This window comes from Crossiella sp. CA198, assembly GCF_052078295.1.
In the GTDB taxonomy this organism is placed as follows: Bacteria; Actinomycetota; Actinomycetes; order Mycobacteriales; family Pseudonocardiaceae; genus Crossiella.
This window is the reverse complement of the sequence record NZ_JBQJIM010000006.1, coordinates 112,104-223,950: the sequence shown is the minus strand read 5'-3', so window position 1 is coordinate 223,950 and position 111,847 is coordinate 112,104. Positions and strand designations below refer to the sequence as shown.

The window sequence follows — 111,847 nt, the reverse complement described above, 5'->3', positions numbered from 1 at the left end:
TCGCCGTGCTGGAACTGCTGCGGGCCCGTGCTACCGAGGGGCTGTCCGTGCTGCTCACCCTGCACGACCTGCGGCTGGCGGTGGAGCACTGCGACCGCTTGGTGGTGCTCGACGAGGGCAAGGTGGTGACCGCCGGGCCGCCGGTCGAAGTCCTCACCGCTGACCTGCTCGCCGGGGTCTTCGGCGTGCGCGGTCAGCTCAGGGAACTGGCCGACGGACGGTCCACAGTGGACATCGCGGGGACGGTATGAGCTGCCTACGCAAGTTCCTTGGCGAACTGGCGGATCAGGCGCAGCGAGTCCGCCGTGCTCAACGCGCGTTCCAGGGCCTGGTCGAAGGCGGAGTCGAACTCGCGCAACCGCACCGGGTGGTCGATCAGCGAGGTCGCGGTCACCGTCTCCTGCCACAGCAGCGTGGGCAGCTGCGGACTGGGGAACTCCAGCAGGTGGAACCCGCCGCCGCCGAGGGCGTGGAAGGCCTCCGCGGTGAACGGCACCAGCCGGATGTCCACAGTGGACGGTCGTTGCTCCACCATCGCGACCAGGTGCCGCAGTTGCGCGGCCAGCACCGCGCGGCCGCCGACCTGCTGGTGCAGCACGGCCTCGGTGACCACCGCGGTCAGCCGCAACGGGTCCGGGCCGTCCAGCCGGTGCTGGCGGATCAGCCGGGCCTCCAGGACCCGCTCGACGTCGGCCATCCGGATATTCGGCCCGGCGCCGCGGATCACCGCGCGGGCGTAATCCTCGGTCTGCAACAGGGCCGGGATCAGCCCGCCGTCGTAGGAGCGGATCGCGGCCGCGCCGTGCTCGTAGCCGAAGAAGCGCAGCGTGTCGTCGTTGAACAGCCCGCCGTAGCCCTGCCACCAGGACCGCTGCTCGGCGGCCGAGCGCAGTTCGATGAGTCCGGCATAGGACTCCTCGCTGAGCCGGTAGGCCTTGGCCAGCGCCTTCAACCGCACGTCGGTGATCTTCAGCTTCCCGCCCTCGACCCCGGAGACGTAGGGCTGGGTGAGCCGGGCGGCCTTGGCCGCGGCGACCGCGGTGAGACCGGTCAGCTCCCGGTGCTCGCGCAGCCGGAGGCCGAGTTCCCAGTTGGCGACGGTGGGTGAGGTGGGCACTAACGCAACTCCAGATGACGGTGCTGATATCAGTGCAGAAGTCTCGCACACCGGGCCTGGCCACGAAGGAGTGATGGCCGCCGCCTGCCCGGAGATCCGGATCCACTGCGACCCGGCCCCGCCGGACACGCTGTCCTGCGCCCAGGTCGCCGGTGACCCGGAGGTGGCATTGGGGCTGGTGGCGGCGGAGCTGGCGGCGACCGCGCACCGGGTGGAAGCGGCGGCCGCGCGCACCGCCCTGTCGGTGTACGCGATCAAGATCGGTCAGGCCACGGTGCTGCCCTGGGCGCTCGGCCTGGGCTGGTGGCACCCGGACCGGGTCCGGCTGGGCGGCGACGGCGGCCACGGCTGGCACACCCTGCACCTGCCCGGCGCACCGGAGCCGGTCACCCTGGCCGAGCTGATCGACGGGATTTTCGAGGGTCACCTGTTCCGGGTGGCCGGACACCTGGCGGCGGTACGCGGCTGCGCGCGGCCGACCATGCTCGGCCAGATCGGCTTCGGCATCGGCACCGCCTTCGCCCGCGCAACCCGCGGCGCCGCCGACTCAGCCCACCTTTCCCTTGCCCACCAACAGTTATGCGCCGCCCTGCCCTGGCTCGGCCCAACCGGCCGCCTACTGCCCGGCACCCACGGCCTGACCTTCCTGCGCAACCACTGCTGCCTGTTCTGGACCGCCCCGGAGGAAGACGCCTGCCGCAGCTGCCCCCGCCGCACCGACGAAGACCGCCTCACCACCTAACCCCCTCCCCAGCGTGTTGGCCGTTGTCGTACGCCGAGTTGGCCGTTATGGACGCCGAGTTGGCCCAACTCGTACGCCACGTTGGCCGTTGTGGGACGGGGCGGAGGGGTGAAACCCCCACGACGAGGGCCCTCGCGTGTTCTCCGTACGGCCTGGAGCATGCAGACCACACCCCGAGGAGTGGCCCCTGCAACCTGCGTAACCCTTGCCTCCCAACGTGACGGGGGCCGCTCATCGGGGTGTGGTTGGCTGGCGGAAGGCTGTGCGGAGAACACGCGAGCCCTCGGAGCCACGCTGGGTCTTAAGTCGGCAGGCCAAACCCCGCCCCGCAACCCGCTCATCCCGGCTCTTGATCTGCCCCACCCCTCCGGTGGTCTGCCCGGCCGGCGAGGCCATCCCTTTTTGATCTTCGGGTTGACAGTCAAGAGAGAAGATCAAGTGCGTCCTCGCCGGACGGGCAGAAATCAAAGGATGGGGGGAGAAGATCAAAGGCGAAGAGCAGTGCTCGTGTGCGGTTCCCCATCCCCGTCAGCCCTCCGATACCAAACCACATCCCGGGCAGCGGCCCGGTCGCGCTGGGTTCGCCGGGCGGCGGATTGTGTTGCGGGGCCGCTGCCCGGGATGCGGTGTGTCCTCTCCAGGCTGACGGGGATGGGGAACCGCTCGGGGAAGGTTTTCGAAAAGCCACCCCCGCCACCGGTTTTCGGGCTTCGCCCGGTCGCAGCTGCCTACGGCGTACAACATCGGCCAACGTGGTGTACGACAACGGCCAACACTCGGTGTGGTTTGAGTGTTGGCCGTTGTTGTACGGGGTGTTGGCTGTTTTAGCTGAAGGTGACCGGGATGAAGACGTCGAAGCTGCGGTCACTGGCCTGCCAGTGGTCGCGGCGGGTGATGATCGCGCAGGTCTCGACGGCGCAGTTCAGGCCGCCGGTGTTCTCCTTGAGGTAGATCTTGGCCGTGAACGAGCCGTTGGCCGCGATCGGGTAGGTGTTGCCGCCGAGCGGGGTGTTGGTCACCCAGGCCGACGGGCCGACGCCGGTGCCGCCCTGGCCGTCGCCGCCCTGGCAGGGGCCGGGCTTGACGCCGTAGCTGAGGTCCGCGGGGACCTTGCACAGCGCCACGTAGTAGCCCTTGTCGGTGTGGTAGCCGGTGCCGGTCACGGTGATCTCCTGGCCGTTGACCGCGATCGCGGTGGCCTCGGAGGCGGTGATGGTGCGGCCGTTGCGGCTGGCCGAGTCGGGGGCCGCGAGGGCCTGGCCGGTCATGGCCAGCACACCGGCGATCGCGCCGACGGAGACGAGAGCGGCCTTCACCTTGTTGTTCATGCTGTTTCCCTCTTCTTGGTTCGGTGGTGGAACAGCAGCAGGGCGGTGCCGGCCGTCAGGAGGGCCAGCCCGGTCAGTAGCGGGAAGATCGGTTCCGCGCCGGTGTTGGCCAGTCGCGGGGTGGGCGGCTGGATGGGCGCCGGTGGCGGTGCGACGACCGGGGTGGTGGTCGTCGGCGGCGGAGTCGTGCTGCCCGGCGTGGTGGTGCCGGTGGGCGGGGTGCTGGTGGTTGTGGGCTGGCCGCCGGGGACGGTGAGCACGGCGGCTGCGGTGGCTGTGCTGCCGGTGGGGTTGGTGAACACGGCCCGGAACTGCCTGCCGGACAACCGGATCGCCGCGGTCACGGTCAGCGTCTCGCCGGTCTCGCGCAGGTCGGTCCAGCTGCGGCCGCCGTCGATGCTCTCCTGCCAGCGGGTGTTCACCGCGCCCCTGGCGCTCGCGCTGAACCGGGCGGGGCTGCCCGCGGCGACCTCGACACTGGCGGGTTCGGTGAGCAGCACCGGCGCGGCGAAGCGGGCGAAGACCTGGATGTTCGCCCCGTCGGCCACGTACACCGCGCCAGTGGCGGCGTTGACCCCGATGGACCCGGGTGCGGCCACCTCCAGGGTGCCGATCACCTTGCGTCGCACCGGGTCCAGCACCGCGACCTGACCGAGTTCGGCCTGGGAGGTGTAGAGGAATCCGGTGGCCGGGTCCACCGCGGCCCGGCCCGCGCCCGCGCCTGCGGCGAAGGGCTCGCCGAGCACCTGGGCGGTGCGGGTGTCGATGGTGGTGACCGTGCCGTTGGCCTGGTTCACCGCGTACAGCCGGTGCAGCACCGGGTCCAGCGCCAGCCCGCGCGGGTTCGCGCCGACCGGGATGGTGGCGATCACCTTGTGCGCCTTGGTGTCCAGCACCGACACCGTGTTGTCGTCCAGGTTGGCCACGTAGGCCCGGCCCTGGTGCACCACCACCTGGTCCGGTCCGGAGCCGACCGGCACCGAGGCGATCACCTTCTGCTGCACCGGATCGAGCACCGAGACCACGGCCGCGCCGCCCTCGGCCACGAACACCAGGCCGCTGTCCTCGTCCACGCCGACGCCGTTGGGACCCGCGCCGACCGGGATGGTCGCGGTGACCTGCCGGGTGACCGCGTCGATCACCGAGACCGAGGGCTTCTTGTCGACCACGCCGCGGTTGACCGCGAACACGGTCCTGGTCCTGGTGTTCGCGGTGAGCTGCGCGGTCAGGTTGCCCAGTTTCGGGGTGGTGCCGAGGATCTGGTGGTTGCCGCCGAGTGCGCCCGCGGTGCTGTTGCGGGTGCTGGTGAACCAGGTCTCGCCGCCCAGCGCGGCGAAGGAATTGATCCCGGGCACGGCCACCGTGGCGGCCTTCTCGTGCCGCACCGGGTCGGCCGCCTGCGCGGGTAGCGCGGTGGCCAGCAGGATCGCGCCCGCGGCCAGCAGTGCCGCGGGGAGTCGGTGGAACATGGCGGTCTCCCAGCTCAGTCAGGGTCGCGGCGGGGCAGCACCAGCGGCGCCCCGGTTCGTGGATGGGCCAGCACCTCGACCTCGTGCCGGTAGACCCGGCTCAGCAGCTCGCCGGTGAGCACCTCGGCCGGATCGCCCGCGGCGGCCAGTTCGCCGCCGGAGAGCAACGCGACCCGGTCCGCGTAGGCCGCGGCCAGGCCGAGGTCGTGCAGCACCACGACCACCGCGTCCCCGGCCTCGGCCCGGCGTTTCGCGATGCGCAGCACGGCTTCCTGGTGCCGCAGGTCGAGTGCGGCGGTCGGTTCGTCCAGCAACAGCAGTCCGGCCCGCTGGGCCAGCACCCTGGCCAGCGCCACCCTGGCCCGTTCGCCGCCGGAGAGCGAGGGGAAACGGCGGTGCGCGAACCCGGCGACCTCGGTCTCCCGCATGGCTTCCGCGATCGCCTGCTCGTCCTGCTCGGCCGCCGGGGTGCCCGCCCAGGGCGCGCGCCCCATCTCGACCACCTCGGCCACGGTGAACGGGAAGGACAGCAGCACCTGTTGCGGCAGCACGGCCCGGCGCACCGCCAGCTCCCGCGGCCGGTACCCGGCAAGGGGTTTGCCGTGCACCAGCACCTGCCCCGCGGTCGGCGTGACGTCCCCGGCGAGCGCGGCCAGCAGGGTGGACTTGCCCGCGCCGTTGGGGCCCAGCAGCGCGAGCACCTCGCCGGTGCGCGCGGCCAGGTCCACCCGGTGCAGGATCCGTTGTCCGCCAAGGTGCACGTCGATGGCGGCCGCCTCGGCGACCACGGTGCCCGGCGGCGTGGGCGCGGGGAGTTCGAGTCTCATGCCCACCCGCCCTGACTGGCCCTGGTGCGGCGCAGCAGCCAGAAGAAGAACGGCCCGCCGACCAGCGCGGTCAGCGCTCCGATCGGCAGCTCCACCGGCGCCATCACGGTGCGCGCCACCAGGTCCGCGGCCACCACGACCACCGCGCCGCCGAGCGCGCTGACCGGGATCAGGTACCGGTGCCCCGGTCCGATGATCATGCGGACCACGTGCGGCACCACGAGTCCGACGAACCCGATCATGCCCGCCACGGCCACCGCGGCGGCGGTCAGCAGGGCCACCACGAACATCAGCGTGCCGCGCAGCCGTTCGATGTGCACGCCCAGGTGCCGGGCCGGGCGTTCGCCGAGCGCGAGCAGGTCGAGCTGCCGGGCGAACAGCGGTGCGAGCAGCAGTCCGATGATCGCGCAGGGCAGCACCGCGAGCACCTTGGGCCAGGTGGTCGAGGCCAGGCTGCCCATCATCCAGAACACCACCGAGCGCAGCTGGGCGTCGTTGGAGTAGGTGAGCAGCAGGTTGATCACCGCACCGGTGGCCGCGTTGACCGCGATCCCGGTCAGCACCAGGGTGACCACCTCGGTGCGCCCGCCGGAGCGCGCGACCAGGTACACCACCGCCACCGTGACCAGGCCGCCGACGAAGGCGGCCGCGGGCAGCGTCCAGGAGCCGAGCGCGGTCACCCCGAGCACGGTCACCGCGCTGGCCGCCACGGCCGCGCCACCGGACACACCGACCACCGCGGGCTCGGCGAGCGGGTTGCCGAACACGCCCTGCATCACCGCGCCCGCGCAGGCCAGCGAGGCCCCGACCAGCACGCCGAGCAGCACCCTGGGGAAGCGGATCTGCCAGAGCACCGCGTCCAGGTAACCCGCGCCGGCAGGCGCCTCGGCCAGCCCGAGCCGGTGCGCGACCGAGGCGAGCACATCGGCCACCGGACTGGGGAACGCGCCGATGCCCGCACCCAGCAGGCACAACAGCACCAGCGCGCTGGCCAGTCCCAGCACGAGCGCCAGGCGACGTGCCCGCATCAGCGCAGGCCCTCGGCCAGCGCGGTGACCACCAGCGCGGTGCGCGGCCCGAAGTTGAGCAGCACCCCGTCCTCGATGGCCACCACCCGGCGCCCGGCCGCGGCCGGGGTCTGCGCGACCCCTGGCAGCTTGAGCAGCCCGTCCACGCCCTGCACCGAGTCCAGTCCCTTGCTCATCACCAGGATCGCGTCCGGTTGCGCCTTGACCAGCGCTTCCGCGGTCAGTGGGGTGAACGGTCCGAGTCCCAGTTCCACCCCGACGTCACTGGCGCCGGCCGCGTCGATGATCGAGTCCGCGCCGGATCCCTTGCCGCCCAACAGGTAGACCGCGGCCTGCCCGCGCAGGTACAGGAACGCCACCCGCGGTTTCCGTTGTCCCCTCGGCACCGTGGCCCGCGCGGCGTCGATCTCGCCTTTGGTCCGTTCGGCCAGTTCCCGGCCGGCGCCCGGCACGCCGAGCGCGGCGGCGATGGCTTCGATCCGGGTGTAGGTGTCCGGCATCCGCTTGGCCTCGGGCAGCACCACCACCGGCACCCCGGAATCGCGCAGCTGGCTGATCGCCTCGGGCGGGCCGATGCCGGGTTCGGTGAGGATCACGGTGGGGCGCAAGGACAACGTGCTCTCCGCGGACACGTCGTGCCCGGAGGTCACCACGGGCAGTGCCTTGGCGGGCTCGAAGGTGGCGGCCACGTCCCGGCCGACCACGTTGGCGCCGAGCCCGAGGGTGAACACCACCTCGGAGATCGACCCTGCGAGGGGGATGATCCGGGAGACATCGGTGATGGTGATCTTGCGCCCGTCCGCCGAGTCCACCGTCACCGGCAGTGCGGGGGTGGGCGTGGCCAGGGGTTTGATCCGCTGCGCGTTGACCTCGGTCGCGCCCGAACTGGCCGGGGTGCTGGCCTGCGGTGCGGGCGCGGCGCACCCGGCCAGCGCGAGCAGCAGCGCACCGGCCAGTAAGCGGCGGTTCATGCGGCGGATCGCTTGCGCAGCAACCGGATCACCAGCACCACGGCGACCAGCGCGACCACCGCGCCGAGGCCGACCAGCACGATCGGCATGGTCGAGGTGCTCTGCGGGGTGACGACGGTCTCGGCCACGGGAGCGAGTTCCGGGCCGAACTTCACCGGCACCACCACGTCCTGGGTGCGGTCGGCGGTGCGGGTGTGGTCAGTCCGGCTAACCAGCGCGCACTTCACCCCGCTGTCCCGGCAGTCGATCTTCGGCTCGGTCGAGAGCACCGGGCTGATCTTCAACTGGGCGGTGAAGCTGCCGTCCGGGCCGAATGGCTTGGCCAGGTCCTTGCCGTAGGAAGGCGGGTTGTTCGAGATCCACTGGGACGCGCCGCTGGCCCCGCTCATGTCCGCGCCGCCACCGCACGGCCCCGGCTGCTTGCCCGGCCCGTTGTCCACGCAGAAGGCCACGTAGATGCCCTTGTCCACCCGGTAGCCCTGGCCGCTGACGGTGACGCTCGCGCCGCTCTCGTCCAGGCCCTTGGTCTTGGACACGGTCAGCTGCTGCCCGTAGTCGCCGGTGACCGTGGTGCCAGCCGGGCTCTCGGTGACCGCTCCCGCGCCGGGCACCCGGCTCACGGTCACCGCCGACGGCGGCAGGTAGCCGCTCGGCGGCGTGGTCTGCTCGGTCATTACGCCCCCACTAGCCAGGTCAGTCTTACCTATCTATTGTTAGCCTAACCTAAGTAGGTCGTTTTGTTGATGGGGTGAACGGATGATGCGAACGGTCCGGCTGACCGCGGCGGTGCTGCTGGGGCTGATCTTCGCCCTGCCGGGAACCGCTGTGGCCCAACAGGTTCCGCAACTCTCCGCCGATCGGTCCAGTGGTCTGGACCCGGCGGGGGAGCGGATCGTGGTGCGCGGCGCGGGCTTCACCGCCAACGCCACGCTGGCCCTGGGCGCCTGGTCCGGCAGCACCGCGGATCCGGCCGGTCCGGCCACGATCACCGCGTCGGCCGACGGCGGATTCGCCACCGAACTGCTGGTCAGCCCGGCCTTCGCACCTGCGGGCGGCCCGATCGAACTGCGGGTCAGCGTGCCCGGCGTGGCCCCGCTGCCGCTGCGCTTTGGCGGGAACCCGCCAGCCACCAGCACCCCGACCACGCCCCCGGTGACCAGCACGCCCGGCACCTCAACGCCCGGCACCTCCACCAGTACGCCGACCGCCGCGCCGCGCATTGACGCGCCGCGGGCCGAGGCCGCGGCGGCGCCGAAGCTGTCCGCGTCCAAGACCCAGGGCCTCAACGCCGCCGGGGAGAAGGTCACCGTGACCGGATCCGGCTACAACGAGGCCAAGGGCATCTACGTCGCGGTCTGCGTGGACAACGGCGCCGGCAAGGTGCCGACCCCCTGTCTGGGCGGCGCGGACCTCTCCGGCAAGAACGGCAACTCGGCCTGGATCTCCAGCAACCCGCCGCCCTACGGCAAGGACCTGGCCAAGCCCTACGGGCCAGGCGGCAGCTTCTCGGTCGAGCTGACCGTGACCGCCAAGGACGAGTACACCGACTGCGCCGTGCTCAAGTGCGCGATCGTCAGCCGCGCCGACCACACCCTGGGCGCGGACCGCAGCCAGGACGTGATCCTGCCGATCACCTTCGGCGGCAACGGAAATCCGGCCCCGACGACGACCACGACGCCGCCGCCCGGTGGTGGTGGCGGCGGTGGTGGCGGCGAACAGCCCGGCGGGGGCACGGGCGGGGGCGGCACCGGCGGTGGTGGCGGAGGTGGCCGGTCCGGGGGGCTGGCCAACACCGGCGCCGGGCCGATCCTGCCGATCACCCTCGGCGGCCTGGCCCTGCTCGCCGGGGGCGCCTTCGCGCTCTACGCCGGGCGTCGACGCTCCACTGTGGACTGACTAATTCGGTTGCGGCCGGGAGCACGGTGCTGCGACCGTCAACGGCGTGTCCATTCTGCTAGCGCGGAAAGTCACAGTGTCGTTTGGTCCACGGACCGTGCTCTCGGAGGTCGATCTTGATGTCTCACCCGGTGACCGGATCGGCCTGAGCGCACCCAACGGGGTGGGCAAGTCCACCCTGCTGCGGGTGCTCGCCGGTGAACTGCCGCCCGAGGAGGGCGCGGTCACCCGGCGGGCGGGCGCGGTGCTGGCCTATCTGACCCAGGAAACCGACCTGCGGCCCGGCGAATCCCTGCGCGAGCACCTGGCCCGGCGCACCGGCGTCGCCCAGGCCGAGGCCGGGTTGGACCGCACCGCCCAGGCGCTGGCCACCGAGCCGGACGCGGGCGATGCCTACGCCGCGGCCCTGGACCACTGGACCGCGGTGGGCGCGGCCGACTTCGACGAGCGCGCCGCCGTGGTGTGCGAGCAGCTCGGCCTGCCAGCCGATCTGCTCACCGACCGCGGCGCGGGCGAACTCTCCGGCGGCCAGGCGGCCCGGTTGCGGCTGGCCTCGGTGCTGCTGGTGCGCGCGGACGTGCTGCTGCTCGACGAGCCCACCAACGACCTGGACACCGCGGGCCTGGACCTGCTGGAGAACCGGGTTCGCTCCAGCCGGGCCGGCATCGTGCTGGTCAGCCACGACCGCGAGTTCCTGGCCCGCACGGTCACCTCGGTGGCCACCATCGACGAGTTCAGCCACCAGCTCAGCGTCTTCGGCGGCGGCTGGCAGGCCTACCTGGACGAGCAGGAGACCATCGCCCGGCACGCCCGCGAGGCGTACGCGGCCTACACCGACAAACGCGCCTCGCTCACCCAGCGCTCCCGCCAGATCAAGGAGTGGTCCCGGGCCGGGGTGCGCCGGTCCAAGCTGGAAACGGACCCGCTGATCCGCAACGCCAAACGGCAGGGCGCGCAGAACACCGCGATCAGAGCCACCCTGGCGCAACGCGAACTGGCCAGGATGGAGGAGGTCGAGGAGCCGCGCGAACCGTGGGAGCTGCGCCTCACCCTGCCCTCGGCCGGGCGCGGCAGCGAGATCGCCTTCGCCCTGCGCGGTGCGGTGGTCGAACGCGGTGATGTCCGGCTCGGCCCGGTCGACCTGACCATCGGCGGCGGCGAACGCTGGCGGATCACCGGCCCCAACGGCGCTGGCAAGTCCACCCTGGTCGGCGCGCTGCTCGGCCGGATCCCGCTGCTCGCCGGGCAGGTGCTGACCGGCGCGAACGTGGTGGTCGGCGAGGTGGACCAGCTCCGGCACACCTTCGACACCGAGGAGACCGCGCTGGAGGTCGTGATGGCCGCCACCGGCTTCGAGGCCGAGCGGACCCGTACCCTGCTGGCCAAGTTCCGGGTCGGCGCGGATGTGGTGCTGCGCCCGGCCCGCACGCTCTCGCCCGGTGAGCGCACGCGGGCCGGACTCGCTGTGCTGCAAGCGAAAGGCACCACCTGCCTGGTGCTGGACGAGCCGACCAACCACCTGGACCTGCCCGCGATCGAACAGCTCGAACAGGCCCTGGCCGACTACCCCGGCACGCTGATCCTGATCACCCACGACCGCAGGCTGGCCAAGGCCGTCAAGGTCGGCTTCACCCTGGACGTGAGCACGCTCTGAGCTGGCGGCCGAGAGCGGGCACCCCCGACTGGCACCCGCTCCCGACCTCGTTAATTGGCTCTCAGCCCCCGACGGGCCAGGTGTGCACCGGCTCGCCCGAGTGCATCAACTCCAGGTACCGCCGCAACATCCCGGTCAGCGCCGCCTCCCGGTCCAGCCCCCGGCTCTCCAGCCGGGCCACCGTCTCGCGCTGCCAGGTCGACCCGGTGCGCCGCGCCACGCACCGCTGCTCGATCACCCCGAGGTAGCGCTCGCGGGCCGCGTCGGAGACCCCGCACAGCCGCAGTCCCTCGTGTGCCATCGGCAGCAGCCGCCGCAGCACCAGTTCATCCGGCGGGATCCAGCCGATGCCCGGCCAGTACAGCTGCGCGTTCATCCCGTGCCGGGCGCCGCTGTAGAGGTTCTCCTCGGCCGCCTGGAAGGACATCTGGGTCCACACCGGGCGGTCCTGTTCGGTCAGCGCCCGCTGCGCGCCGTAGAAGAAGGCCGCGTTGGCCAGCACGTCCAGCACGGTCGGGCCCGCGGGCAGCACCCGGTTCTCCACCCGCAGGTGTGGCACCCCGTCCACGATGTCGTAGACCGGCCGGTTCCACCGCCAGATGGTGCCGTTGTGCAGCCGCAACTCCGACAGCTTCGGCGCCCGCCCGGCCGCCAGTGCTTCGAGCGGATCTTCCGGCTCGGTTTCGGGCAGCAGCGCCGGGAAGTAGCGGACGTTCTCCTCGAACAGGTCGAAGATCGAGGTGATCCACCGCTCGCCGAACCACACCCTCGGCCGCACGCCCTGGTTCTTCAGCTCCTGTGGCCTGGTGTCGGTGGCCTGCTCGAACATCGGGATCCGGGTCTCGTGCCAGAGCGCCTTGCCCAGCAGGAACGGCGAGTTCGCGGCCAGTGCGACCTGCACCCCGGCCAGGGTCTGCGCGGCGTTCCAGTGCGCGGCGAAATCGTTCGGCTCCACCTGCAGGTGCAACTGCACCGAGGTGCAGGAGGACTCCGGCAGGATCGAGTCGGTGTAGCTGCGCAACCGCTCCGGCCCCTTGCCCGGCATCGGCGCGCCCTCCATGTCCAGCAGCATCTCCTCGCCGCGCGCGCCGAAGATCTGCGCGTTGAGCAGGGAGTAGCGCGGACTGGTGGAGAGCCACCTCGGGTCGAAGTGCTCCCGGCGCAACGTCGGCAGCATGCCGATCATGGCCAGCGCGGCGCCCGCGTCATGCGCCTTGCCGTCGGCGGCGTCGAGCTGCTGGCGTAGCTCCTCCTCAAGCTCAAGCGCCTCATCCCCGGCCAGTGGCCGCGGCGCGACGTTGATCTCGATGTTGTACTGGCCTAGTTCGGTCTGGAAAGCAGGGTCGGAGATCTTCTCCAGGACCACCGTGTTCGCCATGGCAGGCCGCAGCGTCTCGTCGACGAGATTCAACTCGATCTCCAGCCCCATTTGTTGCCGGGGAAAGGAGAAGTGGTTCTCGGCGAGCATCCGGGCGAGTGCGTCCAGGCAGCGCTGGACCTTGTCCCGGTATCGCTGACGATCCTCCCTGGTGAACGTCCGGTTGGTCACGTCCCTTCCCATGCCGCCTCCCACTCGGTCGGCTGGTTGGCCGGGCACACCAGCGGCGTAGCGAACGCCCACCGTGGCACAGCGTTTCCCGGACTGGCCAGCCGCCAAACCGGTGCTCTCTGTTACATCGTCTTAACCAACAGCAACAATGCGCAGGTCAGCGCGTTGTTTCCGGATCTACGTTACTGGACAGTCTCTCTCGAATCGTGGGATGGCACACTGATCGGGTGGTGCAGGTGATCCAGATCGACGACCCGGCCGATGAGCGTCTCGCCGACTTCCGCGACCTGTCTACCGCCGACCGGCGGCCGGACCGTCCCGGCGGGCGTGGCCTGGTGCTGGCCGAGGGCGTGGTGGTGGTCGAACGCCTGCTCGCCTCGCCCTACCCGGTGCGTGCCCTGCTGGGCGTCCAGCGGCGGATCGAGGCCCTGGCCGACCAGCTGGAATCAGTCGATGTCCCGGCGTATGTGACCAGCACGGAGATCATGGCCGAGGTGGTCGGCTTCCACCTCAACCGCGGTGTGCTGGCCAGCGCGGACCGCGCGCCCATGCCCGCGCTGCCGGACCTGGCCGCCCGGTCCCGCTGCCTGGCCGTGCTGGAGGGCGTCGGCGACCACGAGAACCTGGGCTCGATCTTCCGCAACGCCGCCGCGCTCGGCGTGGACGGTGTGCTGCTCGGGCCCGGCTGCGCCGACCCGCTGTACCGGCGCAGCGTCCGGGTCTCCATGGGCCACGTGCTCCGGGTCCCCTTCAGTACCGTCGAACCCTGGCCGGAGGGCCTGAAAACCCTGCGCGACAACGGCTTCCGCCTCGCCGCCCTCACCCCGAGGGCCGATTCCCAGTCCCTGCGGACCGCGGTGGCCGGGGTCGGGAAGGTCGCGTTGCTGCTCGGTTCGGAGGGGCCAGGCCTGACCGAGGAGGCCATCACCGCCGCCGACCTGCCGGTGCGCATCCCGATGGCGCCGGGCGTGGACTCGCTCAACGTGGCCACCGCCGCGGCCGTGGCCTTCTACGAGGTCACCCAAGCCCTTGACGCCAGCCACTAGGCTCCGGCGACGTGGAACTGCACGCTCGCGAAGCCCGCGCCGTTCTCCTGCGCCCACTCGGCCAGGACGGGGAGCCGCTTGAGGTCGACCTCGGCACGCTGACGCTGCCGGCGGGCCTGGCCGAGGCACTGCACGAGTGGGCCGAGGTGGCCGGGGCGGTGGAACTCTCCGAGGGCGCCGGTGAGGCGGTCTACCAGCGCGGACGGCATCTGGCCTGGCGGCTGGCCGTGGCCCTGGACACCCCGGTGCGCTACGTGGACCCGGTGACCGGGGAGACCGAGGAGATCCTGCCGCCGCCACCCGTGCCGGTGCGCCCGGCGGAGCCGGTGGAACCGACCCCGTGGGCGACCGGGCTGACCGTGAGCGTGTTCGTGGCCGCGATCGTGGTGGTCTCGATCGTCGCGCTGTCCCAGGGGCTGAGCCAGGCCAGCCCGCTGCTCGCCCTCGGGGCGAACGTGGTGATCGCGGGTGGCCTGGCGCCCTCGGTCTGGCTGGCGCGCCGCACCCCGGTGTGGCGCTGGGTGTCCTACGGCGTGGTCACCGGGATCGGCGTGGCGTGGCTGGCCCTGTTGCTGAGTCTGCTGGGACCGTGACGGCCCCTGGACCGGCAAAAGGGAAGAGCGCACCTGCTCCTCGCTGTCACCGAGGCAGTGGACCCCTGCAGGTGGTCCGCGGTCGCCGCTCTTCCCCTGTCAACGCCACGTGCGCTCCTCTAACCCCGCTGGGAACGCACGCCGAGTAAGACGTCCTCCCAGGACGGCACGATCGGGTGGTTCTTCCGACCGCGCTTGCCCGCGGGCTCGGTCCGCCGTGCCGGGGCGTGCGTGCCCAGATCGCCCTCCGCCGCCTCTGTCTTCTCGACCTCTTCCGCCTGCACCGGCTCGGTCGGTTCGATCAGGGGCGCGTCGGCCTGCTGGGCCAGCTCCTCCGGGAGCGGCTCGGGCTGGTAACGCTGACCGTTGCTCGCCGGGGCCTGCCGGGGTTCCGCCACGGGGGGTGGCGGCGGCATGGACTCGTCGATCACCGGCAGGATCTTGGTGTCGCCGTCCAGTTCCAGGGCCTGCTGCGCGAGCGGGGTGATCGCGCGCACGGTCCGCAGCGGACGGCCGGGGGTCGGGTCGATCAGGTCGGCGGCGTGCTCGTCCAGCGGCGTGATGGTGCCGCCGTGCGCGCCAGGGTGGAAGATCCAGTGCGCCCGGTTGTCCGAGCGGCCTGCCCGCCAGCGCAGCTGGATGACCCACTTGCCGTCCTCGCCGCGCCAGGAGTCCCAGTTGCCCACCGAGTAGTCCTGGCCGCGCAGGCCGAAACCGTGCGCCACGACCTCGCCGAGGGTGGAGACGTCCGGGCCGTCCTCACGCACCGGGTGCGCGCGCTGGGCCAGATCCGCGGTGCGGGACCGCTCCAGCAGCACCGGGTAGGCGTAGCGCTCCACCCGCTGGGTGGGCAGTCCGGAGGCGGCGGCCACCTGCTCCACCGACTCGCCACCGCGGATGCGGGCCTGGATCTCGCGCGGTCGCATCTGGCTTTCCAGCTCGATCTGCGCCTGGCCTAGCCGGGTGATGTCGCCTCGGGCGGCGGCCTTGAGCCGCTCGTCAGCCGGGAGCGAGAAGCGTTCGCCGCGCTCGTCTTCGAGGACAAGCACCTGCGCGTCCTCGTCGAGCCCGACTACTCGCAGCGCTCGCATGACGGCCTCCCGGAAACTTCACCTCGCTAGCGGACACGGTATGTCGGCGAGCCTGCTTGACGGGGCAGGCGCGCCGACACCACGACTATCTGCACCCGATCTTGCCTGATCGGGGCACAGGCTCGCACCCGCAAATCACAACGGTGTCACTTCGCGGGAGGTGGCGGGGTCAGCCGAGCTGTCCGACCACCCAGTCCACGGACTGTGTGAGCTTCGTCACATCGTCCGGGTCGATGGCCGGGAACATGGCTACGCGGAGTTGATTACGGCCGAGCTTGCGGTAGGGCTCCACGTCCACCACGCCGTTGGCCCGGAGCACCTTGGCCACCGCCGCCGCGTCCACCGAATCGGCGAAGTCGATGGTGCCGACCACGTGCGAACGCTTGGCCGGATCGGTGACGAACGGGGTGGCGTACTCGCTCTGCTCGGCCCAGTTGTAGAGCCGCGAGGAGGAGTCCGCGGTGCGCGCGGTGACCCAGTCCAGGCCGCCGTTGCCGAGCATCCACTCGATCTGGTCGGCCAGCAGGAACAGGGTGGCCACCGAGGGGGTGTTGTAGGTCTGGTCCTTGCGCGAGTTGTCCAGCGCGGTCGGCAGGGACAGGAACTCCGGCACCCATCGCTCGCTCGCGCCGATCTCGTCAACGCGGGCGATCGCGGCCGGGCTCAGCAGCGCCAGCCACAGGCCGCCGTCGGAGGCGAAGCTCTTCTGCGGCGCGAAGTAGTAGACGTCGAACTCCTCGGCGCGCACCGGCAGGCCGCCGGCGCCCGAGGTCGCGTCGATGGCCACCAGGGCGTCCCCGGCGTCGGCGGGCCGCGCCACCGGCACCATCACGCCGGTGGAGGTCTCGTTGTGCGCCCAGCCGATCAGGTCTGCCTCGGGCGAGCCCACCGGCGTGGGCGCGTCGCCCGGCTCGGCCTTGACCACGATCGGGTCGCCCAGGAACGGCGCGGCCTTGGCCGCCTTGGCGAACTTGGCGGAGAACTCGCCGTAGGTCAGGTGCAGCGAGCGCTCGCGGATCAGGCCGAAGGTGGCCGCGTCCCAGAACGCGGTGGTGCCGCCGTTGCCGAGCACCACCTCATAGCCCTCGGGCAGCGCGAACAGTTCGGACAGACCGCCGCGGACCCGGCCGACGAGCTGCTTGACCGGCTTCTGCCGGTGCGAGGTGCCCAGCAGCGCGCCACCCTCGGCGGCCAGCCGGGCGAGCTGCTCCGGGCGGATCTTGGACGGCCCACAGCCGAAACGGCCGTCACTCGGGCGCAGCTCCGCCGGGAGCTGGAGGGTGGTCAGGTCGGCCGTCTGCGTCATCACGGCGCCTTTCACTCGCGGTTGTCAACAGCGCCGGCGCCGTTGCCGGAGGCACCCAGTGTTGCAGCCGGATGGCCTACCGGTTACCAGTGGGTGCCCCAGCTCACCCGCCCTGAATGGTCTCCCAGCCCTCGACCTCCGCAGGCGTGCGCGGCCCCGGCCCGAGGTACTGGGCCGAGGGCCGGACCAGCCTGCCGGTGCGCTTCTGCTCCAGGATGTGCGCGCACCAGCCCGCGGTCCTGGCGCAGGTGAACATCGCGGGCATCATGTGCGGCGGCACCCCGGCGAAGTCCAGGATCACCGCGGCCCAGAACTCCACGTTGGTCTCGATCGCCCGGTCCGGGCGGCGCTCGCGCAGTTCGGCCAGCGCGGCCTGCTCCAGCGCCGCGGCCACCTCATAGCGTTCCGCGCCCAGCTCCTGGCAGGTCCGGCGGAGCACCCTGGCGCGCGGGTCCTCGGCCCGGTAGACCCGGTGGCCGAAGCCCATCAGCCGTTCCTTGCGGTCCAGGATCCCGGCCACGAACTTGCGCGCGTCGCCGGTGCGCTCCACCGCCTCGATCATCGGCAGCACCCTGGCGGGCGCGCCGCCGTGCAGCGGGCCGGACATGGCGCCGATCGCGCCGGACATGCAGGCCGCCACGTCCGCCCCGGTGGAGGCGATCACCCTGGCGGTGAAAGTGGAGGCGTTGAGGCCGTGCTCGGCCGCGGAGACCCAGTAGGCGTCCACCGCCCGCACGTGCTTGGGGTCGGGCTCGCCGCGCCAGCGGGTCATGAACCGCTCGGTGACCGAGGAGCACTCGTCGATCCGGGACTGCGGCACCGCGGCCACGCCAATGCCGCGGGCGGACTGGGCCACGTAGGACAGCGCCATCACCGAGGCCCGCGCGGCGTTCTCCCGCGCCTGCTCGTCGGTGATGTCCAGCAGTGGCTGGTAGCCCCAGATCGGGGCCAGCATGGCCAGCGCGGCCTGCACGTCCACCCGGACGTCGCCGGTGTGCACCGGGATCGGGAACGGTTCGGCAGGCGGCAGGCCGCGGCCGAAGCGTCCGTCCACCAGCAGCGCCCACACGTTGCCGAAGGTGACCGACCCGGCCAGGTCCTCGATGTCCACCCCGCGGTAGCGCAGCGCGCCGCCGTCCCGGTCGGGCTCGGCGATCTCGGTCTGGAAGGCGATCACGCCCTCCAGACCGGGCCGGAAGGTCTGCTCGGCTGCCAGGTCCTGCACCACGGTGTGCCCCTCTCCCTGCGCGTTGGCGCCACCCTTCCGCGTGCGCGCGGAGTCGGCAATCACCTCCTGTGGTGGCATCCATCACCACTCAGGCGGTTTCGCATTTGTGGATTTCGCCGTACGGTCCGCTGTCACGGTGCTACGCGGGGTGCCCCGTCGGGGAGGAGTTCGACATGCCGGACGCCAACATCACACTCCCGGCGATGAGAGTGTCGTACGAGGCAGGAGCCTTGGACGAGACCTCGCTCGCCGGTACCTGGCACGAGCAGCTCCAGTTGTGGCTGAACGACGCGATCGGCGCGGGACTGCCCGAACCGAACGCGATGATCCTGGCGACATCGGACACCGAGGGCCGACCGTCCTCACGCACCGTGTTGACCAAGGGACTTGATGCACGCGGTCTGGTGTTCTTCACCAACTACACCTCCACGAAGAGTCACGACCTGCTGGCCACCCGGTTCGCTTCCGCGACTTTTCCCTGGTTCGCCATGCAGCGGCAGGCCACGGTGCGGGGTGCGGTGGAGAAGGTGAACGCCGCGGAGACCGCCGAGTACTGGAACTCCCGGCCGCGCGGCTCCCAGCTCGGCGCGTGGGCCTCCCCGCAGTCGCGGGTGGTCAACGACCGGCACGTGCTGGAGTCGGCGCTGAACATGGCCAAGCGCCGCTTCGCCGAGTCCGAGCGGATCCCGGTGCCCCCGCACTGGGGTGGCTGGCGGATCCGGCCGGAGATGGTCGAGTTCTGGCAGGGCCGCCCGGACCGGATGCACGACCGGCTGCGCTTCCGGGCCAGCCGGGACGGCTGGCAGGTAGAGCGCCTGGCGCCGTGAGCGCCGTGTCCACCTGCTGACAAACGCATTCCCTTAGCCACGCTAACGGCCTAACATCCGATGGGTGACTGGGGACCCCGATGCCGTGCGCGTCGACACCGACAAGCCGCCCAGTCCTGGCCTCCGGGCCAGGCTGGGGCGAGTCCTGCTGGACACCAGACCGCTGAGGAACACGGCGTACCGGCGGCTATGGCTGTCCAGCACGATCACCGTGATCGGCTCCCAGCTCACCACCGTCGCCGTGCCCAAGCAGTTGTACGACCTGACCGGCTCGTCCGCCTATGTCGGACTGGCCGGTCTTTTCGGTGTGGTGCCACTGATCATTTTCGGCATCTGGGGCGGGGCCGTCGCGGACACCGTGGACCGGCGGAAACTGTTGCTGGTCACCAACACCGGGGTGGCGATCACCTCGGTGCTGCTGTGGGTGCAGGCGATCACCGGCATCGGTTCGGTGTGGGCGGTGCTCGGCCTGTTCGCGGTGCAGCAGGCGTTCTTCGCGATGAACATGCCCGCGCGCAGTGCCGCCATCGCCCGGCTGGTGCCACTGGACCAGCTGCCTGCCGCGCAGGCGCTGGGTTCCACCGTGTTCATGTTCGCCGCGGTGTTCGGGCCGCTGGCCGCGGGTTCGCTGATCGCGGTGCTCGGACTGTCCACTTTGTACCTGATCGACGCGATCGCGTTGTGCGCCACGCTCTGGGCGGTGTGGAAGCTGCCGCCGATGCCGCCGCTGAACGGTCCGGCGCGGCGAGCGGGACTTGGCGATGTGCTCGACGGTTTCCGCAACCTGATCGGCCAGAAGGTGCTGCTGGCCTCCTTCCTGCTGGACATCATCGCCATGGTCGCCGGCATGCCGAGGGCGCTGTACCCGGAGATGGCGGTGCGCACCTTCGGCGATCCCGAGGGCGGCGGTTTCGCGCTGGGCTGGCTGTACGCGGCGATGCCGCTGGGCGCGGGCCTGTTCGGCCTGTTCTCCGGCTGGAGTTCCCGGGTCTCCCGGCACGGTGTCGCGCTGACCTTCGCGATCATCGGCTGGGGACTGGCCATCATCGGGCTGGGCCTGGCCACCGAGCTGTGGGTGGCGGTGCTGTTCCTGGCGCTGGGCGGCGCGGCCGACGTGGTCAGCATGATCTTCCGCGGCGCGATGCTGCAGCAGGCGGTCACCGACGACATGCGCGGCCGGACCCAGGGCGTGTTCACCGTGGTGGTGGCGGGCGGGCCGCGGTTCGCCGACCTGGCGCACGGCACCGCGGGCGCGGCCTTCGGCACCGCGATCGCGGTCTCCGGCGGCGGCGTGCTGGTGATCGTGCTGACCGTGATCGCGGTGCTGTGCATCCCGGTGATCTGGCGCTACCGCGCGCCGACCGCCGCTGTTGATCAGCCCAGTGTTGATCAGCCCAATGTGGACAGTGTGGTGGCCAAGGAGAAGCCCAGCAGCAACGGCCAGTAGAGCAGTCTCGGCGCCAGGTTGTCCCGCCAGCGGATCAGCGCGATCGGGGTGCGCGCGGTGACCAGCAACGCGTTGATCGCGCTGATCAGCACCACCAGGTAGAGCCCGAAGGAAAAATATTCCAGGTACACGATGCCGGGCGCGGCGGTGGCCTCGCGGATCGCGTTCTGCCGCACCGCGACCACCAGCACCATGCTCACCGCGAAGCTGATCACGCCGAAGCTGGTGAAGCCGACGAAGGTGCGCCGCAGCTCATCGCCGTTGGTGGTGATGAACAACGCGGCGAAGACCAGCACCGCGATGAACCCGATCGGCACCAGCGTCTCGAACAGCGGGCCGTGGAACTGGCGGTTGACCAGCAGGTTGAAGTACAGCTCGGGGAACGGCGGCCGGTCGGTGTAGCGGCCGAGGCCGAAGTTGGTGGTGTAGTCGTGCTTGGAGAAGCTGAACGCGGTGGACTGCGGCTGCCAGCGCGCGGTGACGAACTGCGGATCCAGGCCGTGCATCCGTTCGGGCTGCCAGGGCTGCGGGTAGGCGCGGAAGTCCGGCACCAGCAGCACGCCCCGGTTGAAGTCCGGGTGCCACATCCGGATCCACACGTCCTGGCGATCCAGCGGGTAGCGGGAGTAGTCGAACTTCTGCACGAACGCGGTCTTGAAGTACCAGCCGATCACCTCGGCGTCACCGTCCCGGTGCCGGTAGGCCTGCCGGGCCGGATAGGAGTCGTCGGCCTCGGGCAGCACCACGCCGCGGGTCAGCCCCGGCGGCAGACTGTCCGCGTACCGCTGCCAGACATAGCCGCTGACCTGCACCTCGTTGCTGGCGGCGAACCGGATCGACTCCAGGTAGACCCCGGTGGGGATCTGCGCGGGCGCGCTGCCCGGCGGCAGCTCGCCCGCCAGGTAGGCCGCGGACTCCTCGGCGGAGCGGACCACCTTGCCGATCACCACGTGCTGGTCCTCCTCGTGCACCTGGTTCCACACCACGATCAGTCCGGCCAGGCAGAACAGGCTGAAGGCCGCCGAGCACGCCCAGTACCGCCAGGCCTGCCGCCCGAACGGCCGGATCAGCAGCAGCACCACGCCGGTCAGGCAGAGCAGCGCGGTGAGCACCCGGGGCGCCAGTTCGTGGCCGTGCTCGAACACCGAGAGCAGCACGAACGCGGTGGCGCTGAGCACGCACAGCCCGGCGACGGCCCAGTCCACCCGGCGGTACCGCTCATGCCCCATGCGGGCCACAGTGGCGTGATCACCGGGTCCGCGCCCAGTGGGCCAGGCCAGGTTCAGCCGGTCGGGGAAGCCAGTGCCCGCACCAGGATGTCGGTGAGCAGCGCGGCGCAGCGGCCCTCGGGGTCCAGGTCCGGGTCGTAGATGCCGAGGTCAAGGCCGAGGCAGCCCGGCGCATGCAGCAGTCCGGCGAGCAGCTCGGTCAGCTCTTCGGCGGTGAGCCCGCCAGGATTGGGTGAGTCCACCGCGGGCATCAGGCTCGCGTCCAGGGTGTCCGCGTCCAGGTGGATCCAGAACCCGTCCAGCCCGGCGAAGCGGTCCCTGGTCCAGGCCGCCACCCCGGCCGCGCCCAGCGCCCGGATGTCCTTGGCGGTGCGCACGCCGATGTCCGTTGTGGACAGTTCGGTGAGGTCCGGCTCGTCCTCCGGGCCCATGCCCAGCAGCACCGCGTCCGCGTCGGCCACCAGTGGGCGCAGCCCGTCCAGATCGGTCAGATCGGCCTGCCCTCGACCGGTGACCAGAGCCAGGGCCTCACCGCCCGCCGCGCCGACCCGGTCGGAGTTGCCAGGGTGCCGGAAGTCCGAGTGACCGTCCACATAGGCCAGTCCGAACCGGCCGGATCGCCGTCGCAGCGCCAGCATCGGACCGAGCGCGATCGAGCATTCGCCGCCGAGCAGCAGCGCCAGCTCACCCCGTTCGTGGATGGCGTCGACCCGGTCGGCCAGCTTCCGCGCGTACGCCGCGATCCGCGCCGCGTGGAAGACCCCGTCGCCCTCCCGCCAGTCGCCCCGGTCGTAGCGCGGGGCCACCAGGCACCCGGCGTCCCTGGCGTCGAGCCTGGTCAGCAGGCCGGCGTCGCGCAGTGCGCCGGGCGCCTTCGCGCAGCCGGGCACGGCGCCCGGCGCCGGCGGGCGCAGGCCCAGGTTGGACGGCGCGTCCAGCACCGCGATGGTCCGCATAGGACCTACTCATACCCGACACGGTGGAATCAGCCCACCGAGTTGTGTCCGGGCGGCTACGGTGGGCCGGTGCTCACTGCGTGGGGCCTGACCAAGGCCTATGAGGGACGTACGGTCGTCGATCAGGTGAGTTTCGAACTCCAGCCCGGCACCGTGACGGCCTTCCTCGGGCCCAACGGGGCCGGCAAGTCGACCACCCTGCGGATGATCACCGGACTCACCGTGCCGAACGCCGGCCGGGCCGTAGTGGCCGGTCGCCCGTTCACCGCCTGGCCCAACCCCTCGCACGTGGCCGGGGTGCTGCTGGACGCCGCCGCGGTGCACCCTGGCCGCAGTGGCCGAGGGCACCTGCGGATGGCCGCCACCCTGGCCGGGGTGCCGCCCCGGCGCGCGGACGAGGTCCTGGAAACGGTGGGCCTGGCCGACGCGGCCACCCGCAAGATCGGCAAGTACAGCCTCGGCATGCGCCAGCGGCTGGGCATCGCGCACGCGTTGCTCACCGACCCGCCGCTGCTGGTGCTGGACGAGCCGATCAACGGCCTGGACCCCGAGGGCATCCGCTCGGTGCGCAACCTGCTGCGCGGGCACGCGGCCAGGGGCGGCACGGTGCTGCTGTCCAGCCACGTGCTCTCCGAGGTGGACCAGACCGCGGACCGGGTGCTGGTGATCGGCAACGGCCGCATCGTCGCCGACGGCCCACTGTCCACCTTGACCACCTCCTCGCGCTCGCTGGTGCGCGCCAGGGACATGAACAAGCTCGCCGAGACCCTGCAACGGGCCGGGATCGCGATCCAGCCCGCGCCGGACGGCCAGATGGCCGCGCACGCCTCGGTCGACCAGGTCTCCGACATCACCTTCGCCGCGGGCATCCCGCTACTGGGCCTGCGCGAGGAACAGATGAACCTGGAGGACCTGTTCTTCCGGCTCACCGGGGGAGGAACGGCATGACCCACGGCTACCCAGGCGGCCAGCCCACGCCGGGCTACCCGCCCCAGCCCACCGGCCCGCAGCCGATGCCCGGCGGCTACCCGGGGCAGCCGATGCCCGGTGGTCCGCAGGGCTACCCGGGTCAGCAGCCCGGTTTCCCGCCCGGCCCGCACACCGGCGGCCAGCCCGCGGTCCATCCCGGTCAGCACCCTGGCCTGCCGGGGCCGCACACCGGTCAGCAGCCCGCCATGCCGCCCGGCCAGCCAGGTCAGCTGCCCGGCCAGCCGGTCCAGGGCCACTCCGGTCCACTGTCCACCGGCCCGTGGGCCGAGCGCGCGGCCAAGCCGGCGAGCTTCCCGCGCCTGGTCCTGGTGGAGTTCCGCAAGCTGGTCGGCACCCGCTCGGACAAGATCGTGCTGGCCTTCGCGCCGCTGTTCCTCATCGGCGTGCTGTGCCTGATCATCCTGCCGCAGTTCTACCTGCGCTCGGCCTCCGACCAGATCCTGCCCAACCTGCTCGGCGTGCAGCTCGGCCAGCTGCTGCTGTTCGTCGCGGTGATCAAGCTGGTCGCCGGGGAATGGCAGTACAAGAGCGTGCAGCCCACCCTGCTGGTGCAGCCTTCCCGGCTGCGCTACATGCTCGCCCAGGTCTCGGTGCTGGCCGGGGTGTGGCTGGCGGGCACCCTGGTGACCTTCATCGCCGGTCCGCTGCTGGTGAAGACGCGCACCGCGATGAACGTGCAGTCCTACTGGCTGGGCATGCGGCCCGGCTGGACGCTCGGCGTGATCGGGCTGGCCACCGCGCTGGTGCTGCTGTCCGCGATGGTGATCGCCACCCTGATCCCGAACACCGCGGCCGCGGTCACCGTGTTCTTCGTGGCGGTGCCGCTGCTGACCTTCGCCAGGGCAGGCCTGCCCGAGATCATCGGCCTGATCTACCCGCTGGAGGCGGCCTACGCGATGGCCGGGCTCGGCGCGGGCATCGCGCAGACCATCATCTCGGTGATCGTCTGGCTCGGCCTGCTGGTGCTCGGCGGGCTGGTGGTCAGCAGGCGCGACGCCGGCTGAGCCTCAGCTCTTGCGGCTGCCGCCATCGGGATCGATGGCGGTCAGCACCTTGGTGGCGAACTCCCTGGCGCGCGGGCAGAGCCGGTCCCGGCTGGTGACCGGGTCGAACTTCTCATCCAGCTTGCGCTGCACCTCGGCGTCGGCGTCCGGAACGTAGATGGTGACCTTGAACGGGGTGGACGAGCCGGTGTCCACCACCAGGTCGCAGCTGGCGTTGTCATAGCCCAGGGTCTGCACCGCGTAGTAGCGCTCGGCCAGGATCAGCCGCTCGAAGTACCGGCCGGTGGCGTCGTCGCCCTTCCACACGTCGGAGAAGAACTTCTCCTCGGACTTGCGGTCGCTCTGCTTGTACTGGGCGATGGAGTACTCGCCCCACTCCTCCTTGCCGATGCAGGCGGAGTTGCCGAAGCCGGTCTTGGGCGTGGCGGTCAGCCCGAGCAGGCTGGTGATGTTCTGCGGCAGCGTCTTGCAGGTGTTGTCGAAGACCGGCGGCCGACTCTTGCGGAAGTCCAGGTTGTCGTAGGCGATCGCGTCCCGCTGCAGCGCGGGCGCGGGTGAGCCCACCGCCGGCTCCGGCGGCGAGGTGCAGGCCGAGGCCACCGCGAGGGTGGCCAGCGTGGCGGAGACCAGGACTGCGCGCTTGCCCATGCCCGGTAGTTCAGCACATTCGGCCCAGCAGGGTGACGATTTGGTGTACCTAGTTCGAAACACGGTCGGGTGGCTCCCGGCACTCGCTGTGACCAGGCACACTTTTTGGTTATGGCGAGCGAAGCGAAAGCCCAGGGGGCTCCCGACACGAACGCCGGTCAGCCCGAGCTGAAGCGGGCCATCGGGTCGAAGCTGCTGCTGTTCTTCGTGATCGGCGACATCCTCGGCACCGGTGTGTACGCGCTGACCGGGACGGTGGCAGGCAAGGTCGGCGGGGCGCTGTGGGTGCCCTTCCTGCTGGCCTTCGTGGTGGCCTTCCTGACCGCGTTCAGTTACCTGGAACTGGTCGGCAAGTACCCGAAGGCCGCGGGCGCGGCGCTGTACACCAACCGCGCCTTCCGGATGCCCTTCCTGACCTTCATGGTGGCCTTCGCGGTGATGTGCTCCGGCATCACCTCGGCCTCCTCGGCGGCGGTGGCCTTCGGCGGCACCTACCTCAAGGCGTTCGTGGAGACCCCAGGCCCGTGGGTGGCCATCGGGTTCCTCGCGCTGCTCGCCTTCATCAACTTCCGCGGCGTCGGCGAGTCGGTCAAGGCCAACGTGGTGCTCACCATCATCGAGCTGTCCGGCCTGCTGATCGTGATCGGCATCGGCGTCTACGCGGTGTACAACGGGATGGGCGAGCCGTCCCGGCTGATCGAGTTCAACACCGCCGACCAGAGCACGCTGATCGCGATCACCTCGGCCACCTCGCTGGCCTTCTTCGCCATGGTCGGGTTCGAGGACTCGGTGAACATGGCCGAGGAGTGCAAGGACCCGGTGCGGATCTTCCCGCGTTCGATGCTGATGGGCATGGGCATCGCGGGCTCGGTCTACCTGCTGGTCGCGATCACCTCCTCGCTGCTGGTGCCCGCGGGCGATCTGGCGGCGGCCAAGAGCAGCGCGCTGCTGAAGGTGGTCCAGATCGGCGCACCGGCCTTCCCGCTGGCGCTGTTCGCCTTCATCGGCATGTTCGCGGTGGCCAACTCGGCGCTGATCAACATGCTGATGGCCAGCAGGCTCGTCTACGGCATGGCCAACGAGCGGATCATCCCGATGCCCTTCGGCAAGGTGCACCAGACCCGGCGCACCCCGTGGATCGCGATCCTGTTCACCAGCATCATCGCGGTGATCCTGGTGTCCACCCTGGACATCAGCATCCTGGGCGGCACCACCGCGCTGCTGCTGCTGATCGTGTTCACCGTGGTCAACATCGCCTGCCTGGTGCTGCGCAAGGAGAAGGCCGCGCACAAGCACTTCAGGGCGCCCACCATCGTGCCCATCCTGGGCGCGGTGACCTGCGCCTACCTGGCGCTGCCGTTCTCCGGGCGGCCGTGGGACGACTACAAGCTGGCCGGCATCCTGCTCGGTATCGGCCTGCTGCTGTGGTTCGTCAACTGGTTCTTCGTCAGCCGGAACAACGGCAAGATCACCTTCGACGCCGCCAACCTCGGCAAGAACTAGAGCCCGTGTTTGACTGCTCGCCGTGACGGTGAATGGCGAGCAGTACGAGATCACCGACGGCCCGGTCCGGGCGGTGATCAACGAGGTGGGGGCGGCGCCGCGGATCCTGGAGATCGGCGGCCTGCCCTACCTGGAAACCTATCCCGATGAGCACGCCCCGCCGATGGGCTGCGGCGCGGTCCTGGTGCCCTGGCCCAACCGGGTGGGCGGCGGGCGCTGGACCTACGCGGGACAGACCCAGCAGCTCGCGCTGACCGAACCGGCCCGCGGCAACGCCAGCCACGGCCTGCTCCGCCACACCTCCTGGCAGCCGGAGTCCCGTTCCGCCGCGGAGATCACCCTGGGCGCGGACGTCAACGTGCAGCCCGGCTGGCCGGTCCGGCTGCGCGCCACGGTGACCTACCGGGTACACGCCGAGGGCCTGACCATCACGCACACGGTGGCCAACCGCGGCCACCGGGAGATCCCGTTCGGCGTGGGCGCGCACCCGTACCCGCGGGCGGGCGCGGCCGCCACCGACGACTGCACCCTGGAACTGGCCGCCACCACCGCGGTCGAACTGGACCCCGAGCGCAAGATCCCCACCGGCGCGCCCACCCCGATCGCCGGCACCGACCTGGACTTCCGCACCGCCCGCCCACTGCGGGACGTGGAGCTGGACACCGCCTTCGGCGGCTGCCTGCCCGCCGCGGACGGCCTGGTGCACCACCTGCTGCGTGGCCCCGGCGGCGGCGTGGAGCTGTGGGCGGACCCGGTGTTCTCCTGGGTGCAGGTCTACACGCCCGGCGGGTTCCCCGGCCGCGGCCGGGCGGTGGCCATCGAGCCGATGACCTGCCCGCCGGACGCGCTGAACAACGGCCTGGACCTGATCACCCTGGAACCAGGGCAGACCTGGTCGGGAAGCTGGGGCATCAGAGCAGTCGGTTGATCTCCGCGGCCACCAGTTCCGGTTGCTGCACCGGAACCTGGTGGTCGGAATCCTCGGCGAGGACGTGCCTGCCGTGCGGGAGCCCGGCGGCGAAGTCCCGGTGCGCGCGGATCAGCAGCGGCCGGAACTTCTTCTCCACCGGCCCCGTGCGGCCAGCCGAGATCACCGTGGTCGGCACCTGGGGCGGGCGCAGCGGCGGCAGTTCGGCCAGGCTCCTGGGCAGCGTGCGCACCTCGGTGGCCGCGGTGTTCAGGAAGCCGGGGCTCAGTTCCTCGGCGAGGATCTCCTTGGCCACCTCGGGCGGGAAGTAGCGCCGCACCCGCCCGTCCAGCAACCACAGCAGCAGCCCGGTGCGGGCCAGCAGCGCGCCGGTCCGGTAGCCGAGGCTGACCAGCCTGAAGTGGCCGTCGTGATGGTAGTGCGGCAGTTCCTCCTGCACCTGGTCCACCAGCACCAGCCCGGCGACCAGGTCGGGCCGCAGGTGCGCGAGGTGCCGGGCGACCACCCCACCCAGGCTGTGCCCGACCAGCACCGCGCGCTGGATCCCTTCGGCGGCAAGGAGATCGAGCAGATCGGCGGTCATCCTGGCCACCGTGCGCCCACCGGGGTCGGGTTCGCTGCGGCCCAGTCCGGCCCGGTCGTAGACCAGGGTGGGCGCCTGGACCAGTGGTTCCACCAGGGTCCAGGTGCCGCGGTTGGCGCCGATGCCGGACTCGAAGACCACCACCGGTTCGCCCGCCCCACGGCGGATCCGGTGCAGCAGACGGCCATCGCGGGTACGCGGGTGCTCGATCATCGCCGCGCAGGGTGCCACGTCCCAAGCGGATGAACCCTGGCAACACGCCGCCGGTCACCTTGGCCGCCCCGCCTGGCCGCTGTTTCACTACCCGAATGGCCCAAATCCAGGTGCAGCTGGGCGATGTCCAGGAAACCCTGCTCGCCACCCTGTACGCCCGCGCGGTCGAGACCGGCAAGAAAAGGGGCCTGCTGCGCGATGAGACCGCGGCCCGGATGGTGTCCCGGATCGACTACGACTTCACCCGCTTCGGCCGCTCGCCGATGCTGCTCGGCTCGGTGCTGCGCACGCTGATCCTGGACGAGTGGGTGCGCGAGTTCATCGACGCGCACCCCGGCGGCACCGTGATCGAGATCGGCGCCGGCCTGAACACCCGGTTCGAGCGACTGGACAACGGGCGGGTGCACTGGGTCGACCTGGACCTGCCGGACGCGATGGCCCTGCGCCGCCGGTTCTTCTCCGAATGCGACCGGCGCAAGCTGCTCGGCGCCTCGGTGCTGGCCGAGGACTGGCCGGATGCCGTCCGCGAGCTGCCCGGACCGTACTTCTTCGTGGCCGAGGGTGTGCTGCTGTACTTCCCGCCCGCCCAGGTCCGGCTCGCCCTGTCCGGACTGGCCCGGCACTTCCCCGGTGCCGGCCTGGCCTTCGACACCGCGGGGCGCTGGCTGGTGGACAACCAGGACGCGCCGGTGTTCGAGAAAACGGTGAACGCCAGCTTCCGCTGGGGCTGCGACGACCCGGCCGAGATCGGCGGCTGGGGCCTCGGGCTGGCCCATCGCGAGTCCCGCACCCTGCTCCAGCTGCCCAAACGGCTGGCCCGCTCGCTGCCGCCGCAGACCCGCGCCACCCTCGGCGTGGTGCGCGCCGCGCTGCGCAGCCGGGCCCGCGGCTACCAGGTCAGCCTGTTCGATCTGGAACCGCTGGTGCCCGAACCGACCGCACCGGGTGACCGGATCACCTGACCGAACCGGACAAGACACTTCGGCCCAGCCGCATCCTCCGTTAGCGTTCCCGCCGTGGACATCGCGATCACCGGTGGATATGTGGTGCCCGTCGAGGGCGAGCCGATCGACGGCGGAACGGTGCTGATCAGCGACGGCAGGATCGTCGCGGTCGGCACCCAGGACGCCGTGGAGGTGCCAGAGGACGCGCAGGTCGTGGACGCGGCGGGCACCTGGGTGCTGCCCGGGTTCGTCGAGGGCCACGCGCACGTCGGCATCCACGAGGAGGCCGAGGGCTGGGCAGGCCAGGACACCAACGAGATGACCGACCCCAACGGCGCCCGGCTGCGCGCGATCGACGCGATCAACCCGGCCGACACCGGCTTCGCCGACGCGCTTTCCGGCGGGGTCACCACCGCGGTGGTGAAACCCGGCTCGGGCAACCCGATCGGCGGCCAGACCGTGGCGCTGAAGTGCTGGGGCCGGACCGTGGACGAGATGGTCGTGGTCAACCCGGCCAGCGTGAAAAGCGCGCTCGGTGAGAACCCCAAGCGGGTCTACGGCGACCAGAAGAAGCTGCCCTCCACCAGGATGGGCGTGGCCGCGGTCATCAGGGACACCTTCGTCAAGGCCCAGGACTACAAGGCCCGGCGGGAGCACGCCGCCGCCGAGCACAAGCCGTTCGACCGGGACCCCACCCTGGAGATCCTGGTCCGGGTGCTCGACCGGGAACTGCCCTGGGCCCAGCACAGCCACCGCGCCGACGACATCGCCACCGCGCTGCGACTGGCCGAGGAATTCGGCTACCGGCTCATCGTCAACCACGGCACCGAGGCGCACCTGATCGCCGACCTGCTGGCCGACCGGGACATCCCGGTGATCATCGGCCCGCTGTTCACCGCCCGGTCCAAAGTGGAGCTGCGCCAGCGCTCGCTGCGCAACCCTGGCCTGCTGGCCAAGGCGGGCGTGCAGATCGCGCTGACCACCGACCACCCGGTGGTGCCCATCCACTTCCTGGTGCACCAGGCCACCCTGGCGGTCAAGGAGGGCCTGGACGCGCGCACCGCGTTGCGCTCCATCACGGTCAACCCGGCCAGGATGCTCGGCCTGGAAGACCGGATCGGCTCGCTCAAGCCCGGCGCGGACGCCGACATCGTGCTCTGGTCCGGCGACCCCCTGGACGTGATGAGCCGCGCGCTGCGGGTCTTCGTGGACGGCCGCGAGGTCTACACCTTCGACGAGCACCGCGGCGAGGGCGTCGTGCTCAGCCCCTACCAGCGAGGAGCCCGTTCGTGATCATCGTCGGCGGCGAGGCACTGGTCGACCTGGTCCCCGATCCGTCCACAATGGACGGTGAGCTGGGGCCGCTGCTGCCGCGGCTGGGTGGTGGGCCGTACAACGTGGCCGTGGCGCTGGGTCGCCTGGACGTGCCGACCGGGTTCGTCTCCCGCCTGTCCACCGACCAGTTCGGCGACGCGCTGCTGGACCGGCTGGTCACCGCGGGCGTGCACGTCGGCGGCGTGCAGCGCGGCGCGGAACCCACCACGCTGGCCGTGGTCGGCCTGGCCGCGGACGGCTCGGCCCGCTACTCCTTCCACACCGAGGGCACCGCGGACCGCCTGGTCACCGACCCCGGCCCGCTGGACTCCCGGGCCACCGCACTGGCCCTGGGCACCCTCTCGCTGGTGCTGGAGCCCGGCGCGAGCGTGTACGAGCAGCTGATGCGGCGGGAGGCCGGGCGCGGCCTGTTCGTCTCGCTGGACCCCAACATCCGGGCCGGGCTCATCCCGGACGCCGAGGTATACCGGGCCCGGTTCCGGAGCTGGCTGCCGCACGTCACCCTGCTCAAGCTGTCCGTGGAGGACGCCGCCTGGCTGGCCGGCGGCGACCCGGCGGCCGCGGTGGCGGACTGGCTCACCGCCGGTCCGGCCGCGGTCGTGCTCACCAGCGGCGGCGAGGGCCTGACCGTGCACACCGCCGAGGGACTTACCCTGCACGCGGCGGCGACCGCGGTGGACGTGGTGGACACCATCGGCGCAGGCGACACCGTGCACGCGGCCATCCTGGGCTGGCTGTCCCAGCAAGGTGCGCTGTCCCGGCAGGCGCTGCTCGCGCTGACCGGGCAGCAGTGGACCCAGGCGCTGGAATTCGCCGGCCGGGCCGCCGCGCTGACCTGTTCCAGGGCCGGGGCCGAGCCGCCGTATGCGGCCGAACTCCAGGTTCGCCAATAAGTCGGATTTCACCTGGGAAATAGCGGATTCCGGTGTGTTCCGGCACACCGGACCGATATTTCTCCGTGCTGGATCAAGGCTGATCAAGAATCACCGTGGGTAGCCGAACGGCCCTGCGCGGCCAACTGGTCCAGTCCACTGAGTGACCCCGGTTACTTGCGGGTACCGCGCTACCCGATTGCGATCTTGATCGATGCATCTGGCACTGTAGTGGACGTCACGTACCCCGCTGGCCTGCGGGGATCTGGTCTTGATCGATCGGATTCCCTAGGTTGGACCCCATCGGTTCCACTTAGGTAACCGGACGGGCGTTATGTGATACCTGTCCCAGATGAGCCGCAAGGCCACTCACGCGGCTGCGCTGGGATGTAACGCCCACTAGCGTGACCACTGACAGGACCCCAACGAGGCGGTTGCTGCGGTTGGTGGCAAACCCACCCCGCGCGCGTGAAGCGCCTCGCCTTAGCGTGAGAGGGACTCGCATGCCCGACGCGACGACCGCGCCAGATTCGACGGTGAAACCAGCCAACGTCGCGCTACGTTATGAGGGCGGGGAGCATCCGATGCCGGTGGTCTCGGCCACCGACGGCGCGCCCGGCTTCGAGCTTGGCAAGCTGCTCTCCACGACCGGGATGGTCACCCTCGACCCCGGTTTCGTGAACACCGCCTCCTGCGCCTCGGAGATCACCTACATCGACGGTGACGCGGGCATCCTGCGCTACCGCGGCTATCCGATCGAGCAGCTTGCCGCGCGCTCAAGCTTCGTCGAGGTCAGCTACCTGCTGATCTACGGCGAGCTGCCCACCCAGACGCAGCTCGACGAGTTCACCGGCAAGATCAGCAGGCACACCCTGCTGCACGAGGACCTGAAGCGTTTCTTCGACGGCTTCCCGCGCGACGCGCACCCGATGCCGGTGCTGTCCTCCGCGGTGTCCGCGCTGTCCACCTTCTACCAGGACAGCCTGAACCCGTTCGACGACGAGCAGGTGGACATCACCACGATCCGGCTGCTGGCCAAGCTGCCGACCATCGCGGCCTACGCCTACAAGAAGTCGGTCGGCCAGCCCTTCCTCTACCCGGACAACTCCCTCGGCCTGGTGGAGAACTTCCTGCGGATGACCTTCGGGCTGCCCGCGGAGCCCTACGAGGTCGACCCGGCGCTGGCCCGCGCCCTCGACCTGCTGCTCATCCTGCACGCCGACCACGAGCAGAACTGCTCCACCGCGACCGTGCGGCTGGTGGGCTCCTCGGAGGCCAACCTGTTCGCCAGTGTCTCGGCCGGCATCAACGCGCTGTTCGGCCCGCTGCACGGCGGCGCCAACCAGGCCGTGCTGGAGATGCTGAACAAGATCCACGCGGACGGGGGTGACGTCGACTCGTTCGTGAAGAAGGTCAAGAACAAGGAGGACGGCGTCCGCCTGATGGGCTTCGGCCACCGGGTCTACAAGAACTACGACCCGCGCGCGGCGATCATCAAGAAGACCGCGGACGACGTGCTGGGCAAGCTGGGTGTGCAGGACCCGCTGCTGGACATCGCGCTCAAGCTGGAGGAGTACGCGCTCAGCGACGACTACTTCGTCGAGCGCAAGCTGTACCCGAACGTCGACTTCTACACCGGCCTGATCTACAAGGCCATGGGCTTCCCGACCCGCATGTTCACCGTGCTGTTCGCGCTGGGCAGGCTGCCAGGGTGGATCGCGCAGTGGCAGGAAATGATCAAGGACCCCGCTCGCAAGATCGGCCGTCCGCGCCAGGTCTACATCGGCGCCGGCGAACGCGACTACGCGCCGATCACCGCCCGCTGATCGCCTGACACCACAGAAGCGGCCCCGGTTCGCATCCCCTGCGGATGTGCCGGGGCTGTTTGCTGTGGGTACCTTCCCGGCATGACGGCTGTGCTGTGGTTCCGGCGGGACCTGCGACTGCGCGACCACGCGGCCCTGCTGGCCGCGGCCCAGCGGTCCCCGGCCGCGCTCGCGGTGTTCGTGCTCGACGACGCCCTGCTCCGCCCGTCCGGGCCGGTGCGCCGGAACTTCCTCTACCGCAGCCTGCGCGCGCTGGACGAGCAGCTCGACGGCCGCCTGCTGGTGCTGCGTGGCGATCCGGCGGCGGAGATCCCGAAGCTCGCGGCGGCGGTCGGCGCGGCCAGCGTGCACGTGTCCGCCGACACCGGGCCGTACGGCCGGACCCGGGACGATCGGGTGGCGGAAGCCTTGGCGGACAAGGGGATCGAGTTCGTCCGCACCGGCTCGCCATACGCGGTGACACCCGGCAGGGTGCGCAAGGGTGACGGCACCCCGTTCAAGGTCTTCACCCCGTTCCGCCGCGCCTGGGCCGGCCACGGCTGGCGTGCTCCCGCGGACACTGATTCCTCCACAGTGGACTGGATCGCGCCGGAAGGTGGGGTGCCGATCCCGGCGGCGGAGGACCTCGGCGGGATCGTGTTGCCGGAAGCGGGGGAGCGGGCCGCGCTGGCTGTCTGGGAGTCCTTTGTGGACGAACGGGTGACCAGGTACGCGGAACGACGGGACCGGCCCGACGTCAACGGCACCAGCCGGATCTCGGCCTACCTGCGCTGGGGCCAGCTGCACCCGCGCACCCTGCTCGCCGAACTGGCCGGGCGGGACGGCGAGGGTGTCGAGACCTACCGCAGTGAGCTGGCCTGGCGGGAGTTCTACGCCGATGTGCTCTGGCACCGCCCGGACACCGCCCGCGGCAACTACGACCGCCGCTTCGACCGCATCGAGCACAACACCGACGACGACCTGTTCACCGCCTGGCGGACGGGCCGGACCGGCTTCCCGATCGTGGACGCGGGCATGCGCCAGCTGCTGGCCGAGGGCTGGATGCACAACCGGGTTCGCATGATCACCGCCAGCTTCCTGGTGAAGGACCTCCATCAGCCGTGGTGGCGCGGGGCCCGGCACTTCATGCGGCACCTGGTGGACGGCGATCTGGCCTCCAACCAGCACGGCTGGCAGTGGACCGCGGGCTGCGGCACCGACGCGGCCCCGTACTTCCGGGTGTTCAACCCGGTCACCCAGGGCGAACGCTTCGACCCGGCCGGGGACTACGTGCGCCGGTACGTGCCCGAACTCCGTGCTGTGCCAGGGAAACGGGTGCACCAGCCAGGCGAGGTGCCCGGCTACCCGGCGCCGATCGTGGACCACGCCGAGGAACGCGAGGTCGCGCTGGCCCGGTACGCGGCCACCAGGGACTAGCCGGTGTGTTGGCCGTTGTCGTACCCAGTCTTGGCCGAACTGGTACGCCCTCCGGCCAACACACCGTCCACAACGGCCAACACACCGTCCACAACGGCCAACTCACCGTCCACAACGGCCAACTCACCGTACGAGAATGGCCAACACGGTGGAGATGGGTTCTTCAGGCGGCCTTGAGCGCGTCTCGCAGTTTGACCCGGCCGCCGGTGCGCAACACCGCGCTGGAGTAGATCCGCCCGGCCAGCCGGATGAAGGCGAACAGCCCGGCCACCGTGAGCACCACCGACACCGCGATCTCCCAGCCCGGCGCCACGCCCATCGCGATCCGCGCGGGCATGATGATCGGCGCGAACGGCGGGATCATGGACAGCACCTCCAGCAGCACGCTGTCCGGGCTGCGCGGCAGCATCAGGAAGGTCAGCACCGCGGGCAGCACCGCGGCCATCATCACCGGCTGCACCACCGAGCTGACCTCCTCCTGCCGGGCGACCAGCGCGGCCGAGGCGGCGAAGAGGGTGCCGAAGGTGAAGAACCCGGCCAGGTACCACAGCACCCCGGTCACCAGGGTGCCGGTGATCTGCCCGCCGGGCAGGGTGAGCTGGCCGGTGCTGGTGGCCGCGGTCAGCGCCACCGCGGTGATCACGCTCATCTGCAACAGGCCGGCCAGGCCGATCCCGGCGACCTTGCCCGCCAGCAACTGCCATGGCCGCACCGTGGACAGCAGCAGTTCGACCACCCGGCTGGACTTCTCCTCCACCACGCCCTGCGCCACCGCCATGCCGAAGATCATCAGCGACATGTAGAGCAGCGCGGTGAGGCCGATCGCGATGCCCAGCCGCTGCCCGCGTTCCGGGTCCTCCGGCTCGATCTTGTCCACCTGCACCCTGGCCTCGGCCAGCGTCCGGCGCACCTGCGCCGGGTCCAGCACGGCCTGGGCCTGGGCCAGCTGGGCGTCCAGGGCCTGCTGCCGGACCACCTCGTCCAGACTGCCGCGCACCGCGTCGTTGAGGCCGCTCTTCACCAGCACCCGCAGCGAGCCGGGCGCGCCGCTGACCAGCACGTCGATCGCGCCGTCCTTGAGCTGCCGCTCGCCGTCGGCCGCGTCCGGCACCTCGACGGTGTCCACCTGCTCGCCGAAGCCCTTGGCGGTGGCCTTGAGCTGCTCGGCCACCGCACTGGCCTGACCGGTCAGGCCGACCGTGGACCTGGAGTTGGACTGGCTGATGAAGTAGATGAGGCCGACGTAGGCGCCGATCAGCGCGATGATCACCAGGGTGCTGATCACGAAGGACTTGGAGCGCACCCGGGTGTTCAGCTCGCGGCGGGCCACCAGCCACACCGCGCGGGCCGGGGTCAGGGGGCTGCTGCTCATGCCGGGGATCCCTCGGTGACGACGTTGCGGAACAGTTCGGTCAGCGTGGGGCGGTGCGGGCTGAACTCACGCACCTCGCCGGTGCGCACCGCGGCGGCCAGCACGGTCTGACTGTCCGTGCCGGGCGCCAGCTCGATCAGGAACCGGGACCCGTCTACGCTCAGCTCGGTGACCCCCGGCAGCTCGCGTGCCCAGTCCGCCGGTGCGTAGGGCAGGTCGAGCAGGTAGCGGTCGCTGCCGCCGGTGCGCAGCTCGGCCACCTTGCCGTTGACCACCATCTGTCCACTTCGGATGATCCCGACCCGGTCGCAGAGCCGCTCCACCAGGTCGAGCTGGTGACTGGAGAACATCACCGGCACCCCGGCCGCGCACTTCTCCCGCAGCACCTGGCTCATCACGTCCACCGCCACCGGGTCCAGCCCGGAGAACGGCTCGTCCAGCACCAGCACCTCGGGATCGTGCACCAGTGCCGCGGCCAGTTGCACCCGCTGCTGGTTGCCCAGGCTGAGCTTCTGGACCTCCTCGTCCCGCCGCGGCGCCAGCCCCAGCCGCTCGGTCCACTCCTCGGCCGCCTTACGCGCGCCCTTGGCGGCGAGCCCGTGCAGTTCGGCCAGGTAGACCAGCTGTTCGAGGACCTTCATCTTCGGGTACAGGCCGCGTTCCTCCGGCATGTAGCCGATGTTGCGCCGGGTCTCGAAGTCCACCGGGCGCCCGTTCCAGCGCACCTGTCCAGAGTCGGCGGCCAGCACACCCAGCGCGATGCGCATGGTGGTGGTCTTGCCCGCGCCGTTGCTGCCGACGAAGCCGAACAGCTCACCGGCCCCGATCGAGAAGGTCATCTCCCGCAGGGCGACTACCTCGCCATAGCGCTTGGAGACCCGATCGATCTCCAGCACTGCCTCAGCCACGGCGTTGTCCTCTCGGTTGTCCACTTCGCGCCCTCGGCGCGGGTGCCGGTGTCCACTATCTCCCAGCCAGCCGATAATCGAGCTGATTCCGGGCCGTCGTGAGCAGCCTGACACCCCGCGCCGCGATGCGCAGCCGTCAACCGGCCCGCTGGGCGAGCACCCGGTAGGCGTTGCCGCCGTTGCCGCGCTTGATCACCTGGTGCGCCAGCTTGTCGGTCAGCCAGCTCAGCACCAGCAGTGGCGCGCCCGCCAGCATGATCACCTGGTACCGGGCCCGCCGCCACCAGGTGGACGGCGCCGATCGCCAGGGCTGGTTCGGGTTGCGGGCCAGCCGGTTCAGGCCCAGCGCGAGTGCCATGGTGAGGTCCATCGACTGGTCCGCGCGGCCGCGATCCTGGGCCACCACGGCGAAACCGCGTTCGGTCAGCGCGCGCACCAGGTTCTCCCTGGGGATCATGTGCTGGTGCTGCGGCGGGAACCAGGGCATCCAGTAGGTGCGCAGCAGCCGCCCGTAGCGGGAGGCCGGGTTGGGCACCTCGATGAGCAGGAAACCCCCGGCGGACAACACCTTCGCCGCCGCGTCCAGTTCCTCGAAGGGCTCCCTGGTGTGCTCAAGGTAGTGGAACATGCTGAGCACGTCGTAGCGGCCGGCGAGTTCGGCGGCCAGCTCCGGGAACTGGCCGCGGTAACCGCGGTCCACCCAGCCGCGCCGGGCCGCCTCCTCGATGCCCGCGCCCAGGTCCAGGCCGTCGAAGGCGGTCTCCGGCCAGACCTCGCGGGCGAGGTTGGCGAAGTGCCCGTGCCCGCCGCCCACGTCCAGCCAGGTCTTCGGGGTGGTGAACGGGGCCAGCATCTCGGCCCGCCGCCGGTAGACCGCGGCGCCGGAGGAGAACGCGGTCTCCGCGGTGCGCGCGCCCTCGCCGTCGTAACAGTCGCGGTAGTAGAAGTCGAGGCCGGCCAGGTTGAGCCGGGGGTTCTGGAACACGTGCCCGCAGCCCGCGCAGCGTTCCAGGGTGAACCGGCCGGGCTTGTTCAGCACCAGGTCGGCGCAGCGCACGTGCGGCGAAAGCTGGTCCGAACCGCACCACGGGCAGTCGGGGCGGCGGGACTCGAAGAAGCGCTCGGTGCCCTTGGCGAGTTCGGCGGCGTAGCCCGCGCGCAGTCCGGCCACCCGGTCGCCACGGGTCCTGGTGCGCCACAACGCGGCCAGCGTGCGGGCCCAGTTCGCCGGATCGCGCAGCAGCCGCGACGCGACCTGCCGGTGCAGATCGGCCGGGCGGATCGGGCCGCTCGCGAAGACCAGGTAGGGCTGCAGGCTGAACAGCGCGAGCGCGCCCAGGCCCAGGACCGGTTGCGCGACAACGGAGGTGAGCAGCGCGGCGTAGCAGACCAGCGGTGGCAGCACGGCGCGGAACATCCCGCCTTCGGTGCGCAGCCGCGCGGCGCGCTGAGCCGGGGACTCCGGCAGCCCGCCGAGTCCGGGTGCGACCGCGAAATCCGTTGCGGTGCAGGCCAATCGCTTCAACCGGGTGGTGAGGCCCGCGATGGTCACGGTGTCCGGGTCCGCGGTCAGTTCCTCGCGCTCGGCCACCCGCGGCGCGACCAGCAGCGCGTGCCCGGCCCCGCCCGCACTGGCCAGCCGGGTGGCCAGGAAGTCCTTGCCCAGCCCCGCGCGGGCCAGGTCCAGCGCCCGGGACACGCCCAGGCCGCGCGGGATCAGGTCCAGCACGGCAAGGCCCTGTCGCTGCGCCCAGTCCTCGGCCGCGGCCCTGGTCTGCTCCGGTAGTCGGGCCCCCTGGGCCACCACGAACTGGAACCGGCCGTGCGGGCCGGGTTCCGCATCGTCGAGCACGGGCAGCCAGCCAAGCTGTCCACGCAACCGGAAACCGTTGAGCACCAAGGCGATCATCGTGATCACCGGCAGCCAGCCCAGCATCGAACTCATGTCAGCATCTCCACCTGGTCGGCCGCCGCCGTGGTGCCACCGGCGTCGGCGAAGGACGCCCGGATACGTTCGGCCGCCGCTCGGTACCCGGGGAAGGTCAGCACATCCAGGATCGACTCCCGCAGCTCGGCCGGTCCGACCCGGCCGAACCGCACCCGGCGACCCGCCCCCGCTGCCACCACCTGGTTGGCGATGGTCGGCTGATCGTCGCGGATCGGTGCGACGACCAGTGGCAGGCCATGCGCGAGTGACTCGCACACCGTGTTGTGCCCGCCATGGCATACCACCGCGTCGGTCCTGGCCAACACCTCCAGTTGGGGCACGAACTCCCGCACCAGCACATGGGCCGGGAGTTCTCCAAACAACTTCGGGGGCGCGGCGATGGTGACCTGCAACCGGGAGCCCAGCGGCTCGACCGCGGCGATCACCGCGTTGAGGAAGCGGGCCCCGTTCTCCCGGTCCACCGTGCCCAGGGTGACCAGCAGGTGCTGCCGCCGCCCGTCCAGCCAGTGCCAGGGGTAGTCCACGGTGGCGGTCCGGAAACCGATCGAGGGGCCGACGAAGGCGTAGTGATCGGGGAACTCGTGTTGCGCGCCGACCAGGCAGCGGGTGGTGTAGGCGAGCACCAGGTGCTCGGAGAAACGCAGATCGCCGCGTTCGGCCACGGCCAGCGGCACCCGGTGCGCGCGTTGCAGCCCGTCCAGCTGCTCGCGCACCCAGGCGCCGAACTTGGGCACGGTGGCGAACGGGTCGGTCAGTTCCGCGGAGGTGGTGGCCGAGGTGACCCAGGGCAGCCCGTGCCGCCGGGCGACCACGCCACCGGCCAGCGCCTGCTGGTCCACCACCAGCAGGTCGGGACCGAATCGGCCGACCGCCTGGGTCACCCCCGGCAGGCTGGACTCGGCCAGCGGGATCAGGAAGTCCCGCCAGAGGAACTGGAAGGCGGCTGGTCCGCGTAAGCCGTGCGAGCGGGCGACCACCTCGGTCAGCCAGTCATCCGGCCCGCGCTGCACCGGGATGAGCCGGTCCGGGTCGGGCAGCAGCGGGGCGATCACCTCGCGGTGCCCGACCCAGGCGACCTCATGTCCGCGTGCGGCCAGTTCGTGGCCCAGCGCCACTGTGGGCAGGGTGTGCCCGGCCAGCGGCGGCACCACGAACAGCACCCTGCTCACCGCAACCACCTGGCCAGCACTTCCCTGACCAGGCCGGTCGCCCTGGTCAGCAGCATGTGCGACTGCTCGGGCAGGATCTCCAGCTCCAGCTGCGGCAGGTACTTCTGCAACACGCTGACCTCCGGCAGCAGCTCGGACTCGGATCCGTAGACGGCCAGCACCGGCATCCTCACCATGGCATAGCGCTCCGGGTTGAACGGCTCCTGCGCACCCATGTCCGCGACCATGCTGGTGTGCCCGATGAGCTGCTCGACCTGGTTGACCGTCCGGTCCCACTTGCGGCCGCTCATGTGCGTGAAGTTGTGGTCGAAGGCCCCGGCGGCGGCGTCGGTGAGGGTGTCGGCCATCCGCTCGCCCCAGCCTGGGGTGGGCACCAGGGACTCGATCAGCATGATCTTCTCCACCCGGTCCGGGCAGTGCGCGGCGAAGGCCAGCGCGAGCAGGCCGCCGTAGCTGTTGCCGACCAGCCGGACCGGGCGGTGCTCGCCGAGGGCGTCCAGCAGCGCGTGCAGGTCGGTGACCGAATCGTCCAGGGTGTAGCCGGTCGGCGGCCGTTCGGTGCGGCCGTGGCCGCGCAGGTCGTAGCAGAGGGTGCGCGCGCCTGCGGTGGCCGCGGGGGTGGCGAGGGTGAGGTAGAGACCGGAGAGGTTGTCCACGACCAGGCCGTGCAGGAAGACCACCAGCGGGGCGTCAGGGCGAGTGTCCGGAGTGGCCAGGGGCTGGACGTGGAAGGTGAGGTTGTTGGCCCTGACCTCGGTCATGGGGCGGCCCCGCGCTCGCCTGCCAGGCAGTCGGCGAGGTAGCGGACCAGGTGGCCGACGGTCAGTCCGACGGTCTCGGCCACGTCCTTGTCGGCTAGGAAGGCGGCGAAGTTGACCCGGCTGCCGTAGTGCTCGCGCAGCTTGGCCGAGAGCGCGACGAACTCGATGCTCTCCAGCTCCAGGTCCTCGTTGAACGAGGTGTCCATCTCGATCTCGATGCTCTGCGCGTACTCCTGGCCGATCACGGCCGTGAGCAGCTCGGTCACCGTGGCGAGCACCTGCTGCTCCACCGCGGGCGCCAGATCTGCGTAATTCATCGCGTTTCACTCCTGTCACGGTGGCTGCGAACACCGGTGATGACGGGACACCGCGGACGTGGGCCGCAGGGGGCCGTCCTTTGTGGAGGGTCCAAGGCGGTGCTTTCCCCAAGGTGACAGGATTCAAGCCGGAAATGCCTGTGGTTGCGGCGAAAACGCCGCCAAGACAACCCGCTTGAATGACGCCGCAAGCAAATTGGTCGCGGCGGCTACGCTGTGTCGTCAGAGACCCTCGTGCGCCTTGCGCACCAGCTCGGTGACGGAGTCCAAGGCCCGCAACCGATCCGCGGGCACCAGGCCGATCCGGCTGCGCCGGTCCAGCACGTCGTCGGCGTCCAGCGCGCCCTCGTGCCGCACCGCCCACACCACCTCGGCCGCGGTGACCCCGAGTCCGTCGGCGACCTCGGCGCCCAGTCTGGGGTCGAGCTGGGCCAGCGCGGACAGGCGCACGGCTTCCGCGCCATAGCGGGCAACCAGCCGCGGCGCAGCCTCCATTGTGGACAGATATTCGGCTGGCGCGGCGCCGACCAGCGGAACCTGGGTGCTGCGCGAGGGACCCGCGGTCAGGCCACGCCGGGTGATCGCGGCGTCCACCGCGTCCGCGGCCATTTTCCGGTACGTGGTGAGTTTGCCGCCCACCACCGTGGTCACTCCGTCCGGCGAGGTGAGCACGGCGTGTTTGCGGGAGAGGTCCGCGGTGCGGCCACGAGTACCCGGAAGATCGATCAAGGGGCGCAGACCGGCGAACGCGCCGAGCACATCGGCCGGCCCGAGCCGCCGGGCCAGCACGGTGTTGGCCACGTCCAGCAGGAAGTCCACATCGGCCTGCGGGACCTCGGGCACCTCCGGCGCCGGGCCGTCCATGGGTTCGTCGGTGAGGCCGAGGTAGACCCGGCCGTCGAGCTGGGGCAGCAGCAGCGCGAACCGGTTGCGCTCGCCGGGCACCGGCACGGTCAGCGAGGTGCCGCCGATGCCCACCGTGCCCGCGTCCAGCACCAGGTGGGAGCCCCGGGAGGGCCGCAGCCGGACCCCGGGGACCAGGCGGTCGGCCCACACGCCGGTGGCGTTGACGACGGCCTTGGCCCGGATGGTGACGGTCGCGCCGGTGAGCCCGTCCACGATCTCGCCGCCCGCGCCGTCCAGGCTGAGCGCCCTGGCCCTGGTGATGATCCGGGCGCCGAATCCGGCCGCGGTGCGGGCCAGCGCGACCACCAGGCGCACGTCGTCGACCAGCTGGCCGTCGTAGGAGAGCAGGCCGCCGCGCAAGCCGCTCACTCGCAGGCCGCCGGCCAGCGCCAGCGCCTCGGCGGCCGGCACCCGGCGGGGCGGCGGCAGCAGGGCTCCCGGCGTGCCAGCGGTGCGTCGCAGCAGGTCACCGGCGCGTAGTCCGGTCATCAGCACGGTCTCGTTGCCGCGGCTGACCCCGGCGCCGCGGGCAGCGCGGTGCAGCGGGATGAGCTGGGGCAGGGTGCGTACCAGGTGCGGGGCGGTGCGGGTCATCAGCAGGCCGCGTTCGACCGCGCTCTCCCTGGCCAGCGCCACATCGCCCTTGGCCAGGTAGCGCAGGCCGCCGTGCACCAGCTTGCTGGAGAACCGGGAGGTGCCAAAGGCCAGGTCGTACGCCTCGACCAGGGCCACGGACAGGCCACGGGCGGCCGCGTCCAGGGCGACCCCGGCGCCGGTGACGCCGCCGCCGACCACGAGCAGGTCGACCTGGTTCCCGGCGGCGAGCCAGGCCAGGTCGGCGGCCCGCCGGGTGGCGTTGAGCGAGGTCGCGCGCAGGGATCCGGTGGGCAGCGTGGGCACGGTCATGGGCGCAGCACCGCGTCCAGGCCGTGCCGCAGCTCGGCCAGCAGACCGGTCTCGTCCGGTTCGGCCACGGCCAGGCGCAGCGAGAACACCACCGACTGCACCATCAGGAACAGCAGCCTGCACTGCGCGGCCACGTCGCCGGGCCGCACCGAGCCGTCCGCGTGCCCGGCGAGGACCTGTTCGCGCAGGAACTGCTCGGCCAGCCGCTGGGTGCTGCCCACCCGTTGCACCAGGTAGGGCAGCAGCAGTTCGGGGTCGACCTCCAGGATGGTGCGCATCAGCGGGTTCACCGCGACCGCGTGCCCGGCGGCCACCGCCCCGGCGACCAGCCGGGCCCGTGCGCTGGGCTCGGCGGCGGCCTCGGCGGCGACCGCGCTGAGCAGGCCGCGGAACTCGCGGGTGAGCAGTGCGGCGACCAGGCTGGTGACATCCGGGAAGCGCCGGTACAGGGTCATCCGGCTCACCCTGGCCCGCCGGGCGACCTCGGTGAGCGTGGTGCGGCGCACGCCGACGGCCAGCACGCAGTCCTTGGCCGCGGCGAGCAGGACCTCGTCATCCACCCGCTGGCCGCGGACCACCGGTGGCGCTTCGGAGGTGTGACACTCGGACCCCATGTGTCACACTGTAGCGGTGACCGAGCGCATCGACCACACCCTCCGCAATACCTGGACGCCCGAGGGCGCGAAGGCGGCCCATCTGCCGCCGCACGCGCTGCGCTGGCTCCGCTCCCGCATCGGCCTGGCCGAGGTGGCCACCCCGGTCGGCCCGGCCTCGCTGCACACCGTGGCCGACTCGGCGCTGCCCCCGGCCGCGCTGGCCGCCCTGGTGGCGGTGGTCGGCACCGCGGGCGTGCTGACCGACCGGGACGCCAGGCTCGGCCGCTCCGGCGGACTGTCCTATGTGGACCTGATGCGGCATCGCGGCGGCGGCGAACCCGCGGTGCCGGACGCGGTGGTGCTGCCGGGCGATCCCGAGCAGGTGCAACGGGTGCTGGCGGTCTGCGTCGAACACGGCGTCGCGGTGGTGCCCTTCGGCGGCGGCACCTCGGTGGTCGGCGGAGTCAACCCGCTGCGCGGGGACAAGGCCTCGGTGATCGCGCTGGACCTGCTCCGGCTGGACAAGCTGGTCTCGGTCGACCCGATCTCGCACACCGCGGTCTTCCAGGCCGGGGTGCGCGCGCCGGAGGCGGAACGGCTGCTGGAGGTGCACGGCTTCACCCTCGGCCACTTCCCGCAGTCCTTCGAGCGAGCCACCCTCGGCGGGTTCGCCGCCACCCGCTCGGCCGGGCAGGCCTCGGCGGGCTACGGCCGGTTCGAGGACATGGTGCACGCGCTGCGGCTGGCCACCCCCGCCGGTGAGCTGCGACTGGGCGGCAGCCCGGCCTCGGCCGCGGGCCCGGATCTGAAACAGCTGGTCATCGGCAGCGAGGGCACGTTCGGCGTGATCACCGAACTGACCCTGCGGGTACGCGAGGCGCCGACCTTCCACCACTACGAGGGCCTGGTCCTGGACGGCTGGGAACGCGGTGCGCTGGCCCTGCGCGCACTGGCCCAGCAACGAGTGCTCGCCGATGTCACCCGGCTGTCCGACATGGACGAGACCGAAGCCTCCCTGGAACTCGCCGGTGGCTGGAAGGGCAAGGCACTGCGCTCCTATCTGCGCACCCGCGGCGTGGTCGCGCCCTGCCTGCTCATCCTCGGCTGGGAGACCACCTCCCCGCGTGAGCTGGCCACCCGGCGGCAGGCCGCGCTGCGCGCACTGCGCGAGTTCAGCCCGGTGCGGCTGGGCCGCCCGCTGGGCGAGGCCTGGCGCAAGGGCCGCTTCGGCGGACCCCGGCAGCGGGACCTGCTGCTGGACGCCGGGGTGTGCGTGGAAACCCTGGAGACCGCCACCAACTGGGCAGGCCTGGCCGCGCTGCGCACCGGCGTGCGCGGCGCGCTCACCGACGCGCTGAGCACCGCCGGTTCGCGTCCGGTGGTGATGTGCCACGTCTCGCACGCCTACGAGACCGGCGCCTCGCTGTACTTCACCGTGCTCAGCCCCCGCGCCGAACAGGCCCCCCTGGACCAGTGGCACCGCGCCAAGACCGCGGCCTGCGAGGCCATCGTCAACCACGCGGGCACCATCACCCACCACCACGCGGTCGGCGTGGACCACGCGCCCTGGCTGGCCGCCGAGGTGGGCGAACTGGGGCTGGACGTGCTGCGCGCGGTCAAGGACCGGCTTGATCCGACTGGAGTTCTTAATCCCGGAAAGCTGGTGCCGCCAGTGGGCAGGCCCTAAAGTCCGGAAATGGCCGGTGATGTGCTGATCCGTTCCGTCCGCCCGTGGTCCTCCGCGGCCGACACCCCGGCGATCGACGTGCTCTGCCAGGCCGGGGCGATCGCCGCGCTGGGTCCCGATCTCACCGCGCCACCAGGGATTCCCGAGGTCGACGGCGGCGGCGGAGTGCTGCTGCCCGGTCTGGTCGCCGCGCACGTCCGGCCGCGGCCGGGACAGGCCGAGGCCACCCTGACCCGGCTGGTCGAGGCCGGGGTCACCCTGGCCAGGGTGCACGGACCGGCCGAGGACCTGGACGAGGTGCTGGCCGCGCGCGAGCTGTTCGCGGACCGGGCCCGGATCCAGGTGGTGGCTTTCGTGGCCGGTGGGCTCATCCGCGAGGAACGCGGCGAGAAACTCCTGGACGCCGCGGTGGCCGCGGGCGCGGACCTGCTCGGCGGGCTCGACCCGGCCGGGCACGACCGCGATCCGGTGCGTCACCTCGACCTGCTCTTCGAGCTGGCGCAACGGCATTCCACCGGCATCGACCTGCAACTGCGCGACCCCGGCGAACTGGGCGCCTTCGAGATCGAGCTGATCTGCGACCGGGTCGCCGCACTGGGCATGCGTGGCAGGGTCACCCTCTCGCACTGCCTCGCACTGTCCACAGTGGAGGATCATCGGCGCGAGCTGCTGGCCGAACTGCTGGCCGAGCACGGCATCTCGGTCACCACGCTGGCCACCGCCTGGGGCGATCCGTTGCCGCTGCGCCGGTTGCGCTGGGCCGGGGTGCCGGTCGGGCTTGGCGATGACGGCGGCGATCTGCTCGACCAGGCCTGGTTGCTGGCCCAGGCCAACGAGTTCGAGCGGGACGACGAGGTCGAGCTGTGCGCCGACGTGGCCACCAGGGACGGCGCGCGGGCGCTGCGGGTCGGCGGCTACGGCGTGATCGAGGGCGACCGGGCGGACCTGATGGTGCTGGCCGCGGACTCGGTGGCCGAGGCGGTACGGCAACGGCCGCCGCGCACCCTGGTGGTGCACGACGGCCGCGTGGTCGGCGGGGGTTAGATCGTCACCAGCATCTTGCCGGTGTTGACGCCCTTGAGCAGGTCCAGGAACGCCTGCGGGGCGTTGGCCAGACCTTCCACCACGGTCTCCCGGTAGCTGATCTTGCCCTCGGCCAGCCAGCTGCCGACCTCGGTGAAGAACTGCTCCTGCATGTCCTGGTACTCGTTCACGATGAAGCCGCGCAGGCTCAGGCCCTTGCCGATGATCTGGATCATGTTGCGTGGGCCGGTGGGCTCGCCCTTCTCGTTGTACTGCGAGATGGCCCCGCACAGCGCGAACCGGCCGCCCGGCTTGGCCGAGCTGAGCGCGGCCTCCAGGTGGTCTCCGCCCACGTTGTCGAAGTAGACGTCGATGCCCTCGGGCGCCGCCTCGGCCAGCAGCTCGTGGACCGGGCCGTCCTTGTAGTTGAAGGCCGCGTCGAAGCCCAGCTCCTTGACCAGGTACTCCACCTTCTCCGCGCTGCCTGCCGAGCCGATCACCCGGGAAGCGCCCTTGAGCTTGGCGATCTGGCCCACCAGTGAACCGACCGCGCCCGCCGCGCCGGAGACGAAGACCACGTCGCCCTCGCGGAACTGACCCGCGGCCAGCAGTCCGGCGTAGGCGGTCAGGCCGGGCATGCCCAGCACGCCGAGGAAGGCGCCCGCGGGGGCCAGTTCCGGGTCCACCTTGACCGCGTGCTTGACCGCGACCATGGCGTACTCGCGCCAGCCGCCGAAGTGCAGCACCAGGTCGCCGACCTGGTAGTCGGGGGAGTTGGACACCACGACCTCGCCGACCGCGCCGCCCTGCAGCGCCTTGCCCAGCTCGAACGGCGGGGAGTAGGACTTCACGTCGTTCATCCGGCCGCGCATGTACGGGTCGACGCTCATGACCTTGTTGCGCACCAGCAGCTCACCCTCGCCTGCAGTGGGCACCTCGGCCTGGACCTGGTCGAAGTTGTCCAGGGTGGGCCAGCCCTCGGGACGGGAGGCGAGACGGATTTCCAGGCCGGTGGACGGGGTGGTCATGCGGTGCTCCTCAACTGAGAATGTGTCACTCACTGACAAAAAACATACCATGACAATAGGCGTTCGGCGACATCTGACGTAGACTGACGGATGTGAGCATGGTCAAAGACGAGCTGGGCCTGCGCGAACGCAAGAAGTTGCGCACCAAGAACGCGCTGGTCGACGCTGCCCTGGAGCTGTTCTTCGGCAAGGGATTCGAGGCCACCACGGTCGAGGAGATCGCCGCCGCGGTGGAGATCTCGCCGCGCACCTTCTTCCGGTACTTCGCCGGCAAGGAGGATGTGGCGCTGTCCCAGTTCGCCGAGATCGACGAGTTCTGCATCGCCGCGCTGGCCGAGCGCCCGGCCGATGAGCCGCCGGTGGCCGCCACCCGCGCCGCCTACCTGGCCATGTTCGACCACATCGCCGCCTTCGACGGCGGCCCGGCCCGCTACTGCGCCACCCACCGGCTGATCGGTCAGACGCCGACCCTGTTCGCCCGCTGGCTGTCCACCTCGGCGGTCTCCGAGCACCGGCTGGCCGAGGTCATCGCGGCGCGGCAGGGCGTGTCCGCGGCCGAGGACATCCGCTGCCGGCTGCTGATCCGGGTGCTGTGCGCGAGCGCGCGACTGGGCATGGAGGTGGCCTGCCAGCGCGGTTATTCGACCCTGGAGGAACTGCGGGCGCAGGTGATCGAGTCGATGGACCTGGGCATCGCGGGCCTGCCCGCCGCCTGGTCCAGCCCTGGCGAACGCTGGTGAGGCCGGTCAGTCCCGGCGCCGGATCAGCCCGCTTCGCTTGCGCAGCAACTCCTCCAGGGCCGTCTGCGCGGCTTTGATCCGCGCCGTGCGTTGTTCCATGCTCAGCCCGTCAGCGGGCAGCATCGGCTTGGGCAGCGGCTTCATCTGGAACCAGCGTTCCTCGTAGAACAGCTTGCCGACCTCGCGCCAGCTCTCCGCGAGCTGCTTCTCGGTCTCGGCGAGCTGCTGCTCGGCCTTCTCGTGCCGGTCCTTGGCCTGGCGGACCACCTCGGACAGTTCCTTGGCGCGTTCGGCGTCCACCTTCTGCATCCGGCGCACCGCCTCGTCCACCTGGCCGGTGATCGCCCGGTAGCGCTCGCTCGCGGACGGCTCGTTCACGGTTGGCCCTCCCCGCTGGCCTCTGCGGTGTCGAACGGGATGACGACCTCGGGCCGGGCGTGTTCGGCCCGGTCGAAGAACAGGCCGCGCCGGGGCCGCGGCGACCAGCTGATCAGCTGCCCGGCGGCCAGACTGGACAGGTCCGGCCCGTGTACATCCAGCGCCACCCAGGCGCCCAGGTCCTCGATGCCGCCGCCGAGGAAACCGCCCTTGAGCCGCTGCACGCTGCGCCACCAGCCGATGGTGTGGGTGGCCAGTTCGGGGCCGTGCTTGAGGATCTGCTTGAGACTGTCCACTCCGGACTGCCGGGTGCCCGGATCCTTCTGCTCCAGCAACGGATAGGCGGCGTCGATGGCGTAGAGCACCAGGTAGTGCGGGCGGGCCGGTTCGTTGTTGCCCGCGCCGCGTCCCGCCCGCGCGCCCAGGTCGGCGGCCAGCGCGTCCAGCGCGGCGCGCACCCCGTCGGTGTCGATCAGCTCGACCTCGTTGCCGGAGTCCTTGAGCGCGCAGGTCAGCGTCTCGGCCTGGGGCCGGGCGTCCTCGGCCACGCAGATCAGGGTGAACCTGGCCTCGCCGGGCAGGTGCTGCCGGGACAGCGACAGGGTGGCCGCGGCCAGCACGCTGGCGGCATCGCGCAGCACCGAGCCGAGGGCGGCGATGTTGCGGCCGGGGGTGCGGGCCAGGGTCACCCCGGCCGCACTGCCCGCCACGTCGATCACCTGGCCCAGCAGGGCAACCGGCGGCCTGCCGCGCCGCGGTTCCAGCAGCCGGAAATCCTCCACAGTGGACAGCGCGGGCACGTGGTCGCCGTCGAAGAGCCGGGGTTCGCCCAGGTGCGCCGGACGGCGTTGCCACAGCTCGACCTGGAGCGCGTCGAAGGTGCCGCGGCTGGTGGCGTCCGGGATGCGGGCGATCTCGTTGCCGTGCCGCACGCCGGAATCGTGGTTGATCACCGCGTGCCGCCGGGGGATCTCGATCGCGGCCTGGTTGGTCTCCACCAGCACCCGGCGCGCCTTGGGCAGCGCGATCCGCACGATGAACTGCTCGAAGATGGCGGGTTTGCCCCAGAACGCCTCGATGCCGGAGACGTCCTGGCTGGAGAGCACCAGGTGGATGCCCTGCGAGCGCCCGCGCCTTGCCACGTCCTCCAGCAGTCCGGCTGCCTGGTTGGTCACCGCGTCGCGTTCGGCGAAGAGGAACTGGAACTCGTCGATGACCGCCACGATCCGCGGCCAGCGCCCGTCCGGGTCCTCGGTGCGCAGCTCCTCCAGCTTGGTGACCTCGTGCCGTTTGGCCGCCTCGGCCCGGCGGCGCATCTCATCGGCCAGGTACTTCAGCAGCGCCAGCCCGAATTCGCGGTCGGCGTTGACGTTCACCCCGACCAGGCGGGCGTGCGGCAGCCAGCTGGGGTCCTTGCGACCGGGGGTGAACTGGGCGAAGGAGACGCCCTCCTTGAAGTCGAGCACGTACAGCTCGAGTTCGTCGGGGGAGTAGCGGGCGGTGAGGCTGCCCAGCATGGCGTAGAGGAAGTTGGTCTTGCCGGAACCGCTGGGCCCGCCGATCAGCGCGTGCGGCGAGGAGTCGCCCAGGTGCAGCAGCACGTCCTGGCCGTCGCTGCGGCCGATCGGCGCGCTCACCCCGGTGGCGGAGTGCTCGGCCCAGCGGGTCTCGGGCAGCAGGTCGGCGAAGGTGCACACCCGGCTGCGCCGCTCCAGCAACGCGTCCGCGATGGCCCCGCAGGCCACCGGCACCCGGTCCCGGGGCAGCGGATCGTCCAGGGTGACGGTGGCGTGCTCGCCGGTCATGCTGGCGGTGACGGTGCCGTCCCGGTGCAGTTCCACGGTTTCCAGCGGGCTGTTCACCGACAGCCGCATGTCCACCATGATCAGCTGGATGCCGCAGGCCAGTCCGTTGCGGGCGACCCGCTGCAACTGCTGGCGGAGCTGATCGTCCAGGTCCTCCCGGTTGCCGAAGAGGATCGCGATCCGCCACGGTTCCGAACGTTTGCCGGTGGCCGAGGTCAGCGCGCGCAGCGAGGCGTGCCCGTCGACCAGGATCCGGGTGTGCACCCGGCGGATGTGCTCGGAGAACTCGGTGAGCAGGTCCTGCAACCGGCTCGGGTCGTGCACGGTGAGCAGTCCGGCGCGGGCCAGCGGGTACAGGCCGGGCAGCGAGCCGGTGAACTGGCCGGTGTCCCACACGTGCACCTGCACCAGGCCGGGCTGGAAGTAGGACAGGGCGCGCAGCACCAGCGTTTCCACCAGTGCCTCGGCGTGCATCCGGGTGCTGTGGTCGGAGAGCACGTGCAGGTGGCCGTGGTCCAGCAACGGCAGCGCGGCCGGGAACTCCTCGGCCAGCGAGGCGTCCTCGATCCGGGCCGAGCCGATCCGCCACAGCCCCGGCGCCGGGGTGCTGCCGTCGTGCGTGCCGGGCCTGCCCAGCCAGTGTTCCCAGTGGTCCCCGGCCGAGCCGGGCGCGTGCTCGCGCACCAGTTCGGTCAGGGTGGCCGGGCCGTTTCCGGTCCACTGCGCGAAAACCTGTTCGTGTTCGGCCAGCGCGTGCTCGGCCAGCGGGCGCAGCGCCGGGTCGGCCTGCTGCCCGGCGAAGGCCGGATCCGCCTGCACCGCACGGATTCCGTGCTTGCGCAGGGTCAGCTCGAACTCGGCCCGGCGATGCTGCGCCTCGGCGACGGTGTGCTCCTGCCTGGCCGCGCCCAGCGCCATCGCCACCGCGTCGTGGAACTCGCCGAAGACCTCGCCGATCCGCGCCCGCCGCTCGATTTTCTTGCTCACGCCGCACCGCCCAAGATCACGCCGCCAGTCTCACAGGGAGGTCATCAGGCCTTCCACCCGGTCCAGCGCCGCGCCGAGCAGTTCCACGCTGCGCTGGTGCTGGGTGCTGGCGCCGAGCAGTTCGGGCGGGGTCAACGACTCGGAGTGGTGCTTGCCGATCTTGCTCAGCACGGCGAGGGACTCCCCGATCAGCTCATCGGCCTCGGTGAGACCCCGGTGCGCCTGGAGCAACTGCTCCCGCACCGAGCCCAGGACGGCCAGCACCTCCGCGATAGAGGACACCGGCGCCTACAGCCGGTTGGCGTAGCCCTCGGCGGTGCTGATCGCGCTCTGCACCTGGTTCTGCGTCTCGCCAATGCTCGACACGGCCTGGGAGAGCAGGTTGGCGGCCTGTTCGGCATCGGCCTGGCTGCTGCCCTGGGTGACCTGGTGCAGTGCGTTCTGGGCCTGCTCAAGGGCTGTCGCGGCCTGTTGCAGGGCGCCGATGCTCTCCTGCGCCTTCTCGGTGGCCAGCGAGATCCCGTTGCGAACCTGCTCCACACTTGCCATCTCGCGCCCAGCTCCTCCATGCGTTTCCAGCCGTGCCACGGACATGGCACGGCTTATTTAGTTGAAGGTAGTACCCAAACACCTCCTCAGTACAACCAAGATCGGGTTGATTTCCACCGCCATTGGGGTGAGGGCGGGGACTACGCGCCGTGCCGTCCACCCGCCATCCGGGGCTTGCTCCAGGTCACGGGCGCATCACAGGATCAGGCGGTACTGATCCTCTGGAAGGACGGTTGCTCACATGGCGAAACGCCTTTCCGTGCTGCGCACCGCGCTGGCCGCCACCGTGGTCGCCGCGGCCGCGCTGCTGCCGGCGCCCGCGCTGGCGCAAGGCTCTGCCGCCGACGCGGCGCAGATCCTGCACGTCACCGCCCCCGGCGACCCGGCTGAACTGGGCCGCAAGCTGGCCGAGGCCGGTCTGGACGTCCTGGGCCGGGAGGGCTCGGCGATCCTGGTCCTGCGCCAGGACGGCGTGACCGGCACGCTGGCCGGGCTCGGCGCGCGCACGGTCCGGGTCCAGCAGGTCCCCGCCGCGGCCACCCCGCGTGCGGCCGCGGCCTACCCGAAGCCGAAACGACTGGCGGGCAAGGAGTATCCGACGTTCTACGGCGGCTACCGCACGGTCGAGGGTTTTCACTCCTTCGTGGCCGACGTGGCCAAGCACTACCCGGACCTGACCAAGCGGGTGGCCTACGGCCAGTCCTGGCAGCGTCAGCGGGACCCGGCAAAGGGCAACCAGCTGGAAGCGCTGTGCATCACCGCGGAGGCCTGGCGCGGCTGTGAGCTGAAGCCGGATTCGGCCAAGCCGCGGTTCCTGCTGATGGCCCAGATCCACGCCCGCGAGGTGACCACCAGCGAGCAGGCCTGGCGGTTCATCACCCGGCTGCTCGACGGCGCCTACGGCGAGGCCGAGGTGGCCGCGCTGCTGGGCGGCACCGAGGTGTGGGTGGTGCCGCAGGTCAACCCGGACGGCATCGGCGTGGTCCAGGACGGTCTGACCAACGCGGGCACCTCGGCGAACAGTTCGGCCTGGCAGCGCAAGAACCTCAACGACAGCAACAGCGTCACCCCGTGCCCCGGTCCGTGGAGCAGCAACCACGAGGGCATCGACCTCAACCGCAACTGGGACTCCCGCTGGGGCGGGGTGGGCACCTCGGGCAACGCCTGCGCGCAGACCTACCGTGGCCCGAAGGCGGCCAGCGAGCCGGAAACGCACCAGCTGGCCGGGCTGTTCGAGAAGCTGTTCCCGGACCAGCGCGGCCCTGCGGAGACCGACGCCGCCCCGGCGACCACCCGGGGCGCGATGATCACCCTGCACACCTACGGCAACCTGGTGCTGATGCCCTGGGGCCACGACCCGAAGGTCAAGACCCCCAACGACGCCGGGCTGCGCTCGATGGCCTTCCGGATGAGCGGTTACAACGGCTACAACACCGGTCAGCCGGGCGAGGTGCTCTACAACGTCACCGGCGCGGCCGATGACTGGGCCTACGACAAGCTGGGCATCGCCGGGTTCACCTTCGAGATCGGTCCGAACAGCGGTGAGTGCAACGGCTTCCACCCGGCCTACAGCTGCCAGGACAAGTTCTGGGAGCTGAACAAGGACGCGCTGCTCTACGCGGCCAAGTCGGCCCGGCAGCCCTACGTCTCCACGCTGGGCCCGACCGTGTCCGGCCTGACCGTCAAGCGCGGCCTGTTCAGCGTCGAGGTCAGCGCCAAGGCCGATGACAACGCCTACGGCACCGTCGGTGTGGGCCGCCCGGCCGCGCAGAAGGTGGTCGAGGCGGAGATCTACCTGGACCGCGCGCCATGGAACGGCGGCCACGCCCGGCCGCTGAAGATCAACGGCGACGGCGCGACGGTGGAACTGGGTGGCAAGGCGGGTGCCTGGGGCCTGGAGCGACTGGCCTACGTGCGGGCCAAGGACGCCGACGGCAACTGGGGCCCGTTCACCTCGGCGTGGGTGAAGTAGCCAGTTCCTGGGCACCGGCCGGTCCGGCGCTGAGCTGCAGGGCGATCACGCCCGCACTCGGCGCCGGGTCGGCCGACCAGTAGCTGGCCGCGTGCTCGCCGTCCCATTCCAGCTCGGACCAGTTGTCCTGGCCGATCCGGGCCATCGCGTCCTTGAGCGCGGTCGCGGTGTCGCCGGGCACCAGCCCGAGGTCGAACTCGACCCCGAGCACCCCTGGTCCGCACGGGGTGAAGTCGGTCAGCTCGCCGTCGTGGGTGATCCGGCTGGCCACCGCCCTGGCCTGCCACTCCGCCCCGGCCCGCCGGTCCGCGGCCACGTCGACGGACAGCCGCAACCGCTGCACCGGCCCGTCCGGCAGCGCCACCGGCTCCGGTTCGGGGAACACCTCGTCCGGATCCTCGGCGGCCGGTTCCGGCACCAGTAGCGGACTCGCGCCCAGCCAGGCCTCCACCAGCACCCGCTCGCCACCGGGCACCAGCTGGGTGATCAGGTCGGGATCGTCCAGCACGGTCCAGGCGGTGGGTAGCTCGCAGGACACCCTCGGCACGCTGACATCGGGTCCCAGCGCGCGCACGAAGGTGCGCACCGCCCTGGACAACGCGCCCGCGTCACTGGCCGCGGCCCGCTCGTCACTCGGCTGGCTGATCGTCACCGACCAGCAGCCCGGCTCCTCATCGGAGCAGTCACCCGCCTCGACGATCCGCCCGCCGCCCAGCGCGACCAGCCCCAGACAGGCATTCCTGGCCTGGGACTCGTTCTCGGCGGCGACCACCACGGTGATCAGCAGCTCCAGCTCGTCTTCCACCATCGCGGGTCAATTGTCCCTCAGTGGTGTGAACAGGAGGTGCGGTGGGCCTCTTCCGCGGCCAGCACCACCCCCGCCGCGTGCACCACGGCCGCCACCCGCAACATCTCGTGCACCGCGTCCACCCCGGCCCCGGCCGCGCGCGCCTTGCGCTCATGCAGCTCAAGGCACACCTCGCACCCGTTGACCGCGCTGACCGCCACGCACCACAACTCGAAGTCGCCCTTGTCCACCCCCGGCCGCGCCACCACCCGCATCCGCAACCGCGCCGGCGCCTTCAGATACTCCTCCGCGCCCAGCAGATGCTTGGCCCGGTAGTAGACGTTGTTCATCGCCATCACCGCGCCCGCCGCCCTGGCCGCATCCCACGCCTGCGCCGACAACTGCTCGCGGGCCTCAGCCACCAGCCCCGCCAGCGCCCCCGTCTGGCCACCGTTGAGCGCCACCGCGACCACCGCGCCCCAGAGCCGCTGCGCGTTCAGCACGGACTCCCCGAGCACCGACTCCAGGTTGGCCCGGATGTCCTCGGCGTAGTCCGGCATCGCCGCCAGCACCGACCGCAACGTCATCCGCGAAACGCTAGTCCAGCAGCTCAGCCCTGGCAGCTGGCGCGGTACTCCGTCGGGGTGCGGCCGGTCAGCTCCAGGAAGGCCGCGTTGAACGCCGACAGCGAGGCATAGCCGACCCGGAAGGCCACCTCGGTCACCGGGGCGTCCCCGGCCACCAGCTCCTCGATCGCGCGCGCCAGCCGCATCCGGCGCAATACCGCCCGCCAGGTCATCCCGGTCTCCCCGGCGAACCGGCGGGCCAGCGACCGGGGCGTCAGCCCCACCCGCGCCGCCACCTCCTCGAAGCGCACCTCCTCGCCGAGCCGCGCCTCGGTCAGCCGCAGCGCCAGCCGCAGCTCCGGTGACCGCCCCTCCGGGATGATGACCGGGCTGGGCTGCTCGGCCAGCCGCCAGGTCACCGCGGCCAGGGCGGCGAACATGGTCTCCGCGTAGGGCGGCAGCACCTGCTCGGGATCGCCCCACTCGCCGCACTCGGCCACCAGGCACCGGGCCAGGGGACTGAGGTCGAACACGGCCAGCGGCGCGGGCGGCGGCGGGGCGAACCCGGTGTCGAAGAGCACCGAGGCGGTGCGAACCGGCCGCGGAATGCTCACCTGGATCGGCCGCCCCGCCTCGACCAGCGCGGCCCTGGCCGGCGGCAGCAGCCACACCTGGCCTTCCGCCGCCAGCCGCAGGGCCCCGGCCGAGGCGTACAGCAGGTAGTGCCGGTCGGTGCGCAGTTCCCGGGCGGGCCCGGCCTCGACCTCCCGCACGAAGCTGTACGCCTTGGCCGTCATCCGATCTCGACCGGCTCGGCCAGGAAACGTCGGCTCACCGGCGCCCCGACGGTGAGCGGCCGGACCACCGCGCCGAAGCTGGCGAAGGACTCCGAGGCCAGGTAGCCGCGGAAGGACTCCACGTCCACCCACTCGTGCAGCACGGTGATCTGTCCGTCGTCCTCCCGCGAGGCGAAAATCCGGAAATCGCGGTTGCCCGGCATGGCCCGCACCCGGTCCCGTTCGGCGTCGAACTGGGCGAGCGCGGCGACCCGGTCGGCGGGCGCGGTGCTGAAATCTACGGTGGCGATCACCATGTGGACCTCCTCGGTCGTGGTTGCTGAGGAAATCCTCGCCCGGACACCACCTGTCACGCTGCCGCCAGTCTGACAGGTTCACGCTGCTATCGGACAGCCCTAGTCCAGCAGCTCAGCCACCCACACCCGCCGCTCCGGCTCCCACCGCGCCTGCCCGCCCCCGGTGAAGTGCACCGCGATCAGCCCATCCGTCCACGGCGTCGCCGACTCCACTCGCGCCACCGGCCCGATCTGGCCGTACCGCCGCACGAACATCCCCTCGGCCAGCTCCGCCGCGGTGATCCGCGCGTGGTTGCGCACGCGGGAGGCGGGCCGCAACTTGACCACGGTGAGCTTCCAGAGGCCGTAGCCCAGCGCGGTGGTCAGCAGCGGCCACAACGGGCTGCCTGCCAGGAAGCCCAGCGACACCAGGAAACCGCCGACCGCGCTGAGCAGTCCGGAGCTGACCGGCCGGTTGCCGATGAGCAGCCAGCCGTGCGTGCGCACCAGTCCGTTGTCGAGCTGCCCGCGCCAGGATCCGTGGCCTGCCGGGATCTCGTTCTCGCCGAAGGCCATGGTGGGCGGGGTGTCGGCGGCCGCGGCGGCCCGGTCCACGGTCGCGTCGTCGACCGGGAACCGGTGGCTGCACGCGGTGCAGGCCAGGGTCAGCCCGGTGCCCGCCTCCCGGTCGCTGAACAGGCCGAGCACCCCGTGCCCCTGCGGACAGCGGTAGGCCACCGGATTGGTCGGCGCCTGCCAGGCGCGCAGCGCGCGCACCGCGTCGGTCGCATTCGTCATCACGCGGACCTCCAGCGCAACCGGCCGTCACTGGCCGGGGCGCACACCATGGGTTTGCCGGTCTTGGAGACGCCGACCGCGCCCGCGGTCGAGCAGAACGCGCCGGGAGTCACCACGCCGCCAGGCGGTTTCTGACTGCTGGGCGGGGGCGGCGGCTTCGGCGTGCTGGCCCTGGTCGTCCGCGGCGGTGGCGGTGGCGCGGCCTTGGTGGTCCGGCCGCCGGGCGGGGCCGGTGGCGGCTCCGCCGAGGTCGGCGGCACCGGCTCGGTGCTGCTGACTACCGTGGTCGTGCCGGTGACCGAGCTGAGGGCGACGCTGGTCGTGGTGGTCCCGGCGGTCGTGGTGGACAGGGGGATGGTCGAGCCTGCGGGCGTGGCGGCCACACTGGTCACCGGCGGCAGCGGCCCGCGGACCGCGCCCACCGTGCCGATCAGCCCGACGAGCAACAGCAATCCACCGGCGAAGATCGACAGTCCACGTTTCCAGTTCGCGGTCGACCACCACCACAGGCGAAACCGCCCAGGTTCCTCTTCAGGCACTTCGACCCCTTGCTGTCCCGATTTACCGAGCAGAGATGGTTATCAGGTCGCCGAACCATCGCCCGTTGTTACCGGGTTCGACCAATCGGGTTCGAAATGGTCTCGATCGCCCGGATGCCGAAACGTCCTGGCCCGTTCGGTCGAAAAGACAACCTAGGGGCGAGAGGGGACTGCGGGTGAGCACGACTGTCGACACGCGGATTGAGGCTGTCCGGCGCCGGGCCGAGGACTGGGCCGATGAGCTGATCGATCTGAGCCATCGGAACACGCTGTTGCGCTACAAGGACAGCAAGACCGGGACGGTGGACCTGACCGAGGCCGACCCGGCCGCGCTCACCGCGTTGTTCGGGCTCCGCAAGACAAAACTGGGCCTGCTGCTCACCGATCCGGAAGCGCATAAGAAGGCCTGCGCGAGCGCCAGGACATTGCGCCGGAAGATCATCGCGTTGCAGGAGGAGCAGGGCGTCGAGGCCGGTTACCTGGCCAATGGCCTGCTCTGCGTGGAACCACCGGTCACCAGGGGCACCACGCCGGTGCAGCGGCTGCGCGCCCCGTTGCTCATGCAGAGCGTCGAGGTGCACGCGCGCACGGCGGCCGAGACGGATTTCACCCTGGAACTCACCGGCGAGGCCGAGATCAATCCGGTGCTGCTTTACGCGCTCAACCGGGACTTCGGCGTGGACATCGACGCCGAGGAGGTCGCGGAGAAAATCACCGCGCTGCTCGCCGAGATCGAGGATCCGATCATCCGGCTGGAACGCGCTTATCAGGCAATCGCCGAGATCACCGGTCAGCAACGATTGGCGACAACTCTGGAGAAGCGCGTTCTGCTCGGCGTGTTCAGCTTCGACAAGCTGCCGATGGTGCGCGACCTGCAGAACTCGATTGAGTTGCTGGCCGAACACGACATCATCGCCGCGGCCGCCGGGTACGCACCGGCGATCGCCGCACTTCGTGAGGTGCCAACCGCGGACGGACTGCCGGATGCGAACACGATCCGGCCTGCCGAGGAGTTCCTGGTGCAGGACACCGACTCCTCCCAGCAACGGGCCATCACCGCGGCGCTGGCCGGAAAGCACGCGATCATCGAAGGCCCGCCGGGGACCGGGAAGAGCCAGACCATCGCCAACGTCATCGCGGGCATGGCGGCCCGCGGCAAGCGGGTGCTGTTCGTGGCGGAGAAGCGGGCCGCGATCGAGGCGGTCACCCAGCGGCTGGCACAGGTCGGTCTGGACGGGCTGGTGTTCGACCTGCACGAGCAGCGGATCAACCGCAAGCGGGTGGCCCAGCAGATCTCCGACCGGCTGGACGAGGCGGGCCGGGTGCTCTCGCCCCAGCTCGGCGACCTGCACGAGCGGCTGGTGCAGCGCCGAAGCGAAGCACAGGCGCATCCGGCCGAGCTGCACCAGGTCCGGGAGCCCTGGGGTGTCTCCGCCTTCGACATCCAGTGCCGGTTGCTGGACCTGCCCGCAGGCGCGGCCAGCCGGGTCAGGTTCGGCGCGACCGAACTGGCCAGGCTCACCGGTGAGGACCTGTCCGGCCTGGTCGACGCGGTGAAGAACTTCGTCGACCTCGGCGGTCCGCGGGTTCGCCGTGGCGAGTCGCCGTGGTCGCGGTCCGCCGTGGTCAGCGCGGAGGAGGTGCGGACCGTGCTGGCCAGCCTGCACGAGCTGGCAGGCAGCGGCCTGCGCGAGGCCAGGAGCGAGTTGCGGGCACTCGTCGGCAGGGCGGGGCTGCGCAGGCCGGACACCATGAACGGCTGGCAGGACACCCTCGCGCTGCTCAACGACGTCACCGGATCGGTGGCCGCCTTCACCGAGAAGGTGTTCAGCACCGAGCTGGACCGCTGGCGCTACGCCACCGCGGATCGCCGCTGGCGCAAGGCAAACCGGCAACCGATCGGCTTCTGGGCCCGGCGCGCGCTGTGCAAGGAGATCCGGTCGATGAGCCAGCAGGGCTTGCGGGAGCGGCGATCCCTGCACGAGGCACTGAACGCCGCGGTGAACCAGCGCGATCGCTGGCGGGCCGCCGCTGTCGACGGCGGCGAACCGGCCTCGGTGTTCGGGCTGGCCGAGGCCACCCAGCGGTACGCGCGCTGGCGGGATCAGCTCGCCGCGGTCTCGCTGTGCGCGCGGCTGGACAACGTGGACGCCACCCCGACCGCGGAGGTCGACGACCGGGTGGCCAAGCTGCGTGGCGACGTCGACACCCTGCACCGGATGCCGGAGCTGAACGCGCTGACCGCCAGGCTGGAGAGCCTGGGACTCGGCCAGCTGCTGGACGAGGTGACCGAGCGGGCGGCGGATCCGGCAACGGCCGAGCAGGTCTTCCGGTGGGCCTGGCTGACCTCGGTGCTGGAGGAGCTGAAGCTACGGGTGCCACGGCTGGCCCGGTTCGCCGGAGCGCAGCACTCCCGGCTGGTCGAGGAATTCCGCACCGCCGACGAGCAGCACCGCCGGAGTTCGGCCGACCGGGTGCGGCGGGTGCTGGCCACCAGACTGCGCGAAGTCAGCGACGCCCAGCCCGACCAGCGCAGGCTGGTGCGGGACCAGGCTGCCCGCAAACGCGGCCACATGTCCTTGCGCAGGCTGGTCGAGAAGAGTTCCGACGTGCTGCTGGCCGCCTTCCCCTGCTGGGCGATGTCGCCACTGGTGGTCAGTCGGGTGCTGCCCGCGGCCAAGCTGTTCGACCTGGTCATCTTCGATGAGGCCAGCCAGGTGGAGCCGCACGACGCGATGGCCTCGATCATGCGCGGCCGCAGGCTGGTGGTGGCCGGGGACGACAAGCAGTTGCCGCCCTCGGACTTCTTCCGCCGCACCCTCAGCGGCGCGGACACCACCGAGGACGAGGAGGACGAAGGCGACCTGCGCGTCTACGAGTCGATCCTGGAACGGCTGAAGAGCCTGATCCCCGACCCCGACCACTACCTGCTGCGCTGGCACTACCGCAGCCGGGACGAACGGCTGATCGCCTTCTCCAACAAGGAGATCTACCAGGAGAGCCTGGTGACCTTCCCCGGCGCGCAGGCGGTGAGCCCGCTGAGCCTGCACGTGGTGGACGGGGTGGCCAGGCCGGGCCAGGACGGTTCGGCGGTGGCCGAGGTCGACGAGGTGGTCCGGCTGGTGCTGGCGCACGCCGAGCAGCGGCCCGCGGAGAGCCTCGGCGTGATCGCGATGAGTCAGAAGCACGCCGACCGGATCGACGCGGCACTGCGGGCGGCGCGGCCGGGGCGGCCGGAGCTGGACGGGTTCTTCTCCGATGAGAAGAGCCTGGCCGAGCGGTTCTTCGTGAAGAACCTGGAACGGGTGCAGGGCGATGAGCGGGACGCGATCATCCTCAGCATCGGCTACGCCAAGAAGGCCGACGGCAGGCTGCCGATGACCTTCGGCCCGGTGAACAAGGAGGGCGGCCAGCGGCGGCTCAACGTCGCGGTGACCAGGGCCAAACGCCGGATGAGCGTGGTTAGTTCGTTCTCCCACCTGGACCTGGACCAGAACCGGACCAGCGCGCTGCCGCACCCAGGGGTGGAGCTGCTGCGCCGGTTCCTCGCCTTCGCCGCGACCGGCGGTGAGCTGGACCTGGTCGGCACGGTCGGCGACGCCGAGCTGAACGGGTTCGAGCGCGCGGTGCTGCACGCGCTGGTGGCCGCGGGCGTGCCGGTGACCCCGCAGTGGGGTGTGTCGGACTACCGGATCGACTTCGCGCTGGCCCACCCGGACCAGCCAGGCCGGATGGTGCTCGCGGTGGAGACCGACGGCGAGCGCTACCACCGCGCGCACACCGCCAGGGACCGGGACCGGTTGCGGCAGAACCACCTGGAGCAGCTCGGCTGGCGATTCCACCGGCTGTGGTCCACCGAGTGGTTCCGCGATCCCGCGGCCGAGACCGAGCGCATCACGCGCGCCTGGCGGCAGGCGGTGGCCGAGGCCGATCGCGCCCCCGACCCCAGACCGGCCCCGGTGGAGCGGCCCGTCCCGGCGCCGGAGAACGGCCTGCCGCGCGGCGAGCGACCGGACGTTCCGAGCGGATTCAAGATCGCGGAGTACTCCGACCGGGAGCTGCTGGCGGTGGCTCGCTGGCTGCTGCGGGACGGCCTTGAGCGGGAACGGGACACCCGGCTGGAGGAGGTCATGCGCGAACTGGGTTTCCAGCGCCGGGGCAAGAACATCGTGGACCGGATCAACCTGGCCCTGGCGCAGGCCCAGACCGAACGCAAGCGCAGGGGGCTGTGATGTTCCGGTTGGACCCGAAGACCGTGGAGCGGCTGGCGCGGACCATCTGCGACCTGGACGGGCCGTACGAACGCCGTGGCCGGGAGCTGGAGACGCTGCTGGCGCACGCGGGCTGGCGCAACCCGCCGGACTACGACGGCAGCCCCCGGGTGCCGTGGCTGACCGAGGAGCTGAACGCGCGGGCGGGCGACCGCGGCGAGGTCGAACGACTGCTGTGCCGGGTCTGCGATCCGCTGGAGTACGAGGGCGGGGCGGAGTCCGCGGCGGCGGTGCGGCAGGAGATCAACCGGGTGCTGGCACCGGAGCGGCTGGTGGTCAGTCACACCGACGGCAGACCGGTGCTCGGCGAGTTGCTGCCCGATCGCGCGGTCCCGGTGTACGTGCGGACCAGCGAGCTGGAAGGCAGGCTGCTGCGGTTGATCGAGGACCGCGAATCGGTCGACCTGCTGGTGTCCAGGGCGGCCGAGGCGAAGATCTGCGAGTCCAACGGCGCGTACGTGATGGCGCTCATCGGCATCGGCAGCTTTGTCGAGGGCGTGTTGTTCTCGGTGCTGACCGAACGGGACGAGGAGATCAGGGAGCTGGGTTTCGCCAACGGGCACAACGGAAAACGGATCCCGGCCGAGCGCGCGCCGTTGCAGCGGCTGATCGACGTGGCGCACGAGAAGGGCTGGATCCAGATGGACGCCAAGGAGTTCGCGCACAAGGTGCGGGACTACCGCAACTTCGTGCACCCGCGCGCGCAGATCGACAAGGGCCTGGTGCCGGACCGGGACACGCTGATGATGTGCTGGGCCCCGGTGCAGGCCGTGCTCAACGACCTGGAGGCCGCGCTGCTGCCGCGCTGACTCAGCCCAGCCAGGGCTTGCTGATCCGCGCCCAGGTCCCGTCGTGCAGGGCCAGGTTCAGCCACTGGTCCACCCACTGCTGGAACACCACGTCGCCCAGTGGCAGCAGGTAGGCCTTCTCGCTGAAGGTGAACGGCGCTTCCGGGTGCACCGCGCACAACTCCGGGCGTTGCCTTGCCTGCCAACGGGTTTCGGTCGCATCGGTCATCATCAGGTCCACCCGGCCTGCCACGATCTCGTCGAAGATCGTGTTGTTGTCCGGGTGCACGACGATGGTGGCGCGCTTCAGCGTGGCGCGGGCGAACTGCTCGTTGGTGCCGCCGGGGTTGACCACCGCGCGTACGCCGGGCTGGTCGATCTGCGCCAGGGTCTGGAAGCGGTCCTTGTTCTCGCAGCGGGTGATCGGGGTTTTGCCGTCGCGCACGTAGGGCTTGCTGAAGAAGGCCTGCCGGGCGCGGTCCAGAGTGATCGAGATGCCGCCGACGGCGATGTCGCAGTGCCTGCGGAAGTCGGGCAGCAGGGTGGACCAGGTGGTGGGGACGATCTTGAGGCGGACGCCGAGGCGGGTGGCCAGGTCGCGGGCCAGGTCCAGGTCGATGCCGGTCCAGGCGCCGTCCGGGGCGCGGTAGGTGAACGGGCGGTAGTCGCCGGTGCTGCACACCCGCAGCTCACCGCGCGCGGTCACCTGGTCCAGGCGGCCGCGCACCCCGGTGTCACCGGCCGGGGCGGCGGCGGCTCCGCCGATCAGCAACAGGCCAAGCACCAGCGGCAGGATCCTGGACCTCATCGGCGCGCTCCCAGCTCACACGGGGTGATAGGCGGAGCCTTCGATCTTGCCCTGCTGGCACACCGGTCCGAAAGACCAGCCGAGTTCGAACGGCGTGCGTTCGTCCGGCGGGATCACGCTGATCTTGGCTGGGGCGGGCTGGCACGGGCCGGAGGTCGGCTCGCCCGGACCGGGCACCGCGCCCCAGTGCAGGTCCTTGCCCGCCTTGCCACCGGGGCGCAGCGTGACCAGCTTCGGTCCCGGGTTGGCCTTGCGCTCCAGCTGGGTGCGCAGCGCGTTGCCCGAACCGTCCAGCAGGGCCAGGCCGCCGTAGCCGTAGAGCGTGCAGCCGGCCTTGCCGGTGTTGGTCACCAGCAGCGTCGCGTAGCGCTGCCCGGCGCCGGGATCACCGGCCTTCAGCTCGCCGCGCAGCTGGGCCGCGGTGCACCGGCCGGTCTGCGCCTCCGCGGTCACCTCCGGCGGTTGTTCCCTGGCCGCCGGCGTGCTGCTCGGACTGGCCGCCGCGCTGCTGGTGCCCGGCGTCGAACTGCTTGGCGTGCCGCTGCCAGGGGACTGGGCGGCCGGTTGGCCGCAGGCGGCGAGCAGGGTCAGCGCGGACAGCGCCAGCAAAGGTCGGACGCGCACGTCAGGTCTCCTCCCGAGTCGGCCCCCTCGGGTTTCCCGCTGCGGCGATCTTCACACGTGCCCGGCCGGCCAGGACGGCACCACGCGGAACCCGTCGGTGGCCGCGGCGAAGACGTAGGTCCAGCACACCGTGCCGTCGGCCAGGGTGATCCGGATCCGCCGGTACTCCGCGCCCTCGTACTCATCCAGCACCGGCAGCGCGGCCACCGGATCGGCCAGCGGCAGCAGCCATCCCGGCACCTGTCCGGACGCGCCGACCAGCAGCCCCGGATAACCCTCGCCGGTGTCGTACAACGTGCCTGGCACGCTCGCCCGCCGGGGCGTTCCGCTGACCCACGGGGCAGCCAGTGACCAGGCCGAAGCGCCGGGCTGCAGGGTGCCGTAGACGAACACCCGGTCCGGCCACAGCCCCGGATCCGGCGCGCCGGTGATCTCGGTGACCGCCAGCCCGCAGGACCCCGGCACGCCGGTCAGCGCCCGTGCCGCGTCCTGGGACAGCTCCTGGCAGCGCACCGGCAGGCCGTCCACCAGCAGCGGTTCGCGCACCACCCCGCGGGCCACGTAGGAGAGCACCCCGTCCAGGTGCGCGCCGGTGCCCAGGGTCACCCGGCCGGTGTGCACCCTGGCCAGCCGGTAGCGCTCACCGCGCCCCTCCACCACGTCCAGCACCAGCAGCTGCGCTGGCGTGGCCAGCCACACCGCGTGCGTCTCGGTCACCCCCGGCGCGGCGGCCAGGGTGGCCGGGCGGGCGCCGTCGCGCAGCCGGAACCCGCTGGCCCACACCGCGGCCAGGCCGGCGCAGTGCGCCCGCAGCACCACCACCGCACCGGGCAGCTCCAGGTTGCGCCGCAGCCAGGTGATCTTGGACGGGCACCGGTTGGAGCCGTAGGTCAGCACCGGGATCCGCCCGGACAGCGGCACCTCACCGCGCTGGACCAGCCATTCGTCCAGGTCAAGACCCTCCGGTTCGACCACCGCGCCGCAACTGGTCTCGCGCAGCGGCCAGGCGAGGCCGTCGGCGTGCAGGTAGGAGCTGGGCGGCACCGTGCCCGGGTACGGGTCGGCGGGGAAGTCCTCGTCGCGGTACACGGCTCCAGCCAACCATCGACTTTCGTCAGCGCGCCGCTCGACCTCCGGGCGTACTTCCGCGCCGGGCCCGCGAATAACGTTCCCGGTGTTGAAACCCCCACTGCGCAAGCTCCGGCGGATGGCCCTACCCGGACCGCCGGAACCGGGGGTGCTGACCAGGCGGGCGTCCATCGGCATGGGGGAGAGATGGGCGCCCGCCTCCTTTTCGAACGCCGCCATCGCGCAGGCCGCACCGGCCGCCGCCGCGGGTGTTCGGCCAGCTGGCCCAAACGATTGCGCCGAGCAGGCCAGTGTGCGTCGCAATAGACAGGAAACTTACCTAACAACCTTGACGTCCGGGGTGGCCTGGGTCACCCTCGGATCCCCCTGCCGCTTCTCCCGATCCGCTAGTCGAGAGGACGCGAACAATGAACGGCTCACCTCGGCTGATCACCGGTGTCGTGGTCACGACACTGCTCGCCGGTCTCTGCGTCGGCGCGGGCACCGCCTCCGCGGCCGCCAACCTCGCGCTCGGTGCAAACGTCAGCACGTCCTCCGCGGAGGACGCCTCGCTGGCAGGCCCCTCGGCCGTGGACGGGAACACCGGCACCCGGTGGGCCAGCGCCGAGGGCGCCGATCCACAGTGGATCCAGCTGGATCTGCGTGCTGCCAAGGACATCCGGCAGATCCGGCTCAACTGGGAGGCCGCCTACGCCAGGGCCTACCGGCTGGAGGCCTCCGACGACGGCACTACCTGGCGTGCCCTGCACAGCACCAGCGCGGGCGACGGTGGCCTGGACGAGATCAGCGTCAGCACCACCGCCCGGCACCTGCGGCTGACCGGCACCCAGCGCGGCACCGCCTACGGCTACTCGCTGTGGGAGTTCGAGGTCTACGGCGCGGGCAGCCAGGAACCGCCGCCCGCCAACGGATATCTGCCCGGCACGCTGCGCCCCTCGGTCTCCCAGGCCGAGCAGGACCAGGTGCTGTCCCGCTACTACCAGCAGTGGAAGACCAACTTCCTCACCACCAGCTGCGGCGGCGGCCAGTGGGCGGTGCGCTCGGTGGACGCCGACCACGCCTTCGTTGGCGAGGGCCAGGGCTACGGGATGACCATTTCCGCGCTGATGGCCGAGGTCGACCCGCAGGCACGCACGGTCTTCGACGGCATCCTGCGCTTCGTCAAGAACCACCCCTCGGTGATCGACCGCGACCTGCACGCGGCCGAGCAGAACCCGGACTGCGTCAGCGTCAACGGCAGCGATTCGGCCACCGACGCGGACCTGGAGATCGCCTACGCGCTGCTGCTGGCCGACCGCCGGTGGGGCAGCGGCGGGGCGTACAACTACCGCCAGGAGGCGCTGCGGATCATCGCCGCGATCAAGCGCAGCGAGGTCCACTCCGGCAACAAGCTGCCGCTGGTGGCCGACTGGGCCAGTTCCGGCTCGCACAACAACGGCTCGCGCTCCTCGGACTGGATGCCCGGCCATTTCCGCGCCTTCGCCAAGGCCACCGGCGATTCCTTCTGGCACAGCGTGCGTGGCGCGACCGAGAACGCGGTCACCCGGTTGCAGCAGCAGTTCGCGCCGAACACCGGTCTGCTGCCCGATTTCGTGCAGGACACCCAGTCCGCGCTCCGGCCCGCGATCGGCAAGTTCCTGGAGAACGAGGTGACCGACGGCAAGTACAGCTGGAACGCCTGCCGCGACCCGTGGCGGCTGGGCGTGGACGCGATCACCGTCTCCGGCAGCGCGGCCCAGGCCCAGGTGCGCAAGATGAACGCCTGGATCAAGCAGGCCACCGGCGGTGACCCGAACCGCATCGCCAAGGGCTACGACCTCAACGGCACGGTGGTGGAGAGCGGCAGTTCGGCGGCCTTCTTCGCCCCGTTCGCGGTGGCCGCGATGGCCGATCCGGGCAGCCAGGCCTGGCTGGACCGGTTGTGGGCCAAGCTCGCCAGCACCTCGCTCAGCAGCACCGACTACTACGCCAGCAGCATCCAGGTCCAGGTGCTGCTCGTGCTCGCCGGACGGTACGTGGCGGCATGACCGATTTCCGACAGAAGAGACGATCGGGGGTTGTTTAGCCCTGGGCCGCAGACCACTCTTTCGGGTTGTTGGGAGCGGTCTCACGAACTGGGTTGAACCATCCCGGCACTGCGATCCGTACCAGGTACAGCAGGTCGCACCATGAACGTGAGGGGTTGTCCGTCTGGCGGCGGGGGCAACCCCTCACCCCTTTCGAAGTCCGGGGGCGCCGGGTTTGATGGCACGGTGCCCCCGGACTACCCGCCGAGCCGGGTGAACCCGCTCGACCCGCCACCGCGCTTCGCCCACCTGCGCGCGCACGAGCCGGTCTCACTGGTGCGCACCCCGCACGGCGAGACGGTCTGGCTGGTCACCCGGCACGCCGACGCCCGGTTCGTGCTCGGCGATCCGCGGTTCTCCAGCGATCCGGCCAATCCGGGCTTCCCGCGGATCCGGCCCGCGCCGGAGGGCCCGCGCCTGCCCGGCATATTCCTCTCGATGGATCCGCCGGAACACGGCCGGTTCCGCCGGATGCTCACCGGCGAGTTCACCGTGCGCCGGATGGCCGCCCTGCGCCCCGGCATCCAGGCCGTGGTCCGGGACTGCCTGGCCGGGCTGCTCGGCCAGGGCCCGCCAGCCGACCTGATGGCCTGCTTCGCCCGGCCGTTGCCCGCACTGGTCATCTGCGACCTGCTCGGCGTGCCCTTCGCCGACCGCGAGTTCTTCGCCAGTCGCAGCGAGATCCAGCTGGACCGCTCCCGGCCGGGGCACGAGGTCACCGCGGCCATGGCCGAGCTGTGGGACTACCTGGACGGCCTGGTCGCGGGCAAGCTCGCCGACCCGGCCGCGGACCTGATCAGCAGACTGGCCGTGCGGCGGGTGCGCACCGGCGAGCTGACCAAGGACGACCTGGTCGGGATGAGCAGGCTGCTGCTGGTCGCCGGACACGAGACCACCGCCAACATGATCGGCATCGGCGTGCTGCTCCTGCTGCGCAACCCCGCGCTGTGGGCGGAACTGCGCGCCGATCCGGAGCTGCTGCCCGCCGCGGTGGAGGAGCTGCTGCGGCACGCCACCGTGGTGCAGCAGGGCGTGGTGCGGGCGGTGCTGGGCGAGGTGGACCTCGGCGGTGTGCGGCTGGCCCGCGGCGACGGCGTGATCGTCTCGCTGTCCTCGGCCAACCGGGACGCCGAGGTCTATCCGGAGCCGGACGAACTCGACCCGCACCGGCGTGCCGCCCCGCACCTGGCCTTCGGGCACGGGGTGCACCAGTGCCTCGGGCAGTTGCTGGCCAGGACCGAGCTGACCGAGGCCGTGCGCGCTCTGTTGCCGGTTCCGGGATTGCGGCTGGCCATTGCCCCCGATCAGGTGAAGTTCAGGCACGAGATGGCGGTTTACGGCGTGCGGGAGCTGCCGGTTGAGTGGCACTGATAATCGGGAGGACGAGATGACGACGCCGCAGCGCGCCCACCGGCGCTTGGTGCAACGCACCTACGGCAGCCTCGCCGATCCCGCGGACGCCGCGCGGACCTGGGCTGACCTGGCCGGACTGGTGCGTGGCGCCGGCACTTTCGACCCGGGTTGCACCACCTTCGTGGCCGCCTTCGACGCCGAGACGCCCGCAGGCGGTGAGGCCGCCTACCGGCACCTGCTGCTGATGGCCGAGGAGGACTGTCGCCGGGACGCCTCCGAGGATCCGGTCCCGCCGCGGCGCACCGGGGTGGACTTCGTGATCACCGTGGCTGATCAGCGCTTCTTCGTCAGCCTGCTCGCGCTGGCCGCGCCCGCGCTCTCCTTCACCCCGTGCGCGCAGTTCGCCAGGGGCACCGCCATCCCGGCGCCGCGCTGCTCGGAAACCCCCGTGCTCTGGGACTGATCTCCCAGGTCGCAGCTCTCCGGATCTCAGCCCGATTCCGCGGTCCGCGGTTCGGGCAGCCATTCGCCGGTGTGCCGGGGCGGGTTGAGCACCCGCCCGAGGTCCGCCCGGTCCAGGTCCACGCTGTGCGCGGCCACCGCGGCCCACAGCAGCGCCTCCCGGCGGCGGGTGATGCCGACCAGCACGATCACCAGCACGAGCAGCGCGCCGACCGCGCAACCACTGGCCAGGAACCGCGGCACGTTGAAACTGTGCAACGTCACCGAGACCGCTACCAGCGTGAATCCCACCAGCGCGGTATAGACCAAAAGCGAGGAGCGGCGGTCGAAGGCGCGGAATTCGACGCTGCGCTCGCGCAGTGAGGCCAGCAACAAACGTTGGTCACGTAGCGACATGTGCATATATTCGGCAATGCGTTCCTCAATCGGGTTCAGCTCGCCTGCCCGATGTCGGTGAGTGCTGGCCGAATGCGCGGCGGGCGACGGAAAGGTCGCCGGGGTGCTCATGGGCCTGGTCCCTTCCTGCTGCCTCGCCGGGGTCACTCGAATGAGTGAGGCAGGGTGACCTGTACCGTGCAGCCACCCAGACTTATCGCACAGTAAAACAGAATGTTCCATTTCCACATCCCTCGATGGTGTAACTGTGCGTGCTGGAGGTTGACGAGGAGGCGCTGCATGGCCGAGAGCCCCACGGTGCGCCGCAGGCACGTCGGCGCCGAACTGCGCCGGTTGCGCGAGTCCGCCGGCGTGGACCGGGAGAGCGCGGCCGAGCTGCTCGACTGCTCGCTGTCCAAGATCACCAAGATCGAACTGGGCAACGTCGCGGTGAAGCGGGCCGAGCTGGAGCGGCTACTGGAGCGCTATGCCGCGCCTGCAGAGCTGTCGGCGTCCCTGCTGGTCATCGCGGCCGAGGCGAAGAAGCGCGGCTGGTGGTCGCGCTATGGCAAGGCGGTGCCGGACTGGTTCCGCACCTTCGTCGGCCTGGAGTCGGCCGCCTGCGAGATGCGGGTCTACGAGGCCGAGCTGATCACCGGCGTGCTGCAGACCGAGGCGTACACCAGGGCGGTGATCGCCGCGGTCAGCCCGGAGCTGGCCGAGGAGCAGGTGGAGCGGCTGGTGCGGGTGCGCGCGGAGCGGCAGTCCCGGCTGCTCAGTGGTGACCCTCAGCGACTGAACCTCATCATGAGCGAGGCCGCTGTCCGTCGAATGGTGGGCGGTCCGGCGATTATGCGAGAACAACTCGCATTTCTGGTGGCGGTCCAGCGCAGGCCCAACGTCACCATCCAGGTGCTGCCTTTCCGGTCCGGGGCGCACGCGGCCATCGGATTCACCTTCACCATGCTCCGTTTCCCTGACGAACCAGCTCCTACGCTGGTGTATCTGGAGGATCTGACCTCGGCCGCCTATCTCGATGAAGCGGCGGATTTGGACGTGTATAAGCTCACGTTCGACCGCCTGCAAGCGTTGGCACTCGGCCCGGCCGAGTCCGTTGCGGTCATCGAACAGGCAGTAAGTGAATTCTGAGTATATAGGGGTCAGTATGTTGTCCTCCGACCTTTTCTACGCCACCTGGCGAACCTCCAGCCGCAGCAGCGGCAATGGCGGCCAGTGCGTGGAGGTCGCTGTCGTTCCGGACGTCGTCGGCGTGCGGGACTCCAAGAACGCCAGCGGCCCTGCCCTGGTGTTCACTCCCGGCGCGTGGGGCACCTTCCAGTCGACACTGCTGGCCGGGTCCTTCGACCTGGTCTAGTCGCGGCCGGCGGGCGAGGGCGGTCGACACGGTCGGCCGCCCTCTCTTCATACGAAGGCTGAAAACGTATACAGGAGTACTTCACGCGACCGGGTTGACTCGGAGTGCCTGCCGCCAGGTATCTGGGAGGGAACGCACGATGAGACGACAATCGCCGCCTCGCCGCGGCGCCAGGGTCGCGCTGGTCTGGGTGCTGGCCGGTAGCGCGGTCACGCTCAGCCTGCCCGCGATCGGCAGTGCGGGCACCGCGACGAACTGGCAGCTCACCGCGCCCGGCGCCCGCTCCGTGCCAGGCGCGGCCGCGACCCCGTCGGCCGAGCTGGACCTGGGCGCGGACGGCAGGCTGAAGCTGACCGTGCGCCGGGGTGAGACCACCGTGCTGGAACCGTCCGCGCTGGGGGTGGAGACCGCGCACGCGGACTTCACCAGCGGCCTGCGGTTCACCGGCATCAGCCAGCGCGCGGTGCACGAGAAGTACACCACCAGCGTGGGCAAGCGCCGCGAGCACAGCACGGACGCGGCCGAGACCACCTTGCGCTTCACCAAGGACGGCCAGCGGATCGACGTGGTGGTCCGGGTTTCCGCCGACGGCGTGGCCTACCGCTACGTGCTCGCCGGGCCGAAGTGGGTGACCGTGGTCGGGGAGGCATCGGAGTTCGCGGTGCCCGCCGCCGCGGACTCCTTCCTGCTGCCCTTCGACAACGGGCGCGGGGACTACGAGTCGGCGCACAAGCACAGCAGCGTGGCCCAGGCCGAGGCCACCGAGTACGGCTATCCCTCGCTGTTCAAGGTCGGCGACAGCTGGCTGCTGCTGGCCGAGTCCGATGTGGACGGTCGCTACGGCGGCTCGCGGGTGCGGCTGGACCCGGCCGACCGGCGCTTCAAGCTGGTGCTGCCGGATCCGGCCGAGGTGAGCAACGGCCCGCTGGCCACGCCGTGGCGGACCATGGTGGTCGGCGATCTGGCCACGGTGACCGAAAGCGACCTGATCACCGATCTGGCCCCGCCGTCCAAGATCGCGGACACCTCCTGGATCAAGCCCGGCGTCGCGGCCTGGTCCTGGTGGGCGCTGGGCACCGGCGATCTGAACCTGCAGAAGCGCTACGTGGACTACGCGAGCAAGCAGGGCTGGGAGTACAACCTGGTCGACTCGGGCTGGGCGGACGCCTGGATCCCGGACCTGGTCGCCTATTCCAAGGCGCGCAACGTGGACACCTGGCTGTGGGTGCGCTGGCAGACCATCGACACCCCCAGTGAGCTGGAACGGCTGTTCAAGCGGTACCAGGACTGGGGCGTGGTAGGCCTGAAGATCGACTTCGTGGAGTCCGACGGCCAGGACCGGATGCGCTGGTACGACATGGTTTTCGCGGCCGCGGCCAAGTACAAGTTGATGCTCAACTTCCACGGGGCGCCGATCCCGAGGGGCACCGAGCGCACCTGGCCGCACGTGATGACGGTGGAGGCGGTCAAGGGCGCGGAGGGCACCAAGCCGCGGCCGGGACGCGAGCCGTTCCCGATCGAGCACTACCTGACCCTGCCGTTCACCAGGAACCTGACCGGCTCGATGGACTTCACCCCGGTGACCTTCAGCGGGGTGCGGCCCAACTCCGACGCCGGTGAGCTGGCCCTGTCCGTGGTCTTCGAGTCCGGCGTGCAGCACTTCGCGGACAGCCCGGAGAACTACGCCAAGCAGCCACTGGCCGAGGAGCTGCTGCGCTCGGTCCCGGCGGCCTGGGACGAGACCAAGCTGGTCGACGGTGATCCTGGCAAGCACGCGGTGTTCGCCCGGCGCGCCGGCGGCGAGTGGTATGTCGGCGCGGCGCTGGCCGGGCCGGGCCGCACCGTGGACGCGGCGCTGTCCTTCCTGCCCGCGGGCGAGTGGACGGCCGAGATCTACGGCGACGGCCCTGAAGGCAAGATCGCCCGCACCAGTCAGCGGGTGAGCCGGGACAGCACCCTGTCGGTGCCGGTGGCCAAGAACGGGGGCTACGTCGTCCGGCTGCGCCCGGCGAGCTGATCGCCGGATTTCCCGAAGACAGTTCGCGTTACCGCCGTTCGGTGCTACCGACCGGTAAACCTCGCGGTCACGCTGTCGTCACGCGCCTGCACTGCACTTGCCGGGCGCGTGACGACAGCGCGCTGACTGCGAGGAGACGACATGCGGGTTCTGCGATCCGCCCTGGCCGGGATGATCACGGTGGCGGCCCTGGGCCTGGGCGCGCCCGCGGCGCTGGCCGCCCCCACCGCCCCGGCCAGGATCGCGGCGGACAAGCCCCCGTACGAGACCTGGATCCGGGACGTCACCGCGGTGACCACCCAGCTCAGCGCCTACCTCGACGGCAGGCTGCCCGGCGGCGGCAAGAAGGCCGTGGTCTTCGACATCGACAACACCACGCTGGAGACCGCCTACAACTTCGGCATCCCCACCCCGGCCATCCCGCCGGTGCTGGCCGCGGCCAAGCGGGCCAAGCAGCAGGGCGCGGCGATCTTCTTCGTCACCAACCGCCCGTACCTGCTCGGCCTGCCCACCGAGGACAACCTCAAGCGCGTCGGCTACCCCGTGGACGGCCTGTACCTGCGCCCCTGGTTCAACTTCGACCCGACCGAGAAGGTCAAGACCGACGCCCGCATCGCCATCGAGAAGCTGGGTCACACCATCGTCGCCAACGTCGGCAACAACACCTGGGACCTGGCGGGCGGCCACGCCGAACGCACCTTCAAGTTCCCGGACTACGACGGGGCCCTGGACTGAGCAGACCGGCCTGAGCAACAAACGTGGACGCCACCCTGACCCGGTGGCGCCCACGAATGTTCGCGCTTGCTTGGTTCTGCTTACGCCGACGGCGCCGGTGCGGTCGAAGCCCGCACCACCAGCTCCGGCGGCGTGGGGAGCACCAGCTTGCTGGGCCGGTTCCCCTGGAGCACCTGCAACAACATGTGTGCCGAGGCACGGCCCAGCTCCCGTTGCGGCGTCTTCACCGCGGTCAGGGGAGGGTCGGTGTGCGCCGCGACGATGTGCTCGTCGATGGCGATCACGCTCAGGTCGTGCGGCACGGAAAGGCCCAGCTCACGGGCTGCGCTGAGAGTGCCGAGGGCACTCAGCAGGTTGGCCACCACCAGGGCGGTCGGCCGTTGGGCGGCCGGCGCGTCCAGGATGTGCAGGGCTGCCTGGTGGCCGCCCCGCCAGTGGAAGTTGCCGTCGCAGATCCATTCCGGGCGCACGGTGAGCCCGTGCGACCGCATGGCCGCGGCGAAACCCTGGCGCCGCCGCAGGCCGGTGTCGGTGCGCAGTGGGCCGCTGACATGACCGATCCGCCGGTGCCCCAGCTCCACCAGGTGATCGACCATGATCGAGACGTTGCGCACCTCGTCCATCACCACCGCGGCCGGGTAGCCGGGGGTGCCGCGCTGCACGAGCACCATGGGCAGGTGCTCGCGGGAGGCCCACTCCTGGATGTTCGGGTCGTCGACGCTGGCGAAGGCCACCAGCACGCCGTCCACCTTGCCTTCGAGCCCGAGCTTGTCGTAAGCGTTGCCCGCGCCTTCGCCGCTGCCCGCCTCGACCACCATCAGCGTGTAGTCCTGCTCGGTCGCCACTTCCTGGACGCCCCGCATTATCTGCGTGAAGCCGAAATTGTCCAGGTCGGGCACGAGCAAACCAATGGCCTGCTGTCGTTGCAGGCGCAGCGCGCGCGCCTGTGCGTTCGGTCGATACCCGAGCGCTTCGGCCGCGTCGAGCACCCGCTGCCGTGTCTCCGCCCGATAGGCGGTGTCCTGTCCCCGCAACAGCCGCGAGGCTGTCGACACATCCACCCCGGCCGCCGCCGCCACCTCGCGCAAGGTCGGACGATCACGCCGCCGACTTCGAGTGAGGGACAAGGACGCGCCGGGCGAAACTGCCACTGGCCGCCAGCCAGCGGCCTCTGGCCGAGTTACCACTCCAACCCCCTTGAACCCCCTCCGGTACAGCCGTCACTCTAGGGGGTTTGACGGCTGCTGAGTGTGGGCTGTCCAGGTGTCTCGGTGATCCCCACCCGAACGGCCGCAGTCAACTGGTGCAAGCTCGATAAAAGTGGAACTCCTGGACGCCGGACGCTACTCCGAACAGGCTCCCCGCACGACATTCGGCAACACTGATGGTTTAGGGAAGCTGTTGTAGGCAATCGGTTTCTGCCCCAGAACGCGACAACGGGGGCGCCGCACCCTCGCCTGGTTGGCAAGAATGCGACACCCCCGCAGGGTGTGTCGAGTTAGGACATCAGCCGAAGTAACGACCCTGGGTCTGCACGTTCAGCTCGTCGAAGTGCTGGAACTTCGCCAAGTCGGTGCGCCAGTCGTCGAGCCGGAGGACGTCGAAGCCCTTCTGGATGTCCGAGGAGTAGATGTAACCGTTGTACCAGTAGGCCGACCAGGAGCCGCCGGTCTTGAGCTGGGTGTCCGAGAGCGGACCGCGCTCCCAGAACCCGATCTCCTTGGGCTTGCTGGAGTCGGTGAAGTCCCACACCGACACGCCGCCCTGGTACCAGGCCTGGACCATGATGTCCTTGCCGGGAACCGGGATCAGCGAGCCGTTGTGCGCCACGCAGTTCTCGGTGTCCTTCTGCGGCCGCGGGATCTTGTAGTAGCTGCGGAAGACCAGCTTGCGCTTGTCGCCCTTGCCCACGATGTCGTAGACGCCGTTCGCGCCGCGCTTGTCGCCGGTGGCCGCGTTGCAGGTGGCACCGCCGCCGCCGCCCAGCTCGTCGGTGAAGACGACCTTGTCGCCGCGGTTGTTGAAGGTCGCGGAGTGCCAGAACGCGAAGTTCACGTCATCGCGCACCCGCTCGATCACCCTCGGCTTCTCCCGGTTGGAGATGTCGAAGAGGATGCCGTCGCCCATGCACGCGCCCGCCGCCAGGTCCAGCTTGGGGTAGACGGTGATGTCGTGGCAGCCCGAGGTGGCGGACAGGTTCGGGTTGGTGCCCGGGCTACCGCCGGGGTTGCCACCGTCCGGGAACAGCACCGGCGCGGAGATCACCGAGGCGGCCGCCGGGTTGCGCACCGGCACCTTCACGATGGAGATCTTGTCGTGCGGCGGCTTGCAGTCCGGGAAGCTCGCCGACGGGCCGTAGGAGGAGCTGTACAGGTACACGTTCTTGTTGCCCTTCTCGGGCACCAAGGTGTGCGTGTGCGACCCGCAGTCGTTCTCCACCGAGGCGACGTACTTCGGGTTGCGGACATCGCTGATGTCGAAGATCTTCACGCCCTCCCAGGACTCCTTGACCGTGGCCGGCTGGCTCACGTTCTCGCAGGAGTCGTTGCTGCGGGAGGAGTCGGTGGACAGGAACAGCAGGTTCCCGTGCACCGAGACGTCGTTCTGCCCACCTGGGCAGAGCACCTGGGCGACGCGCTTCGGCTTCGCCGGACGGCGGATGTCGAAGATGTCGAATCCGTTGTAGTTGCCCACGAAGGCGTAGTCGCCCTGGAAGGCCAGGTCGGTGCCGAGCGCGTTCTCCGGCGCGAACGGCCCTTCCTTCGGCAGGTTCGCGACCTGCTTCATGTTCCTGCTGCTGACGATCTGGTCAACGCCGGGGATGCCGTCGGTCGGCTCGGCTGCCACAGCTGGCGAGCCGGCGAGCGTGGAGGCGGCGACGAGCGCCGCTCCGGACAGCACCATCAGTAAACGGCGCGTAGTGCGTTGGGTAGACGCCACCCTCAAAGCTCCCATCGCGTGACGGCTGGATCTGTGCAGTATCTACGTGTGCTTTCGGTTAGGAAACAGCCTTTTGCCCCCCGCTGCACACAGTTTTTCCAGGTTCCCAGCAGGCGGACGCCCAGGTAGCGTCGCTGGTCGTGAGCCGTCTGCCCTGGAAAACCGGTGTCCTCGCGGCGTTCGCCGCCCTGTCGCTCACTGCCTGTACCGGCAACGGCACGGAGGGTGCGCCGCCGGAGGCCACCGGGCAGGTGCCGGTGATCGCGCCGGGCAGGCCTGGGGAGTCGGCGAAAACCTTGTCGAGCATGCCGCCGCTGGCCGAGCGGCCGCCCGGTGATGCCGATTTCCGCTATGTCTCGATGATGATTCCGCATCACCGGCAGGCGCTGGAGATGACCGCGCTGGCGCCGGAACGCGCCCAGCACCAGGACGTGCGCGGGCTGGCCGCGCGGATCGACAGTGCGCAGGCCCCGGAGATCCAGGCCATGTCGGCCTATCTGCAGCGGAACAAGAAACCGGTGCCGGAAGCGCATGGCGGACACGGTGACGCTGGCATGCCGGGGATGGCCTCCTTCGCGGACATGGTCCGGCTCAAGAACAGCAGGGGCGCGGACTTCGACAAGCTGTTCGTGCGCTTGATGATCGCCCACCACGAGGGCGCGGTGCAGATGGCCAACGAGGTGCTCGCCACCGGGCACGACATCTTCGTGGAGGAGATGGCCCAGGACGTCATCGCCACCCAGACCGCGGAGATCAAGCGGATGCGGGAAATGCGGTTCTGAACCGTTTCCGCCGGAAGCCTTGACGCACAACCGTTATGTGGGATGGCTAACGTCCATAATGGACTGTATTGAACAGTATTGAGTGGTCCGTTTGCGCCATTGAACTTCCTAGGATGGCGGGTTCTGCTCTTGGGCATCGTTCCCAAGAAGGGATCAGCCGTGACCAACCCCTCCACCCGCCGCTGGCGTGCGCCTGCCGCGGCCGTGCTGGCCGCAGCGCTGGGCACCGCCGCGTTCGGCCTGGCCGCGCCCGCTTCGGCGGCACCGCAACACAACCCGCCCCAGGCGGACAAACAGCTCGACAAGCGCGACCGGGAACTCCTGGCCGAGGCCGCCCGCGAGGGCAAGCAGCACGTGACCCTGCTGGTGGCCGCGGCCAAGGGGCGCACCGACACTGCCGTCGCGGAGCTGCGCTCGCTCGGCGGCGTCGTGGAGTCCACCGAGAAGAGCGTGGACTACGTCAAGGTCTCCGTGCCGAGGGAGAAGGCCGAACAGGTCGCGAAGCTGAAGTCGGTGGACGCCATCGACGTCGACGCGGTCATCCCGGTCGACGACCCGCGTCCGCAGCCCAACGGCGCGGTGCAGCCGCTGCCGCAGCAGGCGCCGGACGCCAAGACCCCCCGGGTCAACCCGTATATGCCCACCGGCGACATCGGCGCCGCGCAGTTCGGGCAGACGCTGCCGTTCTGGGACGGCCGGGGCACCACCATCGCGGTCCTGGACTCCGGCGTCGATCTGGACCACCCGGCGCTGGCCACCACCAGCACCGGCGAGCGCAAGATCGTCGACTGGTACACCGCGAACTCGCCGACCTCCGGCGACGGCACCTGGGTCGCGATGACCAAGACCGGCCGCACCGGCAAGTTCACCGAGGCCGGCCGCGAGTGGACCGCGCCCGGCTCGGGTGGCCCGTACTCCTTCGGCCTGTTCAAGGAGACCGCGCAGGACCTGGGCGCGGCGGGCAGCGAGATCGGCGGCGACGTCAACCGGGACGGCGACCGCGCCGACTCCTGGGGCGTGCTGCAGGACATCGTCACCAAGGAGGTCCGGGTCGACCTCAACGGCGACGGCGACTTCACCAACGACAAGGTGATGATCGACTACAAGGTCAAGCAGGACGTGCAGCACTTCGGCACGGACAAGGCCGACACCGCCAGCATCGTTGAGCGGATGGCCTTCGTGGTGCAGACCGACCGCTCGATCTACGACATCGGCGGCACCCCGTATGTCAGCCTGGGCATCGCCTCCGGTTCGCACGGTTCGCACGTGGCCGGCATCGCGGCCGGGCACAAGCTGCTCGGCGGCAACATCGCAGGCGGCGCGCCGGGCGCGAAGCTGATCTCGATCAAGGCCTGCCTGTCCAGCCCCGGCTGCACCTCCAGCGGGCTGCTCGACGGCGTGCTGTACGCGGCCAAGAACGGCGCGGACGTCATCAACATCTCCATCGGCGGACTGCCCGGCCTCAACGACGGCAACAACGCGCGGGCCGCGCTCTACAACCGCACCATCGCCGAGTACAAGATGCAGATCTTCATCTCGGCAGGCAACAGCGGCGCGGGCGCGAACACCGTGGGCGATCCCTCGGTGGCCACCGACGCGGTCAGCGTGGGCTCCTCGATCACCGCGGCGACCTGGCTGAGCAACTACGGCTCGGAGGCCGCGGCCAAGGAGGGTCTGCACCCGTTCTCCTCGCGCGGACCGGCCGAGGACGGCGGCTTCAAGCCGAACATCATCGCGCCCGGCTCGGCGATCTCCACCACGCTGCGCTGGCAGGCCCCCGGCCCGACCGCAGGCACCTTCCAGCTGCCCGCCGGGTACTCGATGTTCAACGGCACCTCGATGGCCTCCCCGCAGGCCACCGGCGCGGCCGCGCTGCTGCTCAGCGCGTACAAGGCCACCCACGGCGGGCAGCGTCCGACGCCCGCCCAACTGCGCAACGCGATCTACTCGAGCGCCAAGTTCCTGCCGAACCTGGGCGCCTACGAGCAGGGTGCGGGCAAGTTCGACGTCTGGGGCGCGTTCTTCGCGCTGCAGCGCGGACCGGCCACCGACACGGTGCGCACCGAGGTTGAGGTGGACACCTCGCTGGAAGGCCAGCTGGCCAAGCCGGGCTTCGGCGTCGGCATCCACGACCGCGAGGGCGTGACCGTCGGCAAGGCCTACACCAGGACCTACACCCTGACCCGCACCAGCGGCGCGGCGGGCAACCACCGCTACTCGGTGGACTGGGTCGGCAACGACGGCACCTTCTCCTCGGCGCGGTCGGTGCAGCTCCCGCTGAACACCCCGGTCAAGTTCGAGGTCAAGGTCAACCCGAAGGCGGCAGGCGCGCACTCCGCGCTGCTGCGCCTGGACAACCCGGCCACCCCTGGCATCGACTCCCAGGGCCTGGCCGCGGTCTTCGCCGCCCAGGACTTCACCGCCGCGGCCGGGTACAAGGTCAGCTCCACCGGTGAGATCGGCCGCAACCAGGCCAAGTCGGTCTTCGTGCGGGTGCCCCAGGGCGCCAGCGCACTCAAGATCGACCTGGCCGCCGGCGGCGCTGCGGGCAAGGGCCAGGTGCGCTTCCTGCGCTACGACCCGACCGGTGTGCCGAGGGATGTCACCTCGACCACCAACTGCTACAACCCGGACGCGGGCGCGGGTTGCTCGGGCGGCACCCCGAACAGCCGCACCATCACCAACCCGCAGCCTGGCGTGTGGGAGATCATCATCGAGGCCCGCCGGACCTCGGATGTGAAGATCGCGCCGTACTCGGTCACCGCCGAGGTGCTGGGCACCAAGATCACGCCCAACCCGGACGTGATCCCGACGGCCGCCATCGGCATCCCGCTGGAGCGCCAGTACAGCGTCGCCAACAACCTGGCCGGCTTCACCGGCAAGCTCGTCGGCGGCACCCTGGCCAGCGCGAAGACCGACCGGCCGAGCATCGCCAACCTGACGTCCCAGCAGTACGACGTCACGGTCCCGGCCGGCGCGACCAGCTTCACCGCCACCATCGGCAACACCGCCGACGCCGCCGCCGACCTGGACCTCACCGTCCAGAACTGCACCACCGGCAGCTGCGTGGACGCGGCGGCCAGCGCCGATGGCGACTCGGAGGAGTCGGTCACGATCGCCAATCCCGCCGCGGGCAAGTGGCGCGTGGTGATCGACGGCTACTCGGTGCCCGCGGGCAGCACGGCCTATGACTACCTCGACTCCTTCGTCGCGGCGGCCCTGGGCAACATCACGGCGACCGACACCGACGCCGCGCACGCGGCGGGCACCAGCTGGACCGTGCCCGCGAAGATCAACGTCAGCGGCCAGCCCGGCGCGGGCCGGCACCTGCGTGGCGATCTGCTGGTGCAGACCGCCGACAAGGTGACCGTCGGCCGCGGCGCCGTGCAGATCCAGGCCGTGACCGGCTGACCAACTGAATGAACGACGACCCCGTCCGGGCTGCACTCCCGGACGGGGTCTCGTTGTTTTCCAGCCCTGCCCCGGTTTCAAAGCGCCGAAACCGTCCATTGTGGATACCGTGCGACCGATGCTCCGCTGATCGTCCGCACGAAGGGTGCCGCCGTGACCACACCGCTTCGCCCGCCGCGTCATCCCGGCGCGGTGCTCCTGCTCGTCTGCTCGGTCCTGGCCGCGCTGAGTCTCACCGCGCTGCCCGCGACCGCCGCGCCGCCCGGCCCGGTCAAACAACTGGACAAGGCCGATCGCGGTCGGATCGCCGAGGCGCGCGGCGCCGGGCGGGCCACGGTCACCCTGCTGGTCGCCGCCGAGACCGGGCGGGCCGGGGACGCCGAGGCCGAGTTGCGGGGGCTGGGCGGGGTGGTGCGGGCGAGTGAGCCCGCGGTCGGATACCTCAAGGTCGAGCTGCCGGCCGGGCACGCCGAGCGGGCGGCCCGGCTGGCCTCGGTCAAGGCGGTGGACGTGGATCACCTGGTGCGCCGGGAGAATCCGCGGCCGGACGGCGCCGAGCAGCCGATCCCGCAGCCCGCGCCCGGCCCCGCGACCCCGCGCGACAACCCCTACCTGCCCACCAGGGACATCGGCGCGCCCGGCTTCGCCGCCGACGGCCGGGGCACCACCATCGCCATCCTGGACTCCGGCGTCGATCTGGACCACCCGGCGCTGGCCACCACCAGCACCGGTGAGCGCAAGATCGTCGACTGGCACACCGCGAACTCGCCGACCTCCGGCGACGGCACCTGGGTGGAGATGTCCGCCAAGCTCCACAATGGACAGTTCAACGCCGCAGACCGGGACTGGTCCGCACCCGCCACCGGTGGGCCGTTCTCCTTCGGCCTGTTCCGGGAGATCGCGCAGGATCTGGGCGTGAAGGACAGTGAGATCGGCGGCGACGTCAACCGGGACGGCGACCGCGCCGACTCCTGGGGCGTGCTGCAGGACACGGTCGGCAAGCAGGTCCGGGTCGACCTGGACGGCGACGGCGACTTCACCGACGAGACGCCGATGACCGACTACAAGGTCAAGCACGACATCGGCCACTTCGGCCAGGACCGGCCGCAGACACCGGTGCTGGACCGGGTCGCCTTCGTGGTGCAGACCGACCGCTCCACCTACGACGGCAAAGCGACTCCGTATGTGAGCCTGGGCATCGCCAGCGCCGCGCACGGCTCGCACGTGGCTGGCATCGCGGCCGGCAACAAGCTCTTCGGCGGGGCGATGGCCGGTGGCGCACCGGGTGCCAAGCTCATCTCGGTCAAGGCCTGCCTGGCCACCGTGGCCTGCACCTCCAGTGGTCTGGTCGACGGCGTGCTCTACGCCGCGCGCAACGGCGCCGACGTCGTCAACATCTCCATCGGCGGCCTGCCCGGTCTCAACGACGGCGACAACGCCCGCGCCGCGCTCTACAACCGCACCATCGCCGAGTACAAGGTCCAGCTGTTCATCTCCGCGGGCAATGAAGGCGCGGGCGCGAACACCGTCGGCGACCCCTCGGTGGCTGCGGACGCGGTCAGCGTGGGCTCCTCGATCACCGCCGAGACCTGGCTCGCCGACTACGGATCCGTGGTCTCGGCCAAGCAGGGCCTGCACCCGTTCTCCTCCCGCGGACCGGCGGAGAACGGCGGCTTCAAGCCGAACATCATCGCCCCCGGCGCGGCGATTTCCACTGTGCCGCCGTGGCAAACGCCGAGTCCGATCGCCGGCACCTATCCGCTGCCCGCCGGATACTCGATGTTCAACGGCACCTCGATGGCCTCCCCGCAGGCCACTGGCGGCGCGGCACTGCTGATCGGCGCGCACAAGGCCGCGCGCGGCGGCGTCCGGCCCGATCCGGCCTTGCTGCGCAACGCGATCTACTCCACCGCCCGCTTCCTGCCGAACCTGGGCGCCTACGAACAGGGCGCCGGACTGATGGACGTCCCGGCCGCTTTTGCCGCCCTGCAACGGGACCCGGCGCCGGAAGTGATCAAGGCCGAGGTCCCGGTCAAGACCGTCCTGTCCGGACAGCTGGCCAAACCCGATGTGGGCGTTGGCATCCACGATCGCGAAGGTGTCCAGGTCGGGGTGAGCTACACCCGCGCCTACACGCTCACCCGCACCACCGGATCGGCGAACCGGGCCTGGCACAAGGTGGAATGGCTCGGCAACGACGGCACCTTCAGCTCCGCCAGCAGCATCCGGCTACCGCTGAACCAGCCGGTCACCCTGGCGGTGCGGATCACTCCGCGCACCGCGGGCGCGCATTCCGCGCTGCTGCGCGTCGACAACCCGATGACCCCCGGCGTCGACCTGTTCACCCTCAACTCGGTGTTCGCACCGCTGGAACTCAACGCCGCCAACGGTTTCACCGCCAGCGCCGACGGCGAGGCCGGACGCAACAGCACCCGCTCCACCTTCGTCAGGGTGCCCGAGGGCAGCACCGGGCTGAAGATCGATTTCGCCGGTGGCAACGCGCCGGGCAAGGGACAGCTGCGGTTCCTGCCCTTCACCCCCACCGGCCAGCCGTACGAGGAGACCGGGTCCCGGTTCTGCTACCTGCCTGACGGCGGTGGCGGCTGTCCCACCGGTTCACCGAGCAGTCGCACGGTGCTCGCGCCGCAGCCGGGGGTGTGGGAGATCGTCGCCGACGCCCGGCGCACCTCCGACGCGCTCACCGCCCCGTTCACCGTGACCATGGCCGCGCTGGCGATCAAGATCCAGCCGGATCCGGATGTGCTGGCCACCGCGCCGCTCGGCCAGCCGGTGCCCAGGGAGTACGCGCTGCACAGCACCATGGCCGCCTTCACCGGACGGCTGGCCGGCGGACCGCTGGGCAGCGCGCGCACGCTGCGGCCCAGTATCGCCGCGGGCGCCCAGCAGAGTTACGAGGTGACCCTGCCCGAGGGCACCTCCACGCTCACCGTGCGCACCGGCAACCCGGCCGACCCCGGCGCCGACCTGGACCTGCTGGTCTTCGACTGCTCCAGCGGCGTCTGCACGCAGGCCGGGTCCAGCGGCGGGCCCACCGCGACGGAGAAGGTGACCATCACCGACCCGAAGGCCGGGCGCTGGCGGATCGAGATCGACGGCTACGCGGTGCCTGCCGGCAGCACAGCCTATGACTACCTGGACCTGTATGCCGCGCCCGCACTCGGCGCGGTCGAGGTGCGTGACACCGATCAGGCAAGGCCGAGCGGCAGCACCTGGACGGTGCCGGGCACGGTGACCGCGCGCAGCGATCTGGCGCCGGGCCGGGCATTGCGCGGTGAACTCCAGGTCCGCACCACCGCCGAGGGCGTGGCCGCCATCAGCGGGGTCGAGGTCCGTAGCGTCAGCGGCTGAACCGGCTGATCACGACGGCCCCACACCGGGCTGCACTCCCGGTGTGGGGTCGTCTCGCGGGATCAGCCGATCCAGTTCCACTGAGGTGACAGAGGGCAGCGCGGCGGCTCGTTCCACGGCGTCGAGGGGCACTTCGACCCGCAGATAACCGACCGCACCGTCACTGACCTCCACAGTCGCTCCGAGTTCGCGTAGCCCCGTGGTGACCTTCTCGGTCGCCCCGGGTTCGGTGAACACCATGAGCAGCATGGTCTTCCGGCCCTCCTGACGGGCCTTGGCCACCTGCTGGCGTTTCGCCTCATCAAGCTTGCGCACTGGCGACTCGCTACTGACCTGCGTACTGGGCGAACCACTGGACGTGGCCGAGGGCGGGGAACCGGCCTGGGGCCGCACGCCGCATGAGCCGAGCGCAAGGGCGGCCGTGACCGCGAACACCCCAGCACCGACCCGGCAGAGCGGACCCATCCGAACTCCTCTTCTCCTCGTCCCAACCGCAAGGACGGAAGCCCCGCGAAAGACGGTTGCACCCGAGTTCGCAATGAATAAAGATACGTCCTCATGCATACTCAGTCGATCTCGTTCGGGAGGCTCGCCTCCGAGGCGTGGCCGGGCCTGCACACCCGCGAGGTGGACGGCTGGCTGGTGCGCACCGCGGGCGGGGTGACCAACCGGTCCAACTCGGTGCTGGCCGAACAGGCTCCCGCTGACCTGGAGGCCGCACTGGCCGAGGTCGAACGGCACTACGCCCGGCTCGGCCAGCCCAGCGTGTTCCAGGTCGGCCCGGACAGCAGACCGACCAACCTGGACGAGGTGCTCGCCGCCCGCGGCTACCGGATCGTCACCCCGGTCTTCGGCCAGACCGCGCCCATCGCCGCGGCGCTGACCGCCCTGGGCGAGCAGACCCAGCGACCCGTGATCACCGACCAGCCCACCGAGACCTGGCTGGACCTGCACTGGGCGGAAAGCGGCCGGACCGACCCGGCAGGCAGGTTCATCACCCAGCAGATCCTGACCGCGGTGCCTGCCGGCTACGCCGAACTGAACGGCCAGGCCCTGGCCAGGGGAGCCCTGGTGCGGGACTGGGTGGGCATCTTCGGCATGTGGGTGGATCCCGCCGCCCGCGGCCAGGGCCTGGCCCGCGCGGTGCTCTCCGGTCTGCTGCACTGGGCAGCAGACCGGGGAGCGACCCAGGCGTTCCTGCAGGTGATGGCGCAGAACACGGTCGCGCAGCGGTTGTACGCCAGCGCCGGGTTCAGCACGGTCAGCCGTTATCACTACCGCGTGCTGGACCAGCCCTGACGCGTGCCGGGCCAGCCTCGACCGGCGCGAGCCAGCCCCGGCCCGCGCCGACCCCGGCCCCGGCCTCGGCCCGCGCCGGCTAACCGTGGAACGGCCCGGCCATCGCGTTGAGCAGGCTGTGCTGGGCGTCGTCGTCGGACAACTCCCACATGAACGTGCCGCGCAATCCGGTCTGCTTGGCGTAGGCCGCCTTCACCGCGATCGAGGCCGGGTCCTCGTAGCTGATGAAGGTCTTGGTCGAGGCGTTGTACAGGTACGGCACCTGGGCGGTGCCGTGCCGGAGCTGCTGCCAGGCCGGGTTGTTCAGGTACTGCGCCTTGATCGTCTTCCACTGCGGCGCGTTGATGGTGCCGGAGTAGGGCAGGAACAGGCCCTTCCTCGCATCCGCCTGCGGGCTGTTGACAGTGAAGCCACGCGAGTAGAACGGCGTGCCCAGCACCATCTTGTTCTTCGGCACCCCGTTGGCCAGGTAGTGCTCGATCCCGCCGATCACGTTGTTGCCGCCCTTCATCGGCTGCCCGGTCGGGTCCTCGGCGGCGGCCCGCATCGGCGCGTTGAACATCGAGATCGGCGAGTAGCCGGTGCCCATGTCGTAGGTCATCACGTTGTAGAAGTCGAGCGTCTTGGCCACCTCGGCCAGCTCGAAACTCTGTGACACGTCGTAGGGTCCGTCGTCCTGGAACCGCCCGACCGGCGTGGCCGCGATCAGCTGCAGCCTGCGGCCCTGGGCGGTGCCCACCGCGTCGATCTGCCGCCGCAGCTCCTGGAACAACAGGGTGGCGTTGCGCTTGTCCTCCGGCCGCTTGGTGATGATGCCGCCGGAAACCGGGAACTCCCAGTCGATGTCGATGCCGTCGAAGACATCCCGGTGCTGCTTGAGGTACAGGTCCACACACGAGCTGGCGAACGCGCCGCGCGCTGCCGGGGTCAGCGCCCCGTCGGAGAACCCGTCCGCGCCCCAGCCACCCAACGAGATGATCACGTTGAGGTGCGGGTGCCGCTGCTGCAGCGTGCGCAGCTCGGCGAAGTGGTTCAGCGCCGCGGCACTGGGCGCCTGGCACCGCCCGCCCTGCACCGACCCGAAGGCGTAGTACAGGTGGGTCAGCTTCTGCGCCGGGATCTGCGCGACCGGGAACCCGGTCCAGCCCGCGTAGTAGGCCCCGACGATCCCGCCCTTGGGCGCACTGCTGTCCGCGGTCGTGCTGCCGGTGACAGCCTGGCTGCGCCCGGACTCGTTGCCCGCCCCGTCCACCGCGGTCAGCACGTAGGTGTGCGTGCTCTCCGGCGCCAGCCCGGACACGGTCACCTCCGTACCCGCGCTGGAGGCGACCAGCGCCGAGCCCTCGTACACCCGGTACCCGGCCACACCCACGTTGTCCGTGGCCGCGGTCCAGGCCAGCGTCAGACTGCTCGCCGTGCTCGCGCTGACCCGCACCGCACCCGGCACACTCGGCGCCAGTGTGTCGGTGGGCCCGCCGGCACACGGCGCACCGTTGACCGTGCAGCCGGTCGGCCCGGCGAAGGCGCCGGTGAAGCTGCCGTTGAAGCCGACGGTCACGCTCTGGCCCGCGCCGATCGTGCCGTTCCAGGACAGCGCCTGCACGGTGTTGCGGTCACCGGACGCCGAGTGCTGCCCATTCCACAGGCTGGTCACCCGGACGTTGGCCGGCAGGTCGAACACCAGCGTCCACCCGCTCGCGGGCAGGTCACCGGTGTTGCGGATGGTGTACTGCGCCCCGAACCCGGAATCCCAGGTCCCGGTGGTGGCGAAGCTCGCGGACAGCTGCGCCGCCGCATTCGCCGAGGGCGGTATCAGGAGCCCGGACAACGCGAGCAGTCCGGACAGCAGGGCCAGCAGACGGGTTCTCGGGCGGGAACGCGGACGGGACACCGGCAGTCCTCCAGCAGCTCGTGCGGTGGCGGCGGCGAGCCCACCGAGCATCTGGTCTAGACCTATTCGCTGTCAAGCGAGGGCACCGATCCGGGCCCCGGCGGACATCTCGCCGGACACCCTGGCCGACACCCCGGTTGACACCCGCCGCAGGCCGCGGCACGGCGTTGCCGGTTGGCACTCACCACCAGTCGTTGTCGCAGGTAGCCGACCCGAGTCGGCGTTTGGTGGCGGTAGTGGCGCCGCGGCTGCCGCTGGTCCCGCCGCCCCAGGCACCCGGACCCCTCCGCAGAGGGTTGCCTGGATCGCGCGCGACCGGCTTCCGGCATTCCTCGGCCCCGAGCCCCGGAAGCCGGTCAGCGCGCCCAACGCCCCGCCCAGCCCTCGCCCAGCGCCGCGCCGCTTAGCACCGCCGAGTGCCGCGCCGCGTATCCCGCCGCGCTCAGCATCCCGCCGGGTCCGGCGGCCTGTCCTCCGTCCGGTCCGGCGCCCGGCTCCACCCGGAGCCCCGTCGCCGCCGCTGCCCGCTCTCCCGGCCCAGCCACCAGCCCAGGCCGAGTCCACGTCCAGGCCTCGGCCGGACCGGCCTGTCCGCCTTGGTGGCCGGCACCGCCACACCTCGCCCGCTCTCGGACGCTTCGCTGAGAATTCCGTGTTCCATGCCTCCACCCTGCTCGCATCCGCCGGCCCGTGCCAGGGACTCTGCGTCCCAGGGACTCCCCGTCCCTGGGACGCAGAGTCCCTGGCTAATGGCGTTCCGAGCCCCCGTCAGCGGAGTAGCGTCACCGACAGCCGCCCGAGTCGCTCCGGGTCGGCAACGACGTCGATGCCGACGATCCGATCGTCGACAACGGTGAGCGCGAAGGCGACCCGGGTCCGACTGCCCGCGACGACCACCGCGCCCAGCACGCCGTCGAGCAAGGCAGGCTGGGCCGCCCGAGCCCGGCCGGAGAAGGTCTTCGCGACAGCCTCGGCGCCCCGCAGTTCGGCAGCCAGCAGCGGTGCGCCCTGCTTCGCGTAGGTCTTGGCGGTGGTGACCGCCACCTGGTCGGCGCGGAGCACGACGTCGGGGTCGAGCACCGTGAGCAGGGCCTGGAGATCACCACCGCGGGAGGCGGCCAGGAACGCCTCCACCACGGCGCGTTGCCGGTGCTGGTCGGGCTCCGGTCCGGCGGGTGCGCCCTGCACCCGCCGGCGCGCCCGGCTGGCGAGTTGACGGGTCGCCTCGGGCGAGCGGCCCACGATCGGCGCGATCTCGTCGAAGGGCACCGCGAAGAGATCGTGCAGCACGAAGGCGAGCCGTTCCGCGGGCGCCAAGGTCTCCAACACGACAAGGAGGGCAATACCGACTGAATCAGCGAGCAGCGCCGCCTGCTCCGGCCCGTCGACCTCGGCGACCCGCTCGGGGAGCTGTTCCCCTGGCAGTTCCTCCCGCCGGGAACGCTTGGCCCGCAACATGTCCAGGCACACCCGCCCCACCACGGTGGTCAGCCAGCCCGCGAGGTTGTCTACCTGCCCGGTATCGGTCCGACTGAGCCGGAACCAGGCTTCCTGCACCGCGTCCTCGGCCTCGGTGCGCGAGCCGAGCACGCGGAAGGCCACCGCCAGGAGGTGGCTGCGGTTCTCCTCGAACCGTGCCGCGAGCACATCGTGTTCGTCCATCGGTCATATTCCTTCGCCGGGGTCCGTCACTGGCTCTGACGGAGCAGAACCGCGGGATGTGACAGAAAGCAGAACACCAGGTCCGCCCGGCCGGCCGGGCGGGTCTGGCCGTCAAGCTCAGCTGACCTTGCCGACTGGGTGGTCCTCGCCGTGGATCTCCCTGTCCCACAACACATCGCACAGTCTGCCGAGGCCGGTCTGCAGGTGCCGTCGATAGGTGCTGAACGGCAGGCCGAGGCGGGCCGCGGCGGCCTCCTGGGTGGGAGCGCCGCGGGTGTAGGTGGCGGTGACCGCGCGGTGGTACTTCTCGCCGCCGCGGTCCTCGCGCAGGGACTGGATGGCGCGCAGCAGCAGGTCGTTGAGGGGCATTCTGGTCTCGGCGACCAGGCGGCTGTGGGTCAGTGGGTTGGCGGTGTGGGCTTCGGCGTCGCGCAGGCAGCGCAGGGCGTCGCGGACCGCGCTGTCGAACTCCGGGCGGGTCAGCACGACCAGGCCGGGCGGGCTGGGCCGATGCGCCGTGGTCGCGCGCAGTGGGGTCAGCCGGGGCGGGGTGCGCTGGCTGCGCCAGTCGCGGGCGAACAGGGTGTAGCTGTGTTCGCCTACGGCCGGGCGGTCCGGCACGGGGTGGTTGCCCCAGTGGGTCAGGTGCGGGGTCCAGAACTCCGGGTCGCGCAGCACGGTGTAGGTCCAGGCCAGGCGGTGTGGGCGCAGGGTTTCCGCGATGGCGCCGCAGCGCATCAGATCGAGCACGGGGGAGGGGCGCTGGTAGGCCTCCGGGTGTACCGCGAAACGGGCTACCGCAAGGGTTTCGCCCTCGCGTAGGGGCGCGGTGGCGCGGGCGTGGGCCCAGGCGGCGGCTACCACCGGGTCGGTGTCTGCTCCCTCCTGACCGGCCAGGCGCAGCCAGGCGGAGAAGGCGATCACCCGGCTGGTGCGGGTGCACTGGTAGAGCCGGAACGCTTCTGGTTGGCGGGCCAGCCAGTAGCGGGCCAGTTCGGCGGCGGCTGGGCCTTCGGCGGACTCGGTCAGCGCGAGCACGGTGGCGTGCTCGGCGGGTGTGTACGGCAGCTCGCGCACCGAGCCCGCGTCGCGGAAGGTGTGCGTGGCCTGCACCGAGGGGTCCCGGCGCAGGTAGAGCAGGGCGTCGATGAGCGGCAGGGCCTCGGCGCGGGTGGTGGTGTGGGTGGCGGCGCGGGCGGTCGGGTGGGTGGCGGCGCGGGCGGCGGTCTGCACCGCGGCACGCAGGTGGTCCCGGATCTGGCCGTGCATGGTCTGGTGGGCGTCCGGATCACGCCAGCGCAGATCCGCCTCCAGCGCCGCGCGCACCACCGGACTCGGGTACAGCCCGCGTTCGGTGACCGCCACGAAGGGCAGCCCGCGTAGCCAGCCGAACAACTCCGCGGCGGCCTCGCCCAGCACCGCGCGCAGCAGGCCCTCGGTGGTGACCCGCGCGTGCGCGCACACCTCCAGCGCCCGCCGGTGCAGTGCTGACGGCAGGCCGCCGATCAGCTGGGGTAGCAGCGCCTCCAGCACGCCGTGTCCCGGCGTCCAGTCGGCAGGCGGCGCCGACTCGTGCTGGGCGAGGGCGGCGGCCAGGGCCAGGGCGAGCGGGTTGCCGCCGGTGAAGGACAGCAGCGCGTCGATCGCGGTCGAGGGCACGCCCCGGTCGCGCAGGAAGGTCTCCGCCTCGGCGAGGGCCAGGTCGCGCACGGGCAGCGCGCGGAACAGTCCGGCCCAGCCCGGGTCGACCAGCCATCGGCTGCCCGGCGGGCGGCGGCCGGCCAGCACGGTGACCACGCCGACCGGCAGCCGGGTCAGGAAGTCCTCGCGCAGCCAGTCCGCCAGGCCCGCGCAGGCGTCGAAGTCGTCCACCAGCAACACCGCGCGTTCGTCCATGAGGGCAACCTGAGCCCTATTCGCGAATTGCCCTGGATCCGCACCGACAATACGTCCGTCGATCTCGACAACGGTGTGGCCGGCCGAACGGGCAACCTGCCCGAATCGTCGAAGCAGAGTCGACTTGCCGATGCCGCCCGGACCGTGCGCGAACAACACCGACGCGGCCCGGCCGGTCCCGGTCAACGCCTCGGTGAAGGCGCTGAGCTGGTCTTCCCGGCCGACAAAGGCGCGTTCCCGCATTGCCTGCACGCGGCGGCCGAGTAGGGACTTCTCGTTTCCGGACATGAACCACCTCGGGTCGGATGTCACAGTGCTGCCAGTGCCGTGACGAGGTTGTTCTACGTCGAAAGACCCGCCTCGGGCCAGATCGCGGCCGTTGTCGGCCAGATCATTGCCCGCGAATAGCGCATTCGGAATTTCTATATCGGATCATGTGGCCTGTTGCGTGTACGTAGGGGTATACGTATAGTCGGCGGCGCACCGGACGAACCTGGACCCGAGGGGGATCACGATGACCCAGGCAGCCGCGTTACCGCTGGGCGAGCACGTGCGGGCAGGCGGGCGGACGTTGTTCACACACCGTTCCGGCCGGGGCGGGCCGCCGGTGGTGTTCCTGCCCGGCGCGAGCATGGTCGGCCTGCACTACCTCAACCTGCACAACCGGATCGCCGAGCACACCACCAGCGTGCTCTACGACCGGGCGGGCACCGGCTTCAGCGAGCGGATCCCGTTGCCGCGCACCGCGGCCGAGGTCGCCGACGAACTGCGCGAACTGTTGCGCGCCACCGGTGTCAGCGGTCCATACGTGCTGGTGGCGCACTCCCTGGGCGGGGTCTACGCCCGCCGCTTCGCCCAGCGCTACCCGGACCAGGTGGCCGGACTGGTGTCGCTGGAGGGCGCGCACGAAGACTGGGACGACTACATGCCGCCGGAGCTGCGGATCCAGAACGGGGCCGCGGACGCGCCGATGCCCGAACTGCCCGCCGAGATCATCCAGCGATTCCGCGACCTGATCACCGCGAAGCTGGCCGCCTGGCCTGCGGAGATCCGCGAGCTGCTGATCGAACGGCAGCTCGACCTGGAGTGGATGCGGATCGGCGCCCGGGAGCGGTCCAACCTGGCGGCGGTGTTCGCCGAACTGCGCCGTGGCGGCCCGATCCCGGACGTGCCGTACCTGCTCTACACCGCCAACGGCATCGACCCGAGCCAGCGACTGTTCCTGACCGAGGAACTGCTGCGGGTGCAGGGCGAACGCAAACTGGCGATGTACCAGGCACTCGCCGCCGCCGCGCCGCGGGGCGAGCACCGGGTGCTGGCCCATGGCAGCCACAGCTGGCTGCACATGGACCAGCCCGAGGAAGTCGTCGAGGGCATCCTCGACGTGCTCAAGCGGGTGTGACTCAGCGCCCGCCGCGGCGAGCGCCCGCCCTGCTCTTCGCGGAGAAGCTCGCCGCGCTGCCGGCCGGGGTGGCCGCGGCGGCGGGCGATGCGGGGGCCCGGCGCGCGCCGGAGCCACCACGCCGGGCGCCAGTGCTGGTGTCAGCGTCCTTGGCCGCCCGCGGACCGCCGCGCTGACCGGAGCCGGTGCGCTGGCCGGAGCCGGTGCGCTGGCCGGAGCCGCCCCGGCCGGAACCGGTGCGCTGTCCCGAACCACCGCGCTGGCCGGAGCCTTCGCGGGTGCCCGAACCCTCATCCGGCGCGGAGCCGTTGCGCGGGGCGGCGCTGGTGCGACCGCCCGAGCCCCGGCGACCGCCCGCACCACCACGGCCACCACCAGCGGCGGCGCGGCGCGCCGGCTGGCGCTCCGACGGCGCCGGCGTGGGGGGCGGGGTGACGTAGGAGCGTTCGCCGACCGCGAGCTGCGCCAGCAGCGGGTGCTCCGGCGTCACCTTGGTCAGCTGCGGGGAGATGCCCGCCTTGCGGGTCAGGTCCCGGACGTCGGCGGCCTGGTCGGCGGTCATCAGCGTGACCACCGTGCCTGCCGCGCCCGCCCGTGCCGTGCGGCCCGAGCGGTGCAGGTATGCCTTGTGCTCCATCGGCGGATCGGCGTGCACGACCAGCGTGACGTCGTCCACGTGGATGCCGCGGGCGGCGATGTCGGTGGCCACCAGCGTGCTGATCCGGCCCTCGGCGAAGGCGCCCAGGTTGCGGGTGCGGGCGGACTGGCCGAGGTTGCCGTGCAGTTCGACCGCTGGCACGCCCGAGGCGATGAGCTGCTTGGTCAGCTTGGTGGCCCCGCGCTTGGTGCGGGTGAACACCACGGTCCGGCCCGGCGCGGCGGCCAGGTCGGCCAGCACCGGCAGCCGGTGCTCGGCGCGAACCTGCAGCACGTGGTGGGTCATCGCGGTGACCGGCGACTGGGCCGAGTCGACGCTGTGCGTCACCGGGTTGCTGAGGTAGCGGCGCACCAGGGTGTCCACTCCGCTGTCCAGCGTTGCGGAGAACAGCAGCCGCTGCCCGCCCTTGGGCGTGGTGTCCAGCAGCCTGCGCACCACCGGCAGGAAGCCGAGGTCGGCCATGTGGTCGGCCTCGTCCAGCACGGTGATCTCCACCGCGTCCAGGTTGGCGTGCCCCTCGCCCATGTGGTCGGCGAGCCTGCCGGGGCAGGCCACCAGGATGTCCACGCCCGCGCGCAGCCCGTTGATCTGCGGCCGGGGAGCCACTCCGCCGAAGACGGTCATCGTCCGCAGCTTGAGCGCCTTGGCAAGCGGGGCAAGGGATTCGGTGATCTGGCCGACCAGTTCACGGGTCGGCGCGAGGATGAGCGCGCGCGGCCTGCCGGGCCGCCGGGGAGTGTTGCTCGCGGCCAGCCGGGCCAGCATCGGCAGCAGGAACGCGTAGGTCTTGCCGGAGCCGGTGCGGCCGCGGCCGAGCACGTCGCGACCGGCCAGGGAGTCCGGCAGGGTCGCGGTCTGGATCGGGAACGGGGTGTCGATGCCCCGCTCCGCGAGCACCGCGGCCAGTGCCGCGGGAACGCCGAGACCGGTGAAGGTGGCGGCGGGCTGAGCAGGCGAAAGAGTCGTGTGAGGGCGGCGGGCCGCCATGAAGTCTCCGAACGTATGAGGTGTCGTCCTGCCCGGCGCGGATCGTCCGCAGCGCAATGGTGGATCGACCAGAAGGGCAGCCCGAGGCAGAACTGAGCGGGCCGCGATGCCAGTGTAGCTCAGCCGGACCAGGTCAGACCGAAATAACGACCTTGCCCCTGGCCTTGCCCTCGTGCAGATGCCGGATCGCGACCGCGGTCTCGCTCAGTGGGAAGGTCCGGTCAAGCGCGGGTGTGAGCTTGCCCTCCTCGGCGAGTTCGCCCAGCAGCGCGAAGTCCGCGGCTCGTTCGGTGGCGAACAGTCCACGCAGGTTCTGCTTGAGCAACAACGACCACAACGTGGCGCGCAGCACCCGGTCGGTGCCGCCGAACCAGCGCCCGGCGCCCTCGCCACCGACGATGACCAGGGTGCCCGCCGGGGTCAGCGCCCGGCGCAGGTGGGCGAGTGAGCAGAGCCCCGAGTTGTCCAGGATCAGGTCGTAGCGGGTGCCGTCGACGAAATCCTGCTGGCTGCGGTCGATCACCCGGTCCGCGCCGAGCGAGCGGACCAGCTCGACCCGCTCCGGCCCGCACACCGCGGTCACCTGGGCGCAGAACTCCTTGGCCAGCTGCACCGCGAAGCTGCCGACCCCACCGCCGGCGCCGGTGATCAGCACGTGCTGCCCGGCCCGGATCCGGCCGGCGTCCCGCAGACCCTGCAACGCGGTGCCCGCGGAGATGGGCATGGCCGCCGCCTGCTCGAAGGTCAGGTTCGCCGGTTTGGCCGCGAGCCGGTCCGCCCTGGCGCACACATACTCGGCGAAGGAGCCCTCCGCGGTCCCGAACACCGCATCCCCAGGCTGGAACCCGGTCACACCGGAACCAACCGCCTCGACCACACCCGCCACATCCCGGCCGCGCACCGCGACCTTCGGCCTGCGCAGGCCGAAGCCCAGCAGCCGGAGCAGATAGGGCTGCCCGGTCATCAGGTGCCACACCCCGGGGTCCACCCCGGCCGCTCGCACCCGCAGCAACACCTCGCCGTCCTTGGGCGTCGGCACCGGAATGTCCTGGAACGCCAACACATCCGCCGAGCCGTAACGGTCCTGCGCGATCGCCTTCATGATCTCTCCCCCGCATCGCCCGGATACTGGAAAACGTCGTCGAGCCCCACGTTGAACACCCGCGCGATCTGGAAGGCCATCTCCAGCGACGGCGAATACCGGCCGCCCTCGATGGCGATCACCGTCTGCCGGGTCACTCCGATCAGATCGGCCAGCTCGGCCTGGGTCATCTGGTCCTGCCCGAACCGCAGCGCGCGGATCGAGTTGGTCACCTTGGTCGGCTTCACCACGGCTGGAACCCCTGCCGGTAGGCCATCACCTTGGTCGCCGAGCCGAGCACCGCGGAGAGCACGAAGCCCAGGTAGATCGTGTTGGCGATCCAGAAGTGCGGCGCCTCGGCCATGGACATGACCAGCGCGGACATCGCGCCGATCACGATGAAGGACCCGCCGACGTGCTCACCGAACCGGTTGATCTCCCGGTCCCGCTGATCGGTCCGGTTGGCCGCGGCGGAGGTGGCGATGGACGCCAGGATGTGCAACACGATCCCGGCCACGATGCCACCGCCGATGGTCCACAGCATCATTGCGGCATAGGGGGTTTCCGTCAGCGGACCAGGTCCGGACCGCCCCAGCACGAGGACCAGGTAGGTGGTGTAGCCACAGATCGCCACCACCATCAAGATCCACGCGCGCTTCTCTTCGATCGCCACGCCGGGCTCCTATGTAAAGGAAACTTGACACGACCGAATGTAAAGCAGACCAGACACGGTGTCAAATATTCTTGACTTGTGGCGCTGGGCTTGCGCGCGCAGGTGGCGTGGGCACCTGCTACGGACCAAAACAAGATCGGCCCGCTACCTTGTTTACGCAGGTAGCGGGCCGATCTTTGTTGTTCAGCTGTGGTGGCCCCGGCAGGATTCGAACCTGCGACACCCGCTTTAGGAGAGCGGTGCTCTATCCCCTGAGCTACGAGGCCGGGACAAGCTAGGCCAGCCTAGCGGGTGGGCGGCGGCTTGTCCTCGGTGGATCGGGCTGAGCCCGGAGGGGTGGCGGAGATCGCACCCACGTCCCCTCCGGGCGCCCGGCACTCAGCCCTTGGCGAGCTGGGCGTTGATCCAGTTCTTCAGGTCGCGCTCGGCGTTGGCGCCGCCGTAACCGATGCGGCGCGAGTCGGGCAGGTCCTTGGCGTTGCGGATGCCCTGGAGGGTCGGCAGGTACTTGATGTTGTGCTTGGTCAGGATCGCCTTGGACTCGTCCGCGTCGACCTCGGCGAGCACCCACTTGCCGCCGTTCTCCTTGGCCATCTTCTCGATGACCGGCTTCATCTTCTGGCACGGGGGACACCAGGTGGCGCCGAAGTCCATGATGACCAGCTTCTGCTTGGAGGTCTCCATCACCTGGTCGTAGTTGGCGCTGGTCACGTGGACGATGTTCTCCTCGGCGCGGACGCCGGAGGTTTCCACGCTGCTGGGCGCGGCGGTGGCGGTGCCGGCGAGAGCGGCCGTGGCCAGGGCGGCCGCGGCCAGCGCGGCGGCGAAACGGGTCTTGCGCATGGTTGTTCCTTTCAATCAATGGTGGGACATCAGGCGGGGAAGAGGTGTTTGTCCGCCGGGATGGCGGTGCCGTGTGACCAGGCCTCCAGGAACTCCTTGAGGTCCAGCTGCGCCTCGGCCTCCAGGTACAGCTCCAGGTCGTGCCAGCCCTGGTTCCAGCCCTGGTTTATGGTCGGGAAGTTGGACAGGACCGTGCTGAACGCGCGTTCGCCGATCTTGCGGCGCAGGGCGTGCACGAACAGCGCGCCCTTGTCGTAGATCGCGCTGAACTCCTTGCCCCGGCCCGGATCGGCGAGTTTGCGGGACCAGAAGGCGGCGTTGCCCCGCACCGACTCGACGAGCTTGCGGTAGTGGGCGTCCAGGTCCTTGTTCTCCTTGGCCTCGGCCCACATCCAGCTCAGGTAGTTCGCGAAGCACTCGTGCGTGCAGGTGTCGGCCCAGTTCTCCACCGACATCGACCCGCCCCACCACTGCGCGGCCAGGGTGCGGATGAGCGCGTTGAGGTCGGCGTTGCGGCCCAGCACCGGGCGGGTCTGACTGCCCACCTGGTACGGCAGGTTCTCGGCCAGGTGCACGCTGCCGACGGTGCCGAAGTGGTAGTCGCCGAGCTTGCCGTTGAGGAACTTCAGCACCTCGGGCAGCTTGTCCGCCAACGCTTTCCCGTTGCTGCCCGGCGCGAACGCGGAGAGCACCGATGTGCTGTCCACTGTGGACTCCTGGAAGGTCCACTTGTCGATGCCCAGCATGATCAGGTGCGGCGACACCGGATCGGTGGCGGTCCAGGTGGTGGTCGTTTTTCCGTTGCTGGTGCTGGGTTTGTTCCGGGTTCCGTTGGAGACGCTGTGCCAGCCCTGCGGTGTGGTGGTGGTGACGGTGAAGGTGGCCTTGTCCATCGGGGTGTCGTTGACCGGGAACCAGGTGCTCGCCGAATGCGGGGCGCCCGCGGCGATCACGCCGCCCGAGGGGGTGCCGCGCCAGCCGCCGAGGCCGGTGACCGGGTGCCGGACCGGTTGCGGCTGCCCGCAGTAGGCGACCTCGACGGTGATCTCGGCGTCCTTGGCCAGCGGGCTGACCGGGGTGATCACCAGTTCGTGCTCGCCGGTGCGGGTGAACTTGGCGGGCTGGCCGTTGACCTTGACCGAGCTGACCTTCAGGCCGCGCAGGTCCAGGTTGAACCGGCTCAGCTCCTGGGTGGTCTTCGCGGTGATCTTGGCGATGGCGTCCAGGCCGCGGGTGGCCGGGTGGTAGGACAGCTTCACGTCGTAGGCGCTGACGTCGTAGCCGCCGTTGCCGTCGGTGGGGTAGTACGGGTCACCGGCGCCGTCCTTGCCCGGTTCGGGAGCGGCCAGCGCCGTGCCCGCGCCGAGGGCGAGCGTGCTGACCAGGGCGCCGAGCGTCAGGCTGAGCTTGCGCATCAGGCCACCGCCCGCACGGTGGACAGACCTGCGCCCGCCCAGTCCTCGATGCCCTCGCGGTACTTGCGCACGTTGGCGTAGCCGAGCTGCAACAGCCGCTGGCCGACGAACTCGCTGTTGCGGCAGGGCACGTTCGCGCAGTACACGACGACCGCGACCTCCTTGTCCGGCAACACCTTCGGCGCGTACTCGTCGGTGAAGTCGGCGGCCTGCTCATACGGGAAGCCGGGAATGTTCACCGCGCCCGGCAGGTGCTCCCGTTCGTAGTAGGCCACCGGCATGGTGTCGACCACGACGACTTTGCCTTGCGCCAGTTCGGTTTCCAGCTCGGCGCGACTGATCAGGGGCAACACGGTGCTTCCTCCTTTGTGGACGGTGCGGTGCGCGCGGTCGGCACGCTGCCGAGCCCGCGGGTCAGGCCGAGGCGGCCCAGCAGCAGGTAGCCGAAGAAGGCCGCCAGCACCGAGGTGAGGGTGGGGATCCCGAAGGGCAGCAACGCGCCCGCCACCGCGCCGAGCACCCAGCAGGCAGCGGCCGCGGGCACCCAGTCCGGCGCGGTGGCGGGCAACTCGCCCCGGGCCCGGGACTCCTCCAGGTCCCGGCGCCAGGTGCGAACCAGGAAGTACTCGGCGATCACGATCCCGGCGATCGGCGGGCTGATCACCCCGATCCAGGTCAGGAACCCCTGGAACTGGTCGAGAATCCCCAGCGCGGACAGCACCGAGCCGAGCAGCCCGAGGCCGACCGTGGCGGCGATCCGGTTGGTGCGCCTGCCCAGCAGCACGTCGATGGTGTTCACCAGACCGAGCGAGGCGCAGTACAGGTTCCAGTCGTTGACCTTGAGGATGGCCGCGATCAGGATCAGCGTGCCGAGGAAGCCCGAGGACGAGGTGATGATGTGCACCACGTCGGAGGTCTTGGCCGCGTGCGCCAGCAGCACCCCGATCAGCCCGATCACGAACTCGCCGAGGGTCACGCTGAGCACGGTCTGCTTGACCACGTCGCCGGTGCTGCGGTTGAACCTGGTCAGGTCCGGGGTCATGATCGCGCCCATGATGAACGCGCCGGAGACCAGCGTGGTGCCCGCGGCCAGCGACAGCGCCGGACCCGGCGGCGCCGCGCTCATCAGCTCGCTCAGCGAGTGCATCCGCAGGCCGTCCCAGATCGCGTAGCCGCTGAGCAGCAGGAAGGCTGGCACGGTCAGATAGGCGGTCCAGGCCATGCCGTGGATGCCGAAGACCACGATCGCGGTCACCAGCAGTCCGCCGATCAGCGACCAGGCCCACAGCGGCGGCCCGCCGAGCAGGTTGCGCAGGCCCTGGGCGAACGCGCCGTTCTGCACGCCGAACCAGCCGGCCAGGCTGATCGTCATCAGCAGCCCGACCAGTGCTGAACCGCGATGCCCGAACCCGGACCAGCGGGTCAGCACCGAGGTGGACAGCCCCTCCCGCATCCCGGCCACGCCGAGCAGGACGGTGATCACTTCCATGATCGCCGCGCCCAGCGTGATGGCCAGCACCGCGTTCCAGAACGTCATCCCGAATCCGAGTACCGCGCCCAGTAGGAACTGGTGGAAAGAGGCAATCTGCCCAAATCGCTGCACGGCGATGGAAAACCACGGCCGGCGGGCTGACTCCGGTACCCGGGTCAGGGAGTAGTCGTCGCGGCCCACCGCGTTCGCTGTTCCGCTCATGTCAAAAAGTCTGTGCATTTCGGCATTCGATTGCACCCTACTTCTGGGGGGTGCTTTTCGAGGTGCCTTGAACTGAATTTCAGGCGTTCACAACGCGTTGACGTGCGGGTTTGCTCCGACGTACGAAGAGGTCAGCACGTAGTGGAAACCTCAACGAACGGAGCGCGCGATGTATGTGGTGAACCCGCTGGTGGAAAGCTGTCCGGCTTCGGTGATCGAGGCAGAACATGCCTGTGTAGGTATTAGCCCGTTTAATGGATATTTCACTCCGGAACGCATCAACGAACTCGCCGCCTGGGCGGTGCGGACGTTCCCGAGTTGTCACTTCTTTGTGCCAGACGGGCCATCGGTTTACACCCTGGAGGCCCTCGGCTATTCCCCGAGCAAGGCGCGGTCCAAGGCGCGGCGGCAGGGTTGCTACGTCTACAACAAGATCCACAAGGCGCTGGCCGAACTGGGTGTGCCGGACCCGGGCGCGCTGATCCTGGACTCGGCCGCGCTGGAGCACAACCCGGAATACCAGCGGCAGCTGGCCCACGGCGAGCAGCTCTACCGCGTTGACGAGGAGTTCCGCTCGGCCTGCCTGCAGGCCAGCCACTGGGTGCTCGACCGCAAGTTACCGGACGGCCAGCGGCCCAGCCCCGAGCAGCTGGCCAAGGCGGTGCGTTACTTCCTCGCCGAGCTGCCGTTGTTCGCAGGCACCACCGGCATCGTCGGCCGCCGTGCCTCGGTGTTCGTCTACCACCAGCGGGTGGCCTTCCTGGAACGCTTCTACCGGCGCGAGCTGAGCTGGAAACCCGCTGCGGGACAAGGGTTCCTGGTGGTCACCCCGGTCGGCGAACTGGTCAGCGCCACAGCCAGCTGATGCCGTGCCCGCCAGGTCCGAGGTCGAAGCCGACGAGCTGCGCCTCGTTGCGCGCGCCCAGGCGCAGCTCGGTCGCCTCCCGCTGGCCGTCCCGGCCCGCCGGGTGCGCGGCGGCGCGGTGCACCCGCCACACCTTGGCCGGGGTGGCCCGCGGATCGAAGGCCACGGTCAGCCGGTACTCCCGGCAGCCCAGCAGGAACCGGCGCTCGCAACTGGTCACCAGCGCCTCCTCCGGCCGGTAGCCCAGCTCGTAGTCGGCCAGGCAGGTCTCGGTCTGCCGCAGCGGCCGGTCGAAGCGCAGTTCGGCGAGCACCCCGCCGCCGTCCGGGTCGGTGTGGATCCGGCCCAGCCGGCAGGTGTCGCTCTGCCAGCGATTGGGTAACGCGCCGGCCGGCGCGGCCAGCCGCACCAGGTGCCGGTCCACGCCGTCGACCATGGCCTGCAGCACTGCCCGCACCCGCATCGATCGCACCGCCCGGTCCGGCCCGACCGTCCAGTGCTCGTGCACGCTCAGCGGCACGATGGCATCGGCCGGGTGCGGCAGCCTGCGACCGGAGATCGGCGCGCCACGACGGCCGCGCAGCACCAGCGGGTGCACCGGCGGGGCGGGCGGTTCCGGCGCCGGGCGGTCCAGCAGGGCCAGCAGGGCGCGCGGCGGCAGCTCCAGCACCTCCTCCAGCTCGCGCAGCACCCGCAGCGAGGCGTGCCGGTGCGGACGGCTCTGCCCGCGTTGCCAGTAGCTCAGGCTGGCCAGGCTGACCCGGTGCCCGCGATCGGCCAGCCGGACCTGGATCCGTTGCAGGGTAAGGCCGCTGAGCTGGATGGCCAGGTACAGGGCGTGATGGAACGGGCCGGAGCGCAGCGCCGCGGTCAGTTCCTCTGGCACCGTCGCCGCTGTCATGGTTCCCCCGTCCGCCGCCTGCTTGATGTGCGCCATTGTTGAAAACTGGTGTCGAGAAGAGCACCCCACCATGGGTGTGCGGATTTCACAATATTTTCAGTTTCAGTCTGTTTTCAGTTGACTCGAAGTCAGTTCCAGCACCAGCGCATGCCGTAATAGCCGGGCGGCAGGTCGAAGTCGATGAAATGGGCAACAAGGTTCCCATCAACCTGAATGTCCCCGACATCCACCGTCGGCGAGCTGTTGTCCGGCCGGAACACCCGCCACACCCGAGCCGGTGGATCACCGGCCGGGAACCGCACGGTCAGGCAGTAGGTCTGCGCGCCCGCCCGGAACCCGCCGCCCCAGGCGGTGCAGGCCGAACCGCGCCCGGTGAACTCGAAGACCGTGTCCACCAGCAGGTTCTCCCCGCGGCGCAGCGGGTGCGGGAAGCGGGCCTCCACCACCATCACCCCGGCCTGGTGATCGGTGGCCACCCGGCCCAGCCTGGTCCGCTCGCTGCGCCAGCGCACCGGCAGTTCGCCCGGCTCGCAGGCCGCGATCACCGCGTCCCGGTCCACCCCGTCGATCCTGGCCTGCCGCAGTATCTGCAAGTCCAGCGCGTCGATGCCGCGCCCGGGGGCCAGCGTGAGGTGCTCGTGCACGCTCAGCGCGATGAGCTGCCCGTCGAAGGGATTGGCCAGCTCCACCAGCAGCCGCTGCACCGTCTCGGCGTTCGCGCACACCTGCCGGGGCGTCACCGCGTACCAGGGCCGTTCCGGGGCGGGCTGCTGCTGCCGGGCCGGGCTGAGCAGGGTCTGCAGGGCGCCCTGGGGCACCCCGACGACCTCCTCCAGCGCGCGCACCAGCGCGGCCGAGCGCGGTCTGCTCCGGCCACGCTGCCAGTAGCTCAACGTGGCCAGACCGACCGGCATGCCGCGCTCGGCCATCCTGGCCCTGATCCGGGCCAGGGTCAGCCCGCTGGCCTGGATCGCCAGCCGCAATGCGTGCTCGAACGGACCGGTGCGCAGGGCCTCATGCAGTCCACTCGACGCCATCTCCGATTTCCGCACACCGCCGATGGTGGCAGACAACGGCTTTCCAGAACATTTCGGTTTTCAGTGCGCGTAAACTTCAATTTCGAATAATGAGTAGCCGTAGCGGGTGGCCCGGCTGATCCCGGTCATCCGCACGAATCGCGCCTGGGTGGCCGCGAACGGGATGTTGTCCTCGCCGCCGTCACCCTCGGCCACCGTCGCGACCGGCCGCCACTGCTGCCCGTCGGCGGAGACCTCGATCCGGTAGGCCTTGCCGTAGGCGGACTCCCAGCGCAGCACCGTCCTGGCCACCTGCTGCACCGAACCGAGGTCCACGGTCAGCGACTGGTGGTCCGACCAGTCACTGGCCCAGCGGGTGCTGCGGTCGCCGTCCACCGCCTTGCCGGGCGGGGAGGGGTACATGCCGGTCTCGTGGCTGGACGCGCTGATCGCCTTGGCCTGGGCCAGGTTGCCGATCTGCTCGCCGCGGCGGGCCGGGAACTCGATCACCTGCTGGTAGGTGGGCCGGTTCTGCCACTGGGTCTTGTCCTGGGTGATGCCGCCGGTGGGCCGGTGGATGATCTGGTCCCGGCAGAACTGGTCGCCCGGCTTGCAGTCGGCGTCGCCGGGGTAGGTGGTGGTGGCCGGGGTGTTCACCGCGACGCGCAGCGAGTCCAGCAGCGCGGTGCGGCAGGCGGCGGCGTTCCCGTTGCCGCAGAAGGCGGTCGGCGTCCACGCCTGGACCGGGTCGCCGAGCACCTTGCGCAGGTCCTTGTGCACGTAGCCGTACCAGCCGTACTGGAAGGCCGACCCGGTGTGCCCAGGCTGCTCGTCCACCTTCATCGCGGACAGCAAAGCCTTGTGCAGCGCGGGTTCCAGGCCGGGCTCGAACATCGCCTTGGCCAGCAGCGGGAACCAGGCATCCAGCACCCGGATCGCCTCGGTGTGCAGGTAGACGTACTTGCCGGAGGCGGTCGGATCGCCGTCGGTGGTGCGATGCCCGCCAGCGCGCTGCCAGGCGCGCAGCTGCGCCACCGCGGTGGCCAGCGCCGGGTCGGTGATGGGGGCCTGGTCGAGCACCCGCAGCAGCAGCGGCAGCACCTTGTCCGCGCGCAGGTCCACTGTGGACGCGTCCGCCATCGCCTTGGTCAGCTTGGCCCTGGTGAACTTCTCGCCGCGATCCAGCAGTGGCTTGATCCGGTCGTCCAGGGGCTGCGAGCGGTGCACCGGGCCGAAGCTGAAGTTGCCGTCCGCGGCCGAGAAACCGGGTGCCTGCTTGTTGTTCCAGCTGGTCAGGTAGTCCTGGTTGACCACCTGCGGGTGCTGCTCGAACGGGGTGTACCTGGCCTGGTTGTCCGCGGGCCGCCAGTCCTGCCACTCATACGCGGTGTCCCCGCGCACCGGCAGGTTCGGGTCGTGGCCGGGCTTGCGCACCGGGTTGAAGCCGGAGTTGAAGTAGGCGATGTCCTTGCTGTCGGCGTAGAACCAGTTGAAGCCGTAGCCGATCTGGTTGGCCGCGCGCTGGAAGTCCGCGGCCGAGCGGATCGCGTCCGGGTCGTTGAACAGCTGGAAGCCCAGGGTGGACTCGACCTCGCGCAGGTAGGTCGAGCGCAGCTTGGTGAAGGCCACCGGCTTGCCTGCCACGGTGCCGCGGTGGGAGATCAGGCCGAGCTTGGTGCGCTGGGTGACCAGCGTGTACGACCCGGCCGGGGTGGCATCGGCCAGGCTGGGCTTCCAGGCGTTCTTCTTGGTCAGCTCCTCGATGGCCAGGCATTCGCCGCGGAAGCGGTAGTGCGCCGACTGCAGGGTGGGCGCGCCGCCGCCGGGCTCGCACAGCTCGACCGTGTAGCTGTCGGTGATGTCCTGGGAGGCGGTGGTCGCGCTCCACGCGTAGTCCTGGCCGCGGCCGAGCAGCACGTAGAGGCCGAGTCCGGCGAAGGAGGCGCCGCGCGAGCTGATGCCGGGGGCCTGGATCTCCTGGATGGTCAGCAGCTGCGGGGCGAAGTACCCGGTCTGCGGGCCGAACACGGCCACCGGGTGGCCGCTCTCGGTGTGCGCGCCGGAGACCAGCAGCGCGTTGGACATGCCGCGCTGGGCAGGCGGCGCGGGGGCCAGCGAGTCCTTGCTCGCCGGGCCGGTGGGATCGCGCACGATCGGCTGCTGCACCACCGAACCGCGGTCGGGCAGCACCACGCCCGCGGCGTCGGGATCGCTGGCGCCGTAGGGGAAGGAGGTGCCGTTGTGCACGGTCACCGGGGCTTCCGGGTCGTTCTGCGCGCGGAAGGCCGACCAGACCGCGTCACCCTGGGCCTTGCCGTAGCGGGCGCGCGCCTCGACCAGGGCCACCGCGGAGATGACCTCCTGGCCGCCGCCCGCGCCGAAGATGCCGCCGACCAGTGAGGCGATCGCGCCGATGTCGGTGGGCTTCCAGGGTTCCGGCCCGCCCTCGTTGGTGATCGCGTTGGCCTTGCCGATGGCCACGTACTCACCGGGGAAGTACCGGCCCGCCTTGCTCTGCGAGATGTAGAGGTTGATGCCCGCCACGTAGTCCTGCACGTCCTGCTTCATCTGCTTGCCGCGCGGGCCGAGCTGGTCCAGCCGGTCGAACTGGGCCTGCAGATCGGCCTCGGTGTAGGGCGCGATGGACCACTGCTGCTGCTCGAACTCGCGGTTGCCGATCGCGCCGCCCGCGAAGGAGGAGACCTCGCCGCGGCCGACGTGCCGGAGCACGTCCATCAGGAACAGCCGGTCCTGCGCGGAGGCGAAGCCGGAGCCGAACATGCCGCCGGAGCGGGTGCTCCCGGTGATGTGCGGGGTGCCGGTGGCCTTGTCCCGCACGATGGTCACGTCCGGGCGCGGCGAGCTGGTGCTGGCCACCTGGTCGGCAGGCACGCCGAAGGAGGCGTCGTTGAAGTAGGTGTTGAGCTGCTCGTCGGTCAGCCCGCTGTAGCCCCAGACCAGCTTCTCGTAGCGGGACTTCTGGTCGCTGGAGTGCGGCGGGCGGATGCCCAGGGTCTTGAACAGCAGCAGCTCGGCGAAGGTGGCGTTGCCGTTCTGGCCGGGCGGCAGGATGTCATCGCACTGACTGATGCAGTAGTCAGGCGGAGGGGCCGCGGCCCGTGTTCCGGTGGGCTGGGCGGCGGCGGGCGGGACACCTAGGAGGGCGATGGTGGTCGCAGAGGTGAGCAGCACGGAGATCTGCTTGGTCAGGATCGACCGTGACATCGCCAGCCGTCGTCGCATCGCCATCACTCCTCGTGGGTTGTGACGCACGTTACGGGCGAGTAGCTTCTCGTGAAAGAGGTTCACGTTCGTGCGTTCGGATGATCCGAAAATGCTGGCGAGAGCGCTCTACTCACACGTTCGGTAACTCTGCGTGGAGATCCGGTTCCCTAAGTGGAGGCTGCGCAAACGTCCCGAACGTGATGAGATAACCGCAAAGTGACATAGATAGGCAATACTGCACGCCCACGCTTACTCGTGACCACGTCACGCCCAATCGGGGAGGCGTCCGTGATCAAGGTGCTACTGGTCGATGATGAAGACCTGGTGCGCTCCGGACTTCGCATGATCCTGTCCCGCGCAGGCGACATTGAGGTCGTCGGCGAATGCGACGACGGCTCGCTCGTCGTCGATCGGGTCCGTCAGCTGCGGCCGCACGTCGTGCTGCTCGACATCCGCATGCGCACAACAGACGGCCTGTCCGCGCTGCGCAGGTTACGTTCGCTGCCCGAGCCGCCCAAGGTGGCCATGCTGACCACGTTCGACATGGACGAGTACGTCAGCGAGGCGCTCCGGCTGGGCGCCAGCGGATTCCTGCTCAAGGACACCGAGCCGACCCAGCTGGTCAAGGCGGTGCGCGATGTCGCCCGTGGCGGCGCGGTGCTGGACCCTGGCGTGGCAGCCAGGGTGCTGGCCGCGGTCGCGCACGGCGAACGGGCCGCCGAACCGGCCCGCAGCCTGCTCGGCAACCTGTCCGAACGCGAGCGCGAGGTGCTCGCGCTGATCGGCCAGGGCATGTCAAACGCGGAGATCGGCAGCGCGCTGCACCTGTCCGAGGCCACCGTGAAGGGCTACGTGTCCTCGGTGCTCGGCAAGATCGGCGCGGTGAACCGGGTACAGGCGGCGCTGGTCGCCTACCGCGGTGGCCTGATCGCCTGATCGTCTGAGGTGCCGGGTGGCGGTGCGCCGCCACCCTCACTTCGACGGCAGCAGCGGCGGGTGGACCTCCACCCGGTTCCGCCCATGCCGCTTGGCCCGGTACAGGGCCTCGTCCGCGGCGTCGAAGAGGTCGTCCAGGTTGGCCGGTCCGGCCGCCACGCCAATGCTCACCGTGGGTCGCCTGGTGCTGCCCAGCACCAGCGACCAGTCGTGGCAGTCCACCGCGGACCGGATCCGCTCGGCCACCGCGGGCCCGGCGTCCTGCCATTCGTCGGTGGCGTCCACCAGCAGCACCACGAACTCGTCCCCGGCCCAGCGGGCGACCACATCGTCGGCCCGGCATTCCGCGCGCAGCAGCTGGGCGATCTCGCGCAGCGCCACATCGCCCGCGGCGTGCCCGGCGTCGTCGTTGAGGCCCTTGAACCAGTCCACGTCGACCAGCACCAGCCAGGGCACCCGGCCCTTGGCCGCGGTGCTCTCCAGCAGCAGCGGCGCGGCCCGTTCCAGGCCGAGCCGGTTGGACAGGCCGGTCAGCGGATCGCGGGCGGCGGCCTCCTGCGCGGCCATCGCCAGCCGCTGCGCCTGCACCGCCAGCCGCCGCTGTTCCAGGGCCTGGCCGAGCCCCTCCTGCAGGGTCTCCACCGCCTTGCGCCCGGAGGCCACGCTGCGCCGCAACGCCTCGGACTCGCCAACGTAGTCGCCGAGTTCGGCGCAGATGTTGGCCAGGTCCAAGGAGAACCGCAGCAGCAGCGTGGTGTCGTTGATCTTCTCCGCCTCGGCCACCGCGCGGCTGGCCATGGTGCGCGCGTCGGTGAGCCGGTTCTGGGTGTGCCGGACGGTGGCCAGCACCCAGTGGCACATGGCCAGGCCCCAGCGGTCCTCGTGCGCGGTGGCCAGCCGTTCGGCCGCGCGGGCGGTGCGCTCGGCCGCGGCCAGTTCGTTGATCCCGGCCAGCGCGCGGGCGTAGGAGCCCAGCAGTGCCCGGTGCACGTAACCCGTGCCGACCAGCTGCAGGCCCTCCCTGAGCAGTTCGCTGGCCTCGGCGAAGATCCGGCCGGAGGCCTCTGGCGGGGCGTCCACCGCGCGGAAGTTCAGCGCCGCGCCCAGTCGTTGCAGGCAGTGCGCCAGGGTGTGCGGGTCGTCGGCGTCGCGGGCCACCTGGACGGACAGGCGCATCATGTCCAGCCCGGCCCTGCGGTGCCCGATGCCTTCGAGCAGGTAGGCCAGCATGCCGATGGTCTGCGCCGCGGCCGGGCCCTTGGGCTGATCGGTCTCCAGCTCGGTCCAGCCGTCCGCGGCCAGCTCCAGGGCCAGCGGCAACCGGCCCAGCCGCCAGGCCACCACGGCCCGGTAGACCAGCACCGTCGCCCGGCGCCAGCGGTCGCCGTCCTCGGCCGCGGGGGAGCGCACCACCACGTCGTCGAAGAGGGTGTTGGCCTCCACGACCCGGCCTGAGTCCAGCAGGATCCGCACCTCGCGGTCCTGCCGCGGGATGTCGCCTTCCTGCCTCGGGAGATCGACCCCCGTCACCGGATCGTCCTGCCTCACCGTGCCCTCGGCCTCCACCACCTGGTACGACCTGCCCGACAGGCTACCGTCACCGTCGCTGCCCGTACCGTTCTTGGTGCACAACGTCATCAAGCGGCAGTCTCTTCCGCCAGCCGTGCCGCTCCAGATCCGGCGTCTGGGCGAGTCCGCGCACCGGCCCGAGGCAGAGCCAGGCCACCGGCCGGACCCCGCCGGGAATGCTCAGCAACCTGCGCAGGAACTCCTCCCGGTAGAAGCTGACCCAGCCCACGCCCCAGCCCTCGGCGGTGGCCGCCAGCCAGAGGTTCTGGATGGCCAGACATACCGAGTACAGGCCGGCGTCGGCGATCGCGTGCCGCCCGAGCACGGCGGGCCCACCGCGCTCCGGGTCGTAACTGACCACCACGCCGAGGCTGGACTCCATGACCCCCTCGACCTTGATCCGGGCGAAGGTCTCGGCCTGCTCGCCGGCCAGGCCTGCCGCGAAGACACTGCGTTCGGCCTGCACGTGCTCCTGGAAGGCCCGGCGCAAAGGCCGATCGCGCACCACGATGAAGTCCCAGGGCTGACTCAGCCCGACACTGGGCGCGGCGTGCGCGGCGGTGAGGATGCGGCGCAGGATCGGCTCCGCCACCGGTGCGCCGGTGAACTCCGCGCGCACATCGCGCCGCCGGTGCAGCACCTCGTAGAAGGGGGTGTCCAAGGGGGAGTCCATCCGGCCGATCCTGCCTGACCGCGGTTGGCGCGACCCCGGCGGTCCGGTGGTCAACACCGCGTAAAGGTGCGGGCACTGAGCGTCAAGATCGCGTTGGTGGCGGTCGCGGGCGCGGCCGGTGCCGGGGTGGACTGGGGTGTGCTGTTCGTTCCGGTCGCCCCGGACACCGCACGAGTGCCCCGGCTGGCCTGTCCGCAGGGCTCCGGGCTCGGATTCGGTGTCGGGTTCACGCTCACCGGGGTCGTGGTGCTCGCCGCGGCCCGGCCGGCGCTCGCGCTGCTGATCGCGGTCGCCGGGGTCGCCCTGGTCTCCGCGCTCACCACAGTGCCGGGCGCGTTGCTGGTCGCGGCCCAGTCCTGGGGGCTGCACGTCGGTTTTGTCGCCGGGCACTTCGGCGAACTCAGTTTTGACGAGCACGCCCGGTGGACCGGCGCGCTGCTGGTCGTGGTGGCGGTGCTGGCGAGCGTGGCGGGGGCGGTGGCCAGGACCGTGCGCACCGCCCCCTCGCTCAGCGCGCGGCCTTCGCCGGTCCGGGGTAGGGCAGCAGGGCCATCTCCCGCGCGTTCTTGATCGCGGTCGCCACCTCGCGCTGCTGGGACGGGGTCAGCCCGGTCACCCGGCGGGAGCGGATCTTGCCGCGGTCGGAGAGGAACTTGCGCAGCAGGCCGGCGTCCTTCCAGTCCACATGGAAGATTCCCTCACGCAGCAACAGGTTCGGCTTGCGCTTGAGGCCGGGGCGGCGCTCGAACTTGGCCATCGTCGCTCTCCTCACCAGCTCGACTTGCGGACGCCGGGCAGTTCGCCGCGGTGGGCCATCTCGCGCAGCCGCAGCCGGGAGATGCCGAAGGCACGGAAGAACCCGCGCGGGCGGCCGTCGGCCACGTCCCGGTTGCGCAGCCGGGTCGGGCTGGCGTTCCTTGGCAGCTTCTGCAGCGCGGCCAGCGCGGCGGCCTGCTGCCCGGTGCTGGACTTCGGCGAGCGGATGATCTCCTTCAGCTCGGCCCTCTTCTCCGCGTACCGGCTGACGATCTCGCGCCGCTGCAGGTCGCGGGCGATCTTGGACTTCTTGGCCATCAGCGCTCTTCCTTGAACTCGACGTGCTTGCGCAGCACCGGGTCGAACTTGCGGATCACCAGCCGGTCCGGGTTGTTGCGGCGGTTCTTGCGGGTCACGTAGGTGTAGCCGGTGCCTGCGGTGGACCGGAGCTTGATGATCGGGCGGAGTTCGTTGCGGGCCATCAGACCTTCTCCCCTCGGCGGCGCAGCTCGGCCACCACGGACTCGATGCCGCGCTTGTCGATGGTCTTGATGCCCTTGGCGGAGACCCGCAGGTTGATCCACCGGTCCTCACTGGCCAGCCAGTAGCGGCGGCGCTGGATGTTGGGCAGCCACCGGCGCGAGGTCCGCACATGCGAGTGCGAGACCTGTTTGCCGTAGCCCGGCTCTCGGCCGGTCACCTGGCAGCGGGCGGACATGCGCGGCTCCTTCACGATCTTGTTGCGAACGACATCCATTTTCGTTTAGCTCGCTCCGAGGGTAGCCTGAGCTTGTCGGTGATGGAAATCGTTCCCAACTGGAGGACAACGTGACGCCACCCCGCACCTCGTTGGTGCTGGTCGCGGGCCTGGCGGCCGGACATGCCAGCGCCGTGGCCGACCGCTTCGCGGCTGATCCGGGCACCGTGGTGGTGCACCACGACCTGCGCGAGGTGACCCACGGCGTGGTGGTCCGGCGGCTGCGGCACGGCACGCTGGACGCCACCGAGACCCTGGAACTGGCGCACGGCTGCGTGTCCTGCACGCTGCGCGAGGACCTGCTGCCGCTGGTGCTGCGGCTGGCCCAGGCCCCGGACGTGCGCCGGATCGTGCTGCACTGCGACCGCGCGCTGGAACCCGAGGCGGTCTGCTGGGCGCTCCAGCACGTGCTGATCGACGGCCGCACCGTGGACGAGGTCGTCTACCTGGACGCGGTCCTCACCGTGGTCGACGCGGAAACCTGGTTCGCCGACGCCACCGGTGACATCGAGCTGAGCGAACGCGGCCTCGGCGCCAGCGCCGACGACGAGCGCACCATCGCCCAGGTCGCGGTCGGCCAGGTCGAGTTCGCCGACCTGGTGGTCATCGCGGGCAGTGCCCCGGACGCCTGGACCGCGGCCCGCACCGACGCGGTGCTGGACCGGCTGGCCCCGCTGGCGCCCCGCGTCCGGCTGGCCGACCTGGACCCGCTGACCGCACTCGACCTGGTGCCGACCGGCGCCCGGCGCGGCGAGATCGACGACGCGCACTCCCCGCTGCTGCGCGGCCAGCCGCCACTGGAGGCCGAATCGGGCGTGCAGGTCACCGTGTTCAGCCAGCGCAGGCCGTTCCACCCGGACCGGCTGCACGAGGCCCTGGACTTCCTGCTCGACGGCGTGGTCCGGGCCAGGGGCCGGGTGTGGGTGGCCAGCCAGCCGGATGTCGCGCTGTGGCTGGAAACCGCGGGCGGCGGCCTGCGCATCGGCCACGCCGGACCGTGGCTGGCCGCGCTGGACGACTGGTCCGGTGTGGACCCCGACCGGCGGGCCATGGCCGACCTGAACTGGGACCCCTACTACGGCGACCGCGGCCAGGACATCGTGGTGCTCTCACACACCGCGGTGCCCGCCGAGATCGCCGAGGCGCTGGAGTCCGCGCTGCTCACCGACGAGGAACTGGCGCAAGGACAGGACGCCTGGCTGGCCTACGCCGACCCGTTCGGCTCCTGGCACGAGGACCCGTGCGACGACGACCGCGCACCCACCGATGTGATCATCAGCAACCAGAAGGACGAAGCGTGAAAAAGGGCATCCACCCCGACTACCACCCGGTGGTCTTCCAGGACTCCTCCACCGGGATGACCTTCCTGACCAGGTCCACGGCCACCTCGAACCGGACCATCGAGTGGACCGACGGCAACACCTACCCGCTGCTGCTGGTCGACGTCACCGCGGACTCGCACCCGTTCTGGACCGGCGCCGCCCGGGTGATGGACACCCAGGGCCGGGTGGAGAAGTTCCGCCGCCGCTACGGCGATCGGGCCGACCGGAAGGGAACCAACTGAGATGGCTGTCCCGAAACGCCGGATGTCGCGCAGCAACACCCGCAGCCGCCGGGCCCAGTGGAAGGCCGAGGCGCCCGACCTGGTGCCGGTGGTGGTCAAGGGTAAGAAGATGCTGGTGCCGCGGCGGCTGATCCGCTGGGCGCACAGCCAGGCCTGAGCGAGCGGCCCGCCCCGGTTTTCACCAGGGCGGGCCGCCCTACGCCGGGCGGGCGACCTCGCCGTTGCCGTCGACCTGCACCG

103 protein-coding genes and 1 tRNA gene (2 of these 104 only partly in view) are annotated in these 111,847 nt (G+C 70.8%); 41 read left to right on the top strand and 63 right to left on the bottom strand.

Going from position 1 to position 111,847, the window contains the following annotated elements; translation table 11 throughout:
* Window positions 1–251, top strand: partial view of an ABC transporter ATP-binding protein gene (locus tag ACTOWY_RS12210; protein WP_441309711.1) — the end only. It extends 523 nt beyond the left edge of the window; 251 of the gene's 774 nt are visible here — the last part of the coding sequence; its start codon lies beyond the left edge, outside the window; it ends in the stop codon at window positions 249–251.
* A gap of 5 nt (window positions 252–256) precedes the next feature.
* Here ACTOWY_RS12210 and ACTOWY_RS12205 read toward each other — a convergent pair whose 3' ends face one another.
* Window positions 257–1,117 (bottom strand): Scr1 family TA system antitoxin-like transcriptional regulator, encoded by an 861-nt coding sequence (locus ACTOWY_RS12205; protein WP_441309710.1) that lies wholly within the window; start codon window positions 1,115–1,117, stop codon window positions 257–259.
* Window positions 1,118–1,190: 73 nt separating this feature from the next.
* On the opposite strand from ACTOWY_RS12205, the gene ACTOWY_RS12200 reads away from it, so the two are divergent.
* On the top strand, window positions 1,191–1,859 hold the full coding sequence (locus ACTOWY_RS12200) for a hypothetical protein (protein WP_441309709.1): 669 nt from the start codon (window positions 1,191–1,193) through the stop codon (window positions 1,857–1,859).
* 824 nt (window positions 1,860–2,683) lie between these two features.
* Here the strand turns inward: ACTOWY_RS12200 and ACTOWY_RS12195 are convergent.
* Genes ACTOWY_RS12195 through ACTOWY_RS12170 form a run of 6 tightly spaced genes read right to left on the bottom strand, consistent with a single transcriptional unit; the run spans window position 2,684 to window position 8,156 of the window.
* On the bottom strand, window positions 2,684–3,187 hold the full coding sequence (locus ACTOWY_RS12195) for a hypothetical protein (RefSeq protein ID WP_441309708.1): 504 nt from the start codon (window positions 3,185–3,187) through the stop codon (window positions 2,684–2,686).
* Window positions 3,184–4,656 carry a hypothetical protein gene (locus ACTOWY_RS12190; RefSeq protein ID WP_441309707.1) on the bottom strand — a complete coding sequence of 491 codons (1,473 nt, stop codon included), beginning with the start codon at window positions 4,654–4,656 and terminating at the stop codon, window positions 3,184–3,186. Before ACTOWY_RS12190 ends, ACTOWY_RS12195 begins: the two co-directional genes overlap by 4 nt.
* A gap of 14 nt (window positions 4,657–4,670) precedes the next feature.
* Complete coding sequence (locus tag ACTOWY_RS12185; protein WP_441309706.1) at window positions 4,671–5,483, bottom strand: heme ABC transporter ATP-binding protein; 813 nt, start codon at window positions 5,481–5,483, stop codon at window positions 4,671–4,673.
* Window positions 5,480–6,511: a FecCD family ABC transporter permease gene (locus ACTOWY_RS12180; protein WP_441309705.1), complete on the bottom strand. Its 1,032-nt coding sequence runs from the start codon at window positions 6,509–6,511 to the stop codon at window positions 5,480–5,482. Before ACTOWY_RS12180 ends, ACTOWY_RS12185 begins: the two co-directional genes overlap by 4 nt.
* Window positions 6,511–7,482 (bottom strand): heme/hemin ABC transporter substrate-binding protein, encoded by a 972-nt coding sequence (locus ACTOWY_RS12175; protein ID WP_441309704.1) that lies wholly within the window; start codon window positions 7,480–7,482, stop codon window positions 6,511–6,513. The genes ACTOWY_RS12180 and ACTOWY_RS12175 overlap by 1 nt, the downstream gene beginning before the upstream one ends.
* On the bottom strand, window positions 7,479–8,156 hold the full coding sequence (locus tag ACTOWY_RS12170; protein ID WP_441309703.1) for a hypothetical protein: 678 nt from the start codon (window positions 8,154–8,156) through the stop codon (window positions 7,479–7,481). Before ACTOWY_RS12170 ends, ACTOWY_RS12175 begins: the two co-directional genes overlap by 4 nt.
* Window positions 8,157–8,238: 82 nt before the next feature.
* Here ACTOWY_RS12170 and ACTOWY_RS12165 point away from each other — a divergent pair, with 82 nt between their 5' ends.
* Both ACTOWY_RS12165 and ACTOWY_RS12160 read left to right on the top strand, forming a co-directional pair.
* The gene (locus tag ACTOWY_RS12165) at window positions 8,239–9,378 is read left to right on the top strand and encodes a hypothetical protein (protein WP_441309702.1); all 1,140 of its coding nucleotides are present in this window, start codon (window positions 8,239–8,241) and stop codon (window positions 9,376–9,378) included.
* Window positions 9,379–9,454: 76 nt separating this feature from the next.
* Window positions 9,455–11,032 (top strand): ABC-F family ATP-binding cassette domain-containing protein, encoded by a 1,578-nt coding sequence (locus tag ACTOWY_RS12160; protein ID WP_441309701.1) that lies wholly within the window; start codon window positions 9,455–9,457, stop codon window positions 11,030–11,032.
* Window positions 11,033–11,093: 61 nt separating this feature from the next.
* On the opposite strand, the gene ACTOWY_RS12155 is transcribed toward ACTOWY_RS12160, so the two are convergent.
* Window positions 11,094–12,593 carry a glutamate-cysteine ligase family protein gene (locus ACTOWY_RS12155; protein ID WP_441309700.1) on the bottom strand — a complete coding sequence of 500 codons (1,500 nt, stop codon included), beginning with the start codon at window positions 12,591–12,593 and terminating at the stop codon, window positions 11,094–11,096.
* A gap of 215 nt (window positions 12,594–12,808) precedes the next feature.
* On the opposite strand from ACTOWY_RS12155, the gene ACTOWY_RS12150 reads away from it, so the two are divergent.
* Window positions 12,809–13,627, top strand: coding sequence for a TrmH family RNA methyltransferase (locus ACTOWY_RS12150; protein WP_441309699.1), 819 nt, complete (start codon window positions 12,809–12,811; stop codon window positions 13,625–13,627).
* 11 nt (window positions 13,628–13,638) lie between these two features.
* The gene (locus tag ACTOWY_RS12145) at window positions 13,639–14,220 is read left to right on the top strand and encodes a DUF2537 domain-containing protein (RefSeq protein ID WP_441309698.1); all 582 of its coding nucleotides are present in this window, start codon (window positions 13,639–13,641) and stop codon (window positions 14,218–14,220) included.
* Window positions 14,221–14,339: 119 nt separating this feature from the next.
* On the opposite strand, the gene sepH is transcribed toward ACTOWY_RS12145, so the two are convergent.
* The 3 genes from sepH to ACTOWY_RS12130 all read right to left on the bottom strand — a co-directional run bounded on the left by sepH (window position 14,340) and on the right by ACTOWY_RS12130 (window position 17,923).
* Window positions 14,340–15,311 (bottom strand): septation protein SepH, encoded by a 972-nt coding sequence (gene sepH, locus ACTOWY_RS12140; RefSeq protein WP_247761576.1) that lies wholly within the window; start codon window positions 15,309–15,311, stop codon window positions 14,340–14,342.
* 169 nt (window positions 15,312–15,480) lie between these two features.
* The gene (gene serC, locus ACTOWY_RS12135) at window positions 15,481–16,617 is read right to left on the bottom strand and encodes a phosphoserine transaminase (RefSeq protein ID WP_441309697.1); all 1,137 of its coding nucleotides are present in this window, start codon (window positions 16,615–16,617) and stop codon (window positions 15,481–15,483) included.
* A gap of 103 nt (window positions 16,618–16,720) precedes the next feature.
* Window positions 16,721–17,923, bottom strand: coding sequence for a citrate synthase 2 (locus tag ACTOWY_RS12130; protein WP_441309696.1), 1,203 nt, complete (start codon window positions 17,921–17,923; stop codon window positions 16,721–16,723).
* 95 nt (window positions 17,924–18,018) lie between these two features.
* Between ACTOWY_RS12130 and pdxH the strand changes: the two genes are divergently transcribed.
* Both pdxH and ACTOWY_RS12120 read left to right on the top strand, forming a co-directional pair.
* Complete coding sequence (pdxH, locus tag ACTOWY_RS12125; protein WP_247761579.1) at window positions 18,019–18,672, top strand: pyridoxamine 5'-phosphate oxidase; 654 nt, start codon at window positions 18,019–18,021, stop codon at window positions 18,670–18,672.
* Window positions 18,673–18,736: 64 nt separating this feature from the next.
* Entirely contained in the window at window positions 18,737–20,119 is a 1,383-nt protein-coding gene (locus ACTOWY_RS12120) for an MFS transporter (RefSeq protein WP_441309695.1), read from the top strand.
* On the opposite strand, the gene ACTOWY_RS12115 is transcribed toward ACTOWY_RS12120, so the two are convergent.
* On the bottom strand, window positions 20,062–21,348 hold the full coding sequence (locus ACTOWY_RS12115) for a hypothetical protein (RefSeq protein ID WP_441309694.1): 1,287 nt from the start codon (window positions 21,346–21,348) through the stop codon (window positions 20,062–20,064). The genes ACTOWY_RS12120 and ACTOWY_RS12115 overlap by 58 nt on opposite strands.
* Before the next feature lie 53 nt (window positions 21,349–21,401).
* Window positions 21,402–22,304, bottom strand: a complete 903-nt coding sequence (locus ACTOWY_RS12110) for an arginase family protein (protein WP_441309693.1) — start codon at window positions 22,302–22,304, stop codon at window positions 21,402–21,404.
* A 69-nt stretch (window positions 22,305–22,373) separates the two neighbouring features.
* Between ACTOWY_RS12110 and ACTOWY_RS12105 the strand changes: the two genes are divergently transcribed.
* Both ACTOWY_RS12105 and ACTOWY_RS12100 read left to right on the top strand, forming a co-directional pair.
* A complete protein-coding gene (locus tag ACTOWY_RS12105; protein WP_247761583.1) occupies window positions 22,374–23,252 on the top strand; it encodes an ABC transporter ATP-binding protein in 879 nt (292 codons plus the stop codon).
* On the top strand, window positions 23,249–24,298 hold the full coding sequence (locus tag ACTOWY_RS12100; RefSeq protein ID WP_441309692.1) for a hypothetical protein: 1,050 nt from the start codon (window positions 23,249–23,251) through the stop codon (window positions 24,296–24,298). Before ACTOWY_RS12105 ends, ACTOWY_RS12100 begins: the two co-directional genes overlap by 4 nt.
* A gap of 3 nt (window positions 24,299–24,301) precedes the next feature.
* On the opposite strand, the gene ACTOWY_RS12095 is transcribed toward ACTOWY_RS12100, so the two are convergent.
* Window positions 24,302–24,946, bottom strand: a complete 645-nt coding sequence (locus ACTOWY_RS12095; protein WP_441309691.1) for a hypothetical protein — start codon at window positions 24,944–24,946, stop codon at window positions 24,302–24,304.
* 111 nt (window positions 24,947–25,057) lie between these two features.
* On the opposite strand from ACTOWY_RS12095, the gene ACTOWY_RS12090 reads away from it, so the two are divergent.
* Both ACTOWY_RS12090 and ACTOWY_RS12085 read left to right on the top strand, forming a co-directional pair.
* Window positions 25,058–26,449, top strand: a complete 1,392-nt coding sequence (locus tag ACTOWY_RS12090; protein ID WP_441309690.1) for an APC family permease — start codon at window positions 25,058–25,060, stop codon at window positions 26,447–26,449.
* 22 nt (window positions 26,450–26,471) lie between these two features.
* Complete coding sequence (locus ACTOWY_RS12085; RefSeq protein WP_441309689.1) at window positions 26,472–27,377, top strand: aldose 1-epimerase family protein; 906 nt, start codon at window positions 26,472–26,474, stop codon at window positions 27,375–27,377.
* Here the strand turns inward: ACTOWY_RS12085 and ACTOWY_RS12080 are convergent.
* Window positions 27,361–28,173 carry an alpha/beta fold hydrolase gene (locus tag ACTOWY_RS12080; RefSeq protein WP_441309688.1) on the bottom strand — a complete coding sequence of 271 codons (813 nt, stop codon included), beginning with the start codon at window positions 28,171–28,173 and terminating at the stop codon, window positions 27,361–27,363. The two genes, ACTOWY_RS12085 and ACTOWY_RS12080, sit on opposite strands and share 17 nt — an antisense overlap.
* Window positions 28,174–28,268: 95 nt before the next feature.
* Here ACTOWY_RS12080 and ACTOWY_RS12075 point away from each other — a divergent pair, with 95 nt between their 5' ends.
* The 5 genes from ACTOWY_RS12075 to ACTOWY_RS12055 all read left to right on the top strand — a co-directional run bounded on the left by ACTOWY_RS12075 (window position 28,269) and on the right by ACTOWY_RS12055 (window position 34,566).
* Complete coding sequence (locus ACTOWY_RS12075; RefSeq protein WP_441309687.1) at window positions 28,269–29,135, top strand: class I SAM-dependent methyltransferase; 867 nt, start codon at window positions 28,269–28,271, stop codon at window positions 29,133–29,135.
* Between the two features lie 54 nt (window positions 29,136–29,189).
* On the top strand, window positions 29,190–30,410 hold the full coding sequence (locus ACTOWY_RS12070) for an amidohydrolase (protein WP_441309686.1): 1,221 nt from the start codon (window positions 29,190–29,192) through the stop codon (window positions 30,408–30,410).
* Window positions 30,407–31,345, top strand: a complete 939-nt coding sequence (locus tag ACTOWY_RS12065) for a carbohydrate kinase family protein (protein ID WP_441309685.1) — start codon at window positions 30,407–30,409, stop codon at window positions 31,343–31,345. Before ACTOWY_RS12070 ends, ACTOWY_RS12065 begins: the two co-directional genes overlap by 4 nt.
* A gap of 482 nt (window positions 31,346–31,827) precedes the next feature.
* On the top strand, window positions 31,828–33,150 hold the full coding sequence (locus tag ACTOWY_RS12060) for a citrate synthase (protein ID WP_441309684.1): 1,323 nt from the start codon (window positions 31,828–31,830) through the stop codon (window positions 33,148–33,150).
* A gap of 81 nt (window positions 33,151–33,231) precedes the next feature.
* The gene (locus tag ACTOWY_RS12055; RefSeq protein ID WP_441309683.1) at window positions 33,232–34,566 is read left to right on the top strand and encodes a cryptochrome/photolyase family protein; all 1,335 of its coding nucleotides are present in this window, start codon (window positions 33,232–33,234) and stop codon (window positions 34,564–34,566) included.
* 163 nt (window positions 34,567–34,729) lie between these two features.
* Here the strand turns inward: ACTOWY_RS12055 and ACTOWY_RS12050 are convergent, their stop codons facing one another.
* The 8 genes from ACTOWY_RS12050 to ACTOWY_RS12015 form a co-directional block, all read right to left on the bottom strand.
* Window positions 34,730–35,938: an ABC transporter permease gene (locus ACTOWY_RS12050; RefSeq protein ID WP_441309682.1), complete on the bottom strand. Its 1,209-nt coding sequence runs from the start codon at window positions 35,936–35,938 to the stop codon at window positions 34,730–34,732.
* Window positions 35,935–36,846 (bottom strand): ABC transporter ATP-binding protein, encoded by a 912-nt coding sequence (locus ACTOWY_RS12045; protein ID WP_441309681.1) that lies wholly within the window; start codon window positions 36,844–36,846, stop codon window positions 35,935–35,937. The genes ACTOWY_RS12050 and ACTOWY_RS12045 overlap by 4 nt, the downstream gene beginning before the upstream one ends.
* 136 nt (window positions 36,847–36,982) lie before the next feature.
* Complete coding sequence (locus tag ACTOWY_RS12040) at window positions 36,983–38,791, bottom strand: class I SAM-dependent methyltransferase (protein ID WP_441309680.1); 1,809 nt, start codon at window positions 38,789–38,791, stop codon at window positions 36,983–36,985.
* Window positions 38,788–39,963 carry a glycosyltransferase gene (locus ACTOWY_RS12035; RefSeq protein ID WP_441309679.1) on the bottom strand — a complete coding sequence of 392 codons (1,176 nt, stop codon included), beginning with the start codon at window positions 39,961–39,963 and terminating at the stop codon, window positions 38,788–38,790. The genes ACTOWY_RS12040 and ACTOWY_RS12035 overlap by 4 nt, the downstream gene beginning before the upstream one ends.
* Window positions 39,960–40,724: an alpha/beta fold hydrolase gene (locus ACTOWY_RS12030; RefSeq protein WP_441309678.1), complete on the bottom strand. Its 765-nt coding sequence runs from the start codon at window positions 40,722–40,724 to the stop codon at window positions 39,960–39,962. Before ACTOWY_RS12030 ends, ACTOWY_RS12035 begins: the two co-directional genes overlap by 4 nt.
* Window positions 40,721–41,041 carry an acyl carrier protein gene (locus tag ACTOWY_RS12025; RefSeq protein WP_247761599.1) on the bottom strand — a complete coding sequence of 107 codons (321 nt, stop codon included), beginning with the start codon at window positions 41,039–41,041 and terminating at the stop codon, window positions 40,721–40,723. The genes ACTOWY_RS12030 and ACTOWY_RS12025 overlap by 4 nt, the downstream gene beginning before the upstream one ends.
* Before the next feature lie 222 nt (window positions 41,042–41,263).
* Entirely contained in the window at window positions 41,264–42,853 is a 1,590-nt protein-coding gene (locus ACTOWY_RS12020; RefSeq protein ID WP_441309677.1) for a glycerol-3-phosphate dehydrogenase/oxidase, read from the bottom strand.
* Window positions 42,850–43,467 (bottom strand): TetR/AcrR family transcriptional regulator, encoded by a 618-nt coding sequence (locus tag ACTOWY_RS12015; protein WP_441309676.1) that lies wholly within the window; start codon window positions 43,465–43,467, stop codon window positions 42,850–42,852. Before ACTOWY_RS12015 ends, ACTOWY_RS12020 begins: the two co-directional genes overlap by 4 nt.
* A gap of 16 nt (window positions 43,468–43,483) precedes the next feature.
* Here ACTOWY_RS12015 and ACTOWY_RS12010 point away from each other — a divergent pair, with 16 nt between their 5' ends.
* Both ACTOWY_RS12010 and ACTOWY_RS12005 read left to right on the top strand, forming a co-directional pair.
* On the top strand, window positions 43,484–45,136 hold the full coding sequence (locus ACTOWY_RS12010) for an FAD-binding oxidoreductase (RefSeq protein WP_441309675.1): 1,653 nt from the start codon (window positions 43,484–43,486) through the stop codon (window positions 45,134–45,136).
* A 9-nt stretch (window positions 45,137–45,145) separates the two neighbouring features.
* Complete coding sequence (locus ACTOWY_RS12005) at window positions 45,146–46,180, top strand: N-isopropylammelide isopropylaminohydrolase (protein ID WP_441309674.1); 1,035 nt, start codon at window positions 45,146–45,148, stop codon at window positions 46,178–46,180.
* On the opposite strand, the gene ACTOWY_RS12000 is transcribed toward ACTOWY_RS12005, so the two are convergent.
* Window positions 46,177–47,187 carry an NADP-dependent oxidoreductase gene (locus tag ACTOWY_RS12000; protein ID WP_441309673.1) on the bottom strand — a complete coding sequence of 337 codons (1,011 nt, stop codon included), beginning with the start codon at window positions 47,185–47,187 and terminating at the stop codon, window positions 46,177–46,179. The two genes, ACTOWY_RS12005 and ACTOWY_RS12000, sit on opposite strands and share 4 nt — an antisense overlap.
* A gap of 98 nt (window positions 47,188–47,285) precedes the next feature.
* On the opposite strand from ACTOWY_RS12000, the gene ACTOWY_RS11995 reads away from it, so the two are divergent.
* Window positions 47,286–47,927 (top strand): TetR family transcriptional regulator, encoded by a 642-nt coding sequence (locus tag ACTOWY_RS11995; RefSeq protein ID WP_441309859.1) that lies wholly within the window; start codon window positions 47,286–47,288, stop codon window positions 47,925–47,927.
* 6 nt (window positions 47,928–47,933) lie between these two features.
* On the opposite strand, the gene ACTOWY_RS11990 is transcribed toward ACTOWY_RS11995, so the two are convergent.
* From ACTOWY_RS11990 to ACTOWY_RS11975, 4 genes are read right to left on the bottom strand one after another with little or no spacing between them, the layout of a single operon-like run.
* Window positions 47,934–48,305 carry a hypothetical protein gene (locus ACTOWY_RS11990; RefSeq protein ID WP_441309672.1) on the bottom strand — a complete coding sequence of 124 codons (372 nt, stop codon included), beginning with the start codon at window positions 48,303–48,305 and terminating at the stop codon, window positions 47,934–47,936.
* Entirely contained in the window at window positions 48,302–51,097 is a 2,796-nt protein-coding gene (locus tag ACTOWY_RS11985) for an FtsK/SpoIIIE domain-containing protein (protein WP_441309671.1), read from the bottom strand. Before ACTOWY_RS11985 ends, ACTOWY_RS11990 begins: the two co-directional genes overlap by 4 nt.
* 30 nt (window positions 51,098–51,127) lie before the next feature.
* A complete protein-coding gene (locus tag ACTOWY_RS11980) occupies window positions 51,128–51,379 on the bottom strand; it encodes a hypothetical protein (protein WP_441309670.1) in 252 nt (83 codons plus the stop codon).
* A 6-nt stretch (window positions 51,380–51,385) separates the two neighbouring features.
* Window positions 51,386–51,646: a hypothetical protein gene (locus tag ACTOWY_RS11975; RefSeq protein ID WP_247761607.1), complete on the bottom strand. Its 261-nt coding sequence runs from the start codon at window positions 51,644–51,646 to the stop codon at window positions 51,386–51,388.
* Window positions 51,647–51,887: 241 nt separating this feature from the next.
* Between ACTOWY_RS11975 and ACTOWY_RS11970 the strand changes: the two genes are divergently transcribed.
* Window positions 51,888–53,618, top strand: coding sequence for a M14 family zinc carboxypeptidase (locus ACTOWY_RS11970; RefSeq protein WP_441309669.1), 1,731 nt, complete (start codon window positions 51,888–51,890; stop codon window positions 53,616–53,618).
* Here ACTOWY_RS11970 and ACTOWY_RS11965 read toward each other — a convergent pair.
* From ACTOWY_RS11965 to ACTOWY_RS11940, 6 genes are all read right to left on the bottom strand, one after another.
* A complete protein-coding gene (locus tag ACTOWY_RS11965; protein WP_441309668.1) occupies window positions 53,596–54,426 on the bottom strand; it encodes a hypothetical protein in 831 nt (276 codons plus the stop codon). The genes ACTOWY_RS11970 and ACTOWY_RS11965 overlap by 23 nt on opposite strands.
* Before the next feature lie 17 nt (window positions 54,427–54,443).
* Window positions 54,444–54,992 (bottom strand): carboxymuconolactone decarboxylase family protein, encoded by a 549-nt coding sequence (locus ACTOWY_RS11960; protein WP_441309667.1) that lies wholly within the window; start codon window positions 54,990–54,992, stop codon window positions 54,444–54,446.
* 23 nt (window positions 54,993–55,015) lie between these two features.
* Window positions 55,016–55,768 carry an AraC family transcriptional regulator gene (locus tag ACTOWY_RS11955; RefSeq protein ID WP_441309666.1) on the bottom strand — a complete coding sequence of 251 codons (753 nt, stop codon included), beginning with the start codon at window positions 55,766–55,768 and terminating at the stop codon, window positions 55,016–55,018.
* Complete coding sequence (locus ACTOWY_RS11950; protein WP_441309665.1) at window positions 55,765–56,064, bottom strand: putative quinol monooxygenase; 300 nt, start codon at window positions 56,062–56,064, stop codon at window positions 55,765–55,767. The genes ACTOWY_RS11955 and ACTOWY_RS11950 overlap by 4 nt, the downstream gene beginning before the upstream one ends.
* A 99-nt stretch (window positions 56,065–56,163) precedes the next feature.
* A complete protein-coding gene (locus tag ACTOWY_RS11945; RefSeq protein WP_441309664.1) occupies window positions 56,164–56,841 on the bottom strand; it encodes a hypothetical protein in 678 nt (225 codons plus the stop codon).
* A complete protein-coding gene (locus ACTOWY_RS11940; protein ID WP_441309663.1) occupies window positions 56,841–57,380 on the bottom strand; it encodes a hypothetical protein in 540 nt (179 codons plus the stop codon). Before ACTOWY_RS11940 ends, ACTOWY_RS11945 begins: the two co-directional genes overlap by 1 nt.
* A gap of 176 nt (window positions 57,381–57,556) precedes the next feature.
* Between ACTOWY_RS11940 and ACTOWY_RS11935 the strand changes: the two genes are divergently transcribed.
* The gene (locus ACTOWY_RS11935) at window positions 57,557–61,612 is read left to right on the top strand and encodes an AAA domain-containing protein (RefSeq protein ID WP_441309662.1); all 4,056 of its coding nucleotides are present in this window, start codon (window positions 57,557–57,559) and stop codon (window positions 61,610–61,612) included.
* The gene (locus tag ACTOWY_RS11930; RefSeq protein ID WP_441309661.1) at window positions 61,612–62,460 is read left to right on the top strand and encodes a hypothetical protein; all 849 of its coding nucleotides are present in this window, start codon (window positions 61,612–61,614) and stop codon (window positions 62,458–62,460) included. Before ACTOWY_RS11935 ends, ACTOWY_RS11930 begins: the two co-directional genes overlap by 1 nt.
* A 1-nt stretch (window position 62,461) precedes the next feature.
* Here ACTOWY_RS11930 and ACTOWY_RS11925 read toward each other — a convergent pair whose 3' ends face one another.
* The 3 genes from ACTOWY_RS11925 to ACTOWY_RS11915 are packed head-to-tail and all read right to left on the bottom strand — an operon-like array spanning window position 62,462 to window position 64,972.
* Window positions 62,462–63,247 carry a transporter substrate-binding domain-containing protein gene (locus ACTOWY_RS11925; protein WP_441309660.1) on the bottom strand — a complete coding sequence of 262 codons (786 nt, stop codon included), beginning with the start codon at window positions 63,245–63,247 and terminating at the stop codon, window positions 62,462–62,464.
* A 15-nt stretch (window positions 63,248–63,262) separates the two neighbouring features.
* Window positions 63,263–63,871 carry a DUF4232 domain-containing protein gene (locus ACTOWY_RS11920; RefSeq protein ID WP_441309659.1) on the bottom strand — a complete coding sequence of 203 codons (609 nt, stop codon included), beginning with the start codon at window positions 63,869–63,871 and terminating at the stop codon, window positions 63,263–63,265.
* A 51-nt stretch (window positions 63,872–63,922) separates the two neighbouring features.
* Complete coding sequence (locus tag ACTOWY_RS11915) at window positions 63,923–64,972, bottom strand: gamma-glutamylcyclotransferase family protein (RefSeq protein WP_441309658.1); 1,050 nt, start codon at window positions 64,970–64,972, stop codon at window positions 63,923–63,925.
* Between the two features lie 395 nt (window positions 64,973–65,367).
* Between ACTOWY_RS11915 and ACTOWY_RS11910 the strand changes: the two genes are divergently transcribed.
* The 3 genes from ACTOWY_RS11910 (at window position 65,368) to ACTOWY_RS11900 (ending at window position 68,842) form a co-directional block, all read left to right on the top strand.
* A complete protein-coding gene (locus ACTOWY_RS11910; protein ID WP_441309657.1) occupies window positions 65,368–66,987 on the top strand; it encodes a glycosyl hydrolase family 8 in 1,620 nt (539 codons plus the stop codon).
* 225 nt (window positions 66,988–67,212) lie between these two features.
* Window positions 67,213–68,397: a cytochrome P450 gene (locus tag ACTOWY_RS11905; RefSeq protein ID WP_441309656.1), complete on the top strand. Its 1,185-nt coding sequence runs from the start codon at window positions 67,213–67,215 to the stop codon at window positions 68,395–68,397.
* 16 nt (window positions 68,398–68,413) lie between these two features.
* On the top strand, window positions 68,414–68,842 hold the full coding sequence (locus ACTOWY_RS11900; RefSeq protein WP_441309655.1) for a hypothetical protein: 429 nt from the start codon (window positions 68,414–68,416) through the stop codon (window positions 68,840–68,842).
* 26 nt (window positions 68,843–68,868) lie between these two features.
* Here the strand turns inward: ACTOWY_RS11900 and ACTOWY_RS11895 are convergent, their stop codons facing one another.
* Entirely contained in the window at window positions 68,869–69,237 is a 369-nt protein-coding gene (locus tag ACTOWY_RS11895) for a hypothetical protein (RefSeq protein WP_441309654.1), read from the bottom strand.
* A gap of 279 nt (window positions 69,238–69,516) precedes the next feature.
* On the opposite strand from ACTOWY_RS11895, the gene ACTOWY_RS11890 reads away from it, so the two are divergent.
* The 4 genes from ACTOWY_RS11890 (at window position 69,517) to ACTOWY_RS11875 (ending at window position 73,343) form a co-directional block, all read left to right on the top strand.
* Window positions 69,517–70,365: a helix-turn-helix domain-containing protein gene (locus tag ACTOWY_RS11890; RefSeq protein WP_441309653.1), complete on the top strand. Its 849-nt coding sequence runs from the start codon at window positions 69,517–69,519 to the stop codon at window positions 70,363–70,365.
* Between the two features lie 16 nt (window positions 70,366–70,381).
* The gene (locus tag ACTOWY_RS11885) at window positions 70,382–70,591 is read left to right on the top strand and encodes a DUF397 domain-containing protein (RefSeq protein WP_185001528.1); all 210 of its coding nucleotides are present in this window, start codon (window positions 70,382–70,384) and stop codon (window positions 70,589–70,591) included.
* A 139-nt stretch (window positions 70,592–70,730) separates the two neighbouring features.
* Window positions 70,731–72,608, top strand: a complete 1,878-nt coding sequence (locus ACTOWY_RS11880) for a glycoside hydrolase family 97 catalytic domain-containing protein (protein WP_441309652.1) — start codon at window positions 70,731–70,733, stop codon at window positions 72,606–72,608.
* Window positions 72,609–72,749: 141 nt separating this feature from the next.
* Complete coding sequence (locus tag ACTOWY_RS11875; RefSeq protein WP_441309651.1) at window positions 72,750–73,343, top strand: HAD family acid phosphatase; 594 nt, start codon at window positions 72,750–72,752, stop codon at window positions 73,341–73,343.
* Between the two features lie 80 nt (window positions 73,344–73,423).
* On the opposite strand, the gene ACTOWY_RS11870 is transcribed toward ACTOWY_RS11875, so the two are convergent.
* Together ACTOWY_RS11870 and ACTOWY_RS11865 are read right to left on the bottom strand one after the other, a co-directional pair.
* Window positions 73,424–74,422, bottom strand: a complete 999-nt coding sequence (locus ACTOWY_RS11870) for a LacI family DNA-binding transcriptional regulator (protein WP_247763373.1) — start codon at window positions 74,420–74,422, stop codon at window positions 73,424–73,426.
* Between the two features lie 427 nt (window positions 74,423–74,849).
* Window positions 74,850–76,247 (bottom strand): LVIVD repeat-containing protein, encoded by a 1,398-nt coding sequence (locus ACTOWY_RS11865; protein WP_247762862.1) that lies wholly within the window; start codon window positions 76,245–76,247, stop codon window positions 74,850–74,852.
* Between the two features lie 176 nt (window positions 76,248–76,423).
* Between ACTOWY_RS11865 and ACTOWY_RS11860 the strand changes: the two genes are divergently transcribed.
* The 3 genes from ACTOWY_RS11860 (at window position 76,424) to ACTOWY_RS11850 (ending at window position 83,845) form a co-directional block, all read left to right on the top strand.
* Window positions 76,424–77,065, top strand: a complete 642-nt coding sequence (locus ACTOWY_RS11860; protein ID WP_441309650.1) for a DUF305 domain-containing protein — start codon at window positions 76,424–76,426, stop codon at window positions 77,063–77,065.
* Between the two features lie 159 nt (window positions 77,066–77,224).
* The gene (locus tag ACTOWY_RS11855; protein ID WP_441309649.1) at window positions 77,225–80,476 is read left to right on the top strand and encodes a S8 family serine peptidase; all 3,252 of its coding nucleotides are present in this window, start codon (window positions 77,225–77,227) and stop codon (window positions 80,474–80,476) included.
* A gap of 153 nt (window positions 80,477–80,629) precedes the next feature.
* Complete coding sequence (locus tag ACTOWY_RS11850; protein WP_441309648.1) at window positions 80,630–83,845, top strand: S8 family serine peptidase; 3,216 nt, start codon at window positions 80,630–80,632, stop codon at window positions 83,843–83,845.
* A gap of 9 nt (window positions 83,846–83,854) precedes the next feature.
* On the opposite strand, the gene ACTOWY_RS11845 is transcribed toward ACTOWY_RS11850, so the two are convergent.
* Window positions 83,855–84,160 carry a hypothetical protein gene (locus ACTOWY_RS11845; protein ID WP_185001533.1) on the bottom strand — a complete coding sequence of 102 codons (306 nt, stop codon included), beginning with the start codon at window positions 84,158–84,160 and terminating at the stop codon, window positions 83,855–83,857.
* 243 nt (window positions 84,161–84,403) lie between these two features.
* Between ACTOWY_RS11845 and ACTOWY_RS11840 the strand changes: the two genes are divergently transcribed.
* On the top strand, window positions 84,404–85,144 hold the full coding sequence (locus tag ACTOWY_RS11840; protein WP_441309647.1) for a GNAT family N-acetyltransferase: 741 nt from the start codon (window positions 84,404–84,406) through the stop codon (window positions 85,142–85,144).
* Window positions 85,145–85,223: 79 nt separating this feature from the next.
* Here ACTOWY_RS11840 and ACTOWY_RS11835 read toward each other — a convergent pair whose 3' ends face one another.
* The 3 genes from ACTOWY_RS11835 to ACTOWY_RS11825 form a co-directional block, all read right to left on the bottom strand.
* Window positions 85,224–87,035, bottom strand: coding sequence for a glycosyl hydrolase family 18 protein (locus ACTOWY_RS11835; RefSeq protein ID WP_441309646.1), 1,812 nt, complete (start codon window positions 87,033–87,035; stop codon window positions 85,224–85,226).
* A 768-nt stretch (window positions 87,036–87,803) separates the two neighbouring features.
* The gene (locus ACTOWY_RS11830; RefSeq protein ID WP_441309645.1) at window positions 87,804–88,697 is read right to left on the bottom strand and encodes a sigma-70 family RNA polymerase sigma factor; all 894 of its coding nucleotides are present in this window, start codon (window positions 88,695–88,697) and stop codon (window positions 87,804–87,806) included.
* 117 nt (window positions 88,698–88,814) lie between these two features.
* Entirely contained in the window at window positions 88,815–90,881 is a 2,067-nt protein-coding gene (locus ACTOWY_RS11825) for an ATP-binding protein (RefSeq protein ID WP_441309644.1), read from the bottom strand.
* A gap of 226 nt (window positions 90,882–91,107) precedes the next feature.
* Between ACTOWY_RS11825 and ACTOWY_RS11820 the strand changes: the two genes are divergently transcribed.
* Window positions 91,108–91,995 (top strand): alpha/beta fold hydrolase, encoded by an 888-nt coding sequence (locus ACTOWY_RS11820; protein ID WP_441309643.1) that lies wholly within the window; start codon window positions 91,108–91,110, stop codon window positions 91,993–91,995.
* Between the two features lies 1 nt (window position 91,996).
* Here ACTOWY_RS11820 and ACTOWY_RS11815 read toward each other — a convergent pair whose 3' ends face one another.
* The 9 genes from ACTOWY_RS11815 to ACTOWY_RS11775 all read right to left on the bottom strand — a co-directional run bounded on the left by ACTOWY_RS11815 (window position 91,997) and on the right by ACTOWY_RS11775 (window position 99,345).
* Entirely contained in the window at window positions 91,997–93,640 is a 1,644-nt protein-coding gene (locus tag ACTOWY_RS11815) for a DEAD/DEAH box helicase (protein WP_441309642.1), read from the bottom strand.
* A 133-nt stretch (window positions 93,641–93,773) separates the two neighbouring features.
* Window positions 93,774–94,742 (bottom strand): NAD(P)-dependent alcohol dehydrogenase, encoded by a 969-nt coding sequence (locus ACTOWY_RS11810; protein WP_441309641.1) that lies wholly within the window; start codon window positions 94,740–94,742, stop codon window positions 93,774–93,776.
* Entirely contained in the window at window positions 94,739–95,065 is a 327-nt protein-coding gene (locus ACTOWY_RS11805) for a helix-turn-helix transcriptional regulator (protein WP_441309858.1), read from the bottom strand. Before ACTOWY_RS11805 ends, ACTOWY_RS11810 begins: the two co-directional genes overlap by 4 nt.
* Complete coding sequence (locus tag ACTOWY_RS11800) at window positions 94,966–95,394, bottom strand: hypothetical protein (protein ID WP_441309640.1); 429 nt, start codon at window positions 95,392–95,394, stop codon at window positions 94,966–94,968. The genes ACTOWY_RS11805 and ACTOWY_RS11800 overlap by 100 nt, the downstream gene beginning before the upstream one ends.
* 190 nt (window positions 95,395–95,584) lie before the next feature.
* A tRNA-Arg gene (locus ACTOWY_RS11795) sits at window positions 95,585–95,660 on the bottom strand.
* Window positions 95,661–95,772: 112 nt separating this feature from the next.
* Entirely contained in the window at window positions 95,773–96,237 is a 465-nt protein-coding gene (locus tag ACTOWY_RS11790) for a thioredoxin family protein (RefSeq protein ID WP_441309639.1), read from the bottom strand.
* A 29-nt stretch (window positions 96,238–96,266) separates the two neighbouring features.
* Window positions 96,267–97,652 carry a M1 family aminopeptidase gene (locus ACTOWY_RS11785; protein WP_441309638.1) on the bottom strand — a complete coding sequence of 462 codons (1,386 nt, stop codon included), beginning with the start codon at window positions 97,650–97,652 and terminating at the stop codon, window positions 96,267–96,269.
* Window positions 97,652–98,005 carry a rhodanese-like domain-containing protein gene (locus ACTOWY_RS11780; RefSeq protein ID WP_441309637.1) on the bottom strand — a complete coding sequence of 118 codons (354 nt, stop codon included), beginning with the start codon at window positions 98,003–98,005 and terminating at the stop codon, window positions 97,652–97,654. Before ACTOWY_RS11780 ends, ACTOWY_RS11785 begins: the two co-directional genes overlap by 1 nt.
* Window positions 97,993–99,345 (bottom strand): purine-cytosine permease family protein, encoded by a 1,353-nt coding sequence (locus ACTOWY_RS11775; protein WP_441309636.1) that lies wholly within the window; start codon window positions 99,343–99,345, stop codon window positions 97,993–97,995. The genes ACTOWY_RS11780 and ACTOWY_RS11775 overlap by 13 nt, the downstream gene beginning before the upstream one ends.
* A 169-nt stretch (window positions 99,346–99,514) precedes the next feature.
* Here ACTOWY_RS11775 and ACTOWY_RS11770 point away from each other — a divergent pair, with 169 nt between their 5' ends.
* Window positions 99,515–100,210, top strand: a complete 696-nt coding sequence (locus ACTOWY_RS11770; protein ID WP_441309635.1) for a tRNA-dependent cyclodipeptide synthase — start codon at window positions 99,515–99,517, stop codon at window positions 100,208–100,210.
* Here the strand turns inward: ACTOWY_RS11770 and ACTOWY_RS11765 are convergent.
* The 3 genes from ACTOWY_RS11765 to ACTOWY_RS11755 all read right to left on the bottom strand — a co-directional run bounded on the left by ACTOWY_RS11765 (window position 100,191) and on the right by ACTOWY_RS11755 (window position 105,370).
* On the bottom strand, window positions 100,191–101,111 hold the full coding sequence (locus tag ACTOWY_RS11765; protein ID WP_247762900.1) for a hypothetical protein: 921 nt from the start codon (window positions 101,109–101,111) through the stop codon (window positions 100,191–100,193). The two genes, ACTOWY_RS11770 and ACTOWY_RS11765, sit on opposite strands and share 20 nt — an antisense overlap.
* Window positions 101,112–101,239: 128 nt before the next feature.
* Window positions 101,240–102,163 carry a hypothetical protein gene (locus tag ACTOWY_RS11760; protein WP_441309634.1) on the bottom strand — a complete coding sequence of 308 codons (924 nt, stop codon included), beginning with the start codon at window positions 102,161–102,163 and terminating at the stop codon, window positions 101,240–101,242.
* Between the two features lie 45 nt (window positions 102,164–102,208).
* Window positions 102,209–105,370: a penicillin acylase family protein gene (locus tag ACTOWY_RS11755; protein WP_441309633.1), complete on the bottom strand. Its 3,162-nt coding sequence runs from the start codon at window positions 105,368–105,370 to the stop codon at window positions 102,209–102,211.
* Between the two features lie 270 nt (window positions 105,371–105,640).
* On the opposite strand from ACTOWY_RS11755, the gene ACTOWY_RS11750 reads away from it, so the two are divergent.
* A complete protein-coding gene (locus ACTOWY_RS11750; RefSeq protein WP_086780697.1) occupies window positions 105,641–106,288 on the top strand; it encodes a response regulator in 648 nt (215 codons plus the stop codon).
* 36 nt (window positions 106,289–106,324) lie between these two features.
* Here ACTOWY_RS11750 and ACTOWY_RS11745 read toward each other — a convergent pair whose 3' ends face one another.
* A complete protein-coding gene (locus ACTOWY_RS11745) occupies window positions 106,325–107,818 on the bottom strand; it encodes a diguanylate cyclase (protein ID WP_441309632.1) in 1,494 nt (497 codons plus the stop codon).
* 67 nt (window positions 107,819–107,885) lie between these two features.
* Entirely contained in the window at window positions 107,886–108,530 is a 645-nt protein-coding gene (bluB, locus tag ACTOWY_RS11740) for a 5,6-dimethylbenzimidazole synthase (RefSeq protein ID WP_441309631.1), read from the bottom strand.
* Window positions 108,531–108,596: 66 nt separating this feature from the next.
* Between bluB and ACTOWY_RS11735 the strand changes: the two genes are divergently transcribed.
* The gene (locus tag ACTOWY_RS11735) at window positions 108,597–109,100 is read left to right on the top strand and encodes a hypothetical protein (protein ID WP_441309630.1); all 504 of its coding nucleotides are present in this window, start codon (window positions 108,597–108,599) and stop codon (window positions 109,098–109,100) included.
* Here ACTOWY_RS11735 and rpsR read toward each other — a convergent pair.
* The 4 genes from rpsR to rpmB are packed head-to-tail and all read right to left on the bottom strand — an operon-like array spanning window position 109,039 to window position 110,004.
* On the bottom strand, window positions 109,039–109,287 hold the full coding sequence (gene rpsR / locus ACTOWY_RS11730; protein ID WP_441309629.1) for a 30S ribosomal protein S18: 249 nt from the start codon (window positions 109,285–109,287) through the stop codon (window positions 109,039–109,041). The genes ACTOWY_RS11735 and rpsR overlap by 62 nt on opposite strands.
* Before the next feature lie 11 nt (window positions 109,288–109,298).
* Window positions 109,299–109,604: a 30S ribosomal protein S14 gene (gene rpsN, locus ACTOWY_RS11725; protein ID WP_441309628.1), complete on the bottom strand. Its 306-nt coding sequence runs from the start codon at window positions 109,602–109,604 to the stop codon at window positions 109,299–109,301.
* On the bottom strand, window positions 109,604–109,768 hold the full coding sequence (gene rpmG, locus ACTOWY_RS11720) for a 50S ribosomal protein L33 (protein WP_247762923.1): 165 nt from the start codon (window positions 109,766–109,768) through the stop codon (window positions 109,604–109,606). Before rpmG ends, rpsN begins: the two co-directional genes overlap by 1 nt.
* Window positions 109,768–110,004, bottom strand: a complete 237-nt coding sequence (gene rpmB / locus ACTOWY_RS11715; RefSeq protein WP_247762926.1) for a 50S ribosomal protein L28 — start codon at window positions 110,002–110,004, stop codon at window positions 109,768–109,770. The genes rpmG and rpmB overlap by 1 nt, the downstream gene beginning before the upstream one ends.
* A gap of 98 nt (window positions 110,005–110,102) precedes the next feature.
* Between rpmB and mrf the strand changes: the two genes are divergently transcribed.
* From mrf to rpmF, 3 genes are read left to right on the top strand one after another with little or no spacing between them, the layout of a single operon-like run.
* Window positions 110,103–111,344: a ribosome hibernation factor-recruiting GTPase MRF gene (mrf, locus tag ACTOWY_RS11710; RefSeq protein ID WP_441309857.1), complete on the top strand. Its 1,242-nt coding sequence runs from the start codon at window positions 110,103–110,105 to the stop codon at window positions 111,342–111,344.
* The gene (locus tag ACTOWY_RS11705; protein WP_185001557.1) at window positions 111,341–111,607 is read left to right on the top strand and encodes a type B 50S ribosomal protein L31; all 267 of its coding nucleotides are present in this window, start codon (window positions 111,341–111,343) and stop codon (window positions 111,605–111,607) included. The genes mrf and ACTOWY_RS11705 overlap by 4 nt, the downstream gene beginning before the upstream one ends.
* Window position 111,608: 1 nt before the next feature.
* A complete protein-coding gene (gene rpmF / locus ACTOWY_RS11700) occupies window positions 111,609–111,764 on the top strand; it encodes a 50S ribosomal protein L32 (RefSeq protein WP_185001558.1) in 156 nt (51 codons plus the stop codon).
* 39 nt (window positions 111,765–111,803) lie between these two features.
* On the opposite strand, the gene ACTOWY_RS11695 is transcribed toward rpmF, so the two are convergent.
* Window positions 111,804–111,847: the 3' portion of a phosphoglycerate mutase family protein gene (locus ACTOWY_RS11695; protein ID WP_441309627.1), read on the bottom strand. It continues 637 nt past the right edge of the window; 44 of the gene's 681 nt are visible here — the last part of the coding sequence; its start codon lies off the right edge, out of view; its stop codon occupies window positions 111,804–111,806.

What these genes read in the sequence shown, in the direction of transcription:
- ACTOWY_RS11880 (WP_441309652.1), top strand. Translation starts at nt 70,731, where the DNA reads ATGAGACGACAATCGCCGCCTCGCCGCGGCGCCAGGGTCGCGCTGGTC.
- ACTOWY_RS11770 (WP_441309635.1), top strand. Translation starts at nt 99,515, where the DNA reads ATGTATGTGGTGAACCCGCTGGTGGAAAGCTGTCCGGCTTCGGTGATC.
- ACTOWY_RS12130 (WP_441309696.1), bottom strand. Translation starts at nt 17,923, where the DNA reads ATGCCACCACAGGAGGTGATTGCCGACTCCGCGCGCACGCGGAAGGGT.
- ACTOWY_RS11925 (WP_441309660.1), bottom strand. Translation starts at nt 63,247, where the DNA reads ATGAGGTCCAGGATCCTGCCGCTGGTGCTTGGCCTGTTGCTGATCGGC.
- ACTOWY_RS12190 (WP_441309707.1), bottom strand. Translation starts at nt 4,656, where the DNA reads ATGTTCCACCGACTCCCCGCGGCACTGCTGGCCGCGGGCGCGATCCTG.
- ACTOWY_RS11970 (WP_441309669.1), top strand. Translation starts at nt 51,888, where the DNA reads ATGGCGAAACGCCTTTCCGTGCTGCGCACCGCGCTGGCCGCCACCGTG.
- ACTOWY_RS12020 (WP_441309677.1), bottom strand. Translation starts at nt 42,853, where the DNA reads ATGACCGTGCCCACGCTGCCCACCGGATCCCTGCGCGCGACCTCGCTC.
- ACTOWY_RS11955 (WP_441309666.1), bottom strand. Translation starts at nt 55,768, where the DNA reads ATGACGGCCAAGGCGTACAGCTTCGTGCGGGAGGTCGAGGCCGGGCCC.
- ACTOWY_RS11975 (WP_247761607.1), bottom strand. Translation starts at nt 51,646, where the DNA reads ATGGCAAGTGTGGAGCAGGTTCGCAACGGGATCTCGCTGGCCACCGAG.
- ACTOWY_RS11820 (WP_441309643.1), top strand. Translation starts at nt 91,108, where the DNA reads ATGACCCAGGCAGCCGCGTTACCGCTGGGCGAGCACGTGCGGGCAGGC.
- bluB (WP_441309631.1), bottom strand. Translation starts at nt 108,530, where the DNA reads ATGGACTCCCCCTTGGACACCCCCTTCTACGAGGTGCTGCACCGGCGG.
- ACTOWY_RS12095 (WP_441309691.1), bottom strand. Translation starts at nt 24,946, where the DNA reads ATGGGCAAGCGCGCAGTCCTGGTCTCCGCCACGCTGGCCACCCTCGCG.
- ACTOWY_RS11810 (WP_441309641.1), bottom strand. Translation starts at nt 94,742, where the DNA reads ATGAAGGCGATCGCGCAGGACCGTTACGGCTCGGCGGATGTGTTGGCG.
- ACTOWY_RS12200 (WP_441309709.1), top strand. Translation starts at nt 1,191, where the DNA reads ATGGCCGCCGCCTGCCCGGAGATCCGGATCCACTGCGACCCGGCCCCG.
- ACTOWY_RS11945 (WP_441309664.1), bottom strand. Translation starts at nt 56,841, where the DNA reads ATGACGAATGCGACCGACGCGGTGCGCGCGCTGCGCGCCTGGCAGGCG.
- ACTOWY_RS11900 (WP_441309655.1), top strand. Translation starts at nt 68,414, where the DNA reads ATGACGACGCCGCAGCGCGCCCACCGGCGCTTGGTGCAACGCACCTAC.
- ACTOWY_RS12195 (WP_441309708.1), bottom strand. Translation starts at nt 3,187, where the DNA reads ATGAACAACAAGGTGAAGGCCGCTCTCGTCTCCGTCGGCGCGATCGCC.
- ACTOWY_RS11875 (WP_441309651.1), top strand. Translation starts at nt 72,750, where the DNA reads ATGCGGGTTCTGCGATCCGCCCTGGCCGGGATGATCACGGTGGCGGCC.
- ACTOWY_RS11815 (WP_441309642.1), bottom strand. Translation starts at nt 93,640, where the DNA reads ATGGCGGCCCGCCGCCCTCACACGACTCTTTCGCCTGCTCAGCCCGCC.
- serC (WP_441309697.1), bottom strand. Translation starts at nt 16,617, where the DNA reads ATGACGCAGACGGCCGACCTGACCACCCTCCAGCTCCCGGCGGAGCTG.
- ACTOWY_RS11775 (WP_441309636.1), bottom strand. Translation starts at nt 99,345, where the DNA reads ATGAGCGGAACAGCGAACGCGGTGGGCCGCGACGACTACTCCCTGACC.
- ACTOWY_RS12000 (WP_441309673.1), bottom strand. Translation starts at nt 47,187, where the DNA reads ATGACCACCCCGTCCACCGGCCTGGAAATCCGTCTCGCCTCCCGTCCC.
- ACTOWY_RS12110 (WP_441309693.1), bottom strand. Translation starts at nt 22,304, where the DNA reads ATGCGGACCATCGCGGTGCTGGACGCGCCGTCCAACCTGGGCCTGCGC.
- ACTOWY_RS12155 (WP_441309700.1), bottom strand. Translation starts at nt 12,593, where the DNA reads ATGGGAAGGGACGTGACCAACCGGACGTTCACCAGGGAGGATCGTCAG.
- ACTOWY_RS11950 (WP_441309665.1), bottom strand. Translation starts at nt 56,064, where the DNA reads ATGGTGATCGCCACCGTAGATTTCAGCACCGCGCCCGCCGACCGGGTC.
- ACTOWY_RS11995 (WP_441309859.1), top strand. Translation starts at nt 47,286, where the DNA reads ATGGTCAAAGACGAGCTGGGCCTGCGCGAACGCAAGAAGTTGCGCACC.
- ACTOWY_RS11790 (WP_441309639.1), bottom strand. Translation starts at nt 96,237, where the DNA reads ATGCGCAAGACCCGTTTCGCCGCCGCGCTGGCCGCGGCCGCCCTGGCC.
- rpsR (WP_441309629.1), bottom strand. Translation starts at nt 109,287, where the DNA reads ATGGCCAAGTTCGAGCGCCGCCCCGGCCTCAAGCGCAAGCCGAACCTG.
- ACTOWY_RS12005 (WP_441309674.1), top strand. Translation starts at nt 45,146, where the DNA reads ATGGCCGGTGATGTGCTGATCCGTTCCGTCCGCCCGTGGTCCTCCGCG.
- ACTOWY_RS12025 (WP_247761599.1), bottom strand. Translation starts at nt 41,041, where the DNA reads ATGAATTACGCAGATCTGGCGCCCGCGGTGGAGCAGCAGGTGCTCGCC.
- ACTOWY_RS12090 (WP_441309690.1), top strand. Translation starts at nt 25,058, where the DNA reads ATGGCGAGCGAAGCGAAAGCCCAGGGGGCTCCCGACACGAACGCCGGT.
- ACTOWY_RS11785 (WP_441309638.1), bottom strand. Translation starts at nt 97,652, where the DNA reads ATGCGCAAGCTCAGCCTGACGCTCGGCGCCCTGGTCAGCACGCTCGCC.
- ACTOWY_RS12100 (WP_441309692.1), top strand. Translation starts at nt 23,249, where the DNA reads ATGACCCACGGCTACCCAGGCGGCCAGCCCACGCCGGGCTACCCGCCC.
- ACTOWY_RS11885 (WP_185001528.1), top strand. Translation starts at nt 70,382, where the DNA reads ATGTTGTCCTCCGACCTTTTCTACGCCACCTGGCGAACCTCCAGCCGC.
- ACTOWY_RS11765 (WP_247762900.1), bottom strand. Translation starts at nt 101,111, where the DNA reads ATGACAGCGGCGACGGTGCCAGAGGAACTGACCGCGGCGCTGCGCTCC.
- ACTOWY_RS12180 (WP_441309705.1), bottom strand. Translation starts at nt 6,511, where the DNA reads ATGCGGGCACGTCGCCTGGCGCTCGTGCTGGGACTGGCCAGCGCGCTG.
- ACTOWY_RS11840 (WP_441309647.1), top strand. Translation starts at nt 84,404, where the DNA reads ATGCATACTCAGTCGATCTCGTTCGGGAGGCTCGCCTCCGAGGCGTGG.
- ACTOWY_RS12015 (WP_441309676.1), bottom strand. Translation starts at nt 43,467, where the DNA reads ATGGGGTCCGAGTGTCACACCTCCGAAGCGCCACCGGTGGTCCGCGGC.
- ACTOWY_RS11830 (WP_441309645.1), bottom strand. Translation starts at nt 88,697, where the DNA reads ATGGACGAACACGATGTGCTCGCGGCACGGTTCGAGGAGAACCGCAGC.
- rpmB (WP_247762926.1), bottom strand. Translation starts at nt 110,004, where the DNA reads ATGTCCGCCCGCTGCCAGGTGACCGGCCGAGAGCCGGGCTACGGCAAA.
- ACTOWY_RS12060 (WP_441309684.1), top strand. Translation starts at nt 31,828, where the DNA reads ATGCCCGACGCGACGACCGCGCCAGATTCGACGGTGAAACCAGCCAAC.
- ACTOWY_RS11890 (WP_441309653.1), top strand. Translation starts at nt 69,517, where the DNA reads ATGGCCGAGAGCCCCACGGTGCGCCGCAGGCACGTCGGCGCCGAACTG.
- rpsN (WP_441309628.1), bottom strand. Translation starts at nt 109,604, where the DNA reads ATGGCCAAGAAGTCCAAGATCGCCCGCGACCTGCAGCGGCGCGAGATC.
- ACTOWY_RS11755 (WP_441309633.1), bottom strand. Translation starts at nt 105,370, where the DNA reads ATGCGACGACGGCTGGCGATGTCACGGTCGATCCTGACCAAGCAGATC.
- ACTOWY_RS11895 (WP_441309654.1), bottom strand. Translation starts at nt 69,237, where the DNA reads ATGTCGCTACGTGACCAACGTTTGTTGCTGGCCTCACTGCGCGAGCGC.
- ACTOWY_RS12040 (WP_441309680.1), bottom strand. Translation starts at nt 38,791, where the DNA reads ATGAGTTCGATGCTGGGCTGGCTGCCGGTGATCACGATGATCGCCTTG.
- rpmG (WP_247762923.1), bottom strand. Translation starts at nt 109,768, where the DNA reads ATGGCCCGCAACGAACTCCGCCCGATCATCAAGCTCCGGTCCACCGCA.
- rpmF (WP_185001558.1), top strand. Translation starts at nt 111,609, where the DNA reads ATGGCTGTCCCGAAACGCCGGATGTCGCGCAGCAACACCCGCAGCCGC.
- ACTOWY_RS11910 (WP_441309657.1), top strand. Translation starts at nt 65,368, where the DNA reads ATGAACGGCTCACCTCGGCTGATCACCGGTGTCGTGGTCACGACACTG.
- ACTOWY_RS12055 (WP_441309683.1), top strand. Translation starts at nt 33,232, where the DNA reads ATGACGGCTGTGCTGTGGTTCCGGCGGGACCTGCGACTGCGCGACCAC.
- ACTOWY_RS11825 (WP_441309644.1), bottom strand. Translation starts at nt 90,881, where the DNA reads ATGTCCGGAAACGAGAAGTCCCTACTCGGCCGCCGCGTGCAGGCAATG.
- ACTOWY_RS12080 (WP_441309688.1), bottom strand. Translation starts at nt 28,173, where the DNA reads ATGATCGAGCACCCGCGTACCCGCGATGGCCGTCTGCTGCACCGGATC.
- ACTOWY_RS11930 (WP_441309661.1), top strand. Translation starts at nt 61,612, where the DNA reads ATGTTCCGGTTGGACCCGAAGACCGTGGAGCGGCTGGCGCGGACCATC.
- ACTOWY_RS12030 (WP_441309678.1), bottom strand. Translation starts at nt 40,724, where the DNA reads ATGACCGAGGTCAGGGCCAACAACCTCACCTTCCACGTCCAGCCCCTG.
- sepH (WP_247761576.1), bottom strand. Translation starts at nt 15,311, where the DNA reads ATGCGAGCGCTGCGAGTAGTCGGGCTCGACGAGGACGCGCAGGTGCTT.
- ACTOWY_RS12050 (WP_441309682.1), bottom strand. Translation starts at nt 35,938, where the DNA reads ATGAGCAGCAGCCCCCTGACCCCGGCCCGCGCGGTGTGGCTGGTGGCC.
- ACTOWY_RS12075 (WP_441309687.1), top strand. Translation starts at nt 28,269, where the DNA reads ATGGCCCAAATCCAGGTGCAGCTGGGCGATGTCCAGGAAACCCTGCTC.
- ACTOWY_RS12165 (WP_441309702.1), top strand. Translation starts at nt 8,239, where the DNA reads ATGATGCGAACGGTCCGGCTGACCGCGGCGGTGCTGCTGGGGCTGATC.
- pdxH (WP_247761579.1), top strand. Translation starts at nt 18,019, where the DNA reads ATGCCGGACGCCAACATCACACTCCCGGCGATGAGAGTGTCGTACGAG.
- ACTOWY_RS11965 (WP_441309668.1), bottom strand. Translation starts at nt 54,426, where the DNA reads ATGGTGGAAGACGAGCTGGAGCTGCTGATCACCGTGGTGGTCGCCGCC.
- ACTOWY_RS11865 (WP_247762862.1), bottom strand. Translation starts at nt 76,247, where the DNA reads ATGGTGCTGTCCGGAGCGGCGCTCGTCGCCGCCTCCACGCTCGCCGGC.
- ACTOWY_RS12115 (WP_441309694.1), bottom strand. Translation starts at nt 21,348, where the DNA reads ATGGGGCATGAGCGGTACCGCCGGGTGGACTGGGCCGTCGCCGGGCTG.
- ACTOWY_RS12175 (WP_441309704.1), bottom strand. Translation starts at nt 7,482, where the DNA reads ATGAACCGCCGCTTACTGGCCGGTGCGCTGCTGCTCGCGCTGGCCGGG.
- ACTOWY_RS12170 (WP_441309703.1), bottom strand. Translation starts at nt 8,156, where the DNA reads ATGACCGAGCAGACCACGCCGCCGAGCGGCTACCTGCCGCCGTCGGCG.
- ACTOWY_RS12185 (WP_441309706.1), bottom strand. Translation starts at nt 5,483, where the DNA reads ATGAGACTCGAACTCCCCGCGCCCACGCCGCCGGGCACCGTGGTCGCC.
- ACTOWY_RS11960 (WP_441309667.1), bottom strand. Translation starts at nt 54,992, where the DNA reads ATGACGTTGCGGTCGGTGCTGGCGGCGATGCCGGACTACGCCGAGGAC.